The organism is Pleomorphomonas sp. JP5, assembly GCF_023721815.1.
Lineage (GTDB): Bacteria > Pseudomonadota > Alphaproteobacteria > Rhizobiales > Pleomorphomonadaceae > Pleomorphomonas.
Genome location: NZ_JAMDLI010000005.1, coordinates 1 through 111,193, shown reverse-complemented (window position 1 = coordinate 111,193; position 111,193 = coordinate 1). Strand labels below are relative to the sequence as shown.

102 protein-coding genes are annotated in these 111,193 nt (G+C 65.4%); 34 read left to right on the top strand and 68 right to left on the bottom strand.

Going from position 1 to position 111,193, the window contains the following annotated elements; all coding sequences use genetic code 11:
* Window positions 1-328: 328 nt before the first annotated feature.
* Window positions 329-913 (bottom strand): TetR/AcrR family transcriptional regulator, encoded by a 585-nt coding sequence (locus M4J40_RS05380; RefSeq protein WP_251752700.1) that lies wholly within the window; start codon window positions 911-913, stop codon window positions 329-331.
* Window positions 914-1,022: 109 nt separating this feature from the next.
* Here M4J40_RS05380 and M4J40_RS05375 point away from each other — a divergent pair, with 109 nt between their 5' ends.
* The 3 genes from M4J40_RS05375 to M4J40_RS05365 all read left to right on the top strand — a co-directional run bounded on the left by M4J40_RS05375 (window position 1,023) and on the right by M4J40_RS05365 (window position 5,377).
* Window positions 1,023-2,222: an MFS transporter gene (locus tag M4J40_RS05375; RefSeq protein ID WP_251752698.1), complete on the top strand. Its 1,200-nt coding sequence runs from the start codon at window positions 1,023-1,025 to the stop codon at window positions 2,220-2,222.
* Between the two features lie 341 nt (window positions 2,223-2,563).
* Window positions 2,564-2,773 carry a hypothetical protein gene (locus tag M4J40_RS05370; RefSeq protein ID WP_251752696.1) on the top strand — a complete coding sequence of 70 codons (210 nt, stop codon included), beginning with the start codon at window positions 2,564-2,566 and terminating at the stop codon, window positions 2,771-2,773.
* Window positions 2,774-3,085: 312 nt separating this feature from the next.
* Entirely contained in the window at window positions 3,086-5,377 is a 2,292-nt protein-coding gene (locus tag M4J40_RS05365; protein WP_251752695.1) for a bifunctional diguanylate cyclase/phosphodiesterase, read from the top strand.
* Window positions 5,378-5,551: 174 nt separating this feature from the next.
* On the opposite strand, the gene M4J40_RS05360 is transcribed toward M4J40_RS05365, so the two are convergent.
* The 3 genes from M4J40_RS05360 to M4J40_RS05350 all read right to left on the bottom strand — a co-directional run bounded on the left by M4J40_RS05360 (window position 5,552) and on the right by M4J40_RS05350 (window position 7,416).
* A complete protein-coding gene (locus M4J40_RS05360; protein ID WP_251752693.1) occupies window positions 5,552-6,382 on the bottom strand; it encodes a helix-turn-helix transcriptional regulator in 831 nt (276 codons plus the stop codon).
* Window positions 6,379-6,777 (bottom strand): VOC family protein, encoded by a 399-nt coding sequence (locus M4J40_RS05355; protein ID WP_251752691.1) that lies wholly within the window; start codon window positions 6,775-6,777, stop codon window positions 6,379-6,381. The genes M4J40_RS05360 and M4J40_RS05355 overlap by 4 nt, the downstream gene beginning before the upstream one ends.
* A 189-nt stretch (window positions 6,778-6,966) precedes the next feature.
* A complete protein-coding gene (locus tag M4J40_RS05350) occupies window positions 6,967-7,416 on the bottom strand; it encodes a heme-binding protein (protein WP_251752702.1) in 450 nt (149 codons plus the stop codon).
* An 876-nt stretch (window positions 7,417-8,292) separates the two neighbouring features.
* On the opposite strand from M4J40_RS05350, the gene M4J40_RS05345 reads away from it, so the two are divergent.
* Entirely contained in the window at window positions 8,293-9,054 is a 762-nt protein-coding gene (locus M4J40_RS05345) for a hypothetical protein (RefSeq protein WP_251752689.1), read from the top strand.
* Between the two features lie 505 nt (window positions 9,055-9,559).
* Here the strand turns inward: M4J40_RS05345 and adh are convergent.
* The 4 genes from adh to M4J40_RS05325 form a co-directional block, all read right to left on the bottom strand.
* Complete coding sequence (gene adh, locus M4J40_RS05340) at window positions 9,560-11,077, bottom strand: aldehyde dehydrogenase (RefSeq protein ID WP_251752687.1); 1,518 nt, start codon at window positions 11,075-11,077, stop codon at window positions 9,560-9,562.
* Between the two features lie 138 nt (window positions 11,078-11,215).
* Window positions 11,216-12,199: a GAF domain-containing protein gene (locus tag M4J40_RS05335; protein ID WP_251752685.1), complete on the bottom strand. Its 984-nt coding sequence runs from the start codon at window positions 12,197-12,199 to the stop codon at window positions 11,216-11,218.
* 434 nt (window positions 12,200-12,633) lie between these two features.
* Window positions 12,634-13,044 (bottom strand): hypothetical protein, encoded by a 411-nt coding sequence (locus M4J40_RS05330; protein ID WP_251752683.1) that lies wholly within the window; start codon window positions 13,042-13,044, stop codon window positions 12,634-12,636.
* A 159-nt stretch (window positions 13,045-13,203) separates the two neighbouring features.
* The gene (locus M4J40_RS05325) at window positions 13,204-14,046 is read right to left on the bottom strand and encodes an MBL fold metallo-hydrolase (RefSeq protein ID WP_251752682.1); all 843 of its coding nucleotides are present in this window, start codon (window positions 14,044-14,046) and stop codon (window positions 13,204-13,206) included.
* Window positions 14,047-14,194: 148 nt separating this feature from the next.
* Between M4J40_RS05325 and M4J40_RS05320 the strand changes: the two genes are divergently transcribed.
* On the top strand, window positions 14,195-15,043 hold the full coding sequence (locus tag M4J40_RS05320) for a protein-L-isoaspartate O-methyltransferase (protein WP_251752681.1): 849 nt from the start codon (window positions 14,195-14,197) through the stop codon (window positions 15,041-15,043).
* Between the two features lie 338 nt (window positions 15,044-15,381).
* Here the strand turns inward: M4J40_RS05320 and M4J40_RS05315 are convergent, their stop codons facing one another.
* From M4J40_RS05315 to M4J40_RS05285, 7 genes are all read right to left on the bottom strand, one after another.
* Entirely contained in the window at window positions 15,382-15,672 is a 291-nt protein-coding gene (locus tag M4J40_RS05315) for a GIY-YIG nuclease family protein (protein WP_251752679.1), read from the bottom strand.
* Window positions 15,673-15,925: 253 nt separating this feature from the next.
* Complete coding sequence (locus M4J40_RS05310; RefSeq protein WP_251752677.1) at window positions 15,926-16,318, bottom strand: GFA family protein; 393 nt, start codon at window positions 16,316-16,318, stop codon at window positions 15,926-15,928.
* 42 nt (window positions 16,319-16,360) lie between these two features.
* The gene (locus M4J40_RS05305) at window positions 16,361-17,251 is read right to left on the bottom strand and encodes a cation diffusion facilitator family transporter (RefSeq protein ID WP_251752676.1); all 891 of its coding nucleotides are present in this window, start codon (window positions 17,249-17,251) and stop codon (window positions 16,361-16,363) included.
* Between the two features lie 263 nt (window positions 17,252-17,514).
* On the bottom strand, window positions 17,515-18,639 hold the full coding sequence (locus tag M4J40_RS05300) for a hypothetical protein (RefSeq protein WP_251752675.1): 1,125 nt from the start codon (window positions 18,637-18,639) through the stop codon (window positions 17,515-17,517).
* Window positions 18,640-18,849: 210 nt separating this feature from the next.
* Window positions 18,850-20,142: a serine dehydratase subunit alpha family protein gene (locus M4J40_RS05295; protein ID WP_251752674.1), complete on the bottom strand. Its 1,293-nt coding sequence runs from the start codon at window positions 20,140-20,142 to the stop codon at window positions 18,850-18,852.
* Window positions 20,139-20,642 carry an L-2-amino-thiazoline-4-carboxylic acid hydrolase gene (locus M4J40_RS05290; RefSeq protein ID WP_251752673.1) on the bottom strand — a complete coding sequence of 168 codons (504 nt, stop codon included), beginning with the start codon at window positions 20,640-20,642 and terminating at the stop codon, window positions 20,139-20,141. The genes M4J40_RS05295 and M4J40_RS05290 overlap by 4 nt, the downstream gene beginning before the upstream one ends.
* A 1,027-nt stretch (window positions 20,643-21,669) precedes the next feature.
* Window positions 21,670-22,047 (bottom strand): hypothetical protein, encoded by a 378-nt coding sequence (locus tag M4J40_RS05285; RefSeq protein ID WP_251752672.1) that lies wholly within the window; start codon window positions 22,045-22,047, stop codon window positions 21,670-21,672.
* 317 nt (window positions 22,048-22,364) lie between these two features.
* On the opposite strand from M4J40_RS05285, the gene M4J40_RS05280 reads away from it, so the two are divergent.
* The 4 genes from M4J40_RS05280 to M4J40_RS05265 all read left to right on the top strand — a co-directional run bounded on the left by M4J40_RS05280 (window position 22,365) and on the right by M4J40_RS05265 (window position 26,230).
* Window positions 22,365-23,090, top strand: a complete 726-nt coding sequence (locus M4J40_RS05280; RefSeq protein ID WP_251752671.1) for an alpha/beta fold hydrolase — start codon at window positions 22,365-22,367, stop codon at window positions 23,088-23,090.
* A gap of 103 nt (window positions 23,091-23,193) precedes the next feature.
* On the top strand, window positions 23,194-23,913 hold the full coding sequence (locus M4J40_RS05275) for a hypothetical protein (protein WP_251752670.1): 720 nt from the start codon (window positions 23,194-23,196) through the stop codon (window positions 23,911-23,913).
* Window positions 23,914-24,884: 971 nt separating this feature from the next.
* Window positions 24,885-25,538: a TetR/AcrR family transcriptional regulator gene (locus M4J40_RS05270; RefSeq protein ID WP_251752668.1), complete on the top strand. Its 654-nt coding sequence runs from the start codon at window positions 24,885-24,887 to the stop codon at window positions 25,536-25,538.
* A 2-nt stretch (window positions 25,539-25,540) separates the two neighbouring features.
* Window positions 25,541-26,230 (top strand): DUF1295 domain-containing protein, encoded by a 690-nt coding sequence (locus tag M4J40_RS05265; protein WP_251752667.1) that lies wholly within the window; start codon window positions 25,541-25,543, stop codon window positions 26,228-26,230.
* 66 nt (window positions 26,231-26,296) lie between these two features.
* On the opposite strand, the gene M4J40_RS05260 is transcribed toward M4J40_RS05265, so the two are convergent.
* Entirely contained in the window at window positions 26,297-26,584 is a 288-nt protein-coding gene (locus tag M4J40_RS05260) for a DNA-binding transcriptional regulator (RefSeq protein WP_251752666.1), read from the bottom strand.
* 101 nt (window positions 26,585-26,685) lie between these two features.
* On the opposite strand from M4J40_RS05260, the gene M4J40_RS05255 reads away from it, so the two are divergent.
* Both M4J40_RS05255 and M4J40_RS05250 read left to right on the top strand, forming a co-directional pair.
* Window positions 26,686-28,080: a toll/interleukin-1 receptor domain-containing protein gene (locus M4J40_RS05255; protein ID WP_251752665.1), complete on the top strand. Its 1,395-nt coding sequence runs from the start codon at window positions 26,686-26,688 to the stop codon at window positions 28,078-28,080.
* The gene (locus tag M4J40_RS05250; RefSeq protein WP_251752664.1) at window positions 28,025-29,587 is read left to right on the top strand and encodes a hypothetical protein; all 1,563 of its coding nucleotides are present in this window, start codon (window positions 28,025-28,027) and stop codon (window positions 29,585-29,587) included. Before M4J40_RS05255 ends, M4J40_RS05250 begins: the two co-directional genes overlap by 56 nt.
* Window positions 29,588-29,819: 232 nt before the next feature.
* Here M4J40_RS05250 and M4J40_RS05245 read toward each other — a convergent pair whose 3' ends face one another.
* Window positions 29,820-31,592, bottom strand: coding sequence for a sigma-54-dependent Fis family transcriptional regulator (locus M4J40_RS05245; RefSeq protein WP_251752663.1), 1,773 nt, complete (start codon window positions 31,590-31,592; stop codon window positions 29,820-29,822).
* 197 nt (window positions 31,593-31,789) lie between these two features.
* Between M4J40_RS05245 and M4J40_RS05240 the strand changes: the two genes are divergently transcribed.
* Window positions 31,790-32,131, top strand: coding sequence for a calcium-binding protein (locus M4J40_RS05240; RefSeq protein ID WP_251752662.1), 342 nt, complete (start codon window positions 31,790-31,792; stop codon window positions 32,129-32,131).
* A gap of 166 nt (window positions 32,132-32,297) precedes the next feature.
* Here M4J40_RS05240 and M4J40_RS05235 read toward each other — a convergent pair whose 3' ends face one another.
* From M4J40_RS05235 to M4J40_RS05220, 4 genes are all read right to left on the bottom strand, one after another.
* A complete protein-coding gene (locus tag M4J40_RS05235) occupies window positions 32,298-32,834 on the bottom strand; it encodes a hypothetical protein (RefSeq protein ID WP_251752661.1) in 537 nt (178 codons plus the stop codon).
* A 67-nt stretch (window positions 32,835-32,901) separates the two neighbouring features.
* Window positions 32,902-33,771, bottom strand: coding sequence for an ADP-polyphosphate phosphotransferase (locus M4J40_RS05230; RefSeq protein ID WP_251752660.1), 870 nt, complete (start codon window positions 33,769-33,771; stop codon window positions 32,902-32,904).
* A gap of 109 nt (window positions 33,772-33,880) precedes the next feature.
* Complete coding sequence (locus M4J40_RS05225) at window positions 33,881-34,675, bottom strand: PRC-barrel domain-containing protein (protein WP_251752659.1); 795 nt, start codon at window positions 34,673-34,675, stop codon at window positions 33,881-33,883.
* 378 nt (window positions 34,676-35,053) lie between these two features.
* Window positions 35,054-35,731: a GNAT family N-acetyltransferase gene (locus M4J40_RS05220; protein ID WP_251752658.1), complete on the bottom strand. Its 678-nt coding sequence runs from the start codon at window positions 35,729-35,731 to the stop codon at window positions 35,054-35,056.
* A 93-nt stretch (window positions 35,732-35,824) separates the two neighbouring features.
* On the opposite strand from M4J40_RS05220, the gene M4J40_RS05215 reads away from it, so the two are divergent.
* Window positions 35,825-36,796: a GlxA family transcriptional regulator gene (locus M4J40_RS05215; protein WP_251752657.1), complete on the top strand. Its 972-nt coding sequence runs from the start codon at window positions 35,825-35,827 to the stop codon at window positions 36,794-36,796.
* A gap of 3 nt (window positions 36,797-36,799) precedes the next feature.
* Here the strand turns inward: M4J40_RS05215 and M4J40_RS05210 are convergent, their stop codons facing one another.
* Window positions 36,800-37,582 carry an alpha/beta hydrolase family protein gene (locus tag M4J40_RS05210; RefSeq protein WP_251752656.1) on the bottom strand — a complete coding sequence of 261 codons (783 nt, stop codon included), beginning with the start codon at window positions 37,580-37,582 and terminating at the stop codon, window positions 36,800-36,802.
* A gap of 464 nt (window positions 37,583-38,046) precedes the next feature.
* Between M4J40_RS05210 and M4J40_RS05205 the strand changes: the two genes are divergently transcribed.
* A complete protein-coding gene (locus M4J40_RS05205; RefSeq protein ID WP_251752655.1) occupies window positions 38,047-39,525 on the top strand; it encodes a radical SAM protein in 1,479 nt (492 codons plus the stop codon).
* Window positions 39,526-39,581: 56 nt separating this feature from the next.
* Complete coding sequence (locus M4J40_RS05200; RefSeq protein ID WP_251752654.1) at window positions 39,582-39,764, top strand: hypothetical protein; 183 nt, start codon at window positions 39,582-39,584, stop codon at window positions 39,762-39,764.
* A 376-nt stretch (window positions 39,765-40,140) separates the two neighbouring features.
* Here M4J40_RS05200 and M4J40_RS05195 read toward each other — a convergent pair whose 3' ends face one another.
* Entirely contained in the window at window positions 40,141-40,872 is a 732-nt protein-coding gene (locus M4J40_RS05195) for an SDR family oxidoreductase (protein ID WP_251752653.1), read from the bottom strand.
* A 102-nt stretch (window positions 40,873-40,974) separates the two neighbouring features.
* Here M4J40_RS05195 and M4J40_RS05190 point away from each other — a divergent pair, with 102 nt between their 5' ends.
* Window positions 40,975-41,715, top strand: a complete 741-nt coding sequence (locus tag M4J40_RS05190) for a TetR/AcrR family transcriptional regulator (RefSeq protein ID WP_251752652.1) — start codon at window positions 40,975-40,977, stop codon at window positions 41,713-41,715.
* Window positions 41,716-42,220: 505 nt separating this feature from the next.
* Here M4J40_RS05190 and M4J40_RS05185 read toward each other — a convergent pair.
* Entirely contained in the window at window positions 42,221-43,150 is a 930-nt protein-coding gene (locus tag M4J40_RS05185) for a LysR substrate-binding domain-containing protein (RefSeq protein WP_251752651.1), read from the bottom strand.
* Window positions 43,151-43,242: 92 nt separating this feature from the next.
* Between M4J40_RS05185 and M4J40_RS05180 the strand changes: the two genes are divergently transcribed.
* From M4J40_RS05180 to M4J40_RS05165, 4 genes are all read left to right on the top strand, one after another.
* Complete coding sequence (locus tag M4J40_RS05180; protein ID WP_251752650.1) at window positions 43,243-44,493, top strand: MFS transporter; 1,251 nt, start codon at window positions 43,243-43,245, stop codon at window positions 44,491-44,493.
* A gap of 585 nt (window positions 44,494-45,078) precedes the next feature.
* The gene (locus tag M4J40_RS05175) at window positions 45,079-46,065 is read left to right on the top strand and encodes a Gfo/Idh/MocA family oxidoreductase (RefSeq protein WP_251752649.1); all 987 of its coding nucleotides are present in this window, start codon (window positions 45,079-45,081) and stop codon (window positions 46,063-46,065) included.
* 138 nt (window positions 46,066-46,203) lie between these two features.
* Complete coding sequence (locus M4J40_RS05170; protein ID WP_251752648.1) at window positions 46,204-46,473, top strand: type II toxin-antitoxin system ParD family antitoxin; 270 nt, start codon at window positions 46,204-46,206, stop codon at window positions 46,471-46,473.
* Window positions 46,470-46,775, top strand: coding sequence for a type II toxin-antitoxin system RelE/ParE family toxin (locus M4J40_RS05165; protein ID WP_251752647.1), 306 nt, complete (start codon window positions 46,470-46,472; stop codon window positions 46,773-46,775). Before M4J40_RS05170 ends, M4J40_RS05165 begins: the two co-directional genes overlap by 4 nt.
* 23 nt (window positions 46,776-46,798) lie before the next feature.
* On the opposite strand, the gene M4J40_RS05160 is transcribed toward M4J40_RS05165, so the two are convergent.
* From M4J40_RS05160 to M4J40_RS05115, 10 genes are all read right to left on the bottom strand, one after another.
* Window positions 46,799-47,314 (bottom strand): GNAT family N-acetyltransferase, encoded by a 516-nt coding sequence (locus M4J40_RS05160; protein WP_251752646.1) that lies wholly within the window; start codon window positions 47,312-47,314, stop codon window positions 46,799-46,801.
* 46 nt (window positions 47,315-47,360) lie between these two features.
* On the bottom strand, window positions 47,361-47,729 hold the full coding sequence (locus tag M4J40_RS05155) for a DUF4440 domain-containing protein (protein ID WP_251752645.1): 369 nt from the start codon (window positions 47,727-47,729) through the stop codon (window positions 47,361-47,363).
* A gap of 44 nt (window positions 47,730-47,773) precedes the next feature.
* On the bottom strand, window positions 47,774-48,304 hold the full coding sequence (locus M4J40_RS05150; RefSeq protein ID WP_251752644.1) for a transglutaminase-like cysteine peptidase: 531 nt from the start codon (window positions 48,302-48,304) through the stop codon (window positions 47,774-47,776).
* 694 nt (window positions 48,305-48,998) lie between these two features.
* On the bottom strand, window positions 48,999-49,286 hold the full coding sequence (locus M4J40_RS05145; protein WP_251752643.1) for a hypothetical protein: 288 nt from the start codon (window positions 49,284-49,286) through the stop codon (window positions 48,999-49,001).
* The gene (locus M4J40_RS05140) at window positions 49,286-49,708 is read right to left on the bottom strand and encodes a Bbp16 family capsid cement protein (RefSeq protein ID WP_251752642.1); all 423 of its coding nucleotides are present in this window, start codon (window positions 49,706-49,708) and stop codon (window positions 49,286-49,288) included. The genes M4J40_RS05145 and M4J40_RS05140 overlap by 1 nt, the downstream gene beginning before the upstream one ends.
* Before the next feature lie 65 nt (window positions 49,709-49,773).
* Window positions 49,774-50,823 carry a major capsid protein gene (locus M4J40_RS05135; protein ID WP_251752641.1) on the bottom strand — a complete coding sequence of 350 codons (1,050 nt, stop codon included), beginning with the start codon at window positions 50,821-50,823 and terminating at the stop codon, window positions 49,774-49,776.
* 7 nt (window positions 50,824-50,830) lie between these two features.
* Window positions 50,831-51,520 (bottom strand): hypothetical protein, encoded by a 690-nt coding sequence (locus M4J40_RS05130; RefSeq protein ID WP_251752640.1) that lies wholly within the window; start codon window positions 51,518-51,520, stop codon window positions 50,831-50,833.
* On the bottom strand, window positions 51,498-51,866 hold the full coding sequence (locus M4J40_RS05125; protein WP_251752639.1) for a hypothetical protein: 369 nt from the start codon (window positions 51,864-51,866) through the stop codon (window positions 51,498-51,500). Before M4J40_RS05125 ends, M4J40_RS05130 begins: the two co-directional genes overlap by 23 nt.
* 229 nt (window positions 51,867-52,095) lie before the next feature.
* Window positions 52,096-53,790, bottom strand: coding sequence for a portal protein (locus tag M4J40_RS05120; protein ID WP_251752638.1), 1,695 nt, complete (start codon window positions 53,788-53,790; stop codon window positions 52,096-52,098).
* Window positions 53,790-53,993: a hypothetical protein gene (locus tag M4J40_RS05115; RefSeq protein WP_251752637.1), complete on the bottom strand. Its 204-nt coding sequence runs from the start codon at window positions 53,991-53,993 to the stop codon at window positions 53,790-53,792. Before M4J40_RS05115 ends, M4J40_RS05120 begins: the two co-directional genes overlap by 1 nt.
* Before the next feature lie 136 nt (window positions 53,994-54,129).
* On the opposite strand from M4J40_RS05115, the gene M4J40_RS05110 reads away from it, so the two are divergent.
* A complete protein-coding gene (locus tag M4J40_RS05110; protein ID WP_251752636.1) occupies window positions 54,130-54,879 on the top strand; it encodes a hypothetical protein in 750 nt (249 codons plus the stop codon).
* 247 nt (window positions 54,880-55,126) lie between these two features.
* Window positions 55,127-55,561, top strand: coding sequence for a BrnA antitoxin family protein (locus tag M4J40_RS05105; protein ID WP_251752635.1), 435 nt, complete (start codon window positions 55,127-55,129; stop codon window positions 55,559-55,561).
* Between the two features lie 5 nt (window positions 55,562-55,566).
* Here the strand turns inward: M4J40_RS05105 and M4J40_RS05100 are convergent, their stop codons facing one another.
* The 11 genes from M4J40_RS05100 to M4J40_RS05050 all read right to left on the bottom strand — a co-directional run bounded on the left by M4J40_RS05100 (window position 55,567) and on the right by M4J40_RS05050 (window position 71,424).
* A complete protein-coding gene (locus M4J40_RS05100; RefSeq protein ID WP_251752634.1) occupies window positions 55,567-57,045 on the bottom strand; it encodes a terminase in 1,479 nt (492 codons plus the stop codon).
* 726 nt (window positions 57,046-57,771) lie between these two features.
* Window positions 57,772-58,146, bottom strand: a complete 375-nt coding sequence (locus tag M4J40_RS05095; RefSeq protein ID WP_251752633.1) for a terminase small subunit — start codon at window positions 58,144-58,146, stop codon at window positions 57,772-57,774.
* Window positions 58,147-58,149: 3 nt separating this feature from the next.
* A complete protein-coding gene (locus M4J40_RS05090; protein ID WP_251752632.1) occupies window positions 58,150-59,274 on the bottom strand; it encodes a hypothetical protein in 1,125 nt (374 codons plus the stop codon).
* A gap of 682 nt (window positions 59,275-59,956) precedes the next feature.
* A complete protein-coding gene (locus M4J40_RS05085) occupies window positions 59,957-60,373 on the bottom strand; it encodes a very short patch repair endonuclease (RefSeq protein ID WP_311134071.1) in 417 nt (138 codons plus the stop codon).
* A complete protein-coding gene (locus M4J40_RS05080; protein ID WP_251752630.1) occupies window positions 60,370-61,248 on the bottom strand; it encodes an Eco29kI family restriction endonuclease in 879 nt (292 codons plus the stop codon). The genes M4J40_RS05085 and M4J40_RS05080 overlap by 4 nt, the downstream gene beginning before the upstream one ends.
* Before the next feature lie 43 nt (window positions 61,249-61,291).
* Complete coding sequence (locus M4J40_RS05075) at window positions 61,292-62,428, bottom strand: DNA cytosine methyltransferase (protein ID WP_251752629.1); 1,137 nt, start codon at window positions 62,426-62,428, stop codon at window positions 61,292-61,294.
* Between the two features lie 163 nt (window positions 62,429-62,591).
* Window positions 62,592-63,752, bottom strand: coding sequence for a TCR/Tet family MFS transporter (locus M4J40_RS05070; protein WP_251752628.1), 1,161 nt, complete (start codon window positions 63,750-63,752; stop codon window positions 62,592-62,594).
* A gap of 1,125 nt (window positions 63,753-64,877) precedes the next feature.
* Entirely contained in the window at window positions 64,878-65,495 is a 618-nt protein-coding gene (locus M4J40_RS05065; protein ID WP_251752627.1) for a hypothetical protein, read from the bottom strand.
* Between the two features lie 139 nt (window positions 65,496-65,634).
* Window positions 65,635-68,382 (bottom strand): EAL domain-containing protein, encoded by a 2,748-nt coding sequence (locus M4J40_RS05060; protein WP_251752625.1) that lies wholly within the window; start codon window positions 68,380-68,382, stop codon window positions 65,635-65,637.
* A 2-nt stretch (window positions 68,383-68,384) separates the two neighbouring features.
* Complete coding sequence (locus M4J40_RS05055) at window positions 68,385-69,272, bottom strand: FecR domain-containing protein (protein ID WP_251752623.1); 888 nt, start codon at window positions 69,270-69,272, stop codon at window positions 68,385-68,387.
* Window positions 69,273-70,752: 1,480 nt separating this feature from the next.
* Window positions 70,753-71,424, bottom strand: coding sequence for a TetR/AcrR family transcriptional regulator (locus M4J40_RS05050; RefSeq protein ID WP_251752622.1), 672 nt, complete (start codon window positions 71,422-71,424; stop codon window positions 70,753-70,755).
* Window positions 71,425-71,545: 121 nt separating this feature from the next.
* Between M4J40_RS05050 and M4J40_RS05045 the strand changes: the two genes are divergently transcribed.
* Both M4J40_RS05045 and M4J40_RS22375 read left to right on the top strand, forming a co-directional pair.
* A complete protein-coding gene (locus M4J40_RS05045) occupies window positions 71,546-72,733 on the top strand; it encodes an MFS transporter (protein ID WP_251752621.1) in 1,188 nt (395 codons plus the stop codon).
* A gap of 111 nt (window positions 72,734-72,844) precedes the next feature.
* The gene (locus tag M4J40_RS22375; protein ID WP_257235110.1) at window positions 72,845-74,932 is read left to right on the top strand and encodes a methyl-accepting chemotaxis protein; all 2,088 of its coding nucleotides are present in this window, start codon (window positions 72,845-72,847) and stop codon (window positions 74,930-74,932) included.
* 678 nt (window positions 74,933-75,610) lie between these two features.
* On the opposite strand, the gene M4J40_RS05035 is transcribed toward M4J40_RS22375, so the two are convergent.
* From M4J40_RS05035 to M4J40_RS04995, 9 genes are all read right to left on the bottom strand, one after another.
* On the bottom strand, window positions 75,611-76,204 hold the full coding sequence (locus M4J40_RS05035) for an ABC transporter ATP-binding protein (protein WP_251752620.1): 594 nt from the start codon (window positions 76,202-76,204) through the stop codon (window positions 75,611-75,613).
* Entirely contained in the window at window positions 76,197-76,997 is an 801-nt protein-coding gene (locus M4J40_RS05030) for an ATP-binding cassette domain-containing protein (protein ID WP_251752619.1), read from the bottom strand. Before M4J40_RS05030 ends, M4J40_RS05035 begins: the two co-directional genes overlap by 8 nt.
* Complete coding sequence (locus M4J40_RS05025; protein ID WP_251752618.1) at window positions 76,994-77,854, bottom strand: ABC transporter permease; 861 nt, start codon at window positions 77,852-77,854, stop codon at window positions 76,994-76,996. Before M4J40_RS05025 ends, M4J40_RS05030 begins: the two co-directional genes overlap by 4 nt.
* On the bottom strand, window positions 77,851-78,858 hold the full coding sequence (locus M4J40_RS05020) for an ABC transporter permease (protein WP_251752617.1): 1,008 nt from the start codon (window positions 78,856-78,858) through the stop codon (window positions 77,851-77,853). The genes M4J40_RS05025 and M4J40_RS05020 overlap by 4 nt, the downstream gene beginning before the upstream one ends.
* Before the next feature lies 1 nt (window position 78,859).
* The gene (locus M4J40_RS05015) at window positions 78,860-80,440 is read right to left on the bottom strand and encodes an ABC transporter substrate-binding protein (protein WP_251752615.1); all 1,581 of its coding nucleotides are present in this window, start codon (window positions 80,438-80,440) and stop codon (window positions 78,860-78,862) included.
* 464 nt (window positions 80,441-80,904) lie between these two features.
* Entirely contained in the window at window positions 80,905-81,195 is a 291-nt protein-coding gene (locus M4J40_RS05010; RefSeq protein WP_251752613.1) for a GIY-YIG nuclease family protein, read from the bottom strand.
* Between the two features lie 525 nt (window positions 81,196-81,720).
* On the bottom strand, window positions 81,721-83,022 hold the full coding sequence (locus M4J40_RS05005; RefSeq protein WP_251752611.1) for an MFS transporter: 1,302 nt from the start codon (window positions 83,020-83,022) through the stop codon (window positions 81,721-81,723).
* A 194-nt stretch (window positions 83,023-83,216) separates the two neighbouring features.
* Window positions 83,217-84,425, bottom strand: a complete 1,209-nt coding sequence (gene rhmD / locus M4J40_RS05000) for an L-rhamnonate dehydratase (RefSeq protein ID WP_251752609.1) — start codon at window positions 84,423-84,425, stop codon at window positions 83,217-83,219.
* Between the two features lie 123 nt (window positions 84,426-84,548).
* Window positions 84,549-85,463, bottom strand: coding sequence for a dihydrodipicolinate synthase family protein (locus tag M4J40_RS04995; RefSeq protein ID WP_251752607.1), 915 nt, complete (start codon window positions 85,461-85,463; stop codon window positions 84,549-84,551).
* Window positions 85,464-85,694: 231 nt separating this feature from the next.
* On the opposite strand from M4J40_RS04995, the gene M4J40_RS04990 reads away from it, so the two are divergent.
* Complete coding sequence (locus M4J40_RS04990; protein WP_251752605.1) at window positions 85,695-86,480, top strand: IclR family transcriptional regulator; 786 nt, start codon at window positions 85,695-85,697, stop codon at window positions 86,478-86,480.
* Window positions 86,481-87,521: 1,041 nt separating this feature from the next.
* Here the strand turns inward: M4J40_RS04990 and M4J40_RS04985 are convergent.
* A complete protein-coding gene (locus M4J40_RS04985) occupies window positions 87,522-88,175 on the bottom strand; it encodes a TetR family transcriptional regulator (protein WP_251752603.1) in 654 nt (217 codons plus the stop codon).
* 115 nt (window positions 88,176-88,290) lie between these two features.
* Between M4J40_RS04985 and M4J40_RS04980 the strand changes: the two genes are divergently transcribed.
* Together M4J40_RS04980 and M4J40_RS04975 are read left to right on the top strand one after the other, a co-directional pair.
* A complete protein-coding gene (locus M4J40_RS04980; RefSeq protein ID WP_251752602.1) occupies window positions 88,291-90,573 on the top strand; it encodes a beta-glucosidase in 2,283 nt (760 codons plus the stop codon).
* Between the two features lie 84 nt (window positions 90,574-90,657).
* Entirely contained in the window at window positions 90,658-91,938 is a 1,281-nt protein-coding gene (locus M4J40_RS04975) for an MFS transporter (RefSeq protein ID WP_251752600.1), read from the top strand.
* Window positions 91,939-92,017: 79 nt separating this feature from the next.
* On the opposite strand, the gene M4J40_RS04970 is transcribed toward M4J40_RS04975, so the two are convergent.
* Together M4J40_RS04970 and M4J40_RS04965 are read right to left on the bottom strand one after the other, a co-directional pair.
* Window positions 92,018-93,367, bottom strand: a complete 1,350-nt coding sequence (locus tag M4J40_RS04970; protein ID WP_251752598.1) for a GAF domain-containing protein — start codon at window positions 93,365-93,367, stop codon at window positions 92,018-92,020.
* Complete coding sequence (locus M4J40_RS04965; protein ID WP_251752596.1) at window positions 93,364-93,834, bottom strand: hypothetical protein; 471 nt, start codon at window positions 93,832-93,834, stop codon at window positions 93,364-93,366. The genes M4J40_RS04970 and M4J40_RS04965 overlap by 4 nt, the downstream gene beginning before the upstream one ends.
* Window positions 93,835-94,045: 211 nt before the next feature.
* Here M4J40_RS04965 and M4J40_RS04960 point away from each other — a divergent pair, with 211 nt between their 5' ends.
* The 3 genes from M4J40_RS04960 to M4J40_RS04950 all read left to right on the top strand — a co-directional run bounded on the left by M4J40_RS04960 (window position 94,046) and on the right by M4J40_RS04950 (window position 97,004).
* Window positions 94,046-94,753: a hypothetical protein gene (locus M4J40_RS04960; RefSeq protein WP_251752595.1), complete on the top strand. Its 708-nt coding sequence runs from the start codon at window positions 94,046-94,048 to the stop codon at window positions 94,751-94,753.
* A 114-nt stretch (window positions 94,754-94,867) separates the two neighbouring features.
* On the top strand, window positions 94,868-95,479 hold the full coding sequence (locus tag M4J40_RS04955; RefSeq protein ID WP_251752594.1) for a YceI family protein: 612 nt from the start codon (window positions 94,868-94,870) through the stop codon (window positions 95,477-95,479).
* Window positions 95,480-96,119: 640 nt separating this feature from the next.
* Complete coding sequence (locus tag M4J40_RS04950) at window positions 96,120-97,004, top strand: aminoglycoside phosphotransferase family protein (RefSeq protein ID WP_251752593.1); 885 nt, start codon at window positions 96,120-96,122, stop codon at window positions 97,002-97,004.
* A 338-nt stretch (window positions 97,005-97,342) separates the two neighbouring features.
* Here M4J40_RS04950 and M4J40_RS04945 read toward each other — a convergent pair whose 3' ends face one another.
* The 4 genes from M4J40_RS04945 to M4J40_RS04930 form a co-directional block, all read right to left on the bottom strand.
* A complete protein-coding gene (locus M4J40_RS04945) occupies window positions 97,343-97,486 on the bottom strand; it encodes a DUF2474 domain-containing protein (protein WP_251752592.1) in 144 nt (47 codons plus the stop codon).
* The gene (gene cydB, locus M4J40_RS04940) at window positions 97,486-98,493 is read right to left on the bottom strand and encodes a cytochrome d ubiquinol oxidase subunit II (protein WP_251752591.1); all 1,008 of its coding nucleotides are present in this window, start codon (window positions 98,491-98,493) and stop codon (window positions 97,486-97,488) included. The genes M4J40_RS04945 and cydB overlap by 1 nt, the downstream gene beginning before the upstream one ends.
* A 12-nt stretch (window positions 98,494-98,505) precedes the next feature.
* Window positions 98,506-99,936, bottom strand: coding sequence for a cytochrome ubiquinol oxidase subunit I (locus M4J40_RS04935; RefSeq protein ID WP_251752590.1), 1,431 nt, complete (start codon window positions 99,934-99,936; stop codon window positions 98,506-98,508).
* A 72-nt stretch (window positions 99,937-100,008) separates the two neighbouring features.
* On the bottom strand, window positions 100,009-101,382 hold the full coding sequence (locus tag M4J40_RS04930) for a PLP-dependent aminotransferase family protein (protein WP_251752588.1): 1,374 nt from the start codon (window positions 101,380-101,382) through the stop codon (window positions 100,009-100,011).
* Window positions 101,383-101,697: 315 nt separating this feature from the next.
* Here M4J40_RS04930 and hemA point away from each other — a divergent pair, with 315 nt between their 5' ends.
* On the top strand, window positions 101,698-102,927 hold the full coding sequence (gene hemA, locus M4J40_RS04925; protein ID WP_251752587.1) for a 5-aminolevulinate synthase: 1,230 nt from the start codon (window positions 101,698-101,700) through the stop codon (window positions 102,925-102,927).
* 1,127 nt (window positions 102,928-104,054) lie between these two features.
* Here hemA and def read toward each other — a convergent pair.
* From def to M4J40_RS04905, 4 genes are all read right to left on the bottom strand, one after another.
* Window positions 104,055-104,663: a peptide deformylase gene (gene def, locus M4J40_RS04920; RefSeq protein WP_251752586.1), complete on the bottom strand. Its 609-nt coding sequence runs from the start codon at window positions 104,661-104,663 to the stop codon at window positions 104,055-104,057.
* A 197-nt stretch (window positions 104,664-104,860) separates the two neighbouring features.
* The gene (locus tag M4J40_RS04915) at window positions 104,861-105,685 is read right to left on the bottom strand and encodes an SDR family NAD(P)-dependent oxidoreductase (protein ID WP_251752585.1); all 825 of its coding nucleotides are present in this window, start codon (window positions 105,683-105,685) and stop codon (window positions 104,861-104,863) included.
* Window positions 105,686-105,749: 64 nt separating this feature from the next.
* Entirely contained in the window at window positions 105,750-106,136 is a 387-nt protein-coding gene (locus tag M4J40_RS04910; RefSeq protein ID WP_251752584.1) for a hypothetical protein, read from the bottom strand.
* A gap of 113 nt (window positions 106,137-106,249) precedes the next feature.
* Complete coding sequence (locus M4J40_RS04905) at window positions 106,250-106,789, bottom strand: AAA family ATPase (RefSeq protein WP_251752583.1); 540 nt, start codon at window positions 106,787-106,789, stop codon at window positions 106,250-106,252.
* Between the two features lie 568 nt (window positions 106,790-107,357).
* Between M4J40_RS04905 and M4J40_RS04900 the strand changes: the two genes are divergently transcribed.
* The gene (locus tag M4J40_RS04900) at window positions 107,358-107,879 is read left to right on the top strand and encodes a 2'-5' RNA ligase family protein (protein WP_251752582.1); all 522 of its coding nucleotides are present in this window, start codon (window positions 107,358-107,360) and stop codon (window positions 107,877-107,879) included.
* Between the two features lie 67 nt (window positions 107,880-107,946).
* On the opposite strand, the gene M4J40_RS04895 is transcribed toward M4J40_RS04900, so the two are convergent.
* On the bottom strand, window positions 107,947-108,189 hold the full coding sequence (locus tag M4J40_RS04895; protein WP_251752581.1) for a YdgA family protein: 243 nt from the start codon (window positions 108,187-108,189) through the stop codon (window positions 107,947-107,949).
* A gap of 236 nt (window positions 108,190-108,425) precedes the next feature.
* Window positions 108,426-108,971, bottom strand: a complete 546-nt coding sequence (locus tag M4J40_RS04890) for a TetR/AcrR family transcriptional regulator (protein WP_251752579.1) — start codon at window positions 108,969-108,971, stop codon at window positions 108,426-108,428.
* A 126-nt stretch (window positions 108,972-109,097) separates the two neighbouring features.
* Between M4J40_RS04890 and M4J40_RS04885 the strand changes: the two genes are divergently transcribed.
* Complete coding sequence (locus M4J40_RS04885) at window positions 109,098-109,496, top strand: VOC family protein (protein ID WP_251752577.1); 399 nt, start codon at window positions 109,098-109,100, stop codon at window positions 109,494-109,496.
* 18 nt (window positions 109,497-109,514) lie between these two features.
* On the opposite strand, the gene M4J40_RS04880 is transcribed toward M4J40_RS04885, so the two are convergent.
* Window positions 109,515-109,811 carry a DUF1330 domain-containing protein gene (locus M4J40_RS04880; protein WP_251752575.1) on the bottom strand — a complete coding sequence of 99 codons (297 nt, stop codon included), beginning with the start codon at window positions 109,809-109,811 and terminating at the stop codon, window positions 109,515-109,517.
* Window positions 109,812-109,992: 181 nt separating this feature from the next.
* On the opposite strand from M4J40_RS04880, the gene M4J40_RS04875 reads away from it, so the two are divergent.
* On the top strand, window positions 109,993-110,436 hold the full coding sequence (locus tag M4J40_RS04875; RefSeq protein WP_251752574.1) for an SRPBCC family protein: 444 nt from the start codon (window positions 109,993-109,995) through the stop codon (window positions 110,434-110,436).
* Window positions 110,437-111,193: the final 757 nt, after the last annotated feature.

Genomic DNA, 111,193 nt, shown 5'->3' with positions numbered 1-111,193 from the left:
TTTGCCATCTCAAAACACCACCCAAACCGCCCGTAAGCGATCCAAGGCAGATGCTTCTCCCTGGGTTGGCGATTTAAACCGGACAGCAGTGGCCTAAAGCGCAGGATGACGATTTATATAGAGGGACCAGTTGGATAGGCCGCGCGCCGACCCACTTGGCGCATTGCGCCCCTAATAGAGGGCACCCCCGCTCAGATCCATACAAAACGCTCTATCTATTTGTTTTATATCAATTAACTGTCATCCTGCGCTTTAGGCGCAGAACCTCGGGCAGAACGGGGCGCAACGCCGATATCGCGCTCCCCTTCCCCCCGCTCCCATCCCCAGCTCACCCCTCGCCGTCCCGCAGCACCTCCGCGACCAATCCGGCCACATACTCCCCGCCCGGCGTCTCGCGGCCGAACAGGATGCGGTAGATCACCGGGGCGACCACCCGGTCCATCAGCACCGCCGTGTCGGGCGGGCTGTCGCCGCGATCGAGCGCCCTTTGCCGGATGACGTCGAGCTGCTGGCCGGTGTAGGCCGAGCAGGCGCAGGCGTTGTCCACCCGGTCGGCGGCGAGCACGTCGCGGATCATGGCGCGGCCGGGCTCGGAGGCCATCTCCTCGGCATATTGCTCCAGCCAGCCCTTGAGGTCGGCGCGCCAGTCGCCGCTGTCTGGCGGGGCGGCGTCGGGCCTCAGCTGGCGCACCGCCACGTCGGACAGAAGCTCGGCCAGCGTGCCCCAGCGGCGATAGATGGTCGACGGCGTCACCCCGGCGCGCGTGGCGATTGCCGGCACCGTCAGCTCCTCGCCCGCCTGCTTCAGCTCGTCCACCGCCTTGAACACCGCCGCCTGAATACGGGCGGCGCGACCGCCGGGGCGCGGCATCGCCTGCGGAGACTTCTCTGCAACCCTTTGTTTCTGTTCCATGTCCCACCCCGCGACGGGCAACACGTCTCCACTAAAGCAAATAATTTGCTTTTAGAGTCACATCGCCGTATAAACGCAAACTCTTTGCTTTTACCACAGAGGCCAGACCATGACCATCCGCATCGATATGGCCGGGGCCGGCAAACGCGCCGGCCTGATCCTCCACGCCACCACGCTCGTCGCCTTCCTCGCCGCCTCCAGCGCGCCGACGCCGCTCTACCCGCTCTACCGGGCGGCCTGGGGCTTCTCGCCCTTCATGATCACGGTGGTGTTCGCCGTCTACGCGGCGGCGCTGCTCACCACCCTCCTGTTCTTCGGCGCGCTCTCCAACCACTGGGGCCGGCGGCCGGTGATCCTGCTGGCGCTCGCCGCCGAACTCCTGGCCATGGCCCTCTTCCTCGGCGCGCAAGATGGCGGCTGGCTGCTCGCCGCCCGCCTCGTCCAGGGCTTTGCCACCGCGCTCGCCACCACGTCGCTCGCCGCCGCCCTGCTCGACGTCGACCACAGGGTCGGCGCCACCATCAACTCCGTCGCGCCGATGATCGGCATGGGCGTCGGCGCGCTGGGCTCCGGCCTGCTGGCGCAAGTGGCGCCCGCGCCGCTCCGCGTCGTCTACGGGCTGCTGATCGCCGTCTTCCTCATCCAGGTCCTGCGCAGCGCCCGCGCGCCCGAGACGGCGGCCTCGCTCAGCGCCGCCAAGTGGACGCCGCGCCCGCGCATCGAGGTGCCGCCGGCCGCCCGCCGGGCCTTCCTGCGCGTCGCCCCGCTCAACATCGCCACCTGGGCGCTCGGCGGCTTCTTCCTGTCGTTGATGCCGTCGCTGATCCGCGAGAGCGGCGGCGCCACCTGGCTGGGCGGCGGCGCGGTGGCCGCCCTCACCTTCGCCGGCACCGCCGCCATCGTCACCACCCGCAACAGGACCGCCGGCGCAGGCCTCGCCATCGGCAGCCTTGCCATCTCGCTCGGCACGACGGTCATCCTCGGCGGCGCCTATCTTTCAAGCCCCGCCGTGCTGATGGTCGGCGCCCTGATCTCCGGCATCGGCTTCGGGGCCGGCTTCCTGGGCGCCACGCGCAGCATCGTCGCCAAGGTCAGGCCGGAGGAGCGCGCCGGGCTGATGTCGGCCTTCTACTTCGAAAGCTACCTCGCCAACGCCGCCCCGGCCATGATCGCCGGCTACGCCGCCCGCCACCTCGGCCTCGTCGAGACGGCCACCGGCTTCGGCGCCGTCATCATCGTGCTGTCGCTGCTGTCGCTCGCCCTCCCCGACGCCGCCTGCCCGGAGAAGACAGTGGAACAGGGCGTGTGAGGGTGGCGGGGCGGCCGATATCGGTGTCTCGCTCTACCTTCCCAAGGTCCACCTTGCATTCGCACGCGAATGCAAGCGGCCTTCGCGCAGGACGACAATCTATGTACATGTTTTAATTATATAATTCAGTCATCCTGCGCTTTAGGCGCAGGACCTCGGGCAGAACAGAGCTCCCGGCCCATATCGCGCTCCCTCCTCCCTCACAGGAACTCCGCCGCCGACAGCACCTGCACCGCCGATCACGTTTTGCAGGGCCAGAGGAACCCTCGGTCACGACCGAAGGTTTCGTTCCCCGTTGGAAGCCGGCGCGTCGCCGCTTCCGGGCTGAGAGGAGTTCGGCCATGTCAGATCATCCCCGGATCCCCGTGGAAACGCTCCACCACATCGCCACCTTGTCCGAACAGATGTCGCAGCAGGCCCGGCGCTGCGATCTGTCCTTCGTCGCCTATCTCCTGTCCATGGCGAGCCAGGAAGCGCGCGACGAGCTGAAGAGGGCCGGCTTCCCCATCGCGGCCAACCAGGGCGTCCGCGCCGGCAACGTCGTGCAGTAACCGGCACGCGGGGCGGAGCGCCGCCCTCGTCCCGCGCGCCCGGAGCCTCATGAAGACAGTGGATTGGAGCCTGCTGGAGAGCGGGCTTGCCGCCTCACGCACTCAGCACAAATGTCAATCTCGCCAAGGCCGACACAGACTATCATTCATGGTGGAATCGCGTATATTTCAACGCATCCAATATTGAATCTGCTTCATCGGAGTAGACCTGCTTTCTTGGCAAAGTTGCCATTATTGGTAATGTATCAGGAGTAGAATAGACGCTCGTCACGCGGAAACGGCAGGTCGAAATTGCTTCGCGAAATCGAACAGATGAAAGAGGCGTCCCGCTCGTCGGTTTCACCCCTTGAATTCATCATATTGATTATTGATGGATTTTTAGTCCTGTTCATCGCCGTCGCCACGCTGTCGGCGGCTTCGCGATTGAGCGACGCGGCGATCGAGCGGCAGCTCAAGATCCAGACCAACATCGCCGACGTGATGTCGGACGAGATCAACCACGCCTTCCAGGCCATGGACCTGGTGCTCATCGGCATCACGGACCACCTGAAAGCCAGGGAGGTCAACGACCAGGTCTCGCTGATCGCCGAAACCACCAGCCAGTCCGCCTTCGAAACGCTGCGCGCGCGCATGTCCGGCCTCGCCTTCCTGGACGCGCTGACCATAACCGACGAGACCGGTCGCGTGCTGGCGTCGACGCGCAGATGGCCGGCGCCCGAGGCCTATTTCGGCGACCGCCCCTATTTCAAGGCGATGCAGAGCATGATCGGCCCACCGACCTATCTCAGCCAGCCGATCATCGGTCGCATCGCCGGCCGGCCCAACCTGGTGCTGTCGCACCGCATGACCTCCGACGACGGCCACTTCCTCGGCGTCGTCAACGCGGCGTCCGACCAGGGCTACTTCGCCAACCGGCTGGCGCGCGTCGACGTCGGCAAGGGCAGTCTCATCGCCTTCATCCTCGAAGACGGCACCGTCCTGGCCCAGTCGCCGGCGCTCGTGCTGGACAAGGCCTCGGAGGCCAACCCGCCCAGGCACGACGCCGGCGCGCTGCTCGCCCTGCCGGCCGCCGGCGGGCTCGTTCCGGCGGACATCCTCGGCGATACCGAGCGCTACGCCGCCATCCGCCGCCTCCCCAGCTATCCGGCGGCCATCGTCATCAGCGTCGCCGCCCGGACGGTCAACGAGGAGATCCGCCGCACGATCTTTCCGCTGGCGATCGCCTCCCTGCTGGTCTGCGCCGGCATCCTGCTCGTCACCGGGTTGTGGATCCGCCAGCTGCGGCGCGATCGCAAGCAATCGGCCCTCCAGTATCGCCAGGCGCGCACCGACGTGTTGACCGGCCTTGCCAACCGTCTGTATTTCGTCGAGTGGCTGGAAGCGCTCGACAGGACCGGCAGCGTCTCGCCCTACGCGCTCTATTTCGCCGACCTCGACTATTTCAAGACCATCAACGACACCCTCGGCCACGACGTCGGCGACAAGCTGCTGGCGGCCGTCGCAGAGCGTCTCGTCGAGCATCTGGGCCCCACCGACCGCATCGCCCGCCTCGGCGGCGACGAGTTCGCCATCATCTGCATGGGCGTGATGGACGAGATCAATGCCCTCAGGATCGCCGAGATCATCGTCTCCGCCATCCGGAAACCGTTCCAGATCGAGGGCCACCAGCTCAACATCAGCACCTCCATCGGCATCTCGCTCTGCCCGCGCGACGGGCACGACCTCGTCACCCTGCTGAAGTGCGCCGACCTCGCCCTGTTCAAGGCCAAGGCGGACGGGCGCGGCCTCACCCGCGTCTTCTCCGAGGAGCTGGCGAGCGCCATGGAAACCCGGCGCGAGCTGCAGGCCGATCTCGAGGAGGCCTGGAAGCTCGGCCAGTTCTACCTCGCCTACCAGCCGATCTACGAGGCGGCCGGCCGCCGCCTCGCCGGCTTCGAGGCCCTGTTGCGCTGGAAGCATCCGACGCGCGGCATGGTGCCGCCCGACGTGTTCATTCCCGTCGCCGAGGAGACCGGGCTGATCAACCGCCTGGGCGCCTGGGTGCTGGAACGGGCCTGCGCCGAGGCCATGACCTGGCCCGCGCCGCTGTTCGTGTCGATCAACCTGTCGCCGGTGCAGTTCCGCGCCGGCGCCATCGAGGCGCAGGTTCACCGGGCGCTCAGGCTCTCCGGCCTGCCCAACGAGCGGCTGGAGCTGGAAATCACCGAGTCGACGCTGCTCCAGAAGGAGGGCGGCGTCCAGGCGGCCCTCGGCAATCTGCGCGCTTCGCGCATCAACATCGCGCTCGACGATTTCGGCACCGGCTACTCGTCCCTGCGCTACCTGATCGACTTCCAGATCGACCGCATCAAGGTCGACCGCTATTTCGTCGAAGGCGTCGCCGACAAGTCGTCCAGCCAGGCGATCATCCAGGCCATCCTGGCGCTCGCTTCCACCCTCGGCCTGCAATGCACCGCCGAGGGCATCGAAACCGAGGAGCAGGCCGAAATCCTCGGCAACGGCGGCTGCAGCCACCTCCAGGGCTACCTCCTCGGCCGCCCCGTGACGCCCGAACAAGCCCAAACCCTCGCCCTCGCCACCGAAAGGCGCGTCGAGGCGGGCTGAGGGCGGGGAGAGGGAAGCAATGCGGCAAAGGGTAGATTACGACCTATCCACCTGAAACCTATATATAAATTGTCATCCTTGCAAAAGCGAGGACCTCGGGCCGGAAGGGGCGCAACGCCGATATCGGGCTCCCTGTTTCATGGAGCCTGATATGGGCCGCTCCCCTTCCCCCGCTCACCCCACACCCACCACCGCCCCTCGCGCGTGCCCCCGGATGGCCGTGGGCGGAAAGCCGAAGCGGCGGCGGAAGCGGATGGCGAAGCGGGAGGCGGATTCGTAGCCGACTTCCAGCGCCACGCGGTTGACGGAGAGATCGGTCGATTGCAGCAGCAGCATGCCCTGGGCCATGCGCACGTCGGCGATGAGGTCGCCCAGAGTCGTTCCCTCGGCGGCGAGACGGCGGCGCAGCGTCGCCTCGCTGACGGCGAGACGGTCGGCCACCTCCGCCGCCGGCCAGCGCGCATCGGCCGAGCCCTCGATCAGCCGCCGCACCCGCACGGCAAAGCTCGGGCTTTCCGCCGACGAGAAGCGGATGCCCTGAAGCGACAGCCAGACCAGAACCTCGGTGAGCCGGTGCCGGGCCACCGCCTCGGGCACCCCATCGGCGTCGCCGATTGCCTCGATGGCCCGGTCGAAGGCCTGGGCGAACGACGCGTCCAGCCGGCCGAACGCCGCCACGCCCCTCACCGTCGCCCCCTCGCCGCTCCGCTCGAAGGCGGCGATGATCGAGGGGTCCCACACCAGCCAGCGCGCGCCGTAGCGGCCGCGCTCCGACAGGCGATTGGTCACGTCGAAGGTCTGCCCGCCGGCCAGCGCCACGCCCTCGCCGCCCGCCACCCTCCACGACCCGCCGGGCGCCTCCAGGATCTTCGAGCCGTGATCGACCACGATCAGCGTGGGACGGTCGACGACGACGCGGCTGAACCGGAGGTCGCAGCCCTGGGCGACGCTGGCCGTGAAGCCGACGCCGGGGCGGTTGAGCAGCGCCTTGGCATGGTCGCTCATGTCGCCCCCCGGCAAACGGCGCAGAGTTTGTTGCCATCGGGGTCGCGCACATAGGCGAGATGCACCGGCCCGACCATCGGGTTGTGGCGAAGGCCCGGCGGGTCCTCGATGGAGACGCCGCCGTGGGCCACCGCCGCGTCGTGAAAGGCCCGCACCACGTCGGGCGAGCCGCAGCGGAAGGCGATGGTGCCGCCGTTGGCCGGGCTCGCCGGACGATCGTCGATCGGCTGACTGACGCAGAACGATCCGCCGTCGTGCCGGTAGAACAGCCTGACGTGACCACTCGCCGCCACGTTGCGAACCGCCTCACCCGCCCCCAGCGTGCCGAGCACCGCGTCGTAGAAACGCCTGGACCGCTCGATGTCGTTCGTCCCGACCACCACGTGATTGATCATGTTCCCGCTCCGAACTGCCGATGACGGAAATCTAGCACCGTTTACGGCCACATTCGGTGCGATCTCGCTCTCTTTCGGTGCCGATCCGTTCAGACGCCGCCCCAAGACGTCGGTTCGCCCGCGTCGTCGCCCCACAAAAAAAACCGGCCCGAACGTGTCGGACCGGCCCCGCACCAGGTTATGTGACGATTAGTTGGCGGCAGCTGCGCCGGCTTGAGCGACGGCCATGTCATCCTCGACGGACGAACCGGACACGCCGATCGCGCCGATGATGACGCCATCCTTGTCCTTGATCAGCTCGCCGCCGCCGAAGACCACCAGACCGTCGTTGGTGACTTCGATGCCGTAGAGCGGTTGGCCAACCTGTGCCAGCGCGCCGAGATCCTTGGTCGGCATGTTGAACAGGCGGGCGGTCTTGGCCTTCTTGATCGAAATGTCGACACTGCCGAGGAAGGCCCCTTCCATGCGGGCGAACGCCTTCAGGTTGCCACCGGCATCGACGATGGCAATGTTCATCAGCGTGCCCTGCTCCTTGGCCTTGGCCTTGGCGGCATCGATGGCCTTGTCGGCTTGCTCAAGCGTGATGTCGCCCGGCAAGATCAGCTTGGAAGCATCGGCGGCGAGAGACGCGCCAGCCATCAGAGTGCCAAGCGCGAATGTAATTACGGCTTTACGGAACATAGTAACTCCTCCTGCAAAGACCGGGCGCCTCTCCTCATCCGGCGGTTGATGTTTACGCTCTTCACGCGGAATGCTTTTCGAACAAAAGTCAGCAATGTCAGAACACTACAAACCGTCCGCTTTGCACCCGCGTGTTAAGATGTAACATTGAAAAATATATCGATCTATCGCTATCCGTCGCCTGAGTGTTTTCCCGGATGGATGTCAATCTGGCATGGGATGGTGACGAACGGGCTATCCATCCGCACTCGGACGGCTCGGGCAATAGCGGCCATCGAGCCGGCCATTCTCGCGGGAGAAGTCTCTCGCCGAAATCTGCAAATACCTGAAATCATGGGACTTCATTGAGGCTTGTCGCCACCCTGCAAGCGGACAGAAAGCAGGCCGGATGACGTTCCCCGCCGAGGTCGTTCTCCAATACACCCGCGCCAGCGTGCGAGCACCGCGCCATGGAAGCGCCTGGAGCGCCCGACATCGCTCGCGCCGACCATGACGAGCCGGATCATGGCTTTCATCCCATTGATATGACGATGATACAGACCCAACGTCATGGAGAGCCATATTGGTGCAAGACAGGGCTCTTTCCGTGATAATCCGATCAGATGGCAGAGACGGACGCCCGCCCGGCGGCGACGGTGCGGCAGGTTCCGAGTTCGCCCTGGGAACACGTCGTGGTTACGCGCCCTTGCCGGCACACGGGAAAACAGCAAGACTGGCCACCATGCCCTGGCGAGAATCCGCCTCCTCAACGCCACCGGTGGCGTCGGTGCGTCGCCGTGACATGGGCAGGACACTCGGCTTTCGGTCCCGAAAAACGGAACCGAAGCACAGTCATTGGCAGAGAGCATCATGCGTTTGTTGAAGTTTGGAATCGTTGCCGTCGTCGCTGTCGTCGCCAGTCTCTCGTTGACCGAGGCTTATGCTGCCGATGAGGCCCATTTCAAAACGCCGGAAGAGGCCATCACCGCCTTCATGGAAGCGGTGAAGAAACAGGATTTCGAGGCCATTCTGGCGACGACCGCCGTCGATCGCATGAGCAAGGGCTACGACTTCGTGGCGCAAGCCGGGCAGCTCAAGGTGATCATGCCCTCTTTCGCGATGCCGGCCAGCGATCCCTTTTTCATCTCGGTCAACAAAGCGTTCTACGCGGGTATGATGGCAAAAGATGTCCAGTTTCTCACTTACAGTCTGATGCTGGCGAACAATCCAGTGATCATAGACACGCTTCTGGAGGGCCATTCCTACGCCAATCCAGACTACCCGACAGCTGCGTGGGATATGTTCGACGCTGTACAGGCAGAGCGCCTGTCAGAACTCTCAATTTCGAAAATCGGTACCCCGTTGCCGGAAGAAGTGAACAGCGAACGGCAACAGCGCCTTTTCTCCGGACACGCCAAGTTGTTTCAGGGTGACGCCGAAACCGAACGCGTCGCCCTTCTTTCGTTCGACAGCCGCGATTTCCTGGTCGGCTTCAGTCTGATCCGCTTCGGCGACGACTGGCTTGTCGAGGGGACGAGGCCGTGGGTAGCGAAGACCAATCGCATGGGGGGCGCCAAGCGGACCACGCCGGACGAGTTCGAAGCGCTGATCCGCTAGGGCACCCGCCGAAGAACTTGCAAGACTTGGCCATCCGGTGAACGTTCCGGATCGCAGGGGTGCCTGATACGACCCTCAGCGCCATCTCGTCCTGAGGTCCCCGCCTTCGCGGGGATGACAGCTTGATAGAGGCGCGCCGCTATCCGATTGCGTCATCTATATAATTCACCTGTCATCCCCGCGCAGGCGGGGACCTCAGGAAGGTAGAGCGAGCGGCCGGTATAGGACTCCCACTCCGCAAAAACTTGAAGCGCCGACCCGGCTCCCCAGATCGACGCTCCAATATCTGCTCATAGGCTCGCCGCCAGAGCCTGGATCGAAATTCGCTGGGGTGAGGCAGATAGCAACGAGCGCGAGAACCGGAGCGGAGCGGACTTCGAGCAACGCCAGCAAAAGTGGGAACCGGTTTTGCGTCCGGCGTTGCGTCTTAAGAAAACAGCCCGTGAGCACCGGAAGCGCAGCGCTCTAAGCTAGCTGCCCGCCCCAGTAGAATTTCGGCCAGGCTCTAGAAGAAGCCCAGTTTCTTGGGGTTGTAACTGACCAGGAGGTTCTTGGTCTGCTGGTAGTGGTCGAGCATCATGGAGTGGGTTTCGCGGCCGATGCCGGACTGCTTGTAGCCGCCGAAGGCGGCGTGGGCCGGGTAGGCGTGGTAGCAGTTGGTCCAGACGCGGCCGGCCTGGATGTTGCGGCCGAAGCGATAGAGGCGGTTGGCATCGCGGCTCCAGACGCCGGCCCCGAGGCCGTAGAGCGTGTCGTTGGCGATCTCCAGCGCTTCGTCCTCGTCCTTGAAGGTGGTGACGGAGACTACCGGGCCGAAGATCTCTTCCTGGAACACGCGCATCTTGTTGTTGCCCTGGAAGACGGTCGGCGTCACGTAATAGCCGCCTTCCAGCTCGCCGCCGAGGTGGGCGCGGGTGCCGCCGGTCAGCACCTTGGCGCCTTCCTGGCGGCCGATGTCGAAGTAGCCGAGGATCTTGTTGAGCTGCTCCTCGGAGGCCTGGGCGCCGATCATCGTGTCGGGGTCGAGCGGGCTGCCCTGCTTGATGGCGTGCACGCGGGTCAGCGCCCGCTCGATGAACTTGTCGTAGATGCTTTCCTGGATCAGGGCGCGGCTCGGGCAGGTGCAGACCTCGCCCTGGTTGAGGGCGAACATCACGAAGCCCTCGATGGCCTTGTCGAAGAACTCGTCATCTTCCGCCAGCACATCGGAGAAGAAGATGTTGGGCGACTTGCCGCCCAGCTCCAGCGTCACCGGTATCAGGTTCTGCCCGGCATACTGCATGATCAGCCGGCCGGTCGACGTCTCGCCGGTGAAGGCGATCTTGGCGACGCGTTTGGAGGAGGCCAGCGGCTTGCCCGCCTCGAGGCCGAAGCCGTTGACGACGTTGAGCACGCCCGGCGGCAACAGATCGCCGATCAGCTCCATCAATACCAGGATCGAGGCCGGCGTCTGCTCGGCCGGCTTCAGCACCACGCAGTTGCCGGCGGCGAGCGCCGGTGCCAGCTTCCAGGCGGCCATCAGGATCGGGAAGTTCCAGGGAATGATCTGTCCGACCACGCCCAGCGGCTCGTGGAAGTGATAGGCGATGGTGTCGTGGTCGATCTCGGAGAGCGTGCCTTCCTGGGCGCGCAGGCAGCCGGCGAAATAGCGGAAATGGTCGATGGCGAGCGGAATGTCGGCGGCCGTCGTCTCGCGGATCGGCTTGCCGTTGTCCCATGTCTCGGCCAGCGCCAGACGACCGAGGTTCTCCTCCATGCGGTCGGCGATGCGGTTGAGAATGTAGGCGCGCTGGGCGACGTTGGTCTTGCCCCAGGCCTCGCGGGCGGCGTGGGCCGCGTCCAGCGCCAGCTCGACGTCGGCCGCTTCCGACCGCGCCACTTCGCAGAGCTTCTGGCCGGTGATCGGCGACAGGTTGTCGAAGGTGCGCCCGCTCAGCGCATCCTTGAACTCGCCGCCGATGTAGTTGCCATACTTGGTGCGGAACGGCAGATCGACGGCCTTGACGGTGCTCTGATAGGTCATTTCGTCCTCCCGAAAGTGTCGCGCGTTGACCGCGCTGCCGGGAGAATTGCGTAAGGGAAATCCAATATCCAGCCGCCCCGCCACGGCGGCTGACCGCAAGTGTCGCAGTTCTGCGACAGTCCGATGACGGGATGTGGATCAGGCCACCGAAGCGTGGGCAACCCGCTCATGCAGGCCGAGTTTGTTGAGCTTGCGGTGCAGCGTGGCTCGGCTGATGCCGAGGAGTTCGGCGGCCTGCGACACGTTGCCGCGCGCCCGCGCCAGCGCCCGCTGCACCACCGAGCGTTCGCCGGCGGCGAGGTCGTCGGCTTCGCGCTCGCGGGCGATCAGGTCGCCGAGCGGCGTTCGGCCGTCGAGATCCGCCGCGCTGAGGCCGAGCAGCTGCCGGGCGGCGCGGGTGGCGCCGACGATCAGCTCGTGGCCGTCGACGGCGACCAGCGCGTCGGCCCGCCCTTCCGGCGAGGGGGCGAGGATGATGCGGCTCTTGGGGAAGGCGCGGCGGAACAGGTCGCACTCGATGCGCCGCGCCGCGTCGACCACCGACTGGCCGATCAGCGTCAGGAAGCCCTCGGTCAGGTCGGCCCGGCAGGAGGAGACGTCGATCACTGCGGCGAGCTGCCCGTCGGCGTCGTGGATCGGCGAGGAGGTGCAGCTCAGAAGCGCGTTGCGGCTGAAGAAATGCTGGTCGCGATGGATGGTCACCGGCCGCTGTTCGGCGATGGCGGTGCCGATGCCGTTGGTGCCCTGGCTCTCCTCGCTCCACGGCGTGCCGACCCACAGGCCCCAGGCGCTGAAGGTGGCGTCGTCGCCGGCCGCGCCCCGCCGTTCGAGCGGAACGCCATTGCGATCGGCCAGCAGCACGCAGCAGCCGACACCGCCGACGGCGGCGTGCAGGCGATCCATGGCGCCGGTCGCGCAGGCGATCAGCGGCTCCAGCGGCTCACGGGCCAGCGCGATCTCCTCAGCGGTCAGCCGCCAGTCGGGCGGGCGCGGCGATGCCGGGTCGAGCTTGTGCAACACCTGCGAGCGATGCCACGACGCGGCGATGACCGAGCGGGCCGCCCCGTCCGCGGCCAGCGTGTCCCTGATGTGGCGTGCGTGAAGTTCATCTGACCTGTCCACGCTTTTCCTCCTCGAGAAGCGTTGGCCACGACGTCCTGAAGGTCCTCCAGCCCTGATCCGCCCTCCGCGCGAACCATCCCAACCAAAGAGCGAGACGCCGATCCCTCCTCCGCCGGATCGAGCCGCGCCCTACGGGTAAACCCCGATGGGGGCTTCTTCATAATCTTGTTTTTGGAGGTAGACAATTCGCCCAAAAGACTCGGCGCGGCGGCCGATCCGACGTCAGGTTGCAGTGAAAACGAGCGACGAGATCGAGTTCCAGCCGCGCCGGCAGAGTGATACGTCCGTCGGCACCTTCTCGTACTGAGGTCCTGCGCCTTCGCTCAGGATGACGTATAAATATTTGTTTTAATTATATAAATTTGTCATCCTGCGCGAAGGCGCAGGACCTCAGGACGAGAAATCTCACCGGCCATTATCACGCCCCCTCCCCCTCACCTTCCGACGAAGGTCCCGCGCCAGGCGCCGCCGGCCAGCCGGATCTCGTCGTTGACGATGGGGGCCGACAGTGTGGAGGGCAGCACCATCCTTGTGACCAGCGGAACATGGCTGGTGGCCTTGGTGTTGTTCAAGGTCACCGTCGTCGTGTCTCCGGACCGACAGACGGTTGCCTTCCCGGTCAGCCACGGCTCACCGGCCTTGCTGGCCGAGTAGACAAGACCGCCGGCTCCATCCGCGATGACGATTGTCAGCGGCTTGCCATCGTCGGCGGTCGTCTCCTGCCAGCGCGCCTTCACCCCCTCGGCCTTGAGCTCGGTGACCGATGTGAGGCAGGCGGCGTGAGCAAGCGTGGCCCCATTGAGAATCAAGAGGCAAACAAGCAATCCGAGCTTCGTCGGGCTCATGGTCTTCCCCTGGGGCAGTTCGGCAAGGCGGCAACCGGCTTCCCGAGTTTCCGCGCCATAGAGCCCGTCCGGCGAACTCTGGTTCGCCAACGTGCTCTATCTCTTTTCTCTCACGCAACTCCGGACGCAAAACCGGTTCCCACTTTTGCTGGAGTTGCTCTACCCCTCTAGCGCCGCCTTGTATCGAACAAATGACGCCTCCACCCGCGCCTTGGCGTCGCCGATGATCTCCCGCCCCGCAAACGAGCTGTAGATGTCGGAAAACGCCAGCGGCGCCACCATCCGCTCCAGCCGCGCCAGCGCCTTGGGGCCCAGCGGCACCATGTTGGGGTAGCTCCACATGAAGCTGACGAAGCGCCGGTCCATGGCCACCATCAGCGCGTCGCCGGTGAACAGGCTGCCGCCGGGGCGCGGCCCGGTCTTCCACAACAGCCCGGAGCTGCCGTCGAAATGGCCGGGCAGATGCACGAGATCGATGGCGTCGGTCAGGGTGAAGCGGTCGCCGTCCCAGAAGCGCAGGAAGGGGCTGTCGAAGCGCACCCAGTCCTCGTCCGCCTCGTTGAGGTAGATCGGCACGCCGCCCAGCGCGGCGCTCCACTCCAGCACGGCCGAATAGAAATGCGGGTGCGAGATGGCGATGGCCTGCACGCCGCCCCCGTCCGCACTCAGCTCGGCGATCCGCTCCAGGGCGGCGTCGGTCACGATGGGCAGGCACTCCCACATCACCATGCCGCCCGCCTGCGGGATCAGGAAGGCGCGCTGGCCGATGGCAAACGACGGCGTCACCGACAGCGTCGTCACCCCGGCGCAATCCTCGAAGCGGATCTCATGCTGCGCGGCCACCTCGGCCGAGGTGGTCCAGCGCTGACCTTCCCAGCCGACATACTGCCGTTCGTCGCTGCACACCGGACAAACGTCCATCCGCTCCGCTTCCGGATACTGCGTGCCGCAGGTGACGCAGGAAGGCGCGCGCGAAAATGCCAGTCGGTTGTTTGCCTTCATTGCCTGCCTCCGAAGCCGTCGCTATCTTGATCTCACGGTACCAGTTAGCATCCCGATGTAAAGCAAACGGATCGCCCTCTCCATCTACCCATCTCGGCGATCGACCCCATATGTCCCGGATACCCTTATCGGAACACGAGGCCCCGCCATGCCCAAACGCGCCGGCATCGAGGAGATCAGGACTTTTTATGCCCGGTTGATGGGCGCCGCCAGCAAGTGGCCCGACCCCCGGCTCGGCCGGGCCTTCGAGGCCATCCCGCGCGAGGCCTTCTCGCCGCCCGGTCCCTGGCGGATCGTCTTCCATGGCCGCCCCGTCGACACGCCCAGCGCCGACCCCGCCTATCTCTACCAGGATGTGCTGGTCACGCTCGACGCGGCCAAGGGCATCAACAACGGCGAGCCTTCGCTGCACGCCGCCTGGATGGGCGCCGTCGCCCCTCAGGCCGGCGAGGCGGTGACCCACGTCGGGGCAGGCGCCGGCTACTACACCGCCATCCTGCAAATGCTGGTGCTGCCCACCGGCTCGGTCACCGCCTTCGAGATCGACGAGCGCCTCGCCGAGCTCGCCCGCCGCAACCTCGCGCCCATGGAGGGCGTGACCGTGGTGACCGGCGACGCCACCGCCCAGCCGCTGCCGAAATCCGACGTGATCTACGTGAACGCCGGCGTCGCCGCGCCGCCGGTCGACTGGCTCGACGCCCTCAACCCCGGGGGCCGGCTGATCTTCCCCTGGCGGCCAAGCGAGGACATCGCGCTGACGCTGCTCGTCAAGGCCTGCAATGGCGGCTTTTCCGCCACCCCCTTGATGCGCGCCTGGTTCATCCCCTGCGTCGGCGCGTCGTCCGAACTGCAGCCGCAAAAGCTGCCAGCGAGCGTCGACGCGGCCCGCACCCTCCGCTCCATCTGGCGCACCACCGACCGCACCCCCGACCAATCCGCCCTCGCCGTCTACCGCGATGTGTGGTTCTCGTCGGAAAAGCTGGAAGGCGGCGCGTAGGGGGAGACCTATATCGACCGCTCGCTCCACTGGTCCCGAGGTCCTGCGCCTTCGCGCAGGATGACAGAATTATATAATGAAAACATATACATAAATTGTCATCCTGCGCGAAGGCCACTGCTGTCCGGTTTAAATCACTGGACAGGGTGCATGGCATTGATTCTACTCGTCTTCAGACGTTTAGCCGCGTTCTGGACACGAGCAGGACACCACCCAAACCGCCCGTAAGCGATCCAAGGCAGATGCTTCTCCCTGGGTTGGCGATTTAAACCGGACAGCAGTGGCGAAGGCGCAGGACCTCGGGCAGAAAAGGGTGCCACGCCGATATCAGGCTCCCCTCACCACATGATCGTCTCGAACAGATCCTCCCACTCGGGGTTCATCTCTTCGATCAGCCTGATCTTCCAGGCACGCTTCCAGAACTTCAGCCGCTTCTCTCGATGAATGGCCTCGGCGATGTCGCCGCAATCCTCGTACCAGACCAGCCGCGTACAGTTGTAGCTGTCGGTGAACCCGCGATAGATATGGTTGCGATGCTCCCAGATCCGCCCCTCCAGATCGGAGGTAACGCCAACGTAGAGCACACCCCGCGGCTTGTTGGTGACGATGTAAACGCAACCGGACTTCATGCTGCGAGCATCATCGACATGAGAAGGTTGCGCAACCCTAGGGTCTATGACGCCCGATATCAACCACGCGCCCCTTCCGGCCCGAGGTCCTGCGCCTGAAGCGCAGGATGACGGCCTTATGGTGGGGGGAGATCGTTCGGCGCACGAAGAGCTCTACGCCATCTACCTGTTTTATATCAATTAATCGTCATCCTGCGCTTTAGGCGCAGGACCTCGGGCAGAACGAAGCGCAACGCCGATATAGAGCTCCCTCCTAATCCTCACTCCTCCCCACCCCCTCGCGGTTGCGTTCGTAGCTGTGCTTCAGCGGGAACGGCGGCAGCCAGCTTTCGCGGCGGATGGTCCATAGCTCGTAGGTGGGCGTCAGCTGGTTGGGGGCGTCGAGGGCACCGAGGCTCACCTCCACCTCGTCGCCGCTCATCCCGTACACCAGTGCGCCGCAGCGCGGGCAGAAGCGCCGGCCCTTGTACTCTGAGGTCTCGCCCGCGATCTCCACGGCCTCCGCGGCAAAGATCGCCGAGGCGTGGAACGGCGCGCCGCTCAGCTTGCGGCAATCCAGGCAGTGGCAAAGCCCCACCCGATAGGGCCGCCCCGTCGCCTTGAAACGCACGGCGCCGCACAGGCACCCGCCTTCGAACTCCGCCATACCCGCCTCCTCCTGCCTGAAGGATCGATCAACCCGGACAGCCTACAGCACCATCGTCCGTCCTTCTTCGGCGTGGCTGTCGGGCTCCACGTGGATGGTGATGGTGACGTCGCCGAACTCGTCGCGCACGGCCTCCTCGATGGCGTCGCATTTCTCATGCGCTTCGTCGACGGTGGTCTTGCCGGGCACCACCAGATGGCAGTCGACGAACGTCATCCGGCCGGCGTGGCGGGTGCGGAGGTCGTGCACCTCGATGACGCCGTCCGTGGCGGTGGCGATCACCGTGCGCATCCGCGACAGCTGCTCTTCCGGCACCGCCTCGTCCAGCAGCCCGCTCAGCGACGACATCACCACCTTCCAGCCCGAGCGGAGAATGTTGATCGCCACCAGCCCGGCCAGGATGGGGTCGAGCACGTACCAGCCGGTCAGCACCGCCAGGAGAACGCCGACCACCACCGCGCCCGACGACAGCACGTCGGAGAGAAGGTGATGGCCGTCGGCCACCAGCGCCGGCGACTTGTGCCGCCGCCCCCAGACGATCAGCACCCAGCACCACACCCCGTTGATCGCCGTCGCCAAGCCGTTGACCAGCAGGCCCTCGAAGGGCGCATCCAGCGCGCGCGGCGACAACAGGCCCTTCCAGGCCTCGTTCATGATCAGCACAGCGGCGACGATGATCATCGCCCCCTCGATCACGGCGCTGAAGAACTCCGCCTTGTAGTGGCCGTAGGGGTGGGCGGCGTCGGCCGGCGCGGCGGCGACGCGGATGGCCACCAGCGCCACCAGCGCCGTCACCACGTTGACGATGCTCTCGAGCGCATCCGACATCAGCGCCACCGAGCCGGTCAGCCAGTAGGCGAAGGCCTTCAGCGCCAGCACGGCGACGCCCACGACAAGGCTGCCGACGGCGAGATGCGTGGTTGTGGTGGTCATGGGGGTCGACTCCGGAAAACGCGGCGTAGCGGACATAGAGCGCCATTCGATCTGACTGAATCAGATCGGCGCTCCAAACTCTTGTTTGTGAAGCATCATCTTTTCGACCCTCGTTTCACTCCGGTCGGCGAATGCTCTAGCGCCCTATCCGCGCCGGGTCCATCGGTTCGCGCCCCCTCTTTCGGCTACGGTCATGAAACGCCAACGGGCTCCCCGTGCCTTTCGACAGGGGGAACCCGAAGAGACGGTCGGCGAAAGGGCTGTCAGTTCGCCTTTTCGATCGCGGCCGGGCTGACGACGGCGTCATCGGACTTGCGGGCGATGAACTCCTTGAAGATCATGAAGCCGGCGAAGACGATGGCCGAGTAGCCCGCGAAGGGGAACAACAGGTTGACCAGCTGGTCGAACGGCAGGATGCCGCCGAACACGATGCCGACGGCGGCAAGGCCGGTGGCGATCAGGTTGAACTTCATCGTCTTGTCGGCGGCGAACTTGCGCACGGTCATCAGGAGGAACGAGGCCACCGCCGAGTAGATGCACAGGACGATCAGCGCGGTGAAGATGAAGCCCAGCACCGGCGAGATGGCGTTGGTGATCGCCAGCGTCGGAACCTGCTCGCCGACGATCAGGTCGTGGTAGACCAGTTCGGCCAGCACCAGCATGACGATGGCCAGCGTGAAGCCGGCGACGCCGACGATGGCGGCGACGCGCGCTTCCCTGAGGCTGCCGGCCGAGGCGCCGCAAGCCACCTGGAACGGAATGCTGACGATCAGCGCCAGGAAGGCGTAGAGCGCGCCCGACCAGGCCCAGTTGGACGAGGCCTTGGCAAAGCCCAGGGTCGGCATCACCTCGTTGGCCTGGCTGAGCAGGCCCGGCTGCTGCGACAGCGTGTAGAGGCCGGCGCATCCGACGATGACCATGAACACGATCTTCACCGGCCCGATGGTGCCGATGATGTTGATCAGCTTCTCGACGCCGAGCAGCGTGGTGCCGAGCGCCAACAGGCCGATGATCCAGATGCCCGCGTAGGTCGGCACCTGGAAATACTGGTGGATGGTAGCGCCGGCGCCGGCCAGCATCACCACCATGATGCCGTAGATCAGAGCGACGCTGTACCAGATGTAGACCTGTCCCACATACTTGCCGCAGTAGTGTTCGAACACGTCATAGGGGTTCTTGAACTGCTTCCGCTGGCCGACGCTGAACAGCAGGAACGTCAACACGCTCATGATCACCATGAAGATGAGCGCGGCGATCAGCCCGTTTGTTCCGCTGCTGGCGAAGAACTGCAGGATTTCCTGCCCGGTCGAGAAGCCCGAGCCGATCCAGTAGGCCGACAACGCGCCGGCCAACAGGACGACCTTCTTCAGGTTCAGTGCTTTTTCCATCATGTCACTCCACGTTTAAGGTTTCTTCTTCGATGGGAAAATTGTTCTCTCGGGTTCTACGTAGTGAGCCCGAGTTATTCGCGGCTTCGCCTAGAAATTCGCTCCGGTGAGTCAGCTGGGGCGGCTGTCGAGAACCGGAGCGCAACGGACTTGAGGTCCGTGAGCACCGGAAGCGCAGAAAGTCGGCTCAGATGGCCGCCGGAGTAGAATTTATCCCCCGATCATCAGTTTCAGGATTTCGAGGTCAGTGCCCTTCATGCCGACGCTGGCGACCTGGCCGATGTTGGCGATGGTGCCCTCCACGTCGGCGGTCACCAGGCCCTCGCCGTCCGAGAAAGCCTGCCCTTCCACGGCGAGGTGATGGGCCATGATCGCCGCGTCGACCGCCGAGGCGATCTTGGCGGCGCAGGAGGGCTTGGCCCCGTCGCAGACGATGCCGCCGACGTTGCCGATGGCGTTGGTGATCGTCCGCGAGATCGCCGCGAAGTCGCCGCCCTGCATGTAGGTGATGGCCGCCCCCGCCCCGCAGGCGGCGCTGACGGCGCCGCAGAAGGCCGAAAGCTTGCCGATCAACGTCTTCTGGTGGATGGCGATCAGATTGGAGAGAACCAGCGCCCGATAGAGCTTGTCGCGGCCGACCGCGAGCTCCTCGGCGTAGGCGATCACCGGCAGGGAGGCGGTCATGCCCTGGTTGCCGCTGCCCGAGTTGATGATCACCGGCAAGGCGCAGCCGCTCATCCGGGCATCGCTGCCGGCCGCCGCCCGCGCCTTCGCCCGCGTCCGGATGTCGGAGCCGGCGTATTTCAAGAGCGTGCGACCGACGCTGACGCCATAGTGGCCGCTCAGCCCCTCCTCGGAAATGCGGGTGTTCTTCTCGATCTGGTCGGCGATGATCGGCGCGATGTCCTCAAGGTCCACCGTGTCGGCGAAGGCGATGATGTCGCGCACGTTGAGCGCCGACGCCCCGTCGTCGGCCGCCTCGCCGACGGCCACCTCGCGGTCGACCAGCACCTCGCCGTCGCGGACGACGCGGCAGATGTTGGTGTGCGAGCCCTTGATCGACACCTCGGCCGAGGCATCGCCGGCAAACACCTTGACGATGATATGCAGGTTCTCGTCGCCCTCGATCAGATGCGTGCGGCAGTAACCGGCCTCCAGCAGCTGGCGGATTTCCAGCCGCTGGACCGGCTTCACGGCCTCCAGCACCTGCATGCCGGCCTTGGCGTCGCCGCCGACGATGCCGGCGATGGCCGCCGCGTCGATGCCCTTGAGCCCGCCGGTCTTGGGCACCACCACGCCCTTGACGTTCTTGACGATGTTGCCGCTGCACCAGGCCTCCGCCCGCTCCGGGCGGGTCTTCAGCACGGCGGTGGCATAGGCAGCGGCATAGGCGACGGCGATCGGCTCGGTGCAGCCGAGCGCCGGAATCAGCTCCTTCTTGAGGATGTCGACATAGGTCTTGTAAGTCTGGGCATCGAGCCGGGCGGTGGTCATGTCGGTCATGCCCGCCGCGAGAACTTGACTTCGCACACCGGGTGCCCCTCGGCGATGGTCTTGCCCAGTTCGAACTCGAACTCGCCGAAGCGGCTAGCGATGCCCCGGTCGCCGGACATGGCGATGTCGCAGAGCTTGGCCATCACCTCGCTGTCGACGCCGATCTGCTTCCAGGCGGCCACCAGCGGGCAGTAGCCGTATTCGAGCACCAGCTCGCTCTCGTCGAGCTTCTTCACCTCGATCTCGAAGATCTTGCGCACGTCCTCGGTGAAGAAGGTCTCGCCGAAGGAAACCATGCTGCCCTCGGTGTCCATCCGCTCCTTGATGCCGTCGCCGTGCAGGCAGCCGGTGTCGAAGATCGCCTGATGGCCGATGCTCTCCCAGTCGAGGCCGCGCTTCTTGGCCTCCATCAGGATCAGCCCCATCCACAAGCCGCGATGCAGAATGGCCCCGCGCACCTTGTTGATGGTGGCATCGTCAGTATTCTTCGGTTGATTGAACGCACACATGCTCTTCTCTCCACTTGAACCCGGCCGAAAAAGCGCAAACCTCCGGCCTCGCAGCCGATCGACACCGGCCACGCAAGAAAATTCATCGGCACAAGGCCTATGATTGGCGTATTCCCCCGAACCGCCCTCTAGATCATCTGGCCTGACCGACCAGATGACTTGCCCCTTGAACTCCAGCCCCTACCGTTCCTCGACGTCTACTCGTCGGACCGGCGTCTTTGCCGGCAAACACTGAATTGCACGGCCTGTGCCAGAATTGGCCGGCGCGGCGCTCTCACGCCAAATGGCTATGCCGCGCCGGAGGCGTCCCGAACGGCGGAATGCCGCCCAATCGGCGCGCCAAATCCCAGCCAGCCCCGCACCAAACCGCCCGTCCGAACCGCCTAAATCCCTGATATCTTTTATGGAACCACCCTCTCGCCTGCCGACAGCCGAAAGCATCGACCGCCCGGCAAGAGCCGCGCCCTGCCCATCACAGCGCCCCGCCCGATAAGTAGTCTCCCGCTACGCCAAGCGCGCCCGATCCGCCCTCTTCAACCACCCCCACCCGCCTCGCTCCGCCCACCCAAGCCGGCTCATCACCCGCCCGATTTCGCAAATTGAGAAGCGAGAACAAGCAACCGACTGATCAAAAACGGTTTTTCAGCGGTTCGCGATTTCGCAAAATGAGAATGCGTTAAGGAGAGGTTAGCGAGGAGGCACAGACAGGGACGAGAAAGCCCCGAGGGCCGCATCAGCCCACGTCGCCGGAGACCTATATCCGCGTCGAGCCTCATCCTGCCTGAGGTCCACCTTGAATTCGCGCGCGAATTCAAGAGGCCTGCGCAAGGATGACAATTTATATAAATGATACAATCGGATAGCGGTTGCGCGTACTTGCGGGCGTTGTGTTACGCGCGGGTGGCTGTGAGGACGCAGTGGGACTTCGCGGGCGGCTTATCCCACTGTTCCCTCTATATAAATTGTCATCCTTGCGCAGGCGAGGACCTCAGGCAGAATGGAGCAATCGGCCAATATCGCGCTCCCCTCAACGCCTCCGAACCAGCAGCCCCTTCATATACTCGCTGCCGTTGTGAAAGCGCACGATCTCCGCGATCTCCTCCTCGGTGCAATCGATCAGGATCTTGATCTCCGAATCCCGCTTCACAAGATCCACCGTCACGATCACGCCGGATATGCGCTTGCCCTCTCCACTGCCCCGCCAGACGTCGATGCCACCGCCATCCATCGACGCCGTGTTCCTGAGATAGCCGTAGTCCGCCCCATAGATGATGTTGGGATATCGCGGATGGGCCGATCCCCGGGGACGATCGATCACCACCTCGCTCTCCCCCACCAACCGCTCCAGCGCCGCCCAGAAGGCTTCGTCGCCGTCGGTCACGACCCCATGAAATGCCTCGTCCATCCGGATACGTCCTCGCCTGTCATCGCCGCCAACGCGAGACGCAGGCCCTCGCGAGCGGCCATGTCACCGTTATACATCGCACTCCCGCCATCCTCGCGCCGACCACCAGCCTCCAATATCCGACAGCCCTGCCGAAAGCGGTTCGCCAGCAACACTGCGCGCCGGTAACTTATTGATATATATAATACTGTCATCCTGGCGAAGGCCAGGACCTCAGGCAGGATGGAGCAATCGGCCGATATAGGACACCCGCTCCCTCTCAAGCCGCGCGCACCGCCCACCATTGACCCTCCGCCTCTCCGATGCTTCTGTTCCCCATGACCCAGACATCGACCTTCATACTCGTTCATGGCGCCAACCTCGGAGGATGGTGCTGGCAGGATGTGCGGGCCATTCTCGAGGCGCACGGGCATGACGTCCTGTCCCCCTCGCTGAACCTTTCCCTCACGGCTTCGCTGGACCAGCACATCGCCGAGGTCACCGAGCTGATCGTCTCGCGCGACCTCCACGGAATTGTTCTCGTCGGCCATTCCTACGGCGGCATGGTGATCACCGGCGTCGCGGACAGGGTGCGGAGCCGCATCGCGCGGCTGGTCTATCTCGATGCAGCCGTGCCGGGGGACGGCGACGACTTCGCGTCTCACATACCCGACCTTTCCGCAGCCGAGGCAGAAGCCCGCCGCGCCTTCTACCGCAGCCTCTCCGCCGACGGCCTATGGCTTGCCCCGCCCCCGCTGCAACTGGTGGGCATCACCGACGCCGACGCGATCGCCAGCATCACCCCACGCCTCGTTCCGCACCCGCTGGCGACCTGGCTCCAACCGGTCCGCCTTCAAAACGGCGGCACGGCCGGCCTCCCCAAAACTTACATCCTCGCCACCAACCCACCCACCGACGTGATGGGCTACCCCCGCCACGGCGAAGCCGCCAAAGAGGGCGGCGAATGGACCTACCGCGAAATCCAGGCCGGCCACGCCCTCATGCTGGCCGCCCCAAACGAGACAGCCGCCTTGCTGATGGAGGCCGCCGCAAACGCGCCATAGAGGTCCGGCGGAGGGAGGCGATAGTAAACTCTTCATAGAACGTAGGTAGACGCCAACACATACACGGTGTTAATGGTCATTAAATTTGATTATGGAGATCATCATGAGATTACATGGGGTAGGTTTTCAAGTTTTAATAGTGGCTATTTTGTTCATGTCGGGTCGCGCATTTGCTCAGGAACCGCACTACAAAACACCGGAAGACGCAATTAGCGCCTATATGGAAGCGGTGGCCAAGCAAGATTTCCAAGCAGTTATTTCAACAACTGCCGTCGACAAGATGAGCGAGAATTATGACTTTATCTCCCAGGCGGAGCGTCTGCAATCGATACAGCCAATGCTACCGATGCCGTCAAGCACTCCCCTACTTGTCGATCTAAACAAAATAGATTTCACATCTAGGTTTGCTGCGCACATTAAGTTTTTAATATACGGACTAATGTCAAATAACGAAGTTAAGGATGGAATCACATTCGTAACTCAAGACAAAAAAGATATTGAGCGATTTTTTAAAGATATACAGACGAAACGACTTTCAGAAATTTCCCTTATAGAAATTGGAATCCCTCACCCATCGCAGCTAGAAAGCAAAAATAAAGAGAGTAATTTCTCGAAAGTTGCCCTAATTTATGGAGCATCTGAGAGAACAGAACGAGTAGCTTTATTTTCATTCGATGGACTAAGATATGCAATAGGATTCACGCTACTCCGCTATGGCAACGACTGGCTAATCGAGTCTCAAACATCAAGCTTAGTAAAAACAGGACTTGCAGGCGCCCCAATTCAAGTAACAGTCGATGACTACCAATCTATCCTGAGATAAATAAACAATAATATCAAGAAAATAGTTAGTTATATAGATTCTAATTTATATAGCTTAGCAATATAAATGGAATTATTGTCTTAAATTGCATAAATATTCTAAACGCATGTCGACTACAACGATATTTTGCTAACTACGATCATTCTCAGATGGTCTCTAAAGCGGATAAATAGCCGACAGAAACTTCGGATTTTCCAGGACATTGCGGCTAAAAGGAAGAGAAAGAGGAGCCAAACACGCAGACTTGGTCGATCTCACACATTCTGATTATTGGCAGGATCTCAGAGAAATCAAACGAGAAGCGGCCCTTCGAGACATCCCGTTGCAGCCATAAAAGCGTTCTAGTCACAACGTTCGGCGAGTTCCCGCCAAAGAGGGCGGCGAATGGACCTACCGCGAAATCCCAGCCGGCCACGCCCTCATGCTGGCCGCCCCAAACGAGACAGCCGCCTTGCTGCTGGAAGCGGCGGCAGACGCGGCACAGCTTCAGTGAGCGGAAGCGGACGCAAACTATTCCTGCCCCAATGAGCGGCTAAGTTATTGTTATATATCCAACTCCTGTCATCCTCGCGAAAGCGAGGATGACAATTTATATAGAGAGAACAGTGGGATAAGCCGCTTACAAAGCTCTCTTGCGGCTTCCCTGCCTCATGCGGACCACAACGCCCTTTCAAGGGCGATCGAACCTCTATCCGATTGTTTCCTATATATAAATTGTCATCCTTGCGCAGGCGAGGACCTCAGGCAGAAAGAGGCGATCGGCCGATATAGAGCGCCCCTAGGCCACCGCCTTCGCCACTTTCTCCGGATGCAGGCCAATCCCCCGCACATAGGCAACGGCATTCACATCGGACACGACGACGCCCCTTCCGCAAGGGACCAAACTTCTGAACCATGAGTCTGTACCCAAGGTCTGTACTACCGGTACACAATATGTTAGGCGTTGGGCAACTCAGGTGTGAAACCGGATCATGAGCAGAAATCGCTTCGATAATCTCAGCGCGGAACGCCAGAAAGCACTGTTCGAGGCGGCGGCGGAAGAGTTCGCGGCCAAGGGCTTCGACGCGGCTTCGCTCAACCGCATCCTTGAGAAGTCGGGAATGAGCAAGAGCTCTCTCTACTATTACTTCGACGACAAGGCCGATCTGTTCGTAACGCTGATCGAACGGGCGCTATCGGTGCTTTTCGGGCAGATCGGCGCCTTCGAAACCGAACGACTGACGGCGGAAACCTACTGGAGCGACATCACCCTGCACTACAAGAAGGCGGTCGCCGTGGTTGGCGACAATGACTGGCTCGTCCGTTTTGGCGGGCTGTTCTATCAGTTGCGCGGCGATCCGAAACGCGGCGGGCCAACGGGCAGGCTTTTCGAAGTCATCCGGCGATGGACCAAGGCCCTCATAGAGCGCGGTCAGGCCGTCGGCGTGGTGCGCGACGACTTGCCGATCTCCATGCTGATCGAAATCGCCGTAGGACTGTTCGAAACCCTCGATCGCTGGGTCGTGGCAAACTGGGCGGACCTGTCGGAGGCCGAACGCCAGGCGCTGCCCGAGGTGCATGTCGGCCTGTTCCGAAACCTTCTCGGACAGGATCAGACGGTGCGGCAAACAGAGAAGTTCGGCTGACAATGGATATGTATGCGCGCAAGGCCCCGGCGCTTGCCCAGAAACTCGTCCTGCTGACGATCGAGCTGCTGATCCTCGCCTTGTCCGCCTGGATCCTGTTTGGGGCGGGCAGGACGGCCACGGCAAGCCTGTTTGGCTGGACACTTCCGCCAACGGTACCGGTGCGCGCCTACTGCATCTTTGCCTTTTCGGTCGTGACCATGATGCGCATGATGGTCACGCTGTTCTATCTGATGAAGCGCGACATGGCCTGGTCCGAGGCCTTCACGATCCCGATCGCCTTCGCGCTCTACTACGTCGGCTTCGCGGTCCTCGCCTTGCCCGAGAGCGCCCCGATGAGTGCTTGGGACGATCTGGCAATCGCCCTGTTCCTCCTGGGTTGCTATCTCAACACCGGATCGGAACTGGCGCGCCACCGGTTCAAGCGAGATCCGAACAACAAGGGCAGGCTCTACACGCAAGGCCTGTTCTCCCTGTCGCGGCATATCAACTTCTTTGGCGACATCCTGTGGGTCGGCGCCTACGCCATCCTCGCTCACACGATCTGGGCGGCCATCATCCCGATCTGCGTCCTCCTCTTCTTCGGCCTCTTCAACGCCCCGGCCCTCGACCGCCATCTCGCCAGCCGCTACGGCCAGCAGTACGAAGCCTATGCGGCCCGAACCAAAATGCTGATCCCGTTCATCTGGTGAGTTCAAGGCGGACATCAGGCAGAATGGGGCAATCGGCCGATATAGAGCGCGCCAACTTTCACAACCCTACGCCACCGCCTTCGCCACCATATCCGGATGCAGGCCAATCACCCGCACATAGGCGACGGCGAAATCCGGCGCGGTCGCCCGCGCCTGCTCCCAGTCGCGCAAGGTACCGACAGGAACCCGGAACCGGCTGGCAAACTCCGCCTGCGTGAGACCAAGCCCTGTCCGCGTCTTGCGGATCAGCCGGGCGCGCTGCCCCCGATCCAGAGCCTCGATCGTGACCTCAAAATCCTCGGCATCGATCTCGCGAATGGAAGTAACGATCAGCCAATCCAGTTGGAAACACAATCGAGCAGCAAACACTCGGCATTCTTCACGACTTTTGCGTGCCCCAGACAGGCGCGGTTAGGCTAAAGTTCGTCTAGTCCCTGTGCAAAGTGATTCGCTAGATGGTCCGCGACACTATCTTCATCTGCCATGCAACACCGGAAGATAACGACTTTGTCCGTTGGCTGGGCGCGCGCTTAACGGGCCACGGCTATAAGATTTGGGCCGATATGTTCGGTCTGAAGGGCGGAACTCCCTTCTGGAATACTATCGAGGATGCGCTACGCGAGCACGCCTGCAAGGTAATCTATGTGGCTTCGAAGGTCAGCGTCGACCCCAAACGCCAGGGGGTGCGTAATGAGCTTTCGGTGGCCGACGCGGTGAAGAAGGCGCTCAAAGATCCTGCGTTTATTATTCCGGTACGCCTCGATGATGTCGCCTTTAGCGACTTTCCAATTCTAGTCCATCAGCTCAATGCGCTGGACTTCAGCAACGGGTGGGGAAGGCGCTTGATCGAGTTGCTGGACACGTTGGAAACCGCCAACGTACCCAGAACGGATCATGATCAGACTGCCGAGTTTGAACGTTGGCGTCAGGATGCTGTGAAGACAGCGGCCTTGGTCACTAACGAAGCCGAGCCTGTTCTTGCCAGCCTGTCGCCTATCAACGCCTTGCCGGCTCAAGTTCGTTATCTGAGACACAACGCTAACGCAGCGGCGATAGATCTGGCGCTACGCGAGAGCGGCATCCCATTCGCACCGTTCTACCAGCTACTTATCACGTTTGCGGGACTAGACGAAATCAATGCCGCGTTGCCGCCGCCGATGGTAGCCGAACTTCGCGTACAGACGTCATTGGAATCATTCTTGTCGGGACAAGTCGCTGACGTGACGACGCCTGGTCGCGCGGATGCTTCGAACATCGCCACTGCACTTCTGCGGCAGCATATCGAACGGCATTTGGCGCAACGCGGCTTGAAGGTGCTCCAGCAGCGCGGGGCCAATGCTTTCTATTTCCCCGACGGCTTGGTGCCGAACAACAAAGTGCCATATATGGCGGCCTCTGGACGGCGGACCAATAAAAACGTAGTCGGCCGTAGCCGACGCAATAAGGTCTATTGGCATCTCGCTATGAAGGTTAGCGTTGTCCTCGGGCCGCCAGCCTTCGTTCGCTTCAAGCCTTACGTGGCCTTCTCAGATGATGGTCAGACGGCCATCACCGACCCCAAGCGCACCTCGCCGATCCGTCGCCGGTTTTGCAAAAACTGGTGGAACCAACACTGGCGTCAGCTTCAGGAGGCTTTTGCGGTCTGGCTGGCGGAGGGTCAGACAGAGCACAACATCGTCCTTGATGGCTCTCAGCGTCTCGTGCTCTCTGGCCGGCTCCTCCAGCTTACCGCCGAGCGTCACATCGTGGGCGACCTCCAGTTTCAGGACGAGGCCGAAGAGCCGGACGAACCAGATGAAGACGATGATGACTTCGTTATCGACGCCGTTGACGGGGGCGAAGATGACTGAATGGACTGTTATCCACATTGATGAGCCGATGCTGAGTTTTGGCTTCAACCAGCAGACCGAACATCCGAAGGACGGACTGTTTCTTTATGGCCCACCTGCATCCAACCAGAACCCCGCCCGCATGGATGTGGGAGTAATTGGCACGCCGAACGGAATCCGGCGATATGAGGCTTGGATCAAAACCTTGTCGTCGACTATCGCTGCACCGGCGACGGGTCGCGAGGAAAACAAGACCATGTGGCCGGGATTCGAAGCGACCTTCGGCGTGCCCTGGCCCACAAAGCCGTTCACCACTATCACGATCGACGGCGATCTGCTTAGCCGTCGCATTCGAATCGAAGACCGCCACCAAGGGATATTCAGAGCCGTTGACGTCTACGGTGACGCGCTCCGTAAATATCTTCGCGAGCAAGAGGCGCGGCCTCAGTTTTGGTTTGCCGTCCTACCGGAAGAAGTTTTCCGCTACGGTCGACCGAAGTCTGTAATTCCCCGTGAACAACGCGAGCCAGCTACCGGCCCCATTGGTCGTAAGGCTGCCAAATCCATCCTCTCGAAAGGTTCAATGTTTGTGGAGGAAATGGAGGCTGCAGCGCTCTACGAATATGAACTTAATTTCCATAATCAGCTCAAGGCGCGGCTGCTGGACACGGGTCAGGTGTTACAGGTGGTTCGCGAGACGACCTTAACGCCAGATGAGTTCGAAGAAGGCACGCGGCGTTCTTTGCAGGATCCCGCGTCCATCGCTTGGAATCTCGCCACCACCAGCTTTTACAAAGCCGGTGGGCGACCGTGGCGTGTGGCTGATGTTCGAGAAGGTGTCTGCTACGTCGGACTAGTGTTCAAGCATATTGAGAACGCCAAGGGGCGCGACAACGCCTGCTGTGGCGCTCAGATGTTCCTTAATTCTGGTGAAGGCGTTGTGTTCAAGGGCGCTGTCGGCCCTTGGTTTTCCGAGGCGGATAACAGCTTCCATTTGAGCCGAGTGAAAGCCAGAGAACTGATGGGCATGGTGATATCGTCGTATGAAGAAATGCACGGCCAACCGCCAGCTGAACTCTTCATCCACGGAAAGACTTGGTTCGAGAAAGAGGAATGGGAGGGCTTTCAATCGACTGTGCCGCCTCAGACCAGACTCGTTGGCATCCGCATTCGACGCCAGAACGAGGTAAAGCTGTTTCGCTATGGCAGCCGTCCAGTGCTGCGTGGCACAGCGATCCTAGCGTCGGAACGCCGAGCCTACCTGTGGACGACTGGCTTTACACCGCGCCTCAACACCTATCCTGGCCGCGAGCTGCCGAATCCTATCACGGTAGATATCGTCAACGGCGAGGCCGACATTCGGCAGGTACTGCAGGATCTCATGGCACTGACCAAGCTGAACTTCAACAATGCCGGATTCTCTGATGGCCTCCCAGTGACTTTGCGATTTGCAGACCTTACGGGCGAAATTCTGACTGCGGGGCCAACTAATGTTGCGGCTCCCCTGCCGTTTCGCTTCTACATCTAGCGTTAAGCTCCCCCCTCAGCCTATAGGCCGGAAGCCGGGATATCTCACTTGGCTGGCGAAGGCAGTGGCCACTCTGAGCCAGTCCCAGACCATCTCGCCACTAAGGGAATGCCACCTGTAGCGAACCACCTGCCCGTTTCCGGCCGGCTTCAGCCATAGAACCGTCAGACCATAGAAGGCGAACAGCAGAAGTTGGCTAACCGATCGAGATTCACCCTCTACCTCTCCCCCCCTACCCCATCCCCTTCCTCTTCCTGTACAGCGTCGCCAGGCTGATCCCCAGCATCGCCGCCGCCTTCTTCTTCCCCTCCAGGCTCTCCCCGCACTCGGCCAGCGCCTTGCGGATCGCCTCGGTCTCCGCGCTCCGCAGCACCCCCGCCGCCGGCGCCACCGCCCCCGCCACCGCCGCCACCTTCGCCCCTTCCCGGATCCTCTGGGGCAGGCTTTCGAAGGTGACGTAGGGCGTCTGTTCCATGTTGACGGCGTATTCCACGGCGTTGGCCAGTTCCCGCACGTTGCCCTTCCACGGCCAGGCGGTGAGCGCCTGCTCGGCGTTGGCCGAGAAGCCCTTGATGGGTTTGCCGAGCTTCTGGCCGTAGAGGCGGAGCATGTGGGCGAGCAGCTGCTTCACGTCGCCGACGCGGGCGCGCAGCGGCGGAATGTGCAGCGGAATGACGGAGAGGCGGTAGTAGAGGTCCTCGCGGAACTCGCCGCGCGCCACCAGCTCCTCCAGCACGCGGTTGGTGGCGGCGATCACCCGCACGTCGACGGAAACGGACTTGTGCCCGCCGAGGCGCTCCACCGTCTTTTCCTGCAACACGCGCAACAGCTTGGGCTGAAGGTGCAGCGGCATGTCGCCGATCTCGTCGAGGAAGATGGTGCCGCCGTGGGCCAGCTGGAATTTGCCGGGGCGGCCGCCGCGCGCCGCGCCGGTGAAGGCGCCGTCCTCGAAGCCGAACAGCTCGCTTTCGATCAGCGTCTCCGGCATGGCGGCGCAGTTCAGCGCCACGAAGGGCTTGGCCGCGCGCGGGCTGGCGTGGTGGATGGCGCGCGCCAACAGCTCCTTGCCGGTGCCGCTCTCGCCGGTGATCATGATGTTGGAGCCCGCGGCGGCCACGCTCAGCGCCTCGCGCTTCAGCCGGGCGATCTGCGGGCTGGCGCCGACGATCTCGTCGAACGAGGTGGCCAGCGGCGACGACGTCAGGTTGTTGATCACCTTGTAGACGTCGTCCATCTTCTTCAGCGTCAGGATGGAGCCGGCGCTCTTCTCGCCCTCGGCCACCGGCTTGCCGGAGATCAGCACGTGGGTGCCGCGCCCCTGCTCGCCGACGCGCAGCTCGATGTTGGTGAAGGCCGTGCCCTCGGAGAGCAGCGCACCCACGTAGCCGCCGCTGAAGAAGGCCTCGACCGGCTGGCCGATCAGCGCCGCGCCGTCGGCGCCCAGCACCTCCTCGACCACGGCGTTGGTGTGGACGATCCGCCCCGCCGCGTCGACGGCGACGATGCCCTCCTCGATGGAGTCGATGATGCCGGTCAGCCGGTTCTTGGCGATGGTCAGCGCCTCGGCGGCCTCCTGCTCGATCAGCTTGCTGACGATGAGGTCGGCCATGCGGCGGGTGAACACCACGAGATTGTCGCGGTTGTCCAGCAGTTTGGCCCGCGCCGCCTCGGTGATGGCGATGAGGCCGATCGCCCCGACGCGCGCGTCCTCGCGCTCGATCGGCACGCAGATCATCGCCTCGAGATTGCACTCGGCCTGCTCCACGCAGGCCATGCACTGCGGGCTGTCGGCCTTGCTGGCGATGGTCGCCGTCTCGCCGGTTTGCAGCACGTGGCCGATGACGTAGGTGTCGCGGATCTCCGTCACTTCCCGGTTGAAGTGCCGCTTGGTGTCGCCCACCTTGCGGAATTCGGCGTCGGAGATGATGACGTCGACGTCGAGAACGCTGGAGATCGCCTCCGACACGTTCTGCACCGCCTCCTTGATGTCGACCAACCCCACCATGAACCGCACCCGCCCCGGAAATCCCTGCCGCCGGGCACATCAATGCCTTTTGGCCCGGCGGTCAACTCGCCTATCGGTCCGGACAGGGAAAATCCGGACAGGGCCCGGCCGATGTCGCCCCCTCCATCCTGCCCGCGACCCTCTGCTTTCGCAGAGGAGGACAGCGTGATGGATGCGGGAGGTCTGGAACGCTCCTGATGGCGGCATGGACGCACGCCCCACGTCGGCGTATCTCTGCGGAAATCCCTCTCTGGTCGGACGCCATGCCCTTCCGGTGGACCCTCGCTCTGGTCGCGCTCTTTCTGGCCGCCCCGTCGACGGCCGAGGCCTTTCCGCGTCCTCCGGTTACCATCGCCAGTGCGATCGTGCTGGCCCGGGGCGCCACCTGCAAGACCGTCGGCAGCTGCCGCGAGGCGGTGGCCCTCTGGTGCGGCGGCTATCGCCGGGCCGACGGCGATGGCGACGGCATCCCTTGCGAAAACGTCTGCCGCAGCCGCCGGCAGGTGCGGGAAATCCAGGCCGAGATCGGCTGCGATTGAGGCCGGCGATCTCAACCTCACATTGACAAAACGGGGTAAAATGCCCTATATACAGACCAGCAGCAGAGAGCGAGGCTTCCGCAAGGTCGCTGTTGCAGGTGCACCTCCTAGAGGTCGGCATACCACGGTAAGGCACACTCGCATAAGGCCCCTTCGGGGGCCTTTTCTATTTCGGCACCCTGTGGCCGTTGTAATAGCATTTCTTGATTGGCTGGATGATCTTGTCGCGGCGCTTCACGTGAGCGAAGTTCCAAGTCTTGAGATAGAAGCTGACGACGACAAACTCTACATCAATACCATTGGCGCCGCTGGGAAACAGATAGAATATGACAGTATCATGAGCACCGCTCACCAGCGCGCCACCAATGGAAGCCAGATTATACTTTTCATTTCCGTCGCGCGATTCCCATGTCAGCGCGTTGGATGAAAGCAATCCCAGGCACAGGGCAGGAAGTTGCAGCGACGCGGCGTATCTATCCTCGCAGAAGATCCGCCTGTTGCCGTTCTCATCGAGAAAGAACAGCCCTTGCGTCTCGCCCTTGTGGGCACGTGAGAAAACGTGGGAGCGAAACGAGACGCGAAGGACGATGGAGGCTCCGTTCCGCCCATGCCCTTGCAGGGAATGGGTGAAAGGAGCGAGATGCTTGAAGTCAATCTCCCGGTCGCCATCCGCGAGCTTGGGGAAGAAGTGCCTGATACTCAACGCCGGTCAATCGCTGCTCAAGTTGTCACCGACCGAGTAGAGCAACCGGAAGCGGCTGGCAACACCCTCACTCCACCAGTTGCGCCCGGATCGACTGCAGCTCCTTCAGCCTTGCCTCGTCCACCGTCGGGTAGCTCATCTTGAGGTCGGTGAAGGTGTCGAGGATGATTTGCGACACGATCAGCCGGGCGTTCTTCTTGTCGTCGGCCGGCACGACGAACCAGGGCGAGGCGTCGGTGCTGGTGGCGGAAAGGCAGGCCTCGTAGGCCTTCATGTAGGCGTCCCAGTACTGCCGCTCCTTGATGTCGTCGACGCTGAACTTCCAGTTCTTCTCGGGGTTGTCGATGCGGGCGAGGAAGCGCTTCTTCTGCTCGTCCTTGGAGAGGTGCAGGAAGAACTTGACGATGCGGGTGCCGTTCTCGTGGAGATGGCGCTCGAGATCGGTGATGGAGCGGTAGCGGTCGCGCCAGACGTGGTTTTCCGTCTTCAGGGCGTCCGGCAGCCCCTCGCTGATCAGGATCTCCGGATGCACGCGCACGATCAGGACCTCCTCGTAATAGGAGCGGTTGAAGATGCCGATGCGCCCGCGCTCGGGCAGGTCCCGCGTCGTCCGCCACAGGAAGTCGTGGTCCAGCTCCTCGGCGCTCGGGTGCTTGAAGCTGAACACCTGGCAGCCCTGCGGGTTGATGCCCGACATCACGTGCCGGATCGCCCCGTCCTTGCCGGCGGCGTCCATCGCCTGGAAAATCAACAGGATGGCGTGGCGGTTGGTGGCGTAGAGCATGCGCTGCTGGGCGCTCATCTCGGCCACGGTGCGCTTCAGCCGCCTCTTGTAGTCGTGCTTGGAGTCGTAGACCGGCTCGACGCGCGTCGGCCACCTGGCGAGGTCGACCTTGTGCCCCTCGGGAACGCGATAGTCCTTGATATCGATCTTCATGATGTCCTCGCCAAGCTCCGCTCACGCGCGGGAAAGCCGGCCCCGGCGGCGGCGCACCGGGGTCGGCCCGTCTCTGGTCGTCTCGTCTCAGGTCGCCTCGGGCCAGCGGTCAGCCATGCCGGCGCAGCGCCCTCTCCGAGGGAACGTCGAAGTCGTTGTAGTGGGCGTTGAACCGGTCCTCGAAGGCGCGGTCGACGATGGTCGCCTCGTTGTACTCGGGGCTGTTCTTGACCATGTCGCGGTCGACGTTGAGGGCCACCGTCTTGTCGGCCCAGTCGATGTCGCGCGCCGAGCGCGGCGACAGCAGCACCTTCTTGCCCGGCCACCAGTTCTTGGTGTCGATCACCAGGTAGTGGATGCTCCAGTCGGCCTCTTCCACCAGCATGTCCTCGACATGGCCGATGTCGCCGTCGGTGGCCTTGATGTAGTAGCCCACCACCGCGTCGATGCTGCGCAGGTTCGGGTCGTCGCGCCTGTTCTGCGCCTCCGTCGCCTCTCTCTCGACACGCAGCATGTCGGGCGTCGGCGCCATCAGCGGCGCGGTCATGCCGGTGCCGTAGCCGCCGACATAGAGCCCGCCGCCCCAGTAGGGGCTCCAGCCGTAGTAGCCGTAGATGTCGCTTTCCGCCTGCCGCGACACCGGCCGCTCGGTGTCGATGTCGGGGCTGTCCTTCACCTGCTGGCGCGTCAGCTTCACCGTGAAGGTCTTGGCCGTCTCGTCGGCGTGGCCCAGCGTCGAGGTCGGCAGCAGCACCCTGCGGTCGGTGAACCAGGTGCCGGCATCGACCACGAGCCAGCGGATATGCCAGCTCTGGTCGTCGAACAGCAGGTCGCTGACGGTGCCGATCTCGCCATCGGTGGCGACGACGGTATAGCCCTTGATCTTCGATGCATTCCACAGCATGTGAGCGCTCCCTTGAGTGTGACGGCGGCCGTCCGTCCATGTCGCCCGCGTTCAGGGCGGCGGCGCCGGCCGTCTGCTGCCCTCCCGTGCGGTCCGTCCGGGCAGCGGCGCGAAATTCGATCACCCCACCCTGTCGCGGGCGGGACGCGCGGTTCTCCGGCACCAGCGCGCTTGGCGCTGCGGTGGCGCGACCAAAGAGGTGACGGACACCCCCTTCTCTCAGCCGGATCGATGAAAATCGCTCCGGCGAGACAGGCCGCGATCACGGAGACCGAGGGGGTAACGCCCACCCGGCGTCTTCGTTCCGCCGTGGCGCAAATATTCGCAGGCGGGCGATGAACGGGCCGCCCCGAAACGCCGCCACGGCCCGCGTTTGCTCTACCCGGCCGCCTTGCCCAGCGCGGTGATGACGAAGCCGGCGCGTCGCCTGAAGCCGAGCTTTTCATAGAGGGCGATGGCCGGCGCATTCTCGGCGAGCACGTGCAGGAAGGGCGTCCGGCCAGCGGCCTGAATACGCTGGGCGAGATGCGCCGTCAGCCGTGCCGCGTGGCCCCGGCCGCGATGGTCGGGGTCGACGCATACCGCGCTGATCTCCACGAAGCCGCCGCAGCGCATGCGCTCTCCGGCCATGGCCGCCAGCCTGCCCTCGTCGCGCAGGCCGACATAGTGGCCAAGCTCGATGGTGCGGCGGCCGAACGGCCCCGGCTGCGTCCGCCCGGCGAGGTCCATCATCTCCGGCACGTCGGCCTCCCCCAGCGTCAGGGGCTCGCCCCCGTCCGCCACCACGGGGCGCTCCAGCACCATCTGCAAGAGCGGCGCCTGCCGATGGACGACGAAGCCCTCCGGCAACGCCGGCACATCGGGCGTGTGCAGCATCACCCAGCCGTCCGCCGGAATGAGCGCGGCGAGCGCCGCGAAAGCCGTCGGCGTCCGCTCGGCCAGCGCCGCGAAGGGCGCCACCTCCGGCGTGTAGCGGATGGCCAGCGGCCCGCCCACGGCCAGCGCCCGATGGTCTGATGTCAGCGCAGTCCAAACCGGACAATCCAACGGCGACATATCCTACCTCCTTGGCCTGAACGCGCCGCAAGCTAGAGTTCAATCGCCCATCTCGCTATGGTCGCAACAGACAATAATCGGACCGTTTACGACATGCGCATCGCCCTCCTCGCCCTTGACGGCGTCTTCGACACCGGCCTGACCGTGCTGATGGACACCTTCGCCATGGCCAACGAGCTCTCGGCGGCGCAAGGCGACGCCGGAACGCCCTTCGCGGTCCGCGCCCTCGGCGTCCAGCCCGGCATCCGCACCGGCCTCGGCCTGACGCTGGCGGTCGAGCCGGCGAGCACCGTCGGCGGCGACGGCTGGGTGCCGGACTGGGTGGTGGTGCCGGCGCCCGGCGTCCGCGATCCGGCCGGGCTCGTCGCCTTGCTCGGCCGCGACGACGCGCGACAGGCGGCCGATCGGCTGCGTCAGTGGTACGCCGAAGGCATCAACGTGGCCGGCGCCTGCATCGGCACCTTCCTGGTGGCCGAATCCGGCCTGCTCGACGGCCACGACGCCACCACCACCTGGGCGCTGGCGCCGTTGTTCCGCCAGCGCTACCCCCGTGTGCGGCTCGACGACAGCAAGATGATCGCCGCCTCCGGCCGCCTCGTCACCGCCGGCGCCGCCATGGGCCACCTCGATCTGGCGCTGTGGCTGATGCGCCGGCAGAGCCCGGCGCTGGCCGCGCTGGTCGCCCGCTTCATGCTGATCGACCGGCGGCCCTCGCAGGCCAAATACGTCATCCCCGACTTCCTCGCCCACGCCGATCCCCTGGTGGAGCGCTTCGAGCGCTGGGCGCGCGACCACCTCTCCGAAGGCTTCTCGCTGGAAGCGGCAACCCGCACGCTGGCCGTCACGCCGCGCACCTTGCAGCGGCGCACCGAGGCGGTGCTCGGCAAGTCGCCGCTCGCCTTCTTTCAGGATCTGAGGGTGCAACGGGCCGAACACCTGATCGCTCTCGGCCACGACCTCGCCCACGTCGCCGCCGAAGTGGGCTACGCCGACGCCGCCACGCTCCGCCACCTCCTCCGCCGCCGGCTCGGCCGTGGCGTCCGGGAACTCAGGGGGGAAGCCTGAGCCTCAACCGGCCGCGCCCCACGTCAGCGCCTTTTCCAGCGCCGGGCCGAAGAAGGCCCAGTCGTGGCCGCCGTCCCATTCCTCGTAGCCGTAGTCGAAGCCCAGCGTTTCCATCTCGGCGGCGAAGCGGCGGTTGTCGGCGAGAAAGAACGGGTCCGACAGGCCGCAGGCCGTGCGGATGCGCGGCTTGACGGCCGCCCCGGCAAGCGCTCGCGCCAGGGCGGGCACGTCGAGCCGGGGATCGTAGGCGAGGTCCTCGCCGAGAACCGCCTGAAAATCCCTGATCAGCCGCTCGCCCCACATGCCCTTCAGCGCCTCCACCGTCAGGCCGCGCGCCGCAAGGTCGAAGTCCTCGCGGAGGTTGAGGCAGGGTGAGGAGAAGGCGGCGCACCAGCCGAACCGCTCGGGCCGGGACAGCGCGACGCGCAGCGCGCCGAAGCCGCCCATCGACGCGCCGACCACGCCCGTGCGCTCGCGCGCCGTGTCGATGTTGAAAAGGTCGACGCAGACGCGCGGCAGCTCGTCGGCCACGTGGGTGAAGTAGTCGAGGCCATGGCGCATGTCGGCGTAAAAGCTGCGCGCCACCTCCGGCATGATCAGAATGGCGTCGCCCTCGGCGGCGAAGGTCGCCAGCGTGGTGTAGTCGAGATAGTCGCCCGACCGGCCGCAGAGGCCGTGCAAGAGATACACCGCCGCCCGCTTGCCGCCCGCCCCATTGGGCACGAACACCGACAGCCGCGTCTCCATCTGGAGCACGGGTGAAAAATACTCGCCGCGAAGGATCATGATACTGCCCCAATCCCACCAAAACGGCGCCAAGCGCCCCCCACGCCCGCCACCTCGAGTTGCCGGCACGGGATACGCCGGTCGCCTCGCGGGGACAAGATAGTCGCCGATTGGGAGAGCCCGATATCGGCCCCATCCGGCTCGCACTTCAACCTTTCCGCTAATTCTCCTAAAGACTTATCCTTTTTCGAGAAAAAATGGCGGATACTACTCCTTGAAAAATATTAGGCCGACCAAACGAACAAACAAAGCGCGGCATGATTTGACGTCCCGCCTCACGACGCGGCGAAAAACATGAGAACGGCACGAATACTTTGGCGGTTGCTTCGTCCGACCGCCGATCGACATCCTTGAAGCTTGCACAAGGCAGCCGAGAGGCCGGAAAAGCCAGCGGAAGCGGCCACCCGCTTCCGGCGCATCTAGAGCAACTCCAGCGGCGGCAAGGGCGGATCGGAGGAGCTGGTATGGCTGATGTCAACTCGGACCGGCCGGATCGCGCGCGGATCACTGACACGCCCTTCATCTACCTGTTCGGCGTCTCCGACCGCGACTTCGTGCTCGACATCAACACCAACCGCCTGTTTTCGCTCGAGGAAGACGAGGCCGCGCTGCTGCGCGAGTGGCAGGCGGGGGCGTCCTACCCGGCGCTGGCCGCCAGATATCCCGCCGCCAACGAGGCCATCGACGCCTTGCGCGCCGAGGGAGCGTTCGACGTCGGCCGCGCCGAACGGCTCGCCTATGGCTGCGATTTCGAGACCATCTCGCGCCTGATCGCCAGCCAGCGCAGCCGCACCGTTCTGGAGGTGACGCAGGCCTGCAACCTCCGTTGCCGCTACTGCACCTTCGGCGGCGGCTTCCCCGACCACCGAACCCACAGCCTCAAGCGCATGGATCCCACGGTGCTCGAAAAGGCGATCGCGGCCGCGCTCCGGGACGGATCGGCGCTCGAGGAAGTCTGCATCGCCTTTTACGGCGGCGAGCCAATGCTGGCCTTCGACCTGATCGAGCGCGGCGTCGCCTTCGCCAGGGCCGAGGCCGGGGGCAAGCGGCTGCGCTTTTCCACCACCACCAACGGCACCCTGCTCGACGCCGACAAGGCCGGCTTCCTGGCCGAGCACGGCTTTTCCGTTCTGGTGAGCATCGACGGGCCGAAGGGCGTTCACGACACCAACCGGATCTTCCGCGACGGCCGTGGCAGCTACGACGACGGCATCCGTGGCCTGAAGGCGCTGCTCCAGGCCTATCCGCCCGATGCCCATGGCAAAATCGGCCTCAGCATGGTGATCCCCTCGAGCAACTGGCTGCCCGTTCTGGAGCGGCTTTGGGACGACGAGCCCTGGCTGCCGCGATCGCTGCGGGTGATGGTGAGCGACGTCAACGCCCCCGAGGGGTTCGTGCCCGCGGAGCCGGCGCCGGGCGCGGACTACGAGGCGTTCCGCCAGGGCTGGATCGCCGATCGGGCCGCCGCCCGCCCGGGCCGGACCCAGATCGAGACCTCGGTGTTCGACCGCGCCTACGCCCGGCTGCATCACCGCCCCACGGAGAAGCCGGACGCCGCGTCCTTCTACCCCAACGGCTGCTGCATTCCCGGCGTGACGAAGGTCTATGTCGACGTCGATGGCGCCTACAAGATCTGCGAACGCTCGCACGGCACGCCCGACATCGGCTCGGTGGACGACGGCGTGCGCCTCGATCGGGTGAAACAGGTGATCGAGGCCTATGGCGACGGCTCCATCGCCGACTGCGCCACTTGCGAGGTCGTCTCGCTGTGCAACGCCTGCTTTGCCAACGCCTTCGTCAACGGCCGCTTCGACATTGCCGCCAAGCGCAAGTGGTGCGCGACGGCCAGACCGGCGATGAAGCGGCGCCTGCAAGGCTACGCCGACCTGGTCCAACGGCCGGAGTTCGCGGCCCGATGGGACGAGTACACCTTCACCAACTGACGCCTCCGCCCGGCGACACGGCCGGCGGAGACGGGGCAGGAAGAGGAGAAACCACTATGAAAGAGCTAAAATCCGCAAGCGGGGAGCCCAAGAGACGGCCGCCGGAAAAGTGCAGCTGCGGCAACGGCGGCGAGCTGGAAGGCACCCACGAGTCCCACCCGGAGCAGAACGGTTGCAGCTGCTGCTGCGGCCCCGACGAAACCACCGACAGCGTGCTCACCGGAGCCATGGACAAGTAGGCAACCCCATGGGTCCCTCGCCCTTTTCGGCCTGAGGTCCACCCTGAACTCCGGCGCGAGTTCAAGATGGACCTCAGGTAGAACGAAACGAGCAGCCGATATCGCTCTCCATGACCGAGGGAGATTGATACGTCCCCCTCGCACCACCGTCCCGAGGTCCTCGCTTTCGCAAGGATGACAGCATTATTTGTAGGGATGACAATCGGTTAGGTGGCGCTCTTCGCCATCGCGCTGTCATCCCGCAAGGCCGTTCGATCGCTCCACATCGAGAGGCCACCCCGCGCATTCCAGCTATCTCCCGCTCCTATCAAGCTGTCATCCTTGCGAAAGCGAGGACCTCAGGACGAGAAGACGCAGGGGCCGATATCGCGCTCCCTCAATCCTGCATGGTCGGCCTTATCACGATGCTGCCGATCTCCACCTCCGGCGGCTGATCGATAGCGTAGGCGATCGCTTTCGCCACCGCCTCCGGTGGCAACGCGATCTCGCCCATCCGTGCCGCCATCGCCTCCTTGATCGGCCCTTCCGGCATGGAGTCGCCGAGGTCGGTGGCGATGAAACCGGGCGAAATCTCCGTCACCCTGAGGCCGGTCGTCGACTCCTGCCGCAGTGCCTCGGTCAGCGTCCTGACGGCGTTCTTGGTAGCGGCGTAAAGGCCCATGGCCGGCCCGATCTTGAGCCCGGCCGTCGACACCACGTTGACGATGTGGCCGCCCCCGGTCTCGAAGGCCGGCAGCGCAGCGGCGATGCCATGGAGCACGCCCCGAAGGTTCACATCGATCATCGCCTCCCAATCGCCCACCTTCCCCGCGTCGAGGCGCGACAGCGGCGCGATGCCGGCGTTGTTGATCATCACGTCGAGCCGGCCGAAGCTGGCGACGGCGTGCGCCACCAGCGCCGTCACCGCCTCGGCTTGCGTCACGTCGGTTGCGAGATGCGTGGCCGCGCCACCCTCGGCCCGGATACGCCCGGCCACCTCGGCGATCGGCCCGTCCCGCCGCCCGCCCAGCACCACCTTGGCCCCGAGCGCCCCCAGATGAAGCGCCGCGGCCCGGCCGATGCCGCTGCCCGCGCCGGTGATGACGACGACCTTGTCTGCGATGGTCATGGCTCCGCTCCTTATCGATGATAACAAGAATCTGATATCAACGATATCATGCCATCGCTATCAACGCTACCCACCTTCCGCTGCCAATGATAATCTGCCGCCATGAACCTCGAATCCGACGACACGTCCGCCCACACCCGCATTCTCGAGGCGGCCGAAGCGCTGCTCCGCGCGGGCGGACCGGCGGCGTTGACCACCCGCGCCGTGGCGGCGGCGGCCGGCGTTCAGGCGCCGACGCTCTACCGCCTGTTTCAGGACAAGCAGGGCCTCCTGGACGCCACCGCCGAACACGGCCTGTGGAAATACGTGGCGGCCCAATCGACGCGCCAGCAATCGGCAGATCCGCTGGAGAACTTCCGCCGCGCCTTCGACCTTCACGTCGCCTTCGGCGTCGACAACCCCGCCCTCTACGCCATCCTCACCGCCCCGCGCGCGGCGCCGGCCAACGAAACGGGCCTCGGCGTGCTCCGTCATTTCGTGCGGGCGCTGGCCGCCGCCGGTCGTCTCAGGATGGAGGAGTCCCGCGCGGCGGCGCTCATTCAGGCCGTCGCCACCGGCACCGTCATGACGCTCAACGCCATGCCACCCGAGGCGCGCGACATGGGCCTCGCCACCACCGCCCGCGAAACCCTGATCGCCGCCATCACCGCAACAAGCCCGACGCCAGCCGGCGCCCCCGAAGTCGCCGCCATCACCCTCCGCGCCAACCTCGACACCCTCGCCGCCCTCAGCCCCGGCGAGCGCCAGCTGATGGCCGAATGGCTCGACCGCATCGTGGGTGCGGACAGGCATCGGCCGCCGCTCTCACGCGACGATATCAGCCCCTCACCTCGTCCCGCGTGATGGGAACGGGAGCCTCATTTGCTCGCCAAAAGCAAAGGAAACGCGACGCAACCATTTGCTTTATATCAATAAATTGTCATCCCCGCGAAGGCGCTATGGCATGCACACATCTCCAAGAGCGTACCCATGGATACAGCGCGCAATGATGGGAGCGTATGAAAGAGGGTGCCTGATATCACCCCCTCGTCCTATCCTGCCTGAGGTCCTCGCCTGCGCAAGGATGACAATTTATACATATGGAACAATGGGATAGAGCGCGCCGCCTCGCCTCTGAGGTTTTCCCCTCCGTATAAGGCAGCACGATGCGCTCCTCATGGTGGATCGCGGATTATCCAACTGATTTCTTTATATAAATTGTCATCCTTGCGCAGGCCGCTTGAATTCGCGCGCGAATTCAAGGTGTACCTCAGGCCGGAAGGGGCGCGACGCCGATATAGAGCGCCCATGGATGCCGTGCGCACCGATGGCGACGTGGGAAAGGTGGACCCTATATCAAGCCTTCGCCTCATCCCGCCAGCAGCGTCCCGTTCCACGTCCCCTCTCTTACCAGCCCGATCATCTTCTCCTTCATCACCTCGCCGGCGAACAGCGCCGCCCGCGACACCCTTCGATCCCTGGGGTAGCACAGCGACAGCTGGCGCACCGGCGTCGGTTCGGTGAGGGGGGCGAGGCGGAAGTCGCCGGCGGTCTGTTCGCGCTCGAAGGCGGTGGCGGGCATGATCGTATAGCCGTAGCCGGCGCCCACCAGCTCCTTCAGCGAGCCGTAGCCGTCCACCTCCACCACCACGTCGAGCTCGATGCCGGCCTGACGCGCGCAGTCGTCGACCACCGCCCGGAGGTCGTGGCTGCGGCTGGGCAGCAACAGCGGCAGCCCGGCGATATCCTTGAAGGCCACCGGGCGGTGCGGGCTGAGGTCGGCATCGACCGGGCCGATCAGGAACAGCCGTTCGGAGAGGATCGGCTCGGTGCGCAGCACCGTCGTCGCCCGGGCGCTGTAGAAGATGGCGACGTCGATGTCGCCCCGGAACAGCCCGTCCAGCAGATAGCCGGTGTAGGAGGTGACGATGCGCACCCGCACCGCCGGATGCGCCGCGCGAAAGGCGGCCACCAGCGGCACCGAGAGCGCGTTGGAAATGGTCGGCGACAGGCCCACCGACACGCTGCCGACGATGCCCGCCTCCGGCCCGCCCACCGCCACGCGCATGTCGTCCAGCTCGCCCAGGATGTGCCGCGCGTGCTCCAGCGCCGCCGCGCCGTGCTCGGTCAGCCGCATGCCGCGCCCGTGCCGCTCGAACAGCTGCACGCCGAGATCGTCCTCCAGCATGCGGATCTGCCGGCTGAGCGCCGGCTGGGCGATCCTGAGCTGGCCCGACGCCTTGCTGAGGCTGCCGAGGTCGGCGACGAGGGCGAAGGTGCGCAGCTGGGTGATGTCCATACCTATAAATTATCGGCATAGCTGAATGAAGTAAATTGCCGACGATCTATAGCTGGCGAGGGAGTAGGTTGCGCCTCCAACAGGAATGGATCATGTCACTCGCCTCCCCGCTTGAAGCCTTCCCCGCTGATGCACCCGCCGCAAAACCAGCCGCGCCGGCCTATGTCACCCGGGGCAGCGCCGCCTATCGGCGCATCAGTCTGGCGCTGTTTCTCGCCGGTTTCGCCACCTTTTCGCTGCTCTATGCCATCCAGCCGCTGTTGCCGAACCTTGCGACGCACTATGGCGTCAGCCCGGCGGAAAGCTCGCTGGCGCTGTCGCTGACCACCGGCAGCCTCGCCATCGCCATCTTCCTGGCCGGCGCCTTTTCCGAAGGCTTCGGCCGGCGCGGCATGATGTTCTGGTCCATGCTGGCCGCCGCGCTCTGCCACATCGGCGCGGCGATGTCGCCCAGCTGGCACATGCTGTTGCTGCTCCGCGCCGCCGAGGGCTTCGTGCTGGGCGGCGTGCCGGCGGTTGCCATGGCCTACATTTCCGAGGAAATCGAGCCGCGCTCGCTCGGCACCGCCATGGGGCTCTATGTCGGCGGCGTCGCCTTCGGCGGCATGGCCGGCCGCGTTGGCGTCGGCCTGTTGATGGAGCTCTGCTCCTGGCGCGACGCGCTGACCATCATCGGCGTTCTCGACCTGATCGCCGCCGCCGGCTTCGCCCTGCTGCTGCCGCCCTCGCGCAACTTCGTCCGCCGCAAGGGCATGAGCCTTGCCGCCCATGGCCGCGCCTGGCTCGCCCACCTCAGAACGCCGGGCATGGCGCTGGTGTTCCTCTGCGGCTTCCTGGCGCTGGGCAGCTTCGTCGCCCTGTTCAACTACCTGACCTTCCGCCTGACCGACGCCCCCTTCGGCCTGTCGCCCGGCTTCATCAGCGCCATGTTCCTGGTCTACGTCGCCGGCGTCGTCGCCTCCCCCTGGGCCGGCATCCTCGCCGACCGCCACGGCCGCTTGCCGGCGCAGCTCATCGGCGTCGCCCTCATGGCCGCGGGCACGCTGATGACGCTGTCGTCGTCCATCGTCATGATCGTGCTCGGCCTCACCGGCATCACCGGCGGCTTCTTCATCATCCACTCGGTGGCAAGCGGCTGGGTCGGCCGGCTGGCCAAGGGCTCCAAGGGCCACGCCTCCTCGCTCTACCTCCTCGCCTATTACGCGGGATCGTCCAGCATGGGCTCGGGCGGAGGCTGGCTGTGGAGCCTCGGCGGCTGGCCCGCCATCGTCGCCCTCGTCTCCGCCATGCTCGGCGTGATCCTTGTGGCCACGCTGAGGATCGGCGCGGTGGAGGGGCTGTGAGGGGGGCGGGTGATGTCACCCCTCGTCCCTGCTGCCTGGGGGCCGCCACACGAGCGGATGACGGATTCATATAAATGGACCAATCGGATAGCGGAGCGCATGTACAAGCGAGCGCTACGCTCCGCATCATGGCAGTGATGACGTTTTGCGGCTGCGCGGATCGCTTATCCCACTGACACCTCTATATAGATTTGTCATCCTTGCGAAAGCGAGGACCTCAGGACAAGAAATCTCAACGCCCCTATCAAGCTCCCTTCCCCAAGGGGAGACCGATATCAGCCACTGCGCCCCTTCCTGCCCGAGGTCCTCGCTTTCGCAAGGATGACAAATCTATATAAATGGACCAATCGGATAGCGGCGCGCATGTACATGCAAGCGCCATGCTCCGCATCATGGCAATGATGACACTTTGCGGCTTTGCGGGCCGCTCATCCCACTGATACCTCTATATCAATCTGTCATCCTGCGCTTTAGGCGCAGGACCTCAGGACGAGAAATCGCCGCGTCCCATATCACGCTCCCTCTCTGGCCTCTCCCCCGCAATCGCCCCATACTGCCCGCCCACACACCGGGAGCGGACATCACATGATCCTCAACGTCGCCCTTGCCGCCTGGGGCATGTCGGGCCGGGAGTTCCACGCGCCGCTGATCGCCGCCGAGCCGCGCCTGTCGCTCGCCGCCATCCTGCGCCGTTCCGGCCCCGACGGCAGCGAGCCCGGGGGCGTCCGCTGCGTTGCGGATTTTCAGGCCATCCTCGACGATCCCGCCATCGACCTCGTCGTCGTCAACACGCCCAACGAAACGCACTACCCCATGGCCAGCGCGGCGCTCGCCGCCGGCAAGCACGTGGTGCTGGAAAAGCCCATCACCGTGACCATGGACGACGCCCGCGCGCTCGCCGCCGAGGCCAAGGCGGCCGGCCGCCTCCTCGCCGTGTTCCACAATCGCCGGCTCGACGGCGACTTTCTCACCCTGAAGCGCCACCTCGACGCCGGCGATCTCGGCGACCTCGTCGAGCTGGAATGGCACTACGACCGCTACCGCGCCGCCATCACCCACAAGCGCTGGAAGGAGGACGACCTGCCCGGCGCCGGCACCTGGTTCGACCTCGGCATCCACCTCGTCGACGGCATGCTGACCCTGTTCGGCGCGCCTGATACGGTGGCCGCCGACATGGATTCGCTCCGCCGGCCCAACGCCGCCACCGATTTCTTCGACGTCCGCTTCCGCTACCCCGGCCACCGCGTGCTGCTGCGCGCCAGCACCTTCGTGCGCGAGCAGGGGCCGGTGATCGTCGCCCACGGCAAGAAGGGCTCGCTCGTCATCCCGCACGAGAGCGCCCAGCCGCACGACGCGCCGCCGACCGCCCTCCTCCACACCGAGCGCGACGGCCGGACGATCCGCGAGCGCGTGCCGCTGGAACCTTCCCGCCACCAAGCCTTCTACGCCAACGTCGTCGACGCCATCGCCGGCAAAGCCGATCTGGCCTTCGGCCCCGAACCCGCCATCGCCGCGCTGACCCTCATCCACAAGGCTATCGAGGCAGCGGGCAAGGCGGCGCTGAAGTGCTGAGCAGCGGCCGATATGGCACTCCCCCGCTCGCGCCGCACCAGCTCGTGTTTCCCTTGCTTGGAAGGATGGCGGTGGCGAGAGACATTCTCTTGGGCCAACTATCATAAAATGATATAGTGACGACAAAGGAGACTGCCCATGCCGTCCAGCTACACACTCGGCGACCGCTTCGAGGGCTTCGTCAAGCAACTGGTTGCCAGCGGCCGCTATGCCTCGGCCAGCGAGGTGCTGCGCGACGGCCTGCGCCTTCTCGAAGAGCAGGAGAACCTCAGGCAAGCCAAGCTCGACGCTCTCCGGCGCGACATCGCCGAGGGGATCGACAGCGGCCCGCCGGCGCCCATGGACATGGACGCGATCCTCGAGGAAGCGCGTCGGCTCAGGAACGCGGGGCAGAAGCTGCCATCATGAGCCTGGAGATCGTCCGCCGCCCACGGGCGCGCCTCGATCTCATCGAGATCTGGACCTATGTCGCCGACGACAACGAAGCGGCCGCCGACCGCCTTTTGCGACGGATCGAGAGCGTGCTCGCCATGCTGGCCGACACCCCGCTCGCCGGCCGGGCGCGACCTGAACTCAGCCCCGACATCCGCAGCTTCCCGATCGGCAACTACGTCATCTTCTACATCGCTCAACCCAACGCCATCGACGTCGTCAGGGTGTTGAGCCGATACCGGGACATCGCCGAGGACGACATGGGGAACGACGCCTGAACGGGACAAAGGCAGAGCCACCCTCACCCCACTCCCCTCACCAGAATGAAGTTCTCGTGCCGCTCCCCGTCCAGCTCGAAATCGCGCGAGCCATGGCGGCTGAAACCTTGCGCCTCGTAGAAGCGGAGGGCCGGCGCGTTCTCGTGGTTGACGGCGAGCCAGAACCTCTCGAGCCCGCGCGCCCGGCCGAGGTCGGCCGCCTCTGCGAGAAGGCCCGTGCCGATGCCCTCGCGGGCATGCCGCGACCGGACGTAGAGCGTGGCGATCTCGCCCTTGAGCCCCGGCACCGTCGGGCAGGCGGCGTCGAAATCCAGCAGGAGATAGCCGAGGAGATACGGGCCGCGCTCGCATTTCAGCACGGCCCCGCGCGGGTCGGCGACATGGCCCACGAACCGCTCCGCCGTGAACTCGCGCAGCACGTAGTCCGAGAAGGCCTGGCGGATGCCGTCGCGCGCATAGGTGTGGAGCCAGACCTCGATCGAGAGAGCGGCGAGGTTGGCGGCGTCGGTGGGGCCGGCGAGGCCGTAGCGGATTTCCATGCGGGGGGCCTACCTTGGCAGCGTTTCCGAGCCCATCAAACGCCGCTCACTTCGGAAAGCGGCTGAGGTGCTCGTGGACGATCTTCCACACGCCGCCCTCCTTGCGCAACACGGTGGTGCCGCGCCCCTCGCCTTCGCAGGCCTTGCCGTCGATGTCGGCCGTCCAGCGGAAGCGGTAGGTGCAGCTCGCCGCCGTGTCGCCCACCGCGATCCAGTCGACATCCTCCAGCCAGTACGTCTCGTTCCGAAGCGTCCGCCAGGTCTCCTCGAACGCGGCCCGAATGGCGTCAATGCCGCGATGGGTGCCGTCGGTGAACCAGAACACCGCCTCCGCCGACAGCAGCGGGGCGACCTCGTCGAAGCATTGCCGCGCAAGACTGGCTTCGTAGAGTTTCATGTGCTCTTGCGGCTGCATGCGGCTCTCCTGGCGGGCGGCTTCGGGCCGGATCGCCGGGGATGCTACGGCAGATTGCGCCCCGCCGCCACCACCTGCCCGGCGCCCGCCACGCTGCCCGGCGCCTTCAGCCAGTCGCGCGGGTCGGCCGGCGACTGCACGGTGAGGATGCGCACGGCCGAGCGCTGCACCGGCAGCATCTCGTCGGTCAGGTTGTCGAGCACGTAGAACTCGGGCCCGAGATGGACCACCAGCACGGCGTGGAGCTGCCCCTTGGCCACCCCCACGGCAACGCGCGCCTCGGCGCTGCCGAGCCCGGCGGCGATCAGCCGGTGCCGCTTGGTCATCACATAGTCGTCGCAGTCGCCCTCGCTCGGCGCCAACAGCCAGACGTCCTTGCCCTCCGGCTCCACCTCAGGCCGGATCTCGCCATTGACGGCGCGGTTGATCCTGTCGACCTCGTCAAAGCCCAGGCTGCGCGTCTGCGCCACCGGCTGGCACTCGGCCGCCGTGACGGCGCACATGTCGTAAAAGCCGTTCGGACCGGCCGCCTGGGCCACCGAGAGCCCGGCAAGAAGAGCGAGAACAGAGGTCAAGGGGCACCCCCGCGAACAAGCCAGCGAAAAGTGGATTCGGCGAGTAAACTTGACGCATCGCCGCCATCCCAACCATCGGGAAGAAACCGAGTCCGGCGCACTACGTGGACCGAAGACTGGATGGGCCGAGACCTTCTCCGGGCATGTCATCCCGCGAGCGCGCTCAGGCGTCGTTGCTCCAGTTAGAGGTCTAGATTGGTTAGCGCTTCGTTAAACGGGGAAGCTTGGGCCGCCGAGACGGCTATATGTCTCGAATTTGCCGGAAGGTGTGGCAGCGGCGCACGGAAAGCGGCGGATATACTTGAGCGGGGGCGAGTGAGGAAAGTACAGGTGGGGCGACGAGCGGAGGTGGATTGCGCGCACCCTCGCTGAACGTGCGTCCAAGGGAGACCTATATCGGAGTACCGCCCCTTCCGGCCCGAGGTCCTGCGCCTGAAGCGCAGGATGACGATTTATATAAAGGATGCAATCGGTTAGGTGGCCGCAAGGGTTCCTCACGGCATCACCGCCCCATGCGGAACACGCCGACCTAAGAGAGCAGGCGAAAACCTATATCTATTTGTTCCATTTATATAAATTGTCATCCTGCGCTTCAGGCGCAGGACCTCAGGCCGGAAGGGGCACGGGGCCGATATAGGTCTCCCCCCAAAAAGCTCAGGCGGGCCGAAGCCCGCCTGTCTCACTCATCCTTGCCTCACTCGCCCAGATCCCCCGGCAGCCAGTCCGGCGGGGGGCCGCCGAGGGCTTCCGTCAGGCCGTTGCCGGCGGGAGCCTCCGGCGTGCTCGCGGCCTTCGGCTTCCTTCCGCGCTTGCGGGGGGCGGGGTCGTCGGCGGGGTGAGGTGGGGCGGCGGATTCTCCTTCCGCCTCCACCCACGACGGTTTCACGCCACCCTTCATCAGCGCGTCGGGAAGGTCGAAGACCTCCCCGGCGTCGCGGATCTTGCCGCCGAAGTAGCCCTTGCGGACGGCGGTGACGCGCATCAGATGGCCACCCCGTTGGACTGTACTCCGGCCACCACGCCGGCGGTGATCTTGCCCGTGGTCGGCGCCGTGCCGGTGACCGTGTACTTGAGGCGGCCGTACTGCAGGGTCAGGCCGCGCGGCAGGCCGTCGCAGGCGATCTGCGAACCGGCCTTCAGCTTGGCGAGCGGCACGGTGGCCAGCGGGATGACGCGGTCGGGCGTGAACGTCGTGGTGCTGTCGAGTTCCAGGTCGATCGAGAGCGAGGTAAGGTTGTTGAAGTCCTCCACCACCTGCACCAGCAGCGCCACGTCGTCGCCCTTGCCGACGTCGAAGTTGCGCGCGGCCGGCGAGATCGGGCCGAAGTCGATGGTGTTGGTGGAGGCGGCCGTCGCGGTCACCGCCTGAGCGTCCGAGAACAGCGCCTGAGTGTCCAGGATCATGGGTTTGTCCTTGAGAAAACGGGGAGAAAGGCGCCCGCCGAGGCGGGCACTTCAGAACTCAGCGATCAGCCCGCATAAGCCGGAAGGGCCGCTTCCGTGTTCAGCAGCGCATCCGTCTCGCGGATCGGAATGCCGCGATAGGTCAGCACTTCCTTGCCCTCGATGCTGTCGCGCTTGAGGCCCGGCGCGCTGTAGTTGGCGGTGCCGGCGTTGGTGATCAGCGACCGGTCGGACGACTGGGCGTCGAGCACTTCGAGGACGTCGCGGTTCATGTAGATGGCGATGCGGCTCGACGTGGCGTTCAGCCGGCGCGACTGCAGGCGATAGTAGGCCTCACGCAAGAGCTTCCAGATGTCCACCGACCCCGCCATCATGTCGGAAACGTCGATGTTGGCGATGCGGGCGTTGTAGCGCCAGTCCTTGACGAACATGCCGACGTGCCAGGAGAACAGCGTCGACTTGACGTAGAACTTGTTGCCGGCCGCATCCAGCGTCACTTCCTCGCCCTTGTCGGCAACCTGAACGCCCGTCGGGATGCCCTCGGGCGTCAGGAGCGACGTGGCGTGGTCGCCCCAGGTGACGAACCAGATGGAGGTGTTGTCGGCACCTCGGCCGCCGCCGTCGATCACCTGTCCGGCGGCGACGTTGGGCTTGGTGGCGTTGGGGCCGTCGTAATAGGCATTGTAGCGGGCGGCGAGGCCCTTGAACTTCTCCGGCGTGGTGGCGACGTCGTGGTAGAAGATGCCGGTCGCCATCTCCTGGTTCATCGCCTCGAGGAACGGCGCGCTGTCGACGAGGCGCTGCTTGGCGGCGTCCTTGGCAAGAGCGAGCAGGCGCACGTCGATCTCCGAGCGCGCCTCGAGGAAGCCGGTGGTGTCGTCCACCTGCTGCACGGTGGCCTTCGACTGCGGCACGCCCTTGTAGAGACGCCCCCAGGCGACGGACGGCAGGCCGGTGCGGATCATGTGGCGATGGATGGCCTGCTGGTTGCAGACGGTGACCATCGCGTCGTCCAGCACCGGATTCTGCTGCGACAGGATTTCGAGAACCGTACCCTCGGCGCTCTGCTTCTGCGCGTCGATCAGGTTCGGGTAGTAGGTGCCAACGGTGGCCATGTGTCATTTACCCCTTGGGCTTGTCGCTCGGAAACAGCAGGTGGGCGGCATCGATGGGGCGACCTGCCCCGGCCCCGCCGCTCTCCGGCCGGTCTTCGGCGATCGCGCTTCCGACGCGCGCCATGAACCGGATAACTTCCGGGTGGTTTCCGCCGCCACTTTCGGTGAGGAAGGTGCGAAGCCCCGGCGTGCCGAAGCGGGCGAGCGCGCCCTGCGCGGTGGAAACCGAGGCGTCCCAGCGGGCGCCGCCGATCTCCTGGTCCTTCTTGGCCGAGGCGATCCATCCCGTCTGGATGTCGGCCCACTCATGGGCGCCGGCCGCAGCTTCCGCCTGGCGATGACTGGCGAGCGCGCCGGCCAGCGCCTGCGCCTGGCCGCGCGTCAGGCCGATGTCTTTCAGCACCGGCTGCATCGCCTCGGCCAGCTTCTCGTCCATCGCCATGCCCTCGGGCAGGTCGAAGTCGTAGCGGCCATCATCGGGGATTTCGTCGTCGGGGTTGGGGGCCTCCGTCTCGGGAGTGTCCTGGTCCGGCGGTGAGGCCTCGCTTTCGGCCCCGGTATCAGTCGGCCCAGCCTCGCTCGGGAACATCAGGCTCTCAGGCGCAGCCGCTTCCGCGCCCTCGCCCATGCCGTCACCCTCAGGCGCAAACACCGCCGCACCGCTCATCCATCGCTCAAGCATATTGGTCGTCCCCATCTTCTGGTTTGCCGGCGGCCATGCGGGCGGCCCGTTCCAGCTCCTTCGCCTCGCCGCGTTCGAGCAGCAGGCGCGGGTAGAGCCTGAGGTCGACGAGATCGAGTTTCTGCAGGATTTCGAGCCCCAGGGACTGCCGCCCCAGGCGATAGCGCTCGGCCGCCTCGCTGCCGGCATCGAAGGCATTGGCGTAGAGCCCCGCCCGGCCCAGCAGCCAGAACACCACCCGCTTGCCCTCGGCCGTTTCCATCATCAGGCGGAAAGCATCGACAAGATCCGCCTCCTCCTGCGCGGCGTGTTTGCGCGCCTCGGCATCCCGCGCCTCACGCGCTTCGAACTCATCGAGCATCACAAAGGTATCCTGTTGATTTTAGGAGATTAAATCGCGCAATCCGGCATGGGCGCCATTCGGACGCGCCCTATAGTAGCCACTCACCCAGTTCTGCCTGAGGTCCTGCGCCTGCGCGCAGGATGACGGCTTTATATAAATGAAAACAATCACATAAGCTGTCATCCTGCGCGCAGGCGCAGGACCTCAGGAAGGTAGAGCTCTCCGGCCCATATCGGCCTCCCTACCCCTACCCACCCCCAATCCCCAGCTGCGCCATCAGCTGCTGCGCCGCTGCCGGATCGATCCCCGCATCCTTCCCCGCCCGCACCGCATCCGCCCCGGCGGAGATCGCCGGCGCGACCGTCTTCGCCATTTGCGCCATCTGCGCCTGCTGCTGCTGTTGCGCCCGCGCCTGCCGCGCTTCCTGCACCTTGTCGTCGGGCACCACGATGGCTGCCGGCGCGCCGATCATGTCGGCGTAGACGTCGATCGACTGGTCGGCATCGAGCTTGTCCAGCACCTCCGGCTTCATCGCCGCCCACTGGCTGGCGAAGCCGACGAGCCGCTCCACGGCGCCGGTGGCCACCGCCTTCTGCGCCTGGGCCAACGTCGAGATATATTCCACCGCTAGGCGCTGGTTCTGGATCTCGCGCGGCGGCGGGGGGAACAGGTTGCGCTTGAGGCCGATCTCGAACGCCCGGTCGACGCAGGGCTCCAGCTGGTTGTTGTAGATGTTCTCCAGCACCGGCCCGAGCGCCAACAGCTTCTCTTCCTTGCGCTCGGCGATTTCCATCTGGTTGCGCGGCTGGATGCCCTCCATGTTGGACAGCATCAGGAACAGGTCGGCATAGAAGCCGGTGGAGATGCGCTGCCGCGTCTCGGCGATGTCCTGCAACAGCGGCCCGATCTGCGGCGACGCCTCCATCACCGGCCTGAGCCCCTTCCCCGTCGGGTCGTCGACGAAGGTGATGGCGCCGGGCAGCAGCGACATCGGGTTGCCGTTCAAACTCGTCGGCCCCTGCAGCGGCGGCCGCGCCAATTTTGCGATCACCTCCAGCTTGTCGCGCACCATGGCCTGCAACGACTTCACGTCGCCGATGGTGTCCATGCCGGGCGACTGCGCGTAAGCGTCGTCGCCGCAGATCAGCCACGGCGGGCAGATGATCGGGTTGCTGTCGAAACCGCTTTCCTCCAAGAGGCCATCACCGGAGTTGCCATTGGCCTCCCAGTAATTGGAGAGGAACGGCTTGTTGCGCTTGTCGATCTTGCCGCTGTCGCGATTCTGGCGCGGCTCGATGGCGTGCCAGATGTCGAAGGTCTGGTCGTAGCGGCCAGCGTCATAGGCCGAGCGGATGGATGACGAGATGGTGTCGAGCCCGAACCGCCGCACGATCTTCTCCACCGACCAGCGCAGCATGCGGTAGAGCGTCGTCGCCCGGCCCTCGGCGTCCCGCGCGATCCAGAAGCGGCCGTGCAGCAGCTGGATCATGTGCAGCGGGTCGTCGCCGCCCTCGATCAATATGCCGCAGGACTGGCCGAACAGGCCGATGTCGCCATAGCCCTCGTGGAAGGCGGGATAGACGTTGGAGCGCTGGAACATCCGCCGCTCGATCGCCTCCACCTCGTCCACCCACAGCTTCACCGGGCCCCACTCTCGCAGCTCCGGATCGACGGTGGCAAAGCGGAACCAGGGGCGCGCCGGCGACGTCAGCCCCGAGTGCATGCCGGAGGCCAGCGTCCGCCAGGCGAAGGTGCCGGAGGGGTCGAGAATGCGCTTGCGCGAAATCGCCCGCTCGTCGGTGGCTTCGAGGCGCAGTCGATGCGGCGCCACGAAATCGGCAAGGCCGTTCCAGGTGGCCTCCCACGGCTGGCGAACCCGCTTCAGCTCCTCGGCCCGGCGGCGGTGATACTGGACCTGCGTTTCATTGGCGCGCGCTTCCATCACACCCCCAGAAGGACTGACTTTTGCGTGGTCGCATCCTGCAACACGCCGTTGGCACTGGTGAGAATGGTGGAGCCCCCGGCCCTCAGCCGGTCGGTCGCCCGCCGCGCCGCCGCCGTCTGAATGGCGCCGTTATCCGGCTCCTGGGCCTGCGCCGAGGTCTTGTATTGCTCCACCTTGGGAGTGGACGAGGAAAGGCACATGGATCATAGCCCCGCATGTGGATCGTATCCTTCGTCCATACGGCGGGTGGGGTTTCCGGGCTGCGGTTGGCGGGTCGGCGGTGGCGCCTCGGAGGCATTTGCGATAGGCAGGGCGCCAATCATCGAGGAGCGAACCATGCTGGTCAGATCGGCGCGCATCATGCGCGACCACTATGTTCTCTATCTGCTGCTGGCGCTGCTGATCGTCGGCTGGGAGGCGCTGATCGGCCTCGAGCTGTTCGCCGAGCCGGGGCACGTCGGCGAGATCGTCGCCTGCCTCTATCTTTCCACCGGCCTGCCGTTTCTGGTGCTGCGCGGCATGCCGCTCAGCAGCGCCGCCGGCTTCACCGCGCCCGGCTCGATGGCCGCCGGCTTCAAGGTGGTGCTGATCGCCGTTCTCCTCACTTCGGTCATGCTCTACGCCACCTACCGCACCACGGCGCTGATGGTCTTCGGCATGTATCCGTCGCTGGCCGAACTGCTGATCGTCGCCGGCCTGCTGGTGCTCACCCTGCCGCTGATCGTCACCCTCCTGGGCAGCTGGATTCCCGCAGGCATCGCCGGCAAGGGCGCCGGCCTGCACCGGGCGCTGCTGCGCGGCGTCATGTCGCTGCACACCGTCTACTGGCGTCTGGTGCTGGCGCTGGCCGCCGCCTTTGTCGTCTGGTGTCTCATCGTCCTCGCCCACCTCGCCGCCTTCGGGTGGCCGCCGATGCTGATGACGCAGGGCGGCGCCCTCGCCCCCATCGGCCTCGCCGCCGGCTACCTGATCGCCCTCGTCGGCCTCGCCCTGCTCACCTACGTCAACGTGGTGGTCTGCGTCTGTTACGCCCGGGCAGAGAACATCGATCTCGACAGGCCGCCGGAGGGAACAGGGGCGGCGTGACCGGCGAATTGCCAATATCGGGCTTACCGAACAAAGGCAGCCTGATATGTCCCCCTCGCTCCACCTTCCTGAGGTCCTCGCCTGCGCAAGGATGACGGCGTGATATAAGCGGGAGCCAGAGCGAGATGCGTTGCGCTATCCAGCTGTTTTCATTTATATAAATCTGTCATCCTTGCGCAGGCGAGGATCTCGGGCAGAATGAACTCCCGGCCGATATCACGCTCCAAGAACCAGGGCAGCCTGATCCATGACTGACAAGAAATGGCCGAGCTTCATCACCAGGGATCTCGGCGACAGCCCTGAGGACGACGCGGAGATGACGCGTCGCTGGCAGGTCTACGACCGCGAGATGAAAGCGCTGATCGCCGCCGGCGGCGCCCATCAGGACGATGACGGTTGGTGGGTGGAAACGGCGACCGGCGAGCTGATCGGCCCGGATCCTGAGATCGAGCGGCCACTGACATCCGAGGAACTGGCGAAGGCCGTTCCTCTCGCTGTGGCGCTGCCCGATCTGGCCGAAGCCATCAAACGCGGACGCGGCCGGCCGAAGACCGACAAGGCCAAGGAGGCCGTCACCCTGCGCCTGTCGCCGGAGACGGTTGCCCATTTCAAGGCCATCGGCGGCGCCAACTGGCGCGCCCGCATGAGCGAGGCGCTGGAAAGGAAAAGCCGCGCCTCCTGAGGCCGTCACAACCCCGCGTGCGGATCGTATCTCTCCTCCACGCCCCGCCTCACACTCCCGCCCTGTCCCGCCACCCGCTTGACCACCGGCTCGGCAAACGTCAGCGCCAGCGCGTCGGCCCGGTTCGGTGACGGAATCCCCCGCGCCTTCATGTCGGCCTTGCTTTCCAGCTGGATCTTGCCGTCGAGCCGGGGCACGGTTTCCGGGCCGATCAGGTCGTCGAAGAGGCCCTGATCGTCGGGGTCGATGGCGCCGCCGTCCTTCAGCCAGCGCTTGACGAGGCCCCACATCTCCGCCCGTTTGTTGAGGTAGCCGGGGTCGATCGGCTTGCCGGCGAACCAGACCAGCCGCCAGTTCCGCCCCATCGTCCGCCCGGCGCTGACGATGCCGGTGCCATAGCCGGCGTCGACGAACACGGCGTCCGCGCCCTCCTCGTCCTCGAAGCGGGCGATCAGGTTGGCCACCTCCACGTCGTTGTCGTTCCTCGGCAGGCTCAAGAGGCTCTTCACCGTCAGCCCCTGCCGCAGCACGATCTCCACCTTGTCGACGCCGGTCCAGGCCGGGTCGACGCCGATGATCTTGGGCGCGAAACCATATTGCTCGGGGCGAAGGTGCCGCGCCCGCGCCGCCTCCACATCCGCCTCGCCAATGAACTGCATCGGCGATTGGCTGGGGAACTGGCCGCGCACGCGGTATTTCGCCACGTCGCTGTCCTCGCCGCCGGCATCGTCGACGATCGATTGCAGATAGGCCTTGTTGGTGCCCTCGACGGAGCGGCTGTCGATGTGGCGGGTGATCCAGCGGTGGCGATAGCGGCGGAAGCATTCGCGGAAGCGGCCGCCGTTGCGCGTCGGGTTGCCGAAGGCCACCCAGATGATCACCGTCCCCTCGTCGGTCAGCGCGCCCTCGGCCACCTCCCACACCTTGTCGGCGATGGCCGACGCTTCGTCGAACAGCAGCAGGATGATGCGGCCCTGGTTGTGCAGCCCGGCGAAGGCCTCGGTGTTCTCGGCCGACCAGGTGACGAAATCGAGCCGCCAGCTGTCGGCCCGCTTGCTGTCGCGGCTGCGGATCGACTGCGCCTGCGTGTCGAACCAGTGCGCCGTCACCGAGCGGCGGAACCACAGGCCCACCTCCGGCGCCGTCTTGGTCTGCATCTGCGAGCGGGTGTTGGCGGTGACCACGATCTTGCAATCTGCCCAGCAGGACATCGCCCAGTTGCTGAGCATCCCCATCTCGGCCGACTTGCCGATGCCGTGCCCCGAGGCGACGGCGATCCTGAGCGGCGTGAAGCGCTTGGCGGGATCGGCGAGATGATCGCGTATCTCCCGGTTGATCTGCCGCTGCCACGCGCGCGGGCCGGTGTGCGCGGCCAGATCGCCCTCGCCCCAGTCGTAGGCGGCAATCGACCAGCGATCAGGGTCATGCCGACACTCGGCGGCAAGCCGAATGAGGTCCTCGTTGGGATCGGGACGGGCGGTCATCGAGAAGCCCTCCGAAGCCCGCGCGCAGTTGTGACACGACCACCTAACCGATTGCCGCATATATCAAAACTGTCATCCTTGCGCAGGCGAGGACCTCGGGCAGAATGAAACGCGCCGCCGATATAGGGCTCCAAGAACCGACGCAGCCCGATATCACCCCCTCGCTCTACCGTCCTGAGATCCACCTTGCATTCGCTCGCGAATGCAAGACCGCCTTCGCAAGGATGACAGCGTGATAGGAGCGGGAGATAGCTGGAATGCTCGGAGTGCCGGTTTGAGATGGCATGCGCAATAAGCGTCGCCAAATCACGGCGCGATAGCGAAGGGAACCCACCTAACCGATTGTAAAACCTAAATATAACACTGTCATCCTTGCGAAAGCGAGGACCTCGGGCAGAAGGAACCAAGCGGCCGATATCACGCTCCATGAACCGGGGGAGACTGATATCCGCCTCTCGCTCTACCTTCCTGAGGTCCTCGCCTTCGCAAGGATGACAGATTGATAGGAGCGGGAGATAGCTGGAATGCGCGGAGTGCAAACTCGAAGCGGAACGGTGCAGCAGCGCCGCAGCATCACAGCCCGACGGCGTAGTGCGCCCACCTAACCGACTGTAAAACCTATATATAATGCTGTCATCCTTGCGCAGCCTCCTTGAATTCGCGCGCGAATTCAAGGGTGTACCTCGGGCAGGACAAAGCTCCCGGCCAATATCACGCTCCACGAACCTACCCATCTCCCTCCTCCGCCAACCGCTTCCGCGCCCGCATCAACCTCTCCCCCAAACCCTCCAGCCCCTTCACCCGCACCGTCTCCTCGAACGCCTTCACCCCGATGTGCTTGCCGATCAGCTCCAGCCGTTTCAGCCGATCGCTCAGCCTTATCTTCTTCACGAACCCCACCTGCTCCCTGGCGTTGCCGCGCCCCTCGAAGCGCTCTTCGATCTCCACGCCCTGCACCAGCCCCTGCCGCCATACCTCCGGCCACTCGGCCACTGGCTTCAGCCGGCCCTCGGCGTCGTAGAGGTCGGCGATATCCGCCGTCGCCTCGTCCACCAGGCGCGCCAGCAGCCAGCCGGCATCCACTTTCCCCTTGCGCGGCACGGATCACTCCTCGTCTCTGTCGCCGGCCACCCTACCCGCCTCCGGTTTGCCTCCCTCCACACCCAGCACCAGCTTGTAGCCGCGCTGATAGCCGGCCGCCTCGATGCGCACGCCCGAGCCCTCGATGCGCTTTCGGAGCAAACACAGCTGCGTCTTGAAATACTTGCGCGCCGTCTCGTATTCCGGCCCGCCGTCGAAATCGTCGGCATACATCTCGCCGATGATCGCCTCGCCGGTCACCGGCTTGCCCTTACCGGCCCAGACGCGGGAGAGGATCGCCTCCTGCTGCGGCGGCAGCTCGTAGGCGCGGGCGATCAGGTTGGGCGACAGCACCGGCGCCAGCCCGCCGCAGCACGGGCAGGCAACGCCCGTTTCCGCCTGCGGCACCGCAACCGCCTCGGCCACAGCTTCAGCCGCAACGAACCCACCAATCGGCGCCCCCAGGCGGATGTTCTCGATGCGGTCGTCCAGCGTGTCGCCGTTGATCGGCAACAGCACCCGGTCGGTGCCGCCGAAGTGCCAGTTCCACACGAGGTAGCGGCGCATGTAGCGCGTGACAGTCGCCCGGCTGCCGAGCTGGATGGTCCAGATCGGGCCGGCGTCCAGCTTCTTGCGATAGAACTCGCCGCCCGCCTCCGGCCGCCGCCGCCCGGTCAGCTCACGCCAGTAGAGCCGGCCGTCGTCGCGATAATCGAACAGCGCCCGCACCTCGCCGCGGCTCATCTGCGCCGCCGAGAACCAGGTGTCGGGCTGGCCCTCGAGGGCGCGGTCGGCCACCGTCTCGGGCCGCCCCTTCCAGCGCGGCGGCACCTCGGCCGAGGCCAACCCCGGCAAGCGATGCGCCGGCCGGCGCCCAGTGCCGGTGCCCGCTGGCGCCGGATCGCCATCCGCCGCTTCGCCATCTGCCCCCAGCCTTGCGCCTTCGCCCGAACCCGGACGCGCCGCGCCCCGCGCCTGCAGAACCTGCGTGAGGTCGACGCCGCCGGCAGCGGCAATCCGCCCCAGCGCCCGGTTCAAGGGCTGGCTCACATGCTCCATCCCCCGCCCGCTGCAATACGGCCGACCGCCGTCCCGCTCGCGCTCATCCGCCCGCCCGGAGGCGCGCCTGTTCATCATGTCATCTGCCATGCCGGCTCTCCCTATGTGGAGCCGACAGGCGCGTCGTGGGGCAAGGGAAAGGATGCCGGCGAAATGTTAACGCCGGAAGGGAGGGGGAAGGGGCGGGTTTTCCGGGCTCTCCACCGCTCCGCAGACGCCGGCCAGCCAAGGCGTTAATCGCCGTGGCGGAGTTGTGGCAGCAAAGACCGACCATCAAGCCGTCATCACGCTCCCCCGCATCCCGTCTCCGCCGTCTCCCCCTTCACGCGAATATAAGAAAGGGGCTGTTGGGACGGAGATTCATTGCGAGAGAGCGCAATAAAATGACTCAGATTCCATAATCAAGAAGAGAGAGGGATTGAGACGGGACGGAACGGGCAACAACGCGGACACACATCAAAACACGTGGAGTCTCAACGAGAAGAAAGAAGCGAGAGACCGCCCTCGCCGCGACACCATATCTATCGCTTTGAGGAAAGGCGGTGGACGCAACGAACGGAAAAGCGGGAGGGTGCCAGGGAACACCGTTCAGCAACAAAGCCGGCCCGTTGAGATATACGTGGGAGTGCGCTAATGATGATCTAAAGGCGTGTGAGGTCGCGGGGTAGCACCACCCTCATCGTCAAAGGAAAGCTCGCCTCGGCGGGCTTTTTTGCTTCGGGGCAAACCTGCTGGACCTTCCTAAAGTCTCGGCGGAGCGGCTACGCCACCCTTACCCAGAACCGCCGATGGCAGCCCGCAGCCTCGCTTCAAGGTCGACTTTTTTGCCTGGCGTCGTCTCGCACTCCCACACCACGACAATGCTCCAGCCCAAGGCCGCTAGCGCGGCGCCCACCTCCTGATCCCGCGCGACATTTCGCTCCAATTTCGGAACCCAAAAATCTTGGCGTGTTTTCGGCATGCGAGATCGCCAGCAGGCTGGATCGCCATGTTGGTGCCAGAAACAGCCGTGCACGAAGACGACCGTGTTGTGTCTGGGAAGAACGATGTCCGGACAGCCCGGCAGATCGCGGCGGTGCAACCGGAAACGAAACCCCATAGCATGCAAAAGTCGCCTGACGGCCATTTCTGGCTTGGTGCCCTTCGAGCGGACAAGAGACATTTGCCGGCTTCGGTCGGGGTCGGTCACGGCGACGAAGGCGTTCCTTCCTCGCCTTTCTCGTCGTCCTCTACCGCGTTCGCAGCGATCATCGGATCCTGCGAAAACGAATCCATGAAAGCCTTGATGAGCGTATCACGGTTGTCGAAAGGCGGATTTTCCTGGAAATGCGTGGCGACGTCTCTAAGGATTTTCTCGGCCGGTCGTGAGTCCTCAAGCTTGTCAAGCATAGCCCACTTCCGGCCAGGATGAATCACGTCCCACGGACTGCGGGCATTGTTTCGGCCGTCTGTATCGCCGTGCTTGGATATGCCCCAGCATATCTTGGTTTCCGCGTTCCAAACCGGCTTGAACATCGTGATCAAATGCGCTTCGGCGAACATCTGGGCGTTCGACGCGGTCACCAATCGGCGGCACTCAAAATCTTCGATTCTGAGCGGATTGGGGAGATTATGATCGAGGGCGTAGGCGGAAACAGTCCTGATCATCTTCCGATGATCTGACAACCGTCCGTAGAGCTTTTCACCCTGATCCCTCGGGCGCTTGGCCATCGTAGTTTGGGGATCGGCCTTTCCAACATAGATTGGCGTTTCGCTTCCGGAGATGGGCGCGTAGAGTGGATGAGTCCCCACGTAATAAATCGCGTACACACCGGCGCCATAGCTTCTCTGAACAAGATCCAGGGGGACCCGCTGCTGCGAGATCAGGGCCGCTGCGACCAAATTTCCGGCGGTGCGCTGATCCGCGGGATCAAACCAAACCTTTGGCTCAAGAATAGGGTCAAGGGTCGCAGCGAACTTCTCCATGTCTTCGAGAAGAGCGAAAAACTCTCGGCGGACCCTGGTGCTCATGACTGTCGTGAGAGACGGTCCGAGGGAGCCGAGTTCGTTGGCGGCGTCACGCATCAGACCGATCAGTTCTTGGTATCGATGCGGCCGCTTTACCATCCTAAATAACCCCGACGACCGCCCTCATCGCTTTCGCAACGGCCTCGGCCAACTGCACGGGGACGGCATTGCCCAACTGGCGCATGTTCTCCGACCAAGACCCGACGAACTCGTAATCGTCGGGCAGGCCTTGCAAGCGCGCTGCTTCTCTCACCGTATAGTATCTGATTCTACCGTCGGGCAACGAGAGGGTGTTTTCGCCACCCGGTACACCGTGAACACCGGCCTTCAAAGCCTTGCTTGGATAGTCGAGCGGGCTACCGGTATGCCCAGGATAGGAACGCGCGCCGGGCTGCGGATCGTGGTTCAAAATACCGGGCGTCCCAGGCTCTCCAAGTCCGGCGATGGCGTCGCGTATCGTTCTCCATGGCAACTCGCCCGGCTTGACGCCAGCTCGCTCAAGACGATGCAGTGTTCCAACGTCGGTCGTCATTGGTCCGGAGGCAGGACGCCTGACGCCATGACGGCGCCAATAGTCGCCACTCACCCACTGATCCCAAAGCAAAGCTTCGCGAGAGTGGGTGGGAATGAGAACCGGCGGTTCAAGCTCGATATTCTTGTGAACACCAAGCACCAGGACACGGAACCTCTTCTGGGCCGCGCCAAAATCGGCGGCGTTGACCTGCTGAAAACGAACCCGATAGGTCGCAGTCCGCTTCAGAGCCCTGAGCCGTTCCAAGTGTTCTTGGCTGCCCTCTCCATCGAGACGCACGACGTGGGGCATCGACAGCGATAGAAGAATCCATTCGAGATAATCGGAGAACGCCGCTCGGGCTAGCCCACGAACATTCTCGAACACAAAGCCCCGCGGCTTCGCCTCGCGAACCGCGCGCACTGCCTCGGGCCACATGTCGCGGTGATCGTCGTGGCCGCGATGTTTCCCACCGATGGAAAACGGCTGACACGGCGGACCGCCCGCCACAAGAGCGAGACCATTGTACTGGGTCCAGTCGATTTCCCTAACGTCACGCTGCTCGATTGGCCAATGCTCGACGAAATCGACGCCGCGCCCCTTGTTATGAGCCACGTTGCCAACGGCATGACGATCCCACTCGATCATTCGCTGAGGCTGGAACCCAGCCCTGGACAGGCCCATCGCCAGACCACCGCATCCGGTGAAAAGCTCTACACAGCGCATCGTTCTCTCCCGCCAACGACACGAATTCACGCAAACTCCGGTCCTGGCAACCGCGGCGACGGTTTGATCTGTGGATTACCACTCAGAATCAAATCGTCATCGTAATGATCATAACCCGGGCCGATAGTTCGCACAATGTTCCTGGGTATTAACGCGTATTCAATCACCTCCGCCCCACCATCACCGCCGCCACCGCATACACCGCCACCACGCTCAGCCACACAGCGCCCGGCCACGTCCCCCGCACCACGGCGTAGAAGCTCGAAAACCCCAGCGGGGCGGCGATGGATGCCAGGCTCAGCGCGGACGCCAATACCCCCTGGAACTGGCCTTGCTGGCTTTCGCTCACTTCGCGCGTTGCCATGGCTTGCAGGGTGGGCACGCCGATGCCGCCGAGGGCGAACAGCGGCATGAGGACGAAGACGATCCAGCCTTGGGTGGCGAAGGCCATGGCGATCAGCGCGAGGCACGTGCCCGTGAGGCCGGTGAGGATGGCGGCGCGCTCGCCGAGCAGCTTTGCCGCTGGCCCAGGCAGGACGGCTTGCGCCAGCGTCTGGCAGACGCCGAAGGCGCCAAGCGACAGGCCGATCATCATGCCGCTCCAGCCGAAGGCGTCGCGCCCCCACAGCGCCCAGGATGTGCCATAGGCCTCGCCGGTGGCCGACAGCAGGAAGAAGATGACGATCAGCGGCCACAGGGATTTCACCTGGAACACCCAGGCCAGCGGCTTCAGCGGGTTGAGCGCGGCGAGGTCGAGCCTCTGGTGCGAGGGTTCGCGGGATTCCGGCAGGATGAACAGCGCAATCATGAGGTTGATCCCGTTCAGCACGGCGGCGGCGATGAACGGCAGGCGGAGCCAGTGGTCGCCCAGCGTGCCGCCCAGCACCGGCCCGACGATGAAGCCGATGCCGAACATGGCGTTCATCAGGCCGAAGCGGCGGGCGCGCTGGTCCTCCTCGGTGATGTCGGTGATGTAGGCGGTGGCCACCGACACGTTGGCCGAGGTCAGCCCGGCGATCGCCCGTCCGATGAGCAGCAGCCAAAGGCTGCCCGCGACGGCGAGCAGCAGGTAGTTGATGGCAGCGCCCAGAAGCGAGATCAGCAGCACCGGCCGCCGGCCGATCCGGTCGGAAAGCGCGCCCAGCACCGGCGCGAAGACGAACTGCACCGCCGCGTAGAGCGCGGTCATGATGCCGATGTAAGGGGCGACGTTGCCGGCGTGGGTCACCTCAGTGAGGAGGGCCGGCAAGATGGGGAAGATGAGGCCGATGCCGACGGCGTCGAGCACGATGGCCGCGTAGATGACGATGAGAGGTTTGTTCATGGCGGATGATCCATGGCGATGCCGCTGGTGGCGGCAGCCCAAGCACAAGGCGCCAGACGCAAGGATGCGCATGGCGAACGGATGAAGCCTGATCGGGTCAGGCGGTTATGTTGGAAAATCGCTGGTCGATCCGCTTCGGAAGAAACGGAGCGCTTGTGCCTGATCGCCTGGACGGGAAGTCGTCCACCTGTTTACTCCGCCAACGGGCGGATCAAGGGAAGCGATCGCTTTTCGCGATGGGAAGGAAATACGCCAAGGCGCGAGCGGAGGCAAGATGGGGGTGAGACACTGATACAGGGGGCTGTGGGACAGGGGAGACCGATAGGGGCGCCCTATAGTTCCCTCTCGCCTCTTTCGGCCTGAGGTCCTCGCCTGCGCAAGGATGACAATTTATATAGTAGGAACAGTGGGATAAGCCGCTTGCGGGCTCTCCGAGAGCAGAGCATTCCTTGATGGAGAGCGCAACCTCCCGCACCCGCGCGAAACGCCGTATCCAATTGTTTCATATATCAATTTCCTGTCATCCCCGCGAAGGCGGGGACCTCAGGACGAGAAGGTGAATCGGCCGATATCAAGCTCCATGAAGCAAGGGGAGCCCTATAGTTCCCTTTCGCCTCTTTCTGCCTGAGATCCTCGCTTTCGCCAGGATGACGGTCTGATGGGGCGGGAGCTTCGCTTCGCAGCGCGAGATGGAAGGCGAGGCGCAGAAATCCCTTTTATATCAATCAACTGTCATCCTTGCGAAAGCGAGGACCTCAGGAAGGTAGAGCTCCCCGGCCGATATCGGGCTCCGTGAAGCAAGGGTGCCCTATAGTTCCCCCTCGCCCTTTCCTGCCCGAGGTCCACCTTGCATTCGCGTGCGAATGCAAGCGGCCTGCGCAAGGATGACAATTTATATAGAGGGAACAGTGGGATAAGCCGCCTGCGAGCTCCCCAACCGCACCGTATTCCCCGATGGAAGGCGCCCCCCGCACCCGCGCGAAACGCCGTATCCATTTGTTTTATATATCAATCTCCCGTCATCCTGGCGAAGGCGCTAGCACTCGCGGGCGAATGCAAGGTGGACCTCAGGACGAGAAGGTGCATCGGCCGATATCGGGCTCCATGAATGCGCTCGGCACCCACTCAAGCGCGAGGCAAAAAGATCCTCAGCTTTGCCATCGCCCAATAACCTGCACCGATAACGACGGATATGAATGGAACGATACCGTAGTCGCGGGCCAAAATCCGGGAGTTGGCATACAAAGACTTGTACCGATCACTGCCATCCCCGCCATGTCTCATGACATATAGTTCAAACAAGCAACAGATGGAGAAGCCAATCAACGCCATTGCTATGGATGCCGCCTTGGCATTCTTTCCCTCACAGGCACCGACAATCATTGTCGAGATCGAAATGGGAGCCATGGGAAGTGCGCACAGGAACAAGGCCGACCATGTGAAGGCGTATAGCGTGAGTGACGTGGGAACCTCGCATGCACTCGGCTTCAAGAGAGAGACATCACACAGCAGCGATGACACGGAGACCATGTATTCGGAGTATGGAAGGAACGCCAACAAGACGAGATAGAGCGCGCCATAAATGACGGCATGGATGACACCCAGAAATACAAGCGCACCATTCTCGCCATCGCGAATAAAGGCATACCCCAAAACAGACAGAACGATCCATGATATATAGAGGTATGGGAAGGAGGCGCAAACGATGGCTATCGAAGCGGCCACCATAACCGCATAGATCATTGCTCTATACATCATCGCGCCTAAGCTCGATTCATTCGGGGTCGGAAGGCTTGCATGGCGCGATCGGATCCGCAAGCGACCTGAAATGACGGCTGGTCATCCATCGGACCTTGCGAACCATGCCGGTCTCACCCATCCCCTACCCCACCGCCGCGCGCTCTTTCGCCAGCATCTTCGCCAGCACCGAGTTGCTCACGGGGGCGGAGAACAGGTAGCCCTGGCCGATGTCGCAGCCCAGCGCCTCCAGGGCGTCGCGCTGTTCGGGCAGTTCCACGCCCTCGGCCACCGTTTTCAGGCCGAGGCCGCGGGCCAGCACCACGACCGATTGCAGGATGACCATGGCGTCGGGGTCGGCGGGCACGCCGTCGACGAAGCTCTTGTCGATCTTCAGCACGGTGAAGGGGAAGCGGTGCAGGTAGCCCAGCGACGCGTAGCCGGTGCCGTAGTCGTCGAGCGCCAGCGCGATGCCGCGGGCGCGCAGCCGGTCGAAGGCGTCGCTCACCGTGGGGTCGGCGCCGACGAAGGCGGATTCGGTCACCTCCAGCTCGAAGCGGCTGGCCGGCAGGCCGGAATACTCCAGCGCGGCCACCGCCATGGCCGGCACGTCGCCCGACTTGAGGTCGAGCACCGACACGTTCACCGCCACCGGAATGGGCCGCGCCCAGGCCACGGCGTCGAGAGCCGCGCGCTTCATCATCCAGCCGGTCAGCTGGTGGATGAGGCCGGTTTCCTCGGCGATGGGAATGAACACGTTGGGCGGCACGTTGCCCAGACTCGGGTGGCGCCAGCGCATCAGGGCCTCGGCGCTCACCACCTCGCCGGTGGCAAGGTCGAATTGCGGCTGGTAGGCCACGTGGATCTCGCCCCGGTCGAGCGCGGCGGCCAGCTCGCTCTCCAGCATCAGCCGGCGCATCAGCTTCGCCTCCATCGCCGCCTCGAAATGGGCGATGCGGCGGCGGCCCTGCTTCTGCGCGACGTTGAGCGCCAGGTCGGCCCGGCGCATCAGCACGTTGAGGTCGTGGCAGTCCCACTCGGCGCCGGCCACGCCGAAGCTGGCGCCCACGGTCACCCGGTGGCCGCCGACGGTGAACGGCGTCGCAAAATCGGCCAGCAACGCGGCGGCCAGTTCGCCGGCCGCGTCCAGCCCCTCGGGGCAGTAGACGGCGAACTCGTCGCCGCCCATGCGCGCCAGCGTGCCAGAGCCACCCACCCGCGCCGCCGCCCGCCGCGCCACCTCCACCAGCAGCTGGTCGCCGGTCTTGTGGCCCAGGCTGTCGTTGACGATCTTGAACTGGTCGAGGTCGAAATAGATCAGCGCCCCGCCCGCCCCGGAGGCGGCTTCGGCGAGGCCGGCGCGGTTGGCAAGGCCGGTCAGCTCGTCGTGCAGGGCCATGTGCCGCAGCCGGTCGGCCGCCCGCTGGCGCGCCGTCACGTCGCGCAGCGCCACCGACACGCACATGCGGTTGACGCCCTGCCGGAAGGCGCCACCCTCCAGCGGAAAGGCCACGACGGAATACTCCAGCACCCGCCGCTCGACCTCCACGATGTCGGTCGCGCTGGCCCGGCTGCCGTCGGCCCGGCGCACCGCCGCCACCACGGCCGGCAGCGGCGCCGGCAGGTCCGCCACCGTCCTGGGGCTCGCTTCGCCCAGGCCCAGAAGGCGCACCGCCTCGCCGTTGATGCGCGTGAGACCGTCGCGCTCGTCGATCAGGATGATGCCGTCGAAGCCGTCGTCGATCACCCGCTCCAGGAAGCGGCGGGTGTTGACGGTCTCGCGCCGCGCCACGGTCAGCATGGCGCAGCGCAGGCCATACTCGCGGAAGAGAACCAGCGCCATCAGCCCGCCCGCCGCCATGAGCGGCATCGCCGTTTCCAGCACCGTCGCGTCCAGCACCTGCAGCGCCACGGCCGCCGCCTCGGTCAGAATGGCAAGGGCGAACAGCGCCGCCAGCGCCCGCCGAGCCGGCAGCAGCGACAGGCCGAGGGCCAGCGCCATCAGCGGCAGGGCGAAGGGCAGCGCCGGCAGGCGGCTGAGGTTGCGCCCCTGGATCAGCGTTTCCGAGGCCATGGCCACCACGTCGGCGCCGGCCACCATGCCCCAGCGCGGCACCAGCAGGAAGTCGTGCAGCTCCAGCGCCCGCGCGCCCACCAGCGCCGTCTTGCCGGCGATCGCCCCGGCCGTCACGCTGCCGTCGAGCACGTCGGACGCCGACACGTGCGGCAGAGCGTGAAGATCGATGGAATAGTCGATGGCGATCGGGCCCGTCCCCTGCGGCGCCCCGGCGATCAGCGCCGGCAGGGCGTCGAGCCGCTCGCCGTCAATCGTCATGTCCGCCGGAAAGCGCCGAACCCGGCCGTCCGCGTCCACCGGCACGTTGACCAGCGCCGGCCAGCCTTCGGCGGCCAACAGGTCGATCGGCCGGTTCAGCACGGTTTCGGGATCGCCCGACGCCTTGTTCTGGCGGAAGGCGGCCAGGAACACCGGCACCTCCGCCCCGCCGATCGCCTTGGCGAAGGCGGCGTCGGAGGCGGGGTTGGAGCGGGCGCTGAAGTCGATGTCGAAGGCGATCTGCCGGGCGCCCAGGTCTTGCAGCCGCTCGACGAGGCGGGCGTGGATCGTCCGGTCCCACGGCCACACGCCGATGGCGTCGAGGCTCTTGGCGTCGATGTCCACCATCACCAGCGACTGGCTGGGCGCGCGCGTGCCGAAGCCGAAGCGCAGGTCGGTCAACCGGTCGTCGAGCCGGCCAAGCCAGCCCATCAGGCCGGCCACGGCCAGCACCGCCGCCACCAGCGCCGCCCGGATCGTCACCTCGGCGATGCGCGCCAGCGGAACGGCGCCGAGCCGCGCCGCCCCCCAGGCAATCGCCGTGTCGATCCGGCTCACCGTCACTTCGATTTACCACCCGCGTTGCTGTTGCCGGAGTTGCCCGCGCCGTTCGAATTGCCGCCGGCATTGTTGCTGCCGGAGTTGCCGCTGGAATGGCTGCTGGAGTTGCCGTTGCCGCCCGAGTTGCTGTTGCTCGAGTTGCTGTTGCCCGAGTTGCCGTTGCCGTTGCCGCCCGCGTTGCCGCCGGCCTTGCTGTTCTCCGATTTGCCGGCGCCATTGGCGTTGCCGCCGGCCCGGCTGGTCACCGTCTTGCCGGCCCCGTTGACGGATTCGGTCAGCGTGCCGTCGGCCGCCCGCGTCACCACCTTGCCCTTGAAGGGCTCCGGCGTGTCCAGCGTGCCCGCGCCGGAGAGCTGCAGCGGCGTCTCCGGGCCGGCCGTGGCCACCTGCCCGGCCGTCACCTCGGCTTCCAGCCGGTTGCGGGTGTCGATCACCGCCACGCGGCCGCGCTGCACGGTGGTTTCCGAGTATCCCTGGAAGGTGGACACGGTGAACACCGTGCCCTTCACCACCGCCGCCATGTAGGGCGTCGCCACGGCCAGGCGGATGCGCCGCTTGGGGTCGACCTCCACCGCCGTGCTGCCGGCGGTCTGGATCACGTCGGTGAACGTGCCGTTCATGCGCTCGGCAACCTGCACCCGGCTGTTGGGCGAAATGGTCACCGTCACGCCCTTGCGCGTCAGCGTCAGCGTACCCGAGCCGAGCGTCTTCACCGTGCCGCCCACGGCAATGGTCTCGGCCGGCTTGACCTGCACCCACGAGGTGCCCTCAAGCCGGAAGGCCTTGCCGGCCGCGCTGGCAACCTGCCAGTCCTCGGCCAGGGCCGGCAAAGCCAGCGCCACGCCACCCAGAAGCGCCATAGCGCCGATCGCCCCGCCCCAACGCATGGTTACCTCACTGTTTCTCTTTGCGTAGCACCATCCCCCCTTTGCCTTGCCCCCCAGTTAACAAAAACAATCAAATCGCCCGCCAAACCGGCATTTTCCCAGCAAACCAAAGGCTAAGGAGCCGGCAACCCACGATCGAGAAAGGGGAAGAGCGCAATGGAAACCGCCGCCCGATATATCCCTCGCACCCCTTCCGGCCCGAGATCCACCTTGCATCCGTGTGCGAATGCAAGAGGCCTTCGCAGAGGAGGACAGCGTGATGGGAAGGGGAGCCTAATCCCGCAGCACGGCGACAGCGGACAACCGACACGCGATCAGCTAACCGTTTGTCATATATATAAATTTGTCATCCTGCGCGTGAGGCGCAGGACCTCAGGACGAGAAATTTCCTCCGCCCATATCACGCTCCATGAACAAGGCGCCCGATATCAACCCCTCGCCTCATCCTGCCCGAGGTCCTGCGCCTAAAGCGCAGGATGACGTTTTATATAGAGAATACAGCGGGATAACCCGGTTACGCAGCTCATCCACCACACCACATGCCATGGATGGAGGGCGAAACGCGCCAAGCGCTAGCGGAACACCTATCTCATTGTTTTATATATATTAACCGTCATCCTGCGCTTTAGGCGCAGGACCTCAGGAAGGTGGAGCTGAACGGCCCATATCACGCTCCATGAACGAAGGGCGCATGATAGCCCCCCTCGCCTCTTTTTGCCTGAGATCCTCTGCCTTCGCAGAGGAGGACAGCGTGATGGGAAGGGGAGCCTAATCCCGCAGTACGGCGACAGCGGACAACCGACACGCGATCAGCTAACCGTTTGTCATATATATAAATTTGTCATCCTGCGCGTGAGGCGCAGGACCTCAGGACGAGAAATTTCCTCCGCCCATATCACGCTCCATGAACAAGGCGCCCGATATCAACCCCTCGCCTCATCCTGCCCGAGGTCCTGCGCCTAAAGCGCAGGATGACGTTTTATATAGAGAATACAGCGGGATAACCCGGTTACGCAGCTCATCCACCACACCACATGCCATGGATGGAGGGCGAAACGCGCCAAGCGCTAGCGGAACACCTATCTCATTGTTTTATATATATTAACCGTCATCCTGCGCTTTAGGCGCAGGACCTCAGGAAGGTGGAGCTGATCGGCCGATATCACGCTCCATGAACGAAGGGCGCATGATAGCTCCCCCCTCGCCTCTTTTTGCCTGAGATCCTCTGCCTTCGCAGAGGAGGACAGCGTGATGGGAAGGGGAGCCTAATCCCGCAGCACGGCGACAGCGGACAACCGACACGCAATCATCTAACTGTTTGTCATATATATAAATTTGTCATCCTGCGCGAAGGCGCAGGACCTCAGGAAGGTGGAGCTGATCGGCCGATATCACGCTCCATGAACGAGGGCGCATGATAGCTCCCCCCTCCCGAACGCCGGAACCACGCCGGAAACGCAACCCATCTCCCCGTTTCATATCAATCGGCGGCAAGGGCGAGGCTCGCGGGAATGGCGTCGAATGCTTCCTCGACGCGGCGCGCCAGCAGCGCCCGGCCGCCGTGGCCGCGGATGCCCTCCGCGCCGGCGCCACGGCCGGCCACCCAGTTGCTGGCGCCGCAGCGCCAGGCGCCGAGCACGAGCTCCCCGAGCAGGCGCAGCCGGACGTCGTCGCGGCCGTCGATGCCGATCTTGTCGCCGAGCATGTCGATCAGCTGCCGCTGCGCCCGGAGCGAGGCAAGGTCCGAGTGGTCGTAGAGGAGGGAGCCGCCGGCATGGGCGACGATCCGCCGCGTCTCAAGAAAGCGGCTGTCCCAGTCCGGCTCCATCGCCCGGAGCGTCGCCAGAAGCGCCTGCCTCAGGAAGGCGAGCAGGTTCCCCTCCACGTCGCTGCCGCGAACCCTTTCGAGAAAAGCCTCCCAGAACTCGCCCTCGGAGGCGATGGCGACATCCTCCTTGGAAGGGAAGTAGCGGAAGAAGGTCTTCTTCGACACGTCGACGCGGTCGACCAGCTCGTCGAGCGTCGTCGCGGCGAAGCCCTTCTCCGCGAACAGCGCCAGGGCCGCGTCGACGAGCGCCCGCCGGGTGAGACGTTTCTTGCGCTCGCGGAGCGGTGGACGCCCACCGGCCGGAGCATTTGCGCCAGGTTCCATGCCCCATGGTTAGCATATCGCAGCCGAAGCGCAAACGCGCCTCGCTAGAAAATGTCACTGATTGACAAATTACATTTATTGTCTGATTTCTCTCCCCAACGCCATTTCGAAGGAGAGAGCCATGCCCGACCGCCCCGCCCCGGAGCAGACCGCCCCATCCACCGGCCTGCCCCATCGCGCAGCCCTGGCGCTGCTGCTGCTCGCCTCGACGCTGGCCGTGATGGCGGGGTCGGCCATCACGCCGGTCATGGACGTCATGCGCGGCGACCTTGGGGTCGACGGCACGGCGGCCGGCCTCATCCTCACCGCCCACGGGCTGGTCATTGCCCTCGTCAGCCCGCTGGCCGGCTGGATGATCGACCGCTGGGGCATCCGCCTGCCGCTGGCCGGCGGATTGCTGCTCTACGGCATCGCCGGCAGCGCCGGCATCATCACCGACAGCTACGCGCCGCTCATCGCCAGCCGGCTGGCGTTCGGCGTCGGGGCGGCCTTCGTCTTCACCGGCACCACGGTGGCCCTGCTGTCGCTCTATCGGGGGGCGATCCGCGACCGCGTCCTGGGCTGGCGCACCACGGCGACCAGCTTCGGCGGCGTGCTCTTTCCCGTCGTCGGCGGCGCCCTGGCCACCGCTTTCTCCTGGCACGCCACCTTCGGGCTCTACGTCGTGGGCCTGCCGCTGGGGCTGGCCGCGCTGGTCGCCATTCCCGACGCCGTCGACGAGGCGCGCGGGCGGCAGGCGGACGACGGCCTCGCCTCGCTGCTGCGGCCGGCCCTTGTCGGCGTCTACCTGCTGGTGCTGATCCAGGCCATCATGCTTTACGCGCTGGCGGTCTTCCTGCCGCTGCGCCTCGGCCAGCTCAACCTCACCACCCCCGTGCTGGTCTCGGTCTACATGGCCCTGATGGCGGCGACCTCCAGCATCGTCGGCGGCGGGTTCGGCTGGCTCGGCAGGCGCTTCTCGTACCTTGCCCTGCTGCGGCTGAGCGCCGTCGCCTGGGGCCTGTCGTTCCTGATCCTCGGCCTGTCGGAAAGCCTGCCCGTTCTCGCCGCCGGCTGCGCCATGCTCGGCATCGGCAACGCCCTCGCCTTCTCGACCACCTCGGTGCTGATCGACGAGCATGTGAAGGGGCCGCTTCTCGGCCGCGCCATGGCCGTCTTCAGCACCTGCATGTTTTCCGGCCAGTTCGTCTCGCCGCTTCTGCTCGGCCCGCTGATGGAGGCGACCTCGATCGCCACCGGCTATCTCGTGCTGTCCGCCGTCGCCGCCGCCATCCTGGCGGTGCTGTTCATCCCCCGCCACCATCGGTAATTGTCTCATCCGGATAAAAATCTGAACGCCCTCGGCAACTTTACCGCCGATTTTAACGTTTCATTCAGTCGGTTGCACTCAAAGGTCGTACAATTCAGCGGAGTTGTGTGCATGTCCTTGAGCCGCCTTCTGTCCATTTCGATCCTGTTCATCGCCCTCATCGCCTGCGCCATCGCCACCTCGGCGGCCCTGCGGCAGTACCGCGCCCTGGCCGAGGCCGAGCAGGGCGCCGTTCGCCTCGCCACGCTGCGCGCGGTGTCGGACATTCCCAACCAGATGAATGGCGAGCGCGGCCTGACCACGCTCTTGTCGCAGAGCAAGTCGCCCGACGAGATCAAGGCCGATGCCGACTTCGCCGCCCTGCGCGGCAAGACCGACGCGGTGATGGCCAAGGCCCGCGCCGCCGTCGACGCGGCCACCGCCGACGGGCTCGACGGCGCCGAGGCGCTGAACGCCGCCATGACCGGCATCGAGGCCCAGTTCAAGGACGCCCGCGCCTTCGCCGGCGAGAAGCTCGCCCTTCCCGTCGACCAGCGCGGCGACGCGGTGAAGGCGATCACCGAGAAGTTCACCGCCATCAACACCGCCGCCGGCGCCGTCATGGCCACGGAAACGCGGCTGTTGTCGCGCTCGAGCGGCATCGCCTTCCGCTGGGCCGACGTCGCCTCCACCGCCTGGGACCTGCGCAACTATGGCGGCCGCTACGCCGGCATGTTCCAGACCGTGGTCGCCGCCGCCCAGCCGGTCGGCCCCGAGCGGCAGGTCGAGCTGGCGCTGCTGCGCGGCCCCACCGACCAGATCTGGGGATCGCTCGCCGCGCTCGGCAGCCTCGAGGACACGCCGGCCGCCTTCAAGACCGCCCTCGCCAACACCAAGAGCGGCTATGTCGACTATTTCGCCGGCATCCGCGCCGAGGTGGAGCCGGGCTTCGCCGACGGCAAGTTCCCCTATGACGGCGCCGGCTATCGCAGCCGCACCGTCGCCATGTGGGAGAAGGTGATCGCCCTGCGCGACGCCGCCTTCGACGTTGCCGCCGACGCGCTCGCCGCCGCCATCGCCCAGAGCCGCTCCAGCCTGTGGGTGTCGCTCGGCTCGCTGATCGCCGCCGTCGTCGGCTCGGCCGCCGTGCTCTGGGTGGTGCGCCGCCGCGTCATCCGCCCGCTCACCGACATGACCGGCGCCATCGGCCGCATCGCCGACGGCGACCTCGACACCGCCATCCCCGGCGTCGGCAAGCGCGACGAGATGGGCGCCATGGCCGCCTCGGTCGAGGTGTTCAAGACCTCGCTCTCGCGCAACCGCGCGCTGGAAGAGGAAGCCGCCCGCGACGAGGCCACCCGCCAGGAGCTGCGCCGGCAGGAGATGGCCCGCCTCGCCGACTTGTTCGAGGCGACCGTCGGCGGCATCGTCGCCGCCGTCGGCCAGGCGTCGGAAACGCTCAGCCTGTCGGCCCGCGACCTCGCCGCCAACGTCGAGGACACCGCCGGCCGGTCGAACACCGTGGCCGCCGCCGCCGAACAGGCCTCGGCCAACGTCGCCGTGGTCTCGGCCGCCGCCGAGGAGCTGTCGAGCTCGGTCGGCGAGATCGGCCGTCAGGTGGCCCAGTCGGTGCAGATCTCGCAGACCGCCGTCGGCGAGGCCAACAGCACCGCGTCCATCGTGCAGGAACTGTCGCACGCCGCCAGCAAGATCAACGACATCATCGCCTTCATCTCCAACATCGCCGGCCAGACCAACCTCCTGGCGCTCAACGCCACCATCGAGGCGGCGCGGGCGGGCGAAGCGGGGCGCGGCTTCGCCGTGGTCGCAGCGGAAGTGAAGGAGCTGGCCACCCAGACCGCCAAGGCCACCGCCGACATCTCCGACCAGATCGGCGCCATCCAGTCGTCGACCGATCGCGCCGTGACCGCCATCGGCTCCATCGCCGGCACCATCCAGTCGATGAGCGACTATTCCACCGCCATCGCCTCGGCCGTCGAACAGCAGGGCTCGGCCACCCACGAGATCGTCCGCAACGTCAACCAGGCGTCGGCCGGAACCGCCGAGGTCACCGCCAACATCTCCACCGTCGCCGCCACCACCCAGAACGTCGGCGACGCCGCCGGCCGCGTCAACGCGCTCGCCGGCGACCTCTCCGCCCAGTCCCAGGCGCTTGCCGAGGAAATGAAGAGGTTCCTCGCGACGATCCGGGCGGCGTAAGAGGCGCAGAGCAGACACGGGAAAGGGCGCGACCGAAAGGCTGCGCCCTTTTCGTTTGCGGATAGGCCGGCCGAGCGAGATGACCTATCTATTTGTTTTATATCACTTAACCGTCATCCCCGCGAAGGCGGGGACCTCGGGACGAGATGACACTGCGGCCCCTATCAAGCTCCCTGAAACAGGGGAGCCCGATATCGGCGTTGCGCCCCTTCCTGCCTGAGGTCCTCGCCTGCGCAAGGATGACAGCATGATAGGAGCGGGAGCCTCATCTGGTCGCCGAAAGCGAAACGGAAACGCGACGCAACCCTTTGCTTTATATCAATAAACTGTCATCCCCGCGAAGGCCGCGTGCATTCGCTCGCGAATGCACGGTGTACCTCAGGACGAGATATCTCCTCGGCCCACATCAAGCTCCCTGAAACAGGGGAGCCCGATATCTCCCTCAGCACCTCTTCCTGCCTGAGGTTCTGCGCCTCACGCGCAGAATGACAGCGTGATAGGAGCGGGAGCCTCATCTGGTCGCCGAAAGCGAAGCGGAAACGCACCAGAAGCGCAACGCAACTATTTGTTTTATATCAATAAACTGTCATCCCCGCGAAGGCGGGGACCTCAGGACGAGATATCTCCTCAGCTCCTATCAAGCTCCCTGAAACAGGGGAGCCCGATATCTCCCTCCCCTCAAACCGTCACCACCCTATCCGCCACCCGCCCCAGCAAATGCGCGTCGTGGCTGATGGCGAGGAGGCCGAGGGCGCGTTCCTTCACCACCGCCAGCAGCGCCGCCCAGATCTCCGCCTGGGCCAGCGGGTCGAGCATGGAGGTGATTTCGTCGGCGACGAGGTAGCGCATCCCCGGCGCCAGGGCGCGCAGGATGGTGAGGCGCTGCAATTCGCCGCCGGAGAGTTCGTGCGGGTAGCGGTCGAGCCAGGCCTGGCGCACGCCGAGGGCGCGCATGGCGTCGGCGTCGGGCGTCCACGCCTCATTGACGATCCGCCGCACCGTCCAGCGCGGATTGACCGCGAACACCGGGCTCTGCGACAGGAGCTGCACCGGGTTGAACCCGCGCGCCGGCACCACGGCGCCATCCACCGTCACCACGCCGTCGGTCGGGCGGAGGTGCCGCGCCAGCAGCCGGGCGATGGTCGATTTGCCGCGCCCCGACGGTCCCGCCAGCCCCACCACCTCGCCGGGGGCGACGGCAAGGTCGAAGCCCCGCACGATCAGCGGCTCACGCGGGCCGTAGCGGAAGGAGATGCCGCGCGCCTCAAGCATGCGCCACCCCCGAAAACGCGTGTTGCGGCAGCGCCCGCCACAGCGCCCGGGCGTAAGGCGTCAGCCCCGCGCCGCCATCCTCGCGGAAGGTCGCGGCCTGCTCGGTCGCCACCAGTGCGCCATCCCTCAGCACCGCCACGCGATCGGCCGAGGCCACCGCCGCCGAGAGATCGTGGCTGATGACGATCACGCCCTTGCCGGCATCGGCGAAGCCGCGCAGGTAACCGAACACCCTGTCGGCGTTGTCGGGGTCGAGCCCGTTGGTCGGCTCGTCGGCGATGACGAGATCGGGCTCGCCCAGCGTGGCGATGGCCAGCAGCACCCGCCGCGCCATGCCGCCGGAGAGCGTGTGCGGATAGCGTGCCAGCACCGCCCCATCCAGCCCGAACCGGTCGAGCGCCGCCACCGCGTCGCCAGCCGTGAAGCCCTTGCGCCCGGCCCGCCTCGCCGCCCAGCCGAGCTGCCGGCCCACGGTGGCCAGCGGATCGAGATGGCTGATCGATTGCGGCACCAGGGCGATGCGCCGCCCCCTGAGGGCGGCGATGCGCGCCGCATCCAGCCGCTCGCCCTCAAAGCGGATCGAGCCGGTGACCACGGCGTTCCCCGGCAGCAGGCCGAGGGCGGCGTGGGCGAACAGGCTCTTGCCCGCCCCCGAGGCGCCGAACACCGCCACCACCTCGCCGCGCACCACGTCGAGCGTCAGGTCGGAGAGGCAGCCGATATCCACCTCGCCCACCAGCCCCTGATAGCGGCGGAAGGCGACCGTGAGGCGATCGACGGAAAACAGCGTCATGACTGGCTCCCGCGCGGGTCGGTCATGGTGCGCAGGCCATTGCCGATGGCGTCGAAGGCCAGCACGGCCATGAGCAGCGCCAGGCCGGGGAACAGGCCCAGCCACCACTTGCCGGCGGTGAGGTAGCGCAGACTTTCCGACAGCAGCACGCCGATGGCCGGCGTCGTCGGCTCGATGCCGAAGCCGAGGAAAGTCAGCCCCGCCTCGTGCAGGATGGCGTGCGGGAACATCAGCACCAGCCCCACCAACAGCTGCGGCACGAGATGCGGCGCGAAATGCTGGCGGGCGATGTAAAGCGGCGACTTGCCGAAGTTGCGCGACACCGTGACGTATTCGGCGCCCCTCAGCTGCAATATCTCGGCCCTCAGAATGCGGGTGAGGCGCGGCCAGTGGGTGAGCCCCACCGCGATGATCACCGCGTTGGCGCCGCCGCCGAAGGCGAAGGAAATCAGGATCAGCAGCACCAGATGCGGCAGGCCCATGGTCATGTCGACGAGATAGGCGACGATGGCGTCGGCCCAGCGCGGCCCGCTGGCCGCCACCAGCGCCAGCACCAGGGCGATGATCGTCGACGCCGTCGCCGCGAACAGACCGACGCGGAAGGAAAGCGCCAGCCCCTTCAGCGTGCGGGCCAGCATGTCGCGGCCGAGCGCGTCGGTGCCGAAGGGGTGGGCGAACGACGGAGCGACGAGGCGCGCCCGAAAGGCGGTGGCGACGCCGGCCTCGCCCGACAGAAGGGCGAAGGCGATGACGGCGGCCAGCCCGGCGGCGGCCAGCGCGGCGACGACCAGCACCGCCTTGCGGGTGCCGAAGCGCGGCGCGGCGGCAACGGGGCAATCGTCGGCGACGGCGGTCATGGTCCGATCTCCCGGAGCGGCGCGCCGGCGGCGATATCGATGCGCGGGTCGGCCACCGCGTAGAGACTGTCGGCGATGGTATTGCCGAGCGAGACGACCAGCGTCGTGCCCATGGCGATGGCGAGCAAGAGCGGCACGTCGCCGCGCACGCCGGCGGCGATGGTGGCGCTGCCGAGGCCGGGGTAGGAAAACACCTGCTCGGCCAGGATGGAGCCGCCGAACAACTCGCCCAGCGAGGCGAACAGCACGGTGATCGCCGGCAGCGCCGCGTTGCGCGCCCCGTGGCGCAGCGCCACGTCGAGGCGGCTCGCCCCCTGCGCCCTTGCGTAGGTGGCGAAGTCGGATTCCAGGATGTCGATCATCTTGGCGCGGGTGTGCAGCGCGATTTGCGAGATGCCGAGGATGGACAAGGCGACGAGCGGCAGGATCAGGTGATGCAGCCGCTGGATCAGCGTCACCTCCTCCGGCAGCAGGCCGATGGGCGCGGCGCAACACACCGGCGTCCAGCCCAGCGCCACCGAAAAGCCCATCAACAGCAGGATGGCGATCCAGAAGGTCGGCGTCGACGCCAGCACATAGGCGTAGACGCGGATCACCCGGTCGCACCAGCCGCCCTGAAAGGTGGCGGCGATCACCCCGAGCGAAAAACCGATGACGCCGGAGAACATCCAGGCAAGGCCCATCAGCGCCGCCGAGGCGGCAACGCGGCTGCCGATCACATCGACGACCGGCGCGTTATAGGTGGCGCTCCAGCCGAAATCGCCCGATGCGAGGTTGGAAAGCCAGGCGAGGAACTGCGTCGCCACCGGCTGGTCGAGCCCCCAGCGCGCGGCGATCAGCGCCCGCTGCTCCGGCCCCACCTTGGCGATGTTGGGGCCGAGATAGGCGGTGACCGGATCGACCGGCGACATTTTCGCCAGCGCAAAGGCCACCACCGCCACTCCGATGAGCAGCAGGGCCAGCCGGAAAAGGCGCATCGCGACAAATCGGAACCAGACGGGCATGTTACTCACAGATCCAGCGCCAGTTCTGAATGGTGGCGGTAATCGGCCAGCCGTGGCCGTGCGGCTCGATCTGCGTCTGGCCCACGTCGATGCAGGCGCGGACGAAATAGACGTGGTCGAGGTTGACCATCCAGGCCCAGCCGGCGTCTCCCCGCGCCGAGAAACCGGTCTTTCCGTCCCATTCGGCCTGCCGCCAGAACGGGTAGGACGCTTCGAGGCTCTCCGCCGCCTGCGCCTTTTCGAAATGGCCGTCGACGGCCGCATTCTCGAAATAGCCGGCGTTGTAGGATTCGATGCCGGCCCAGCCGCTCTGGTAGAGGCTGTAGACCTCCTGCGGGCTGTGGCTGCCCCAGCCGAACAGCACCGGCGTCGAGTGCTTCACGCGGTCGATGCCCTCCCAGGTGTCGCCCTTGGGGGTGATGGCGATGCCGAGCGGCTTCATCTGTTCGCTCAGCATCACGGCAAGCCCCTGCCGCACGCTGTCGCTGGAGGGATAGATCACGTCGAAGGCGGCGCGGAGGCCGTCCTTGACGCGGACGCCATCCGCCCCCGGCGCCCAACCGGCCGCATCGAGCAGCGCCTTGGCCGCGCCCTCATCCTCGCTCACCCGGCCCTCCGGGTTCGACCACGGCAGGTCGTCGGCCGGACCATAGGCCGGCGTGCCGTGGCCGAGCAGCACCGCGTCCACCAGCGCCTTGCGGTCGAGCCCGAGATTGATCGCCTTGCGGATGGCGATGTCGGCCGTCACGTCGTTGCCGATCGGGTAGCCTCCGGCGTCCTTTTCGCCCTCGTTGCGCCGCATGGGGAACACGATGCCCCGGTTGTCGACGGTGTCGGCCACCACGGTGGTAAAGCCATGGGGCATCGCGTCGGCCAGCGTCGCCGGCACCGACACCACGTCGGCCTTGCCGGCGCTGGCGGCGGCCAGCGACGTATCCTCGCCGGTGAACAGGAAGGTGAGGCGCTTAAACGGCGACATCTTGCCGTAATAGAACGGGTTGGCCTCGACGATCAGCTGCTCGCCCTCGGTCCACGACACCATGCGGTAGGGGCCGGAGCCCACCGGCTTGCGGGCATAGCCGGGGCCATATTCGGCCGCCGGCACGATGCCCAGCGCATAGAAATTCTCGACGAAGGTGATCCACGGCCGCTTGAGCTTGATCACCACCGTGTGCTCGTCGGTGGCGACGGCGCTCTCCATGACGGAGAGGTCCACCGTGCCGCCCGACTTGGCGGTTTCGGTGAAGGTGAAGGCGACGTCCTTGGCCGTCAGCGGCGTGCCGTCGGAGAATTTCACCCCGTCGCGGATGGTGATCGTCCAGGTCAGCCGGTCGTCGCTCAGGCTCCAGGCGGTGGCAAGATCGGGCGACGTGGAAAGATCCGCCTCGCGGGTCAGAAGCGTCGACTGGAACAGCGGATGCCCATAGCGCCCCCAGCCCAGCACCGGATCGTACCCGTCGTCCGGCTCGCCGCCGATGGCCAGCACCAGCTCCGTCCGCGGCGCGGCAAGGCTGGCGGAGGGCAGAAACGCCGCAAGGGCGGACGTCGCCAGAACGGCGGTGAGGCAGGCACGAAAAGACACGGCAATACTCCTCGCTCGCGCCAAAGGCGCGCTCGTTGCACATCGAACAAACCGGAATGCGAGGCGAGCTTATAACCGAGTCGAGTATGATGTCTAGATCAAAAGATCATACGAGAGATCCGGAAAACTATGCATTCTCGGGAGGCGGGATGGGCTGGGGCCTTCCGATGGAAAGGAGACCTATATCAACCTCACTGCCCTTTCCGGCCTGAGGTCCTCGCCTGCGCAAGGATGACAATTTATATAAATGATACAAGCGGATAGCGACGTGCCTGCATCTGCAAGCGCCATGTTCCGCATCATGGCAGTGATGCCGTATAGAGCTTCGCTGGCGGCTTATCCAACTGTTTCCTCTATATAAATCTGTCATCCTTGCGCAGGCGAGGACCTCGGGCAGAAAGGGGCGCGAGGCCGATATAGGTCCCCCACTACCCCCATCAACACCCGATATAGGTCCCCCTCCATCACCACATGATCGTCTCGAACAGATCCTCCCACTCCGGGTTCATCTCCTCGATCGCCTTGATCTTCCACTCGCGCTTCCAGTGCTTCACCTGCTTTTCGCGCGCGATGGCGTCGACGATCTCGTCATAGTCCTCGTACCAGACCAGCCGCGTGCAGTTGTAGCTGTCGGTGAAGCCGCGATAGATGTGGTTGCGATGCTCCCAGATGCGCCCCTCCAGATCGGAGGTGACGCCAACGTAGAGAACACCCTGCGGTTTGTTGGTGACGATGTAGACCCAGCCCGGATTCATGGGACAAGCTTCGCGGAAATGCGGGGGAGCTGCAACGGTTGGGGTTCAGGAGGAGATCTATATAAGCGGCTCACTTTTTCCTGCACGAGGTCCTCGCCTTCGCAAGGATGACAATTTATATAAATGATACAGTCGGATAGCGGTGTGCCTGCACCTGCAAGCGTCCTGCCCCGCATCATGGCGCTGATGACGTTTCAGGGCTTCGCACGCGGCTCCTCCCACTGCCCCTCTATATAAATTGTCATCCTTGCGAAGGCGAGGACCTCGGGCAGAACGGAGCGAGAGGCCTATATAGGTCTCCCTCTCCCCACCCAAGCGCTCCCCCCAAAAGCAAAAGCGCGCCCCCACCGCTCTTCTTCAGTGGGGGCGCCGGGGAACCGGGGGACCGGTCTTCCCGTGGTCGCCGAAAGGGGCGCGATCGGTGACCGCACACATGTAACGTTATATCATTTCACTTATGCGACACCGGCCGCGCCTCGCAATCAAGCGGGGCGCGGCCGGCTGTTTTCGGAAGGGCTCTCCCCCTCAGTGCGCGAGCTCGGAGGTCGCGGCCGGCTGGGCGGCGCGGCGGTGGTTGAGCATCAGGATGGCGACGGCGCCGACGAGGGCGATAGCCGCCAGCGTCAGGAGGCCGGCCGACTGGTTGGCGAACATCGTCTCGGCCTTCACGCGGATGATCGGGGCGAAGAAGCCACCGAAGGCACCGAACATGTTGACGAAGCCGATGCCGGCGGCCAGCGCCGTGCCCGACAGGATGCCCGTAGGCATGGTCCAGAACACCGGCTGCACGGCGATGAAGCCGGCGGCGGCCACGCAGAGGGCGATGATCGCCACGGTGGGTCCGGAGAGGGCCGAGATGCCGATGCCAAGGCCGGCGGCGGCCAGCGTGGCGGCGGCGATCAGCCGGCGCTCACCCGTCTTGTCGGAGTAGCGGGGGATGTAATAGGTGCCGAACAGGGCGACCACCCAGGGAACGGCGGCCACGAGCGACGCCTTGAAGCCCACCGTGGTGCCGATCAGCGCCGCCACCTGCGTCGGCAGGAAGAAGATCAGGCCGTACACGGCGATCTGGATGATCATGTAGATGATCGAGAGGTGCCAGACGCGCGGGTCCTTGAGGCCGTCGATCAGCCGCGAGGCGGTCTTGCGCGTGTCTTCCTTGGCAAGCTCGGCCACCAGGATCGCCCGCTCCTCGGCGGTGAGGAAGCGCGCCTCTTCCGGACGGTTGTCGAGATAGGCGAAGGTGTAGAAGCCGGCGAGGATGGCCAGCGCGCCCTCGATCAGGAACATCCAGAACCAACCGGGGAAGCCGGCGAAGCCGTGCATCTCGAGCAGGGCGCCGGAGAGCGGCGAGCCCAGCGTCAGGGCCAGCGGCGCGCCCATGTAGAACAGGCCCATGATCGACGCCCGCACCTTCGAGGGGAACCACTGCGAGGTGAGGTAGATCATGCCGGGGAAGAAGCCGGCCTCGGCCGCGCCCAGAAGCGTGCGGACGACCAGGAACTTCCACTCGGTGTCGGCGAAGGCCATGGCGGCCGACAGGACGCCCCAGACCAGCGTGGTGAAGCCGATCCATTTGCGCGCGCCCACCTTCTTCATCATCAGGTTGGCGGGGGCGCCGAGGAAGGCGTAGGCGGCGAAGAAGATGCCGGCGCCCAGCGCGAAGGCCTCGTTGGAAAGGCCGGTGTCGAGCTGGTAGGCCTGCTTGGCGAAGCCGATGTTCGAGCGGTCGAGGAAGGCGAGGATGTAAAGGGCCAGCATGAACGGGATCAGCCGCCAGCGCGTCTTGGCCACGACGCCGTCAAGGCGTTCGGATGCGATTGTCAAGGTAGTCCTCCCGAAACTGAAGTTCGGATTTGTGGGCTGGAGCAGTTTCAGCAAAAGCGGGGGCCGGTTCTGCTGAAACTGTGGTAGAACAAGGCGTTAGAGTATCTTTGGCGAACCGGAGTTCGCCGGAAATACTCAAGGGGGAGCGGCCGCCGATCTCTCTCATCGACGACCGCGCCAGTGGTTGGTCGCGGTCAGTGCGTGTAGGGGCGCTTCATCTCGCAGGCCGGGTTCAGCTCGACGCCGAAGCCGGGCTTGTCGAGCACCGACTTGTGGATGCGGCCGCCCTCGGGCACCGGCTCGCCCAGCAGGATCGGGTCGAACTGCGGGCGCAGCGTCGCGCAATCCGGGCTGGTCATCAGGAACTCGCTGAACGGCGTGTTGGTGAAGGTGATCACCGCGTGGTGCGAGTAGACCGACGAACCGTGCGGCACCACCAGCTGCCCCCTGGCCTTGGCGATGGCGGCGATCTCGACCAGCGTGGTCAGGCCGCCGCACCAGCCGACGTCCGGCTGCATGATGTCGACGCCCGTCTCCGACAGCGTCTGGAACGACTGCAGCGTGCCGTGATGCTCGCCGGTGGTGACCATCATGCCCGGCGGCACGTTGCGCTTCAGCTCGGCGTAACCGGCATACTGCTGCGGCGGCAGGCACTCCTCGATCCACTTGAGGTTATAGGGCGCGCAGGCATGGGCCAGCTTGGTGGCGTAGTTGACGTCCTGGCTCATCCAGCAGTCGAGCATCAGCCAGAAGTCCGGGCCGCACTTCTCGCGCATGTCGGCCACCATGGCCGCGTCCTTGCGGATGCCGGCGTCGCCGTCGTGCGGGCCAAAGTGGGTCGGCATCTTGCCGCCGATGAAGCCGAAGCCCTTGGCCAGATCCGGCCGGGCGCCGGTGGCGTAGAACTGCAGCTCGTCGCGCACCGCGCCGCCCAGCAGGCGATAGACCGGCAGGCCGACCACCTTGCCGAACAGGTCCCACAGCGCCAGGTCGACGCAGGAGATGGTGTTCATCACGAGGCCGCCGGAGCCGGCGTAATACATGGTGCCGCCGATCATCTGGTCGTGGATCAGCTTGATGTCGGAAACCGACTTGCCCTCGATGAAGCGGTTGAGGTGCTTCTCGACGATGAAGCAGCCCATCTCGCCGCCGGTCGACACGGCAAAGCCCTTGACGCCGTTGTCAGCCTCGACCTCGACGATCAGCGTGCCGAGCACGTTGATGCCGAACGACTGGCGAGACTGCTCGTAGTCCTTGTACTTGCTCATCGGCGTGGCAATGTGGTCATCGATCCAGTGCTTGCCGCCCTGGTCGTGATAATCGGCTCCACCCTTGCCCTTTTCGGCCGTCGCACCGCCCATGAAGAAAGCGCGGACAGTCTTGATATTTGGAAGCGACACCATTTTCCTCTCCTTTGACATTATTGGGGCAGGCCGGTCGCCTAGAGCATTTGCTGGGGAGCCGCTTTTCGATCAGGTTGATTCAACCTGATCAGCGGGTGCTCTGGACGACCGGCGACGCGAAACTCAAGCAGCGGGCAGCACGCCGGCGGCACGCAGCACGGCCAGAAGCTGGGCCTTGATCTTGTCCGACGGCACGAGCGACGGCGCCAGCACGGCGGTGGAAATGTCGGTGCCGGTCAGGCGGATGGCTTCCTTGACGAGGCCGAAGAACGGCTGGTCGAGGCCATAGATCGGCATCAGCTTGGCCAACTGGCGGGCGCCGGCGCGCATTGCGGCGAAGTCGCCGGCCTCGACGGCGTTGTAGATGCCGAGCGTGATCGTCGGCATGAAGTTGGCCGTGGCCGGAATGCCGCCGTCGCCGCCGATCAACAGCGTGTCGAGCATGTATTCGTCAAAGCCCGAGAACACCAGGAAGTCCGGCCGCGCGCCCTTCACCGTGGTCACCAGCGCCCGGGTGTGGCTCATGGTGTCGACCGTGTCCTTGATGCCGACGATGTTCGGGCAGGCGAGCGCCAGCTCCAGCACCAGGTCGACCGTCAGCTCCTGCCCGGTGAGGCCGGGGAAGTTGTAGAGCATGATCGGCAGGTCGACGGCGGCGGCCACCGCCTTGTAGTGCGCGATCAGGGCCGGCCGGCTCAGCGTGGCGTAATAGGGGTTGACCACCAGGACCGCGTCGGCGCCGCAGGCCTTGGCGTGCTGGCCCAGCTCGATCACCTCGGCGGTGGCCGAAGCGCCGATGCCGATCAGCACCGGCACGCGGCCGGCGACGTGGCGCACGCAGAACTCGGCCACCTCTTTGCGCATGGCAAGGCTCATGTGGCAGAACTCGCCACCGCTGCCGAGGATCAGCATGCCGTGGATGCCAGCGGCGATTTCACGCTCCAGCAGCGCGGCCATGCCCTTGGGGTCGAATGCGCCGGCCTGGTCGACGATGGTGGGAACGGGGGGAATGACGCCTCTGAGCGTGAAAGACTGCATGATCTCCTGCCGTGCTAATTGTTCTGTACTTAGAACCATGATCTCTATACAGAACAGCTAGCATTCCTGTCGGGGATTGGGCAAGGCGGAACCGCCTCACGAGCGGTCAGCATGAACGCGTAGGGTCTTCGACTGAGGAGCGCGATGGCGGTCCGGCCCGCCCTTGGCAAGGCGGTTGGTTTCCGGCTAGACCATCGCCAACCGGTTGAAAATCGGCAACGAAGGTCAACGATGGTGAACACGAAAAGCGACAGCGAACCGGGCGGGCGCCCCATGGTGCCGGCGCTTCCCAAGGCCTTCGCCATCCTCGACTTGGTGAGTCGCGAGGCCGGCATCGGCTTCACCGCCATCCAGAAGACGCTGGGGTTGCCGAAGAGCACCGTCCATCAGCTGATTTCGACCCTGCGCGAGGTCGGCGCCCTGCAACCGACGCCCGACGGCGGCTACCTGCTCGGCCTCAAGCTCGCCGAACTCGGGGCGATCGCCGCCGATCAGCGCACCATCGAACGCGTCGCCTTGCCCTATCTCAAGGCGCTGTCGCTGGATGTGGCCATGACGTGCCACCTCGGCGTGCTCGAAGGCGAGTCCCCCATCTACCTCGCCAAGGTCGAGGCCGATCAGGACATCAAGATCAACACCTGGGTCGGCAAGCGCCTGTCGCTCTACCGCTCGTCGCTCGGCAAGGTGCTCTTGGCCTGGCAGCCCGACGAGGCGCGCGAGCGGCTGATCTCGCAGATCGAATGGGTGGCCCGGACGCCGAAATCCCTGCCCGACGCCGACGCCCTGCGCCAGCATCTCCAGGGCGTACGCGCCCGCGGCTGGGCCACCGACGACGAGGAAGACATGCTCAACGTCCGCTGCGTCTCGGCCCCGGTGTTCGACCGGCAGGGCAACGTGGTGGCCGCCATCAGCGCCGTCGGCACCGTGCTGCAAGTCTCGCCGGACGACTTCCCCGACCTCGCCAAACGCATCTGCGCCGTCGCCGCCGACATCTCCAAAAACCTCGTCCACGGCTAAACCGAGCGGGCGCGAGAGCGCGGCTATCCTATTGTTATATATAAGACGACCGTCATCCTGCGCGTAAGGCGCAGGACCTCAGGACGAGAAATCTCCTCGGCCCATATCAAGCTCCCGCACCCAAGGGGAGACCGATATCACCCTCGCGCCCCATCCTGCCCGAGGTCCTGCGCCTAAAGCGCAGGATGACAATTTATGTAGAGGATACAGCGGGATAAGCCGCTCACGAACTCTCCCCACGCACGAAGCGCCGTGAATAGAGGGCGCCCCCAACACAACGCCTATCTCACTGAATTATATATCATTCTCCTGTCATCCTGCGCGTGAGGCGCAGGACCTCAGGACGAGAAATCTCCTCGGCCCATATTAAGCTCCCGCACCCAAGGGGAGACCGATATCAGCCCCTTGCCCCATCCTGCCCGAGGTCCTGCGCCTAAAGCGCAGGATGACAATTTATGTAGAGGATACAGTGGGATAAGCCGCTCACGAACTCTCCCCACGCACGAAGCACCGTGAATAGAGGGCGAAACACCCCCCAACACAACGCCTATCTCACTGAATTATATATCATTCTCCTGTCATCCTGCGCGTGAGGCGCAGGACCTCGGGACGAGAAATCTCCTCGGCCCATATCAAGCTCCTTCACCCAAGGGCGCCCGATATCAGCCTCGCGCCCCATCCTGCCCGAGGTCCTCGCCTTCGCAAGGATGACAGCTTTATATAGAGGAAACAGTGGGATAAGCCGCTCGCAAGCTCCCGTCGCGCTCTCGCCAGCCACACGCGAACATGGCACATCGAAAAGGAGGCGCACCGCTATCCGCTTGTATCATTTATATAAATTGTCATCCTTGCGCAGGCGAGGACCTCGGGACGAGAAATGTCCTCGGCCCATATCAAGCTCCCGCACCCAAGGGGAGACCGATATCAGCCCCTTGCCCCATCCTGCCCGAGGTCCTGCGCCTAAAGCGCAGGATGACAATTTATGTAAAGGATACAGCGGGATAAAGCGCTCACAAGCTCCCTCACCTCCCCCCTCTCCCCCTACCTTGCCACCACATCGGCGAAGGCGTGGTCGAAGAGGCTGTTCCATTCGTCCAGCAGGTCGATCTCGTCGGGTTTGCGCAGCCAGCGCAGTTGCAGGCCGTCCATCAGGGCCAGCACGTGGCGGGCGACATGCTCGGCGTTGGGCACGCCCCGGATCGAGCGGGCGAACAGGCCCAGCGCCATGTCTTCCCGGTCCTGGAAATAGCCGTGGGCGGGGTGCGTCGGCTCCAGCGATTCGGCGTTGAGCACGCTGTAGAGGCGGACGATTTCCGGCTGGCCGGCGTTGCGGCGGATCAGCGCGGTGCAGAGCTGGCGCAGCGTCACCGGCAGCGGATCGAGGTCGATGTCTTCCCGGCTCACCCCGAGCAGCCCGGCCAGCGCCTGGAAGTCGGCCTCGTCGCGATATTCCAGCACGGCGATCAACAGCCGCGCCTTGTTCTGGAAATGATGCAGCACGCCGGCTTCGGTGATGCCGCAGAGCACGGCGGCATCCCTCAGCGTCACCCCCCAGAAGCCCCGCTCGGCGATCAGCTGGGTCGCCGCCTCGATGATCTGCGAGCGGCGCGCATCGGCCGACTTGCGCTCGCGTGTCAGGCGGGGCGGGGGGGAAAGGGCGCGGGCCAAGGGAATCAACTCTCTTCGTAAATTCACGGATGGCCTTCTTATAGCACATCTTTTTCGCCTCCGTCAGCGTCACGCCCCGGCTTTACAGAATACCTAGTATGTATTAAGTAAGGCGCATCGCGTTACTCGAGGGAGGACCAGAATGCCCCTGAACCGCCACCACACGGAGGCGGCGCCCGATGCTGCGTCTTCGGCGCCCGAAGCTCTCAACCAAACCTTCAGCCAGGCCGTCGACCGGGTGCGCAAAGGCGCCAACCCCGCCGACGAAGCCCGCGCGCTCTATGCCCGCATGACCGCCGACGAGCGCCTGTCGCTGCTCGGCGGCGACCAGCCCTTCTGGGAAGGCATGCTCAGCCTGGTCGAGGACGGCTACAACGTCTATCCCTACGTCATGGGCGCGGTGGACCGGCTGGGCGTTCCCGGCGTGCGCTTCGCCGACGGCCCGCGCGGCTCGGTTCTCGGCCGCTCCACCTGCTTCCCCGTCTCCATGGCGCGCGGCGCCACCTGGGACGTGGCGCTGGAAGAGAAGGTCGGCGAGGTGATCGGCCGGGAAATCCGCGCCCTCGGCGCCAACTTCTTCGGCGGCGTCTGCATCAACCTGCCGCGCCATCCGGCCTGGGGCCGGGTGCAGGAAACCTATTCCGACCAGCCGGTGATCCTGGGCGAAATGGGCGCGGCGCTGACGCGCGGCATCCAGCACCACGCCATGGCCTGCGCCAAGCACTACGCGCTCAACAGCATGGAGAATGCCCGCTTCTCGGTCGACGTCACCATTGCCGAGGCCGACCTTCAGGAGACCTTCCTGCCGCATTTCAAGCGCGTCATCGATGAAGGCGCCTTCGCGGTGATGAGCTCCTACAACTCCGTCAACGGCACCTGGGCCGGCCAGAACGCCGACCTGCTGACCAAGACGCTGCGCGACACCTGGCACTTCGACGGTTTCGTCATCACCGACTTCATCTGGGGCATGCGCGACGGCGGCAAGGCCCTCGTCGCCGGCCTCGACGTCGAGGCGCCGATGCGCCAGCAGCGCGGCGAACGCCTGCCGGCCGACCTCGACAGCGGCAAGTGCTCCTGGGCCGACGTCGAACGCGCCGGCCTGCGCATCCTGAAGACGCAGCTGCGCTATTACGCCGAGCGCGACGCCGCCGACCCCGCGCCGTCGGTGGTCGCCTCCACCGATCACGTCGCCCTCGCCCGCGAGGCGGCCGGCCGCGCCATGGTGCTGCTGCGCAACGAAAAGGCCGGCGCCGCCCCGGTGCTGCCACTCGACCCGAACAAGCTCGCCTCGCTTGCCGTCGTCGGCCGTCTTTGCGACACGCCCAACACCGGCGACCTCGGCTCGTCGTCGGTGCGCGCGCCCTATGTCGTCACCCCGCTCGCCGGCCTCGGCAAGGCGCTCGAGGGCACCTCGGTGGCGCTCAAATCCGACGCCTCGGGCGATCCGGCCAAGGCCGCCGCGCTGGCCGCCAAGGCGGACGCCGCCGTCGTCGTCGTCGGCTATACCTCGGCCGACGAAGGCGAGTTCGTCGACGGCTCGGTGGCAACCCGCGCCGACCTCCTCGCCCTCTACCCCGAGGCCCGGAACGACGCGGAGCGGACCCAGCGCGACAAGGTGCTCGCAGCCCTCGGCGGCGGCACCAGCGTGGTCGGCGGCGGCAAGGCCGGCGGTGACCGCCTGTCGCTGGGCCTGCTGCCGGAGGACGTGGCCTTGATCAAGGCCGTGGCCGCCGTCAATCCCCGCACCGTCGTGGTGATCGAGACGGCCGGCGCCGTCATCGTCCACGACTGGAAGGACCTGGTGCCCGCCATCCTCATCGGCTGGTACGCCGGCATGGAGGGCGGCCACGCGCTGGCCGACGTGCTGCTCGGCAAGCGCAACCCCAGCGGCCGCCTGCCCTACCCGATCCCGGCCGACGCCAAGGACACGCCCTTCTTCGACCGCGACGCCAAGGCCATCACCTACGACCACTGGTACAGCCATCGCCTGATGCAGAAGAACGGCGTCACGGCCGACTTCCCCCTCGGCTTCGGCCTGTCCTACTCGGCCTTCCGCCTCTCCGACATGCAGGTCGACCCGGCCGGCGCCGACAGCCTCAAGCTCCGCGTCTCGGTGGCCAACACCGGCGCCATGGCCGGCCATCACGTGGTGCAGGTCTATGGCGCACGCACCGACGGCGACCGGGCCGACGAGCGCGAGCTGCTCGGCTTTGCCGTGGTGGAGCTGGCCGCCGGCGAGCGGAAGACGGTCGAGGTGGCCGCCTCGCTGCTGCCGCTCGGCCGCTGGGATGCCGCCACCCGCCGCATCCGCGTCGCATCCGGTCTCGTCCGCGTCGAAGCCGCCGGCTTCTGGGGCGATCCCGATCGTCTCACCGCCACCATCAACGTCTCTGGCAACGTCACTGGCAAGATCGCCGGCAACTGACCCCCCCCTTTTGCCGAGCCGGCCCGCCGCCGGGCATCAGCGTCTGATCCCCGGCGGCGTGGTCGATCCCTTCGGAGATTTCCCATGACCTCTGTCCCTTCGTCCGAGGGCGAAGCCGCCCTCTCCTGGTCCGCGTCCATCGGCGATGCCGAGCAGCCGCGCGTTCCCTATCGCCTGGGCATCGCGCTCTGCGCCGGCGTGCTGCTCTGGCTCGGGCCCTATTTCGGCACCGCCACCGTGCTGCTGCCGGCCCGCGTCGCCATCATCGATCCCGGCAACAAGGCCAACATCATCGCCATGCTGTCGATCGCGGCCATGGTGGTCGCCACCGTCGCCAACATCCTGATCGGCGCGCTGTCCGACCTGACGCGCTCGCGCCTCGGCCGCCGCACGCCCTGGCTGATCGCCGGCTCCGTCGGCTCGGCCGCCATGCTGATCCTGATGGGCAAGGCCGACAGCGTCGGCCTGCTGCTCGTCGAGTGGTGCATCTTCCAGGTGTTCCTCAACGCCATCGTCGCGCCGCTCCTGGCGGTGATCTCCGACCGGATCGCCCCGGCCCACCGCGGCACCATCTCGTCGATCTACGCCTTCGGCTTCACCCTCGGCCTCTACGGCGGGCAGTATTTCAACGCCCGCTTCCTCGACGACCTGATGACCGGCTTCGTCTCCATGGCGGTGCTGATCCTTTTGTCGGGGCCGCTTTCGGCGCTGATCATGCGCGAGGCCTCCAGCCGGCCGATGCCCAAGCGCGCCTTCAGCCGCGACATGATCCTCGACAACTTCTCCATCCCCCGCCGCAACGCCCGCGACTACTACCTCGCCCTGTTCGGCAAGCTGATGATCACAACCGCCACCTTCGCCATCCAGGGCTACCAGCTGTTCATCCTCACCGACTACCTGAAGGTGGCCGAGGGCGACGTCGGCCGGCAGATCGAGCTGATCTCCATCATCTTGATGGTCACGGCGCTGGGCATGGCGCTGGTGGCCGGCCCGATCTCCGACAAGATCGGCCGCCGCAAGGGGCCGGTGGCGCTCGCCGGGCTGATGGTGGCCGTCGGCGCGCTGGTGCCCTTCTTCTCCACCGCGCCCTGGACCATGCTGGTCTACGCGCTGATCGCCGGCATCGGCACCGGCATCTTCAACTCGGTGGATCAGGCGCTCAACGTCGAGGTGCTGCCCAACCCGGCCACCGCCGCCAAGGACCTCGGCGTGCTCAACCTCGCCAACACCGGCGGCCAGATCCTCGGCCCGGCCATCGCCGCCATCGCCATCTCGGCCATCGGCTACCAGATGATCTTCCCCACGGTCGCCGTCGTCGCCGTCATCGGCGTCATCATGATCGCCATGATCCGCTCGGTCCGCTGAGAGAGCCCTTCAAGTCGACACCAACCCTGCAAGGGCCGCCCCGAAGGCGGCCCTTCGCCTTTGGCGGCAAGCCAGGCCGCTACGCCTCCACCACCTTGATCTCGGGCACGCCCTCGATCACCAGCCGGATCTGTCCCCGCTCGGGGCGGAGAAGGCGCACGGGGCCGCCGCGTTCTTCCAGTCTGCGGCGCAACAGGATCAGGCGGGTTTCCAAGTTGTCCTTGAAATCGGGCAGGTTGAACGCACGGTCGCGGCGGATCTCCCGGTTGGAGAAGTCGCAGCGCCCGGTCTCGACATAGCAGCGCACGAAGTGATGCAGCAGCCGCCCCGGCACGCCCCGGATGACATAGTCGTTGTCGATGAACACGCCGCCGTCGCGCGGGAAGAACTGGAAGCTGAAGGCCGGTTCGGCGTCCACCGCAGCGCCGCTCGCCGCCGCGCCGCGCGCGCCTGTTTCCCCCACGGCATCGGTCAGTTCGAACAGGGCGAGGCTCGCCGCCAGCTGCCGGGCGACGATTTCCAGCGCCGCCTCGTCGGCATGCGAGAAGGCGAAACTCTCCTCGGACTCGGCGAAGATCACGCCGGAGAGCCGGCCGCCCGCCACCAGAGGCACGGCCATCTGGCACTGCGGCTCGGCGATGGCCGGCAGGGGAATGGCCTCGCGCGCCAGGCCGCTCGCCATCGCCACGGCCGACACGTAGCGCTGGCCGCGCCGCATGTCGGCGATGCGCAGCGTCAGGCAGCGTTCGGCGGCGATGCCGACGATGCCGTCGCCGAAGGCGATCTCCGCGCCGAAGCCGTAGTGCGGATAGCCCCGGCTCGCCACCGTCGTCAGCTTCCGTCCCTCGCCGTCGGCGAGAAGGATCATGGCGTGGCGCAAGCCGAAACGCTCGTCCAGAAGCTCCAGGCTGCGGTCCAGCAGCACCTCGGCGTCGGTGATGCGCGTCAGCTCCCCGGTCACGGCGGCGGCCTCGACCAGCAGGTCGCGGTTGGCCACCGCCTTCGGCGGCGGCTCCTCCAGCGGGGCGATGGGATCGATGCGCCGGCAATCCTCCACCCGGTAGAGGTCGACGGCCCTGAGCTTCAGCATGTGCGACTTGCCCTGCAGGCTCGCCATCACGTCGAGCTGGGCCGAAATGCGCTCGAAGATCGGGCCGGACTGGGCCGAACTCTCGAACGTCAGGTCGAGCACGTGCTGAAGGCCGGTGCGTCCGTCCAGCACCACCACGGTCGCCTGCCCGGTGGCCTGCACGTTGGCCGCCGTCTTGGAAAAGAACTGGTTGGACAGCGCCACGTGGTCGCCGTCGATGTAGTGGACGTGCGACAGATACGACAGGTTGGGAATGCCCGAGGCGTCGGTGGTGGCGATGACCGAGGGCATGATGCCCTCGAAGCTGTCGCGGATGGCCTCCAGCGGCACGCGCGTCATGGCTCCCTCCGCACCCGCTCGCCGGCCTCCGGCCCCGGCGTCTGGATGAACAGGTCCACCGGCCAGAAGCGGATGGCGACGAGGTCGGCGTTGGAGAACACCGTGGAGAGCTGCAACCGGCTGACGCCGAGATCGGCCATGATCGCCAGCATGGCGTCGAGATAGCGCTGGCCGCGCGCCTTCTGCGCCTCGGTCGCCTCGTGAACGTCGATGATCTGGCCCTTCAGCTGAAGGCACTTGTAGGTGTCCGGCTGGCAGACGGTCATGGCGATTGGCGCGCCGCTTCGCGCGTTGGCGTGGAACGCGGGCCACTGCGTCGACGAGGCCAGCAGCGTGAGGTCGCCGACATCCGGATCGAAATCGGCGCCGCAGCCCCGGCCGACATGCGCCCGCATCGCCGCGTCGCGCGTGGCGGCGATGATCATCACGTTGCCGGAGAGGAAGGCGGCGACATCGTCCTCGAGCATCGGACACCTCCGGTCAGGTCGGGGGAACCGCCGGCTTTTTAGCACGCGCCCCCGCGCCGGTACACGTGGGCGACGGGCGATAGGAAAATCTTAGGAAGCCGGCGGCCCCGTTAGCAAGCTTTTAGGAAGCCCGGTCCGTGGGCCGACTGTATTGGATCGCCTCGCCGCCCGAAAAATGGCGCGGCGATGAAGATTTCCCACGGAGACCACCATGACCCACCCAGATTTCCTGAGCCGCATTCCCGCGCTGGATGGCCGCTACGACATCTACGGCAATATTCACAAGGGCCTGCGCCGCACCCAGTGCCTTCTTCTTGCCCGTCTTGGCTCAAACGACTTTGGCGACGCCGCCGCCACCGACAAGTTGCTCGCCGATCTCCGGCGTCTTCTCGCCATGGCCGCCGCCCATGTCCGCCACGAGGACGGCGAGATCCACGCCGCCCTGAACGGGCGCGGCATCGCCACCGAACTGGTCGACGAACAGCACGAGGAGCACCGCGCCGCCTTCGCCGTCCTCGAGGGCAAGATCGCTTCCGTCGAGACTGCCCCCGCCGCCCACCGCGCCGAGGCCGGCCGCGCGCTCTACCTCGCCTTCGCCGCCTACATCGCCGACGATTTCGCCCACATGCACGAGGAGGAGACCGTCACCGCCCCGCTTCTCTGGCGGCATTTCTCCGACGAGGAACTCTTGGCGATCGAGATGCGCATCGTCGGCTCGCTGCCGCCGGAAGAGAACATGGCCTTCACCCGCATGATGCTGCCGGCCATGAACCCCGATCAGCGCGCCGCGCTGGTGGGTGGCATGCTCCAGGCCATGCCGGGCGAGGTCTTCGCCGCCGTGGTCGAGTTCGCCATCCGCCCGTCGCTGACCGAGGCGGATTTCCAGGCCCTCCGCCTCAGCGTCGGCCTCGCGGCATGAGCCTTCCGAAGACCCTCGTCGCCGCCGGCCCCGGCTCGGCCCGCTGCGTTGCGTGCAGCCGGCGCGGCGACGGTTGCCCCGGCTTCTTCCCCACCCATTTTCACGAGACAGACCATGTTTGCCAAACTGACGCTGACAGCGCTTCTCTTCGCCTGCCCCACCCTGGCGCTCGCCGCGCCAGACTCCCCCGCCCCGAGCGGCCGCTATGAGCAGGACGGCCCTCACACCAGCGTCACCTGGCGCATCGATCACTTCGGTCTCTCGCGCTACACGGCCCGCTTCGTCGGCGCCAGGGCCAAGCTCGACTGGAACCGCGAGGCTCCCGCGCAATCGACGCTGACCGTCGAGATCGACCCGCTTGAGGTCCGCACCGACTTCCCCTTCCCTCAGAAGGAGGACTTCGACGCCAAGATCGGCGCCGGCGCAGATTTCCTGGCCGGCAGCCCCATCGGCTTCGTCTCGGACCGGATCGTCGTTGACGGCGAAAACACCGGCCAGGTGTTCGGCCAGCTGACCATGCGTGGCCAAACCCACCCGGCGGTGATGGACGTCACCTTCAACGGTTCCATGGCCGAGCACCCGATCGAAAAGATCGCCAAACTCGGCTTCTCCGGCCACATGCGCCTCAAACGCTCCACCTGGGGCCTCGCCTTCGCTCTCCCGGCGCTCGGCGACGAGGTCGACGTGGCGATAGAGATCGAGTTCCGGCCGGAGAACGGGAAATAGGCGGCGAACTAGCGAGAAAAGGCCAGCGGCAAGCCGCCCCCCATATCCCTTTCCTGCGCCCCTCTCTCGAAAGCAGAGGGCCTCAGGACGAGAAACAGCAACGGCAGATATCATGCTCCCTCACGCAAGGGAGACCGATATCACTCCCTCGCCCCTTCCGGCCCGAGGTCCTGCGCATGAAGCGCAGGATGACAGCATGATGGGAGCCGGAGCCTCCTTTGGTGACCGAGAGCGCAGCGGAAACGCAACGCATCTCCTTGTTTCATATCAATTAATTGTCATCCTGCGCTTCATGCGCAGGACCTCAGGACGAGAAATCGCATTGGCCCATATCGCGCTCCCCCGAGCTCCAACGCGCCCGATATCACTCCCTCGCCCCTTCCGGCCTGAGGTCCTGCGCCTAAAGCGCAGGATGACAGCATGATGGGAGCCGGAGCCTCCTTTGGTGACCGAGAGCGCAGCGAAAACGCAACGCATCTCCTTGTTTCATATCAATTAATTGTCATCCTGCGCTTCATGCGCAGGACCTCAGGACGAGAAATCGCATTGGCCCATATCGCGCTCCCCCGAGCCCCAACGCGCCCGATATCCCCTCGCCCCTTCTTGGTCCCGTCATCAAAATCGCCCTATAGCTGTCACCATGCACAGCGACGATCTTCCGGTCACCATAACCCTCGCCCGCCGCCTGATCGCGCACGAGACGCCGCAGTGGGCGCATCTTCCGCTGCATCGGGTCAACTCCACCGGCACCGACAACGCCCTGTTCCGCATCGGCGACAAGCTCGTGCTGCGCATTCCCCGCCGGCCCTCGGCCGTCCCGGCGCTGCGCAAGGAGCTCGACTGGCTGCCGCGCCTTGCCGGCCTGCCGCTCGACATCCCCGTCCCGCGCCATCAGGGCCGCGTGAACCTCGGCATCGACTGCCCGTTCGGCATCTTCGACTGGATGGAGGGCGACATCGCCAGCCCCGACGCCATCGGCGACGTCACCGCCGCCGCCCTGTCGCTGGCCGCGTTCCTGAAAGCCCTGCGGGCCTGCCCCACCGACGGCGCCCCCGTCGCCGGCCCGGACAACCACCGACGCGGCGTTGCCCTTGAGGACATGTCCGAGGCGACGCTCGCATCCATCGACGCCGTCGCCGACGAGATCGACGCCGCCGCCGCCGTGGCGCTCTGGACGTCCGCCGTTTCGGCGCGGCACGCCGGCCCGCCGGTCTGGCTGCACGGCGACCTCAAGGCCGACAATCTGATCGCCCGGGGCGGCAAGCTCGCCGGCGTCATCGACTGGGGCCTCGCCGCCACCGGCGACCCGGCCGCCGACTACGCCGTGGCCTGGTCCTGGATCGACCCCACCGCGCGCGACACCTTCCGGCAAGCCCTCGCGCTTGGTGATGGCGACTGGCTGCGCGGCAAGGCCTGGGCGCTCTACGGCGCGGTGATCGCGCTGAGCTACTATCGCGGCGGCAGGAACGAACCGCTCTGCCGGCAATGCCGCCTCACGCTCTCAAGGCTCGCCCTGCTGCGCTGACACCCCGGAGGGAACGGCCCAGGCAGCGGGGGACATCATGATGGGAGCGGGAGCCCGATATCGCACTCCCTGAAGCAGGGAGACCGATATCAACCCCTCGCCCCTTCCTGCCTGAGGTCCTCGCCTGCGCAAGGATGACAATTTATATATATGTATCAATCGGATAGCGGTTGCGCGCACTTGCGAACGTTGCGTTCCGCGTAATGGCGGTGAAGCCGTGTGGGAGGCTTGCGAGCGGCTTCTCCCACTGTCCCTCTATATAGTTCTGTCATCCTTGCGCAGGCGAGGACCTCAGGCAGAAAAGGGTGCAACGCCGATATAGGGCACCCTCTCTCCCCTCAGCTCTTCATCCCCGCAAGATTCATCAGCAGGCGGAAGGCCATCGCCACCACGCCGAGCGCGGCGATGCTGCCGGCCCAGATGGCCACCAGCCAGCCGACGCGGCGCAGCCACAGGCCCTTGGGTGCTTTCTCGCCGGCCATCAGTGGTAGCCCTCCCCGGCTTTCACCTTGCCCCGGAACACGTAGTAGGACCACGCGGTATAGGCGAGGATGAAGGGGATGATGAACAGGGCGCCGACCAGGGCGAAGCCCATGCTCTGCGGCGGGGCTGCCGCCTGCCAGATGGACATCGACGGCGGGATGATGTTCGGCCACAGGCTGATCGCCAGCCCGGAATAGCCCAGGAACAGCAGCGCCAGCGACAGCGCGAAGGGCGCGGCGTGGGTGTCGGCGGAGAGCGTGCGGATCAACAGCCAGCCCACCAGCGCCACGCACACCGGCACCGGTGCGAGATAGTAGAGGTTGGGCAGCGCGAACCAGCGCCCGGCGATGTCCGGGTGGGCGAGCGGCGTCCAGATGCTGACGGCGACGATGGTCGCCAGCACGACGAGCGTCACCGGCTTGCCGAGCTGACGCATGCGCCGCTGCAAGCCGCCCTCGGTCTTCATCACCAGCCAGGTGGCGCCCAGGAGCGCATAGGCGACGACGAGGCCGACACCGGTGAACAGGCTGAACGGCGTCAGCCAGTCGAACACGCCGCCGGCATAGGCGCCGCCCTCCACGGCAAAGCCGTTGATGAAGGCGCCGAGAGCCACCCCTTGCGAGACGGTGGCCATGTAGGAGCCCCAGATGAAGGCCTTGTCCCAGAAGGGCTTGTGGCTTTCGTCGGCCTTGAAGCGGAACTCGAAGGCGACGCCGCGCCAGATGAGGCCGGCCAGCATCAGCATCAGCGGCAGGTAGAGCGCGCTGAGCACCACCGCGTAGGCGATGGGGAAGGCGGCCATCAGCGCCGCCCCGCCCAGCACCAGCCAGGTCTCGTTGCCGTCCCACACCGGCGCCACGCTGTTGACCATGGTGTCGCGGTCCTCGCGGTCGCGCACGAAGGGGAAGAGTATGCCGATGCCGAGGTCGAAGCCGTCCATGATGACGTACATCATCAGGCCGAAGGCGATGATGATGGCCCACAGGAGAGGAAGATCGATGCCCATGGTGTGTCCTCCTCAGTTGAGCGACGGGTCGACGTCGTCGGGGGCGGCGGAAAGCGGTCGGGCCGGCCGTTGCGCCTGTCCCCCTTGCGCTTGCCCCTTTCCCAGCGGATGGTCGCCGTCGTCGCTGGTCTCCGGCCCCTTGGCCACCAGCTTCAGCATGTAGCGGACGCCGGTGCCGAACACGGCGAAATACATGACGAGGAAGGCGATCAGCGTCGCCGACAGCACCGGCGCCGAGTGGTTGGACACGGCATCCTTGGTGCGCATGACGCCATAGACGATCCACGGCTGGCGGCCGATCTCGGTGGTGTACCAGCCAGCCAGGATGGCGATCAGGCCGGATGGCCCCATCCAGGTGGCAAGGCGCAGGAACCAGCGCTGCTCGTAGAAGCTGCCGCGCCAGCGCAGCCAGGCGCTCCAGAGGCCCAGCACCAGCATCAGCATGCCCAGACCCACCATGACGCGGAACGACCAGAACACCACCGTGGAATTCGGCCGGTCCTCTTTCGGGAACTCGCTGAGGGCCTTGTACTGGCCGTCGAGGCTGTGCGTCAGGATCAGGCCGCCCAGCCGGGGGATTTCCAGCTTGTAGCGCGTCACCTCGGCCTCCATGTCGGGCCAGCCGAACAGGATCAGCGGCGCGCCGGCGCCCGGCTCGTTGCGCCAGTGGCCTTCCATGGCCGCCACCTTGGCCGGCTGGTGCTCCAGCGTGTTGAGGCCGTGCTGGTCGCCGACCAGGATCTGCAACGGCGTGACGATCAGCACCATCCACATGGCCATGGAGAACATGGTGCGGATGCGCGGCGTGTTGTTGCCCCGCATGAGATGCCACGCCCCGGACGCGCCGACGAACAGCGCCGTGGCCAGGAAGGCGGCCACCACCATGTGCGCGAGGCGGTAGGGGAAGGACGGGTTGAAGATCACCTTCAGCCAGTCCACCGGCACCACCACGCCGTTGATGATCTCATGGCCCTGCGGCGTCTGCATCCAGCTGTTGGAGGCGAGGATCCAGGTGGCGGAAATCAGCGTGCCGAGCGCCACCATGAAGGTGGAGAAGAGGTGCAGCCCCGGCCCCACCTTGTTCCAGCCGAACAGCATCACCCCCAGGAAGCCCGCTTCCAGGAAGAAGGCGGTCAGCACCTCGTAGGCGAGCAGCGGGCCGGTGATCGAGCCGGCGAAGGAGGAGAAATAGCTCCAGTTGGTGCCGAACTGATAGGCCATGACCAGCCCCGAGACGACGCCCATGGCGAAGTTGACGGCGAAGATCTTCGACCAGAAATGATAGAGGTCGCGATAGACGAGATCCTTCTTCCACAGCCACATCGCTTCCAGCACCACCAGATAGCTGGCGAGGCCGATGGTGATGGCCGGAAAGACGATGTGGAAGGAAATGGTGAAGCCGAACTGGATGCGGGCCAGTTCCAGCGCGGTCAGGCCGAACATGGCGCGCCCTCCGTGGGTTTGGCGATCGTCGTGGGGGTGGATGTGAACAAGGTCATGGCTGTGTCCTGAACCTCAAACGACCGCGCGGGTGGCAAAGGCCGGCTGGGCGATGAGGCTTGAAAGCTGGGTCAGCCCGTCCTCGAGGTCGCCCCGGTCGGGCGCGACGCCGAGCGAGATGCGCACCGCCTCGACAGGATGGGCGACGGTGGCGAAGGCCGAGGCAGGCACGATGGAGACGCCGGCGCGGTCTGCATGCTCGGCGAAGTCGGCGGCCCGCCAGTGCGCCGGCAGGCGCAGCCACAGGTGATGGCCGCGCGGGTCGGCGGCGTAGCCGGTGCCGAGGATCGACGCCGCCAGCGCCTGCCGCGCCTCGTTCTCCGCGCCGATCGCGCCGGCCAGTTCGTCGAGCGCGCCGTCGACGATCCAGCGGCTGACCAGCGCCGACATCAGCGGCGGCGCCATCAGGCTGGTGGCGCGCAGCACGCCGGCCAGCCGCAAGGCGGCGGCGGCGCTTGGCGCCAGCACATAGGCGACGCGCAGCGCCGGTGTGGCGCATTTCGACAGGGTGGCGATGTGCCAGGTGATGTCGGGCGCCAGTTCCGCCATGGTCACCAGCCGGTCGGGCCGAAGCGGCGCGTAAGGGTCGTCCTCGACGATCGTCACGCCATGCCGGCGGGCGATGTCGACGATGGCGCGGCGGCGCGCCTCGGGCAGCGTCGCCGTCGTCGGATTGTCGATGCTGGGAATGACGTAGAGAAGCCGGGGCGCCCGCTCGCGGCAGGCCGCCTCGAAGGCCTCGGGCAGAATGCCGTCCTCGTCCATGGCGAGCGGCGCGAGGGTCAGCCCCCTTTCGAGGGCCACCGCCTTCAGCCCCGGATAGGTCATCGCCCCGGCGGCCACCACATCGCCCCGGTCGAGCAACAGTTCGCAGAGGGCGAACAGCGCGCTTTGCGCCCCGGCGGCCACCACCACGCGCTCGGCCGCCGCGCCGGCAACGCGCCGCGTGAGCCAGCTGGCGCCGGCCTGCCGGTCGGCTTCCGCCCCGGTGCTGTCCTGATAGTGCAGGCGGAGGAGGCCGTTGGGGCTGCCGAGAACGCCGGCGATGCCCTGCGGCATCAGCTTGCGGAAATCGAAGCTGGCCGGCTGCGGCGGAATGTTCATGCTGAGGTCGATCGGCGAGGAAGCGGCCACGCCGCCCTCGCCGTCCGCCGTGTCGCTGATGAAGGTGCCGCGCCCGGCCTGCGCCGCCACCAGCCCGCGCCGCCGCGCCTCGTTGAAGGCCCGCGTCACCGTCGTCAGGTCGACGCCCAGCGCTTCGGCAATGGCCCGCTGCGCCGGCAGACGATCGCCGCGCGCCGCGCGCCCCGACCGCACGTCGGCCTCAAGCGCCTCGACGATGCCGAGATACTTCGCCCGCGCGCCCTCGATCAGTCGTGGCTTCCACATGGCGCCCTCTTTGTATGGCACGTTCACATACAAAAACGCTACCATGTATGGCCGATAAAGGAAACCCCTTACACCGCCGCCCACTGTCTGACAGCCCCAGACGATAGCGAAGAAATCACCGATTTTCCGCCATTTCACGCCCTTCCATTGCCCCAGGAAACTTGAGCATAGCAGCCATGAATATTCGGAGCGCATAGCACCATCGCCGGCATCCGGCTTGCGCTGTATGGAATCAATCCATACACATTACCGCAGAATGTATGGCCGCACCCACGGGCGCTCCCATCGCCAGCCCCACCCGACAAGGCATTCGACATGGACACCAACCAGCATTTCAACACCCTGCTCGCCGACATGAAGCGCGACGGTCGCTATCGCACCTTCGCCGAGCTGGAGCGTATCAACGGCGCGTTCCCCACCGCCCTCTGGCGCGGCCCCGACGGCAAGACGCGGCGGGTTACCGTCTGGTGTTCCAACGACTATCTCGGCATGGGCCAGCACCCCGAGGTGCTCGACGCCATGCACGCCGAGCTCGACCTGTCGGGCGCCGGCGCCGGCGGCACCCGCAACATTTCCGGCACCAACCGCCAGCATGTGGCGCTTGAAGGCGAGCTGGCCGACCTGCACGGCAAGGAAGCGGCGCTGATCTTCACCTCCGGCTGGATCTCCAATCTGGCGGCGCTCGGCACGCTCGGGCGCGTGCTGCCGAACTGCGTCATCTTCTCCGACGCGCAGAACCACAATTCGATGATCGAGGGCATCCGCCGTTCGGGCGCCGAAAAGCGCATCTTCCGCCACAACGACGTCGCCCATCTCGACGAGCTGATGGCCGCCGTCGACGCCGACCGGCCCAAGATCGTCGCCTTCGAGAGCGTCTACTCGATGGATGGCGACATCGCGCCCATCGCCGCCCTCTGCGACGTGGCCGACAAATACGGCGCCCTCACCTATCTCGACGAGGTCCACGCCGTCGGCCTCTACGGCCCGCAAGGCGGCGGCATCGCCGACCGCGACGGCCTCGCCCACCGGCTGACGGTCATCGAGGGCACGCTGGCCAAGGCCTTCGGCATCATGGGCGGCTACATCAGCGGCCCCGCCGCGCTGATCGACGTCGTCCGCAGTCTGGCCGAGAGCTTCATCTTCAGCACCTCGCTCCCTCCGCATCTCGCAGCCGGCGCGCGCGCCGCCATCCGCCACGTGCGCACCCACCCCGAAGGCCGCGCGCGGCAAGCCGCCAACGCCGCCCGCCTCAAAGCCATGCTGATGGAAGCCGGCCTGCCGGTGCTCGACACGCCCAGCCACATCCTGCCCGTCATCGTCGGCGACGCCCACCTCTGCCGCCGCATCAGCGAACGCCTGATCGCCGACCACGACATCTACGTCCAACCGATCAACTACCCGACGGTGGCGCGCGGCCAGGAACGCCTGCGCATCACGCCAACACCCTTCCACACCGAAGCCCACATGCGCACCCTCGTCGACGCCCTCCTCGCCATCGGCCAGGACCTCGGCTGGCCCGCCACCCGGCTGGAACACTCGGCCTGACCGGCGCGCAACTCTATCTATTTGTTTTATATCAATAAATCCGCCATCCTGCGCTTCAGGCGCAGGACCTCAGGACAAGAAATCTCCTCGGCCCATATCAAGCGCCAAGAACCACGGGGAGCCAGATATCAACCACAGCACCCCATCCTGCCCGAGGTCCTGCGCCTGAAGCGCAGGATGACAAATCTATATATGTAACAGTTGGATAGCGGAGCGCATGCAGCTGAGAACGCTGTACTCCGCATCACGGCAGTGACGGCGGTTTATGGCCTCGCGGGCCGCCTATCCCACCGCCCCGTCTATATAAATCCGTCATCCTGCGCTTCAGGCGCAGGACCTCAGGACAAGAAATCCCCTCGGCCCATATCGCGCGCCCGCACCCAAGGGGAGCCCGATATCACCCTCGAGCCCCATCCTGCCCGAGGTCCTGCGCCTAAAGCGCAGGATGACAAATCTATATATGTAACAAATGGATAGCGGAGCGCATGCAGCTGCAAACGCTGTACTCCGCATCACGGCGGTGGCGACGGTTTGCGCCCTCGCGGGCCGCCTACCCCACTGCCCCGTCTATATAAATCCGTCATCCTGCGCTTCAGGCGCAGGACCTCAGGACAAGAAATCTCCTCGGCCCCTATCAAGCGCCAAGAACCACGGGGAGCCAGATATCAACCACAGCGCCCCATCCTGCCTGAGGTCCTGCGCCTACGCGCAGAATGACAGGATGGGAAGGGCGCCCGATATCACGGCACAGCGATGCCCCCCCTTACGACCGCCATTACGCGAGCCGCTAACCATCTGTTTCATATCAATTAATTGCCATCCTGCGCTTCAGGCGCAGGACCTCAGGACAAGAAATCTCCTCGGCCCATATCAAGCGCCAAGAACCACGGGGAGCCCGATATCAACCGCAGCGCCCCATCCTGCCTGAGGTTCTGCGCCTACGCGCAGAATGACAGTGTGATGGGAAGGGCACCCGATATCACGGCACAGCGATGCCCCCTTACGACTGCCATTACGCGAGCCGCTAACCATCTGTTTCATATCAATTAATTGTCATCCTGCGCGCAGGCGCAGGACCTCAGGACGAGAAATCGCATCGGCCCATATCAGGCTCCCCGCCCCCCCCCTCAAGCCTCCTCCGCCACCGCCTTCAGCCGTTGGTCCATCTCGGCCATCGCCCTCAGAGCGCGCCGCCGCAGGGGATGATCGACCTCCGGGCTGTCGTCGAGGTCGATGAACAGCTTGCCGTTGAGGTGGTCGAACTCGTGCTGGACGATGCGGGCGGCCAGCCCCTCGTAGGTGGCGACGTGGGCGGCGCCGGCCATGTCGCGGTAGCGCACGGTGACCTTGGGGTGGCGCAGCACCTTGGCCGAGCGCCAGCCGGGCACGCTGAGGCAGCCTTCCTCGCCCAGCACCGAGGCCTCGCCGAAATACTCGACCTCCGGATTGACGAACACGGTGGAGGGCAGGATCTTCATGGCCGTGGCGATGAACAGGCGCCAGGAAATGCCCACCTGCGGCGCCGCGATGCCGACGCCGCCGGCATCGAGCATGCACATCCACATTTCCTCGACGAGATGCTTCAGCGTCTCCGTGCCGATCATCTCCTCGGGCACGGGCTTGGCCACCATGCGCAATACCGAGTCGGCGATCCTGAGGGTCGTCGGGCTACCGGTCACGATGGATGCGCGCGCGACAGTGAGGGGGAAATCTTCGTCAACCTGCATCATCGTCATGGTCACGCTCCGTGTCACAGTCGCTAGCGAGCAACTCCAGCAAAAGTGGGAACCGGTTTTGCGCCCGGAGTTGCGTAAAAACAAAGAGATAGAGCATGTTGGCGAACAGGGTTCGCCGGACGTGCTCTAGGCGCAGCATAACGATCAACACCGCCCGCCGCACCATCCGCCATTTGTCGATGGGGAGGCCGCCCGGATCACCCCAGGAACGGCGCCACCATATCCTCGCTGCGCTCCCACAGCGCCCGCGCCACGCTTCCGTCGTCGCGGAAGGCGACGGGCATGCGCGCCCGCTTGAGATAGACCTCGCCCGGCTGCCAGTCGCGCCCCGGCGCGCCCTCGCAAAGCGCCACCAGCCGGCGGGCGCTGGTCTCCGGGCTGATGGTGGCGAGGTAGCGCAGCGGCGTGTGGTAGAACCAGCGCATGAAGAAGGTGGTGTCCTCGGCGAAGTTCGACCGCACGAAGCCCGGATGGAAGGCCACGGCGGCGATGCCGTCGGCGCGGTGCCGCCGGTCCAGCTCGCGGGTGAACAGGATGTTGGCGAGCTTGCTGCGGCCATAGGCGCTGGTCGGCGAGTAGCCGCGCGTCTGGTTGAGATCGTCGACGTCGAGCCCCCGCCCCCAGACGTTGGCGGCAAAGCTCGAGGTCTGGATCACCCTGGCGTCGCTTGCGGCCAGCCTGTCCATCAAAAGGCGGGTCAGAAGGAAGCCGGCGAGGTGGTTGACCTGAAAGGTCTTCTCGAAACCGTCCTCGGTGACGGTGCGCGGCCCCATGATGCCGCCGGCATTGTTGGCGAGCACGTCGATCCGCTCGTAGGCGGCAAGCTCGCCGGCCAGCCGCTTCACCTCCGAAAGGCGGGCATAGTCGGCGACATGGAACGGCGCGTCGATCTCCCGCGCCAGCGCCTCGGTCTTGGCCGGCGAGCGCCCGACCAGCACCACGCGGTGCCCGCCGGTCTTGAGCTGACGCGCCGCCGCGGCGCCGATGCCGTCGCTGGCGCCCGTGATGACGATGGTCTGCATGCCGTCCTCCTCGTTCAGAGGGCCAGTCTACGCCATCCGCCCCTTCCCGCCCATGGCTACATGCCTACGGCGTCCGCCGGCAGGGGTCGACGTCCTGAGGCCTGAGACGCCCGGCCTTGATGTCCTTCCAGTAGGGAATGTTGGGGTCCGGCCCGCCGATATGGGAATCGTAGACCTTGCGATCCATCGAAATCGGCCGGCCCGAGCTGGAAAACCCATACATCTTCTTGTCGTCGATATAGGCGGAGGCAAAGCCGATCGGGCAGAAATACGTCTTGTCCCCCTTGGTGACGTTCCAGCCCAACCGCCCGGACTTGCTGTTGGTCAGCTTGCTGACCTTGAAGCCCTGCCGCACCAGATTGTCCATGGTCTCGGCGCTCGAAACGGACGGCGCGACAAACACGCCGAGCACCGCCACGATCGCCAGCCCCTTCAGAAAACGAACACCCATCGATCCCCACTCCCCAACGTCCAACTCAGGCCGCCACAATCCAGGATTAGCACCCTTAAACCCTGGCGGGTACCCTTGTTACGAATGCTTAGTCACAGCCCGATGACGCCCATCTACCGCCCCACCCGCTCCATCACGAAATCGGCCCGCGCCTCCACGCTGGCCAGCGGCAGCGCGACCACCTCGTAGCCCAGCGCCTTGTAGGTCTCCTCCATCATCCTGGCGGTCGCCTCGGCCTCGGCCTTGTCCTGCTTGCGCTCGGCGTCCTGGGCGAAGATCGCCTCCCAATAGGGGGCGAGGAAGACAGTGCGGTTGTAGCGGAACCGCCGCGCCGCCACCTCGACGTGGGCCGGCACGTCAAGGCCGATCAGCGTGAGGTAGCCGGCGATGTCGGGGATGCCGCGATCCATCACCACCGGCCCGGCCATCGCCTCGGCCTCGTGGAAGGAGCGCAGCTCCCAGCCCAGCATCAGCTCGGCGTAGAGGGCGCGGTCGGCCCAGGGCAGCGCCGTGCCGCCGATCGCCACCTGATCGCGAATGATCGCCCGCCCGGCCTCCGGCATGCTGGCGACGCCGCGCCGCGACAACGCCTCGATCAACGTGCTCTTGCCCGAACCGGGGCCGCCGGTCACGACAAACAAATGGTCACACATGTGCCATCCTCGAAATTGGATCTGTAAGAGCCTGTCTCGAAACTCGCTGGCGTGAGGCAGATGGCGACGAGTTTGAGTACCGGAGCGGAGCGAACTTGAGGTTCGTGAGCACCGGAAGCGCAGAACTCTAGGCCAAATGCCCATGCCAGTAGAGTTTCGGGGCAGGATCTGGGGAGGTTTGCGCCGGCCGCCGCCCGTCATCATCCGGGGGCATCGCCAAGCACGGAGGAAGGGTAACCGGAGAGGCGGCGATCGGCAAGGGGGCGACAGTCATCGAGGGCTGGCGTCGCGTGATATCGGCCGCTTGCTCCACCTTCCCGAGGTCCTGCGCCTTCGCGCAGGATGACGAAATTATATAATTTGAACAATCGGTTGCCGAAGCCGCCCTATCCATCAGGTCGTCATCCTGCGCGAAGGCGCAGGACCTCGGGACGAGACGTCGCACCGGCCCATATCACGCTCCCTGCAACAAGGGCGCCCGATATCAACCTGCCGAAGGAACTCGACCGCCCGCCCGCTCCGGGCATAAGCTTGCTCAGCCTGCGAGGAGAGGACGGAGCGTGAGCCAATGCCCCATGCCATCAGCATCAAGTGCCAGAACGCCACGGCCGCTCCGATCCTGAAGCTCTGGGACGAGGCGAGCGCCTTCGAGGTCAGCGGTTCGATGGCCGCCCTCGACTACCCGCCCCACCTCACGCTGGCCGTCTTTCCCGAGCATCCGGGCCGCGTCGTCGACGCGCTGGACGAGGTGTTCGCCGCCCAGCCCAAGCTGACCATCGTCTTCGACGGCGTCGGCTACTTCGACAACGATCCTCTGGTGCTCTGGGCCAGACCGCGCCCCGATGCATCCCTGATGGCGCTTCACCACAGGCTGCATCGCCACATCGACCCCGCCCTCTGCGACCCGCATTACCGCGAAGGCAACTGGGTCCCACACTGCAGCCTCGCCACCAGGGTGCCGCGCGCCGAGGCGACCGCGGCGATGGCGTGGGCCGGGCGGAAGCGGCTGGACTTCGAGGTCGACTTCGACACGGCGGACCTTGTCGAGTTCCTGCCCGTCAGGGTGGAGCGGAGCTACCGGTTGCTGTGAGAGGCCATCGCCGCCGCTGGCGCGCCAGCGGCAGGCAAGCCCCCCGCTCTCGCTCGATTCCCCAACCTCACTCGATCCAGCTCTTGCCGTCTTCGGCGCTGCATCCATAGGGCGGCAGCACGGCGCCGAAGGTCGCCTTCAGCCTGTCGCAGCCCCACTTGCGCAGCGGCAGGGGCATGCGGCTGTTCAGCTCGATTCCCACTTCGTCATAGGGGCCGTCCGTGTTGCTCACGTAGCTATACCAGCGCCAGCCGAGGGTGACCGCCGAGGCGATGACGATGACAAGCACAATGGACAGAAGCTTTCTCAATCCGAAACTCTCCGCGTTCATTCGGCAAGGCGATGGCGCCCCACCCCTCCATAGCTGCTTTTCGCGACGCCGGCCAAGGGGCGCTCGCGCCACGGTCTACAGCTTTATCTGACCGCTCAATCTGACTGAGTATTCCGCTCGTTGCTCAAACTGGGCCTGGCTCCGGGCGCGAAGTTCAGGACACCTTACCCGCAATGCCTTCGCCCCCCGACCAACCGCCCAAGCGCTTCAGGTTGCTACCCCACCACGATCCGCACGATCTCCCTCACGAAGCCGTCGGTCAGCGGCTCGCGGGCGAACCAGCGGCGGAAGAACAGCGGGCCGATCAGGGCGGCTGCGAGGGCGGCGACGTCGGTGTCGGCGGGGAGTTCGCCCCGGGCGATGCCGCGCCGGATCGCCGCCTCGAACGGCGCCGAATAGCCCTGTTGCAGGCGGCGATACATCTCGGCCATGTCGGGATCGCGCTCGCCGGCATCGACGATCGACGGCAGCACGGCGGTCCAGCGCGCCGTGGTGAGCGCCTCGGCCAGGGCGCCCATCAGCGCCGCGATATCCGCCCTGAGGCTGCCGAGATCCGGCGTCGTCTGCGGCGTGCCGATGTTGGCGCAGGCGTCGCGCAACAGATCGGTCCGGGACGGCCAGTGGCGGTAGATGGTGGTCTTCGCCACGCCCGAGCGCCGCGCCACCTCGTCGACGCTGACGCCGGAGTAGCCGCGTTCGAACAGCAGATCCGACGTGGCGGCCAACACCGCCGCCCGCGACCGCCGCACCCGTTCGTCCATGACCTCCGCCCCTTCGGAAGCGTCCCCACGCGCGGCCCCCATCGCACCCCTCTCGACTCTTTCGCTACGATACCGTATCGTAGCATATCCATCGGCCACAGTTAAGCCGCCCCAAGGGAGACAGTCATGAAGTTCGCCTCCACGCGCCTCATCGCCCATGACATCAAGTCCATGGTGGCCTTCTACGAGATGGTGACCGGCCTTGCCGCCGACTGGCTGGCGCCGGTGTTCGCCGAGATCGTCACGCCGTCGGGCACGCTGGCCATCGGCGCCGAGGACACCGTGCCCCTCTGGCAGCCGGGCGCTGCCGAACCGGGCCACAACCGTACCGCCATCCTGGAATTCCAGGTGGACGACGTCGACGCCGCCTATGCGCGCCTGAAAGACAAGGTCACGCTGGTGCACGACATGAAGGTGATGCCCTGGGGCAACAAGACCTTCCAGTTCCGCGACCCCGAGGGCACGGCGGTGTCGCTCTACATGCCCGCCACCGACGCCGCCCGGCAGCGCTTCGCCGCCCGCTGATCCGGGAGCGGTGCGCTCCTACCCCTCGTCTTTCCCGTGCAGCAGGATGCTGTCGCACCGGGCGCCGGCAAGGCGGTGGACGACGATCTCCTGGTAGTCTGGCGAATTGTACCAGGCGAGGAGATCGGCCTCGGAGGGGAAGCGGATCAGCACCGAGCGGGTGTAGGGCCACGCGCCTTCCAGCACGGTCGGCGCGGCATCGACCGCGAGATACTCGCCGTTGAAGCGGGCGAACACGGCGTCGCAGGCGTCGAGATAGCGCTGGTATTCGGCCGGGTCGTCGATGCGGATCTGGGCGACGAAATAGGCGGTCATGTCGGTCCTCCCGCCCCCTTCTACACCATGGAGCGGGCGTCGCCGTCCGGTGCGATCCATATGCGCCGCCCGCCTCCCATCGGCGAATCCCCGGTTCCCCCCGACCGTGCTATGGTCCATATGAGGGAAAACACATAGGCCCGGCGCCTCACATGCGTTTCGCCTCGGAGGAGGGACGACCATGACCAGCACCGTGAAACTCCACCGCGTCTTCACCACCCGGCCCGAGAAGATCTACCGGGCCTTCGTCGAGCCCGACGCCCTGGCCACCTGGCTGCCGCCCAACGGCTTCACCTGCACCGTGCACGAGCACACCCCGGCGGTCGGCGGCACCTACCGCATGAGCTTCCGCAACTTCACCACCGGCGCCAGCCACGCCTTCGGCGGCACCTACCAGGAGCTCGTGCCCGGCGAGCGGCTGGTCTACACCGACACCTTCGACGCCCCCGGCCTGCCGGGTGAGATGACGGTGACGGTGAGCCTCACCGCCGTGTCGGTCGGCACCGACGTCACCATCGTGCAGCAAGGCATCCCCGACGCCATCCCCCGCGAAGCCTGCTATCTCGGCTGGCAGGAATCCCTCCGCAAACTCGCCAAGCTGGTGGAACCGGAGATCATCGAGTAGGGGCGAGAGGGGGGGGGGAAGCCAAGATCAAGCGGCGAGCTAACAAATTGTTTTATATCACTTAATGTTATCCTGCGCTTTAGGCCGCGTGCATTCGCGCGCGAATGCACGGTGGACCTCGGGACGGTAGAGCGAGCGGCCGATATCGGGCGCCCCTCACCATGAGGAGCCCTATAGAAGCCCAGAGCCCCTTTCTGCCTGAGGTCCTCGCCTGCGCAAGGATGACAATTTATATAGAGGAATCAGTTGGATAACCGGTGCGCCACCATTGGGAGCGCATCGAGCTGCCTTATACGGAGGGAGAAACCTCAGAGGCTAGGCGATGCGCTCTATCCCATTATTCCATTTATATAATTTGTCATCCTTGCGCAGGCGAGGACCTCAGGAAGGTAGAGCGAGCCGCCAATATCGGGCGCCCTTCAACATGGGGAGCCCTATAGAAGCCCAGAGCCCCTTTCTGCCCGAGGTCCACCTTGAATTCGCGCGCGAATTCAAGAGGCCTGCGCAAAGATGACAATTTATATAGAGGAATCAGTTGGATAACCCGCGCGCCACAATGGGGAACGCATCGAGCTGCCTTATACGGAGGGAGAAACCTCAGAGGCGAGGTGCTACGCCTGTCCCATTGCCCCATTTATATAAATCGTCATCCTGCGCTTCAGGCCACTGCTGTCCGGTTTAAATCACTGGACAGGGTGCATGGCATTGATTCTACTCGTCTTCAGACGTTTAGCCGCGTTCTGGACACGAGCAGGAG

Excerpts from the sequence above, each read along its gene's own strand:
- M4J40_RS05105 (WP_251752635.1), top strand. The coding sequence starts at position 55,127 with ATGACTGACAAGAAATGGCCGAGCTTCATCACCAGGGATCTCGGCGAC.
- M4J40_RS05050 (WP_251752622.1), bottom strand. The coding sequence starts at position 71,424 with ATGGAACCTGGCGCAAATGCTCCGGCCGGTGGGCGTCCACCGCTCCGC.
- M4J40_RS05230 (WP_251752660.1), bottom strand. The coding sequence starts at position 33,771 with ATGAAGATCGATATCAAGGACTATCGCGTTCCCGAGGGGCACAAGGTC.
- M4J40_RS05280 (WP_251752671.1), top strand. The coding sequence starts at position 22,365 with ATGACCCAGACATCGACCTTCATACTCGTTCATGGCGCCAACCTCGGA.
- cydB (WP_251752591.1), bottom strand. The coding sequence starts at position 98,493 with ATGGGCATCGATCTTCCTCTCCTGTGGGCCATCATCATCGCCTTCGGC.
- M4J40_RS05010 (WP_251752613.1), bottom strand. The coding sequence starts at position 81,195 with ATGAATCCGGGCTGGGTCTACATCGTCACCAACAAACCGCAGGGTGTT.
- M4J40_RS05190 (WP_251752652.1), top strand. The coding sequence starts at position 40,975 with ATGAACCTCGAATCCGACGACACGTCCGCCCACACCCGCATTCTCGAG.
- M4J40_RS05360 (WP_251752693.1), bottom strand. The coding sequence starts at position 6,382 with ATGAGCGACCATGCCAAGGCGCTGCTCAACCGCCCCGGCGTCGGCTTC.
- M4J40_RS05215 (WP_251752657.1), top strand. The coding sequence starts at position 35,825 with ATGCGCATCGCCCTCCTCGCCCTTGACGGCGTCTTCGACACCGGCCTG.
- M4J40_RS05110 (WP_251752636.1), top strand. The coding sequence starts at position 54,130 with ATGCTGGTCAGATCGGCGCGCATCATGCGCGACCACTATGTTCTCTAT.
- M4J40_RS05155 (WP_251752645.1), bottom strand. The coding sequence starts at position 47,729 with ATGCAGCCGCAAGAGCACATGAAACTCTACGAAGCCAGTCTTGCGCGG.
- M4J40_RS04955 (WP_251752594.1), top strand. The coding sequence starts at position 94,868 with ATGTTTGCCAAACTGACGCTGACAGCGCTTCTCTTCGCCTGCCCCACC.
- M4J40_RS22375 (WP_257235110.1), top strand. The coding sequence starts at position 72,845 with ATGTCCTTGAGCCGCCTTCTGTCCATTTCGATCCTGTTCATCGCCCTC.
- M4J40_RS04930 (WP_251752588.1), bottom strand. The coding sequence starts at position 101,382 with ATGTGGAAGCCACGACTGATCGAGGGCGCGCGGGCGAAGTATCTCGGC.
- M4J40_RS05070 (WP_251752628.1), bottom strand. The coding sequence starts at position 63,752 with ATGAACAAACCTCTCATCGTCATCTACGCGGCCATCGTGCTCGACGCC.
- M4J40_RS04900 (WP_251752582.1), top strand. The coding sequence starts at position 107,358 with ATGCCCCATGCCATCAGCATCAAGTGCCAGAACGCCACGGCCGCTCCG.
- M4J40_RS05145 (WP_251752643.1), bottom strand. The coding sequence starts at position 49,286 with ATGCGCGTCACCGCCGTCCGCAAGGGCTACTTCGGCGGCAAGATCCGC.
- M4J40_RS05045 (WP_251752621.1), top strand. The coding sequence starts at position 71,546 with ATGCCCGACCGCCCCGCCCCGGAGCAGACCGCCCCATCCACCGGCCTG.
- M4J40_RS05080 (WP_251752630.1), bottom strand. The coding sequence starts at position 61,248 with ATGCGTGACGCCGCCAACGAACTCGGCTCCCTCGGACCGTCTCTCACG.
- M4J40_RS05225 (WP_251752659.1), bottom strand. The coding sequence starts at position 34,675 with ATGCTGTGGAATGCATCGAAGATCAAGGGCTATACCGTCGTCGCCACC.
- M4J40_RS04965 (WP_251752596.1), bottom strand. The coding sequence starts at position 93,834 with ATGCTCGAGGACGATGTCGCCGCCTTCCTCTCCGGCAACGTGATGATC.
- M4J40_RS05210 (WP_251752656.1), bottom strand. The coding sequence starts at position 37,582 with ATGATCCTTCGCGGCGAGTATTTTTCACCCGTGCTCCAGATGGAGACG.
- M4J40_RS04885 (WP_251752577.1), top strand. The coding sequence starts at position 109,098 with ATGAAGTTCGCCTCCACGCGCCTCATCGCCCATGACATCAAGTCCATG.
- M4J40_RS05120 (WP_251752638.1), bottom strand. The coding sequence starts at position 53,790 with ATGGAAGCGCGCGCCAATGAAACGCAGGTCCAGTATCACCGCCGCCGG.
- M4J40_RS05305 (WP_251752676.1), bottom strand. The coding sequence starts at position 17,251 with ATGACCACCACAACCACGCATCTCGCCGTCGGCAGCCTTGTCGTGGGC.
- M4J40_RS05130 (WP_251752640.1), bottom strand. The coding sequence starts at position 51,520 with ATGGGGACGACCAATATGCTTGAGCGATGGATGAGCGGTGCGGCGGTG.
- M4J40_RS05090 (WP_251752632.1), bottom strand. The coding sequence starts at position 59,274 with ATGGCAGATGACATGATGAACAGGCGCGCCTCCGGGCGGGCGGATGAG.
- M4J40_RS05020 (WP_251752617.1), bottom strand. The coding sequence starts at position 78,858 with ATGCCCGTCTGGTTCCGATTTGTCGCGATGCGCCTTTTCCGGCTGGCC.
- hemA (WP_251752587.1), top strand. The coding sequence starts at position 101,698 with ATGGACACCAACCAGCATTTCAACACCCTGCTCGCCGACATGAAGCGC.
- M4J40_RS05030 (WP_251752619.1), bottom strand. The coding sequence starts at position 76,997 with ATGACGCTGTTTTCCGTCGATCGCCTCACGGTCGCCTTCCGCCGCTAT.
- M4J40_RS04960 (WP_251752595.1), top strand. The coding sequence starts at position 94,046 with ATGACCCACCCAGATTTCCTGAGCCGCATTCCCGCGCTGGATGGCCGC.
- M4J40_RS05180 (WP_251752650.1), top strand. The coding sequence starts at position 43,243 with ATGTCACTCGCCTCCCCGCTTGAAGCCTTCCCCGCTGATGCACCCGCC.
- def (WP_251752586.1), bottom strand. The coding sequence starts at position 104,663 with ATGACGATGATGCAGGTTGACGAAGATTTCCCCCTCACTGTCGCGCGC.
- M4J40_RS04990 (WP_251752605.1), top strand. The coding sequence starts at position 85,695 with ATGGTGAACACGAAAAGCGACAGCGAACCGGGCGGGCGCCCCATGGTG.
- M4J40_RS05195 (WP_251752653.1), bottom strand. The coding sequence starts at position 40,872 with ATGACCATCGCAGACAAGGTCGTCGTCATCACCGGCGCGGGCAGCGGC.
- M4J40_RS05075 (WP_251752629.1), bottom strand. The coding sequence starts at position 62,428 with ATGCGCTGTGTAGAGCTTTTCACCGGATGCGGTGGTCTGGCGATGGGC.
- M4J40_RS05285 (WP_251752672.1), bottom strand. The coding sequence starts at position 22,047 with ATGGACGAGGCATTTCATGGGGTCGTGACCGACGGCGACGAAGCCTTC.
- M4J40_RS05055 (WP_251752623.1), bottom strand. The coding sequence starts at position 69,272 with ATGCGTTGGGGCGGGGCGATCGGCGCTATGGCGCTTCTGGGTGGCGTG.
- M4J40_RS05125 (WP_251752639.1), bottom strand. The coding sequence starts at position 51,866 with ATGCTCGATGAGTTCGAAGCGCGTGAGGCGCGGGATGCCGAGGCGCGC.
- M4J40_RS05115 (WP_251752637.1), bottom strand. The coding sequence starts at position 53,993 with ATGTGCCTTTCCTCGTCCACTCCCAAGGTGGAGCAATACAAGACCTCG.
- M4J40_RS05270 (WP_251752668.1), top strand. The coding sequence starts at position 24,885 with ATGAGCAGAAATCGCTTCGATAATCTCAGCGCGGAACGCCAGAAAGCA.
- M4J40_RS05170 (WP_251752648.1), top strand. The coding sequence starts at position 46,204 with ATGCCGTCCAGCTACACACTCGGCGACCGCTTCGAGGGCTTCGTCAAG.
- adh (WP_251752687.1), bottom strand. The coding sequence starts at position 11,077 with ATGACCTATCAGAGCACCGTCAAGGCCGTCGATCTGCCGTTCCGCACC.
- rhmD (WP_251752609.1), bottom strand. The coding sequence starts at position 84,425 with ATGGTGTCGCTTCCAAATATCAAGACTGTCCGCGCTTTCTTCATGGGC.
- M4J40_RS05375 (WP_251752698.1), top strand. The coding sequence starts at position 1,023 with ATGACCATCCGCATCGATATGGCCGGGGCCGGCAAACGCGCCGGCCTG.
- M4J40_RS05175 (WP_251752649.1), top strand. The coding sequence starts at position 45,079 with ATGATCCTCAACGTCGCCCTTGCCGCCTGGGGCATGTCGGGCCGGGAG.
- M4J40_RS05035 (WP_251752620.1), bottom strand. The coding sequence starts at position 76,204 with ATGCTTGAGGCGCGCGGCATCTCCTTCCGCTACGGCCCGCGTGAGCCG.
- M4J40_RS05255 (WP_251752665.1), top strand. The coding sequence starts at position 26,686 with ATGGTCCGCGACACTATCTTCATCTGCCATGCAACACCGGAAGATAAC.
- M4J40_RS05275 (WP_251752670.1), top strand. The coding sequence starts at position 23,194 with ATGAGATTACATGGGGTAGGTTTTCAAGTTTTAATAGTGGCTATTTTG.
- M4J40_RS05290 (WP_251752673.1), bottom strand. The coding sequence starts at position 20,642 with ATGTGTGCGTTCAATCAACCGAAGAATACTGACGATGCCACCATCAAC.
- M4J40_RS05100 (WP_251752634.1), bottom strand. The coding sequence starts at position 57,045 with ATGACCGCCCGTCCCGATCCCAACGAGGACCTCATTCGGCTTGCCGCC.
- M4J40_RS05370 (WP_251752696.1), top strand. The coding sequence starts at position 2,564 with ATGTCAGATCATCCCCGGATCCCCGTGGAAACGCTCCACCACATCGCC.
- M4J40_RS05265 (WP_251752667.1), top strand. The coding sequence starts at position 25,541 with ATGGATATGTATGCGCGCAAGGCCCCGGCGCTTGCCCAGAAACTCGTC.
- M4J40_RS04995 (WP_251752607.1), bottom strand. The coding sequence starts at position 85,463 with ATGCAGTCTTTCACGCTCAGAGGCGTCATTCCCCCCGTTCCCACCATC.
- M4J40_RS05200 (WP_251752654.1), top strand. The coding sequence starts at position 39,582 with ATGAAAGAGCTAAAATCCGCAAGCGGGGAGCCCAAGAGACGGCCGCCG.
- M4J40_RS05240 (WP_251752662.1), top strand. The coding sequence starts at position 31,790 with ATGGCGGCATGGACGCACGCCCCACGTCGGCGTATCTCTGCGGAAATC.
- M4J40_RS05355 (WP_251752691.1), bottom strand. The coding sequence starts at position 6,777 with ATGATCAATCACGTGGTGGTCGGGACGAACGACATCGAGCGGTCCAGG.
- M4J40_RS04950 (WP_251752593.1), top strand. The coding sequence starts at position 96,120 with ATGCACAGCGACGATCTTCCGGTCACCATAACCCTCGCCCGCCGCCTG.
- M4J40_RS04975 (WP_251752600.1), top strand. The coding sequence starts at position 90,658 with ATGACCTCTGTCCCTTCGTCCGAGGGCGAAGCCGCCCTCTCCTGGTCC.
- M4J40_RS04890 (WP_251752579.1), bottom strand. The coding sequence starts at position 108,971 with ATGGACGAACGGGTGCGGCGGTCGCGGGCGGCGGTGTTGGCCGCCACG.
- M4J40_RS05295 (WP_251752674.1), bottom strand. The coding sequence starts at position 20,142 with ATGACCGACATGACCACCGCCCGGCTCGATGCCCAGACTTACAAGACC.
- M4J40_RS05310 (WP_251752677.1), bottom strand. The coding sequence starts at position 16,318 with ATGGCGGAGTTCGAAGGCGGGTGCCTGTGCGGCGCCGTGCGTTTCAAG.
- M4J40_RS04970 (WP_251752598.1), bottom strand. The coding sequence starts at position 93,367 with ATGACGCGCGTGCCGCTGGAGGCCATCCGCGACAGCTTCGAGGGCATC.
- M4J40_RS04880 (WP_251752575.1), bottom strand. The coding sequence starts at position 109,811 with ATGACCGCCTATTTCGTCGCCCAGATCCGCATCGACGACCCGGCCGAA.
- M4J40_RS05135 (WP_251752641.1), bottom strand. The coding sequence starts at position 50,823 with ATGGCCACCGTTGGCACCTACTACCCGAACCTGATCGACGCGCAGAAG.
- M4J40_RS04875 (WP_251752574.1), top strand. The coding sequence starts at position 109,993 with ATGACCAGCACCGTGAAACTCCACCGCGTCTTCACCACCCGGCCCGAG.
- M4J40_RS04915 (WP_251752585.1), bottom strand. The coding sequence starts at position 105,685 with ATGCAGACCATCGTCATCACGGGCGCCAGCGACGGCATCGGCGCCGCG.
- M4J40_RS05325 (WP_251752682.1), bottom strand. The coding sequence starts at position 14,046 with ATGAAGGCAAACAACCGACTGGCATTTTCGCGCGCGCCTTCCTGCGTC.
- M4J40_RS05165 (WP_251752647.1), top strand. The coding sequence starts at position 46,470 with ATGAGCCTGGAGATCGTCCGCCGCCCACGGGCGCGCCTCGATCTCATC.
- M4J40_RS05245 (WP_251752663.1), bottom strand. The coding sequence starts at position 31,592 with ATGGTGGGGTTGGTCGACATCAAGGAGGCGGTGCAGAACGTGTCGGAG.
- M4J40_RS05330 (WP_251752683.1), bottom strand. The coding sequence starts at position 13,044 with ATGAGCCCGACGAAGCTCGGATTGCTTGTTTGCCTCTTGATTCTCAAT.
- M4J40_RS05365 (WP_251752695.1), top strand. The coding sequence starts at position 3,086 with ATGAAAGAGGCGTCCCGCTCGTCGGTTTCACCCCTTGAATTCATCATA.
- M4J40_RS05140 (WP_251752642.1), bottom strand. The coding sequence starts at position 49,708 with ATGATCCTGGACACTCAGGCGCTGTTCTCGGACGCTCAGGCGGTGACC.
- M4J40_RS05160 (WP_251752646.1), bottom strand. The coding sequence starts at position 47,314 with ATGGAAATCCGCTACGGCCTCGCCGGCCCCACCGACGCCGCCAACCTC.
- M4J40_RS05220 (WP_251752658.1), bottom strand. The coding sequence starts at position 35,731 with ATGTCGCCGTTGGATTGTCCGGTTTGGACTGCGCTGACATCAGACCAT.
- M4J40_RS05250 (WP_251752664.1), top strand. The coding sequence starts at position 28,025 with ATGAAGACGATGATGACTTCGTTATCGACGCCGTTGACGGGGGCGAAG.
- M4J40_RS05315 (WP_251752679.1), bottom strand. The coding sequence starts at position 15,672 with ATGAAGTCCGGTTGCGTTTACATCGTCACCAACAAGCCGCGGGGTGTG.
- M4J40_RS05185 (WP_251752651.1), bottom strand. The coding sequence starts at position 43,150 with ATGGACATCACCCAGCTGCGCACCTTCGCCCTCGTCGCCGACCTCGGC.
- M4J40_RS05380 (WP_251752700.1), bottom strand. The coding sequence starts at position 913 with ATGGAACAGAAACAAAGGGTTGCAGAGAAGTCTCCGCAGGCGATGCCG.
- M4J40_RS05350 (WP_251752702.1), bottom strand. The coding sequence starts at position 7,416 with ATGGCTGGCGCGTCTCTCGCCGCCGATGCTTCCAAGCTGATCTTGCCG.
- M4J40_RS04980 (WP_251752602.1), top strand. The coding sequence starts at position 88,291 with ATGCCCCTGAACCGCCACCACACGGAGGCGGCGCCCGATGCTGCGTCT.
- M4J40_RS05065 (WP_251752627.1), bottom strand. The coding sequence starts at position 65,495 with ATGATCTATGCGGTTATGGTGGCCGCTTCGATAGCCATCGTTTGCGCC.
- M4J40_RS04905 (WP_251752583.1), bottom strand. The coding sequence starts at position 106,789 with ATGTGTGACCATTTGTTTGTCGTGACCGGCGGCCCCGGTTCGGGCAAG.
- M4J40_RS04945 (WP_251752592.1), bottom strand. The coding sequence starts at position 97,486 with ATGGCCGGCGAGAAAGCACCCAAGGGCCTGTGGCTGCGCCGCGTCGGC.
- M4J40_RS05300 (WP_251752675.1), bottom strand. The coding sequence starts at position 18,639 with ATGGAAAAAGCACTGAACCTGAAGAAGGTCGTCCTGTTGGCCGGCGCG.
- M4J40_RS04935 (WP_251752590.1), bottom strand. The coding sequence starts at position 99,936 with ATGTTCGGCCTGACCGCGCTGGAACTGGCCCGCATCCAGTTCGGCTTC.
- M4J40_RS04910 (WP_251752584.1), bottom strand. The coding sequence starts at position 106,136 with ATGGGTGTTCGTTTTCTGAAGGGGCTGGCGATCGTGGCGGTGCTCGGC.
- M4J40_RS05320 (WP_251752681.1), top strand. The coding sequence starts at position 14,195 with ATGCCCAAACGCGCCGGCATCGAGGAGATCAGGACTTTTTATGCCCGG.
- M4J40_RS05205 (WP_251752655.1), top strand. The coding sequence starts at position 38,047 with ATGGCTGATGTCAACTCGGACCGGCCGGATCGCGCGCGGATCACTGAC.
- M4J40_RS05025 (WP_251752618.1), bottom strand. The coding sequence starts at position 77,854 with ATGACCGCCGTCGCCGACGATTGCCCCGTTGCCGCCGCGCCGCGCTTC.